The sequence below is a fragment of the Exiguobacterium sp. s193 genome (genome assembly GCF_018618755.1).
Lineage (GTDB): Bacteria > Bacillota > Bacilli > Exiguobacteriales > Exiguobacteriaceae > Exiguobacterium_A.
Map to the genome: position 1 here is coordinate 1 of NZ_JACSMR010000011.1, position 110,607 is coordinate 110,607.

At 49.7% G+C, this 110,607-nt stretch carries 127 protein-coding genes, 1 pseudogene and 1 riboswitch; of the genes and pseudogenes, 60 read left to right on the top strand and 68 right to left on the bottom strand.

The window, feature by feature from the left end; all coding sequences use genetic code 11:
* Positions 1 to 598: RNA-guided endonuclease TnpB family protein (locus KNQ04_RS12275; protein ID WP_214851054.1), on the bottom strand; the 598-nt coding region annotated here is incomplete at its 3' end.
* Positions 599 to 638: 40 nt separating this feature from the next.
* Between KNQ04_RS12275 and KNQ04_RS12280 the strand changes: the two genes are divergently transcribed.
* The 6 genes from KNQ04_RS12280 to KNQ04_RS12305 all read left to right on the top strand — a co-directional run bounded on the left by KNQ04_RS12280 (position 639) and on the right by KNQ04_RS12305 (position 4,646).
* Complete coding sequence (locus tag KNQ04_RS12280; protein WP_251137032.1) at positions 639 to 1,286, top strand: hypothetical protein; 648 nt, start codon at positions 639 to 641, stop codon at positions 1,284 to 1,286.
* Positions 1,287 to 1,657: 371 nt separating this feature from the next.
* Positions 1,658 to 2,053, top strand: coding sequence for an RDD family protein (locus KNQ04_RS12285; protein ID WP_214851055.1), 396 nt, complete (start codon positions 1,658 to 1,660; stop codon positions 2,051 to 2,053).
* Positions 2,054 to 2,183: 130 nt separating this feature from the next.
* Complete coding sequence (locus KNQ04_RS12290) at positions 2,184 to 2,636, top strand: GNAT family N-acetyltransferase (protein WP_214851057.1); 453 nt, start codon at positions 2,184 to 2,186, stop codon at positions 2,634 to 2,636.
* A 119-nt stretch (positions 2,637 to 2,755) separates the two neighbouring features.
* Entirely contained in the window at positions 2,756 to 3,460 is a 705-nt protein-coding gene (locus KNQ04_RS12295) for an ABC transporter ATP-binding protein (protein ID WP_214851059.1), read from the top strand.
* Positions 3,457 to 4,221 (top strand): ABC transporter permease, encoded by a 765-nt coding sequence (locus tag KNQ04_RS12300; RefSeq protein WP_214851060.1) that lies wholly within the window; start codon positions 3,457 to 3,459, stop codon positions 4,219 to 4,221. The genes KNQ04_RS12295 and KNQ04_RS12300 overlap by 4 nt, the downstream gene beginning before the upstream one ends.
* Positions 4,222 to 4,319: 98 nt before the next feature.
* Positions 4,320 to 4,646, top strand: coding sequence for a hypothetical protein (locus tag KNQ04_RS12305; RefSeq protein ID WP_214851062.1), 327 nt, complete (start codon positions 4,320 to 4,322; stop codon positions 4,644 to 4,646).
* Between the two features lie 97 nt (positions 4,647 to 4,743).
* On the opposite strand, the gene KNQ04_RS12310 is transcribed toward KNQ04_RS12305, so the two are convergent.
* On the bottom strand, positions 4,744 to 5,496 hold the full coding sequence (locus KNQ04_RS12310) for an SDR family oxidoreductase (RefSeq protein WP_214851063.1): 753 nt from the start codon (positions 5,494 to 5,496) through the stop codon (positions 4,744 to 4,746).
* Positions 5,497 to 5,629: 133 nt separating this feature from the next.
* Here KNQ04_RS12310 and KNQ04_RS12315 point away from each other — a divergent pair, with 133 nt between their 5' ends.
* Entirely contained in the window at positions 5,630 to 6,334 is a 705-nt protein-coding gene (locus tag KNQ04_RS12315; RefSeq protein WP_214851064.1) for a tubby C-terminal domain-like protein, read from the top strand.
* 245 nt (positions 6,335 to 6,579) lie between these two features.
* Here the strand turns inward: KNQ04_RS12315 and KNQ04_RS12320 are convergent, their stop codons facing one another.
* Both KNQ04_RS12320 and KNQ04_RS12325 read right to left on the bottom strand, forming a co-directional pair.
* Positions 6,580 to 7,290 carry an SAM-dependent methyltransferase gene (locus KNQ04_RS12320; protein WP_214851065.1) on the bottom strand — a complete coding sequence of 237 codons (711 nt, stop codon included), beginning with the start codon at positions 7,288 to 7,290 and terminating at the stop codon, positions 6,580 to 6,582.
* A gap of 178 nt (positions 7,291 to 7,468) precedes the next feature.
* Positions 7,469 to 8,089, bottom strand: a complete 621-nt coding sequence (locus KNQ04_RS12325) for a serine/threonine protein kinase (protein WP_214851066.1) — start codon at positions 8,087 to 8,089, stop codon at positions 7,469 to 7,471.
* A gap of 154 nt (positions 8,090 to 8,243) precedes the next feature.
* Here KNQ04_RS12325 and KNQ04_RS12330 point away from each other — a divergent pair, with 154 nt between their 5' ends.
* From KNQ04_RS12330 to KNQ04_RS15655, 5 genes and pseudogenes are all read left to right on the top strand, one after another.
* Positions 8,244 to 9,722, top strand: coding sequence for a carboxypeptidase M32 (locus KNQ04_RS12330; RefSeq protein WP_214851067.1), 1,479 nt, complete (start codon positions 8,244 to 8,246; stop codon positions 9,720 to 9,722).
* Entirely contained in the window at positions 9,722 to 10,447 is a 726-nt protein-coding gene (locus KNQ04_RS12335) for a glycerophosphodiester phosphodiesterase (RefSeq protein ID WP_251137033.1), read from the top strand. Before KNQ04_RS12330 ends, KNQ04_RS12335 begins: the two co-directional genes overlap by 1 nt.
* A 12-nt stretch (positions 10,448 to 10,459) precedes the next feature.
* The gene (locus tag KNQ04_RS12340) at positions 10,460 to 10,936 is read left to right on the top strand and encodes a hypothetical protein (protein ID WP_214851071.1); all 477 of its coding nucleotides are present in this window, start codon (positions 10,460 to 10,462) and stop codon (positions 10,934 to 10,936) included.
* Positions 10,926 to 11,492: a guanylate kinase gene (locus KNQ04_RS12345; RefSeq protein WP_214851073.1), complete on the top strand. Its 567-nt coding sequence runs from the start codon at positions 10,926 to 10,928 to the stop codon at positions 11,490 to 11,492. Before KNQ04_RS12340 ends, KNQ04_RS12345 begins: the two co-directional genes overlap by 11 nt.
* Before the next feature lie 73 nt (positions 11,493 to 11,565).
* A pseudogene (locus KNQ04_RS15655) lies at positions 11,566 to 12,471 on the top strand (aminoglycoside phosphotransferase family protein).
* Between the two features lie 138 nt (positions 12,472 to 12,609).
* Here KNQ04_RS15655 and KNQ04_RS12360 read toward each other — a convergent pair.
* From KNQ04_RS12360 to KNQ04_RS12375, 4 genes are all read right to left on the bottom strand, one after another.
* On the bottom strand, positions 12,610 to 13,158 hold the full coding sequence (locus KNQ04_RS12360) for a DUF402 domain-containing protein (protein ID WP_214851078.1): 549 nt from the start codon (positions 13,156 to 13,158) through the stop codon (positions 12,610 to 12,612).
* A gap of 68 nt (positions 13,159 to 13,226) precedes the next feature.
* Positions 13,227 to 13,718: a tetratricopeptide repeat protein gene (locus tag KNQ04_RS12365; protein WP_214851079.1), complete on the bottom strand. Its 492-nt coding sequence runs from the start codon at positions 13,716 to 13,718 to the stop codon at positions 13,227 to 13,229.
* Positions 13,719 to 13,786: 68 nt separating this feature from the next.
* Positions 13,787 to 14,230, bottom strand: coding sequence for a MarR family winged helix-turn-helix transcriptional regulator (locus KNQ04_RS12370; protein WP_214851080.1), 444 nt, complete (start codon positions 14,228 to 14,230; stop codon positions 13,787 to 13,789).
* A gap of 67 nt (positions 14,231 to 14,297) precedes the next feature.
* The gene (locus tag KNQ04_RS12375; RefSeq protein WP_353049726.1) at positions 14,298 to 15,386 is read right to left on the bottom strand and encodes a GTP pyrophosphokinase; all 1,089 of its coding nucleotides are present in this window, start codon (positions 15,384 to 15,386) and stop codon (positions 14,298 to 14,300) included.
* Positions 15,387 to 15,515: 129 nt separating this feature from the next.
* On the opposite strand from KNQ04_RS12375, the gene KNQ04_RS12380 reads away from it, so the two are divergent.
* The gene (locus tag KNQ04_RS12380) at positions 15,516 to 16,652 is read left to right on the top strand and encodes a Six-bladed beta-propeller, TolB-like protein (protein ID WP_214851081.1); all 1,137 of its coding nucleotides are present in this window, start codon (positions 15,516 to 15,518) and stop codon (positions 16,650 to 16,652) included.
* 195 nt (positions 16,653 to 16,847) lie between these two features.
* Here the strand turns inward: KNQ04_RS12380 and KNQ04_RS12385 are convergent, their stop codons facing one another.
* Entirely contained in the window at positions 16,848 to 17,270 is a 423-nt protein-coding gene (locus KNQ04_RS12385; protein ID WP_029330285.1) for an organic hydroperoxide resistance protein, read from the bottom strand.
* Between the two features lie 105 nt (positions 17,271 to 17,375).
* On the opposite strand from KNQ04_RS12385, the gene KNQ04_RS12390 reads away from it, so the two are divergent.
* A complete protein-coding gene (locus KNQ04_RS12390; RefSeq protein WP_214851082.1) occupies positions 17,376 to 17,810 on the top strand; it encodes a MarR family winged helix-turn-helix transcriptional regulator in 435 nt (144 codons plus the stop codon).
* A 20-nt stretch (positions 17,811 to 17,830) separates the two neighbouring features.
* Here KNQ04_RS12390 and KNQ04_RS12395 read toward each other — a convergent pair whose 3' ends face one another.
* Positions 17,831 to 18,286, bottom strand: a complete 456-nt coding sequence (locus tag KNQ04_RS12395) for a hypothetical protein (RefSeq protein WP_214851083.1) — start codon at positions 18,284 to 18,286, stop codon at positions 17,831 to 17,833.
* A gap of 134 nt (positions 18,287 to 18,420) precedes the next feature.
* Between KNQ04_RS12395 and KNQ04_RS12400 the strand changes: the two genes are divergently transcribed.
* The 4 genes from KNQ04_RS12400 to KNQ04_RS12415 all read left to right on the top strand — a co-directional run bounded on the left by KNQ04_RS12400 (position 18,421) and on the right by KNQ04_RS12415 (position 22,257).
* Positions 18,421 to 18,924 (top strand): PH domain-containing protein, encoded by a 504-nt coding sequence (locus KNQ04_RS12400; protein WP_214851085.1) that lies wholly within the window; start codon positions 18,421 to 18,423, stop codon positions 18,922 to 18,924.
* On the top strand, positions 18,921 to 20,372 hold the full coding sequence (locus tag KNQ04_RS12405; RefSeq protein WP_214851087.1) for a PH domain-containing protein: 1,452 nt from the start codon (positions 18,921 to 18,923) through the stop codon (positions 20,370 to 20,372). Before KNQ04_RS12400 ends, KNQ04_RS12405 begins: the two co-directional genes overlap by 4 nt.
* 33 nt (positions 20,373 to 20,405) lie before the next feature.
* Complete coding sequence (locus KNQ04_RS12410; protein ID WP_214851089.1) at positions 20,406 to 21,338, top strand: alpha/beta hydrolase; 933 nt, start codon at positions 20,406 to 20,408, stop codon at positions 21,336 to 21,338.
* Positions 21,339 to 21,471: 133 nt separating this feature from the next.
* Positions 21,472 to 22,257: a PP2C family serine/threonine-protein phosphatase gene (locus tag KNQ04_RS12415; protein WP_251137035.1), complete on the top strand. Its 786-nt coding sequence runs from the start codon at positions 21,472 to 21,474 to the stop codon at positions 22,255 to 22,257.
* A 287-nt stretch (positions 22,258 to 22,544) separates the two neighbouring features.
* Here the strand turns inward: KNQ04_RS12415 and KNQ04_RS12420 are convergent, their stop codons facing one another.
* Positions 22,545 to 22,688: a hypothetical protein gene (locus KNQ04_RS12420; RefSeq protein ID WP_214851091.1), complete on the bottom strand. Its 144-nt coding sequence runs from the start codon at positions 22,686 to 22,688 to the stop codon at positions 22,545 to 22,547.
* Between the two features lie 165 nt (positions 22,689 to 22,853).
* Here KNQ04_RS12420 and KNQ04_RS12425 point away from each other — a divergent pair, with 165 nt between their 5' ends.
* The 3 genes from KNQ04_RS12425 to KNQ04_RS12435 all read left to right on the top strand — a co-directional run bounded on the left by KNQ04_RS12425 (position 22,854) and on the right by KNQ04_RS12435 (position 25,793).
* Positions 22,854 to 23,447: a hypothetical protein gene (locus KNQ04_RS12425; protein WP_214851092.1), complete on the top strand. Its 594-nt coding sequence runs from the start codon at positions 22,854 to 22,856 to the stop codon at positions 23,445 to 23,447.
* A 27-nt stretch (positions 23,448 to 23,474) separates the two neighbouring features.
* Positions 23,475 to 24,668 carry a hypothetical protein gene (locus tag KNQ04_RS12430; protein WP_214851093.1) on the top strand — a complete coding sequence of 398 codons (1,194 nt, stop codon included), beginning with the start codon at positions 23,475 to 23,477 and terminating at the stop codon, positions 24,666 to 24,668.
* Between the two features lie 132 nt (positions 24,669 to 24,800).
* Positions 24,801 to 25,793 carry a phosphotransferase gene (locus KNQ04_RS12435; RefSeq protein ID WP_214851094.1) on the top strand — a complete coding sequence of 331 codons (993 nt, stop codon included), beginning with the start codon at positions 24,801 to 24,803 and terminating at the stop codon, positions 25,791 to 25,793.
* A 114-nt stretch (positions 25,794 to 25,907) separates the two neighbouring features.
* On the opposite strand, the gene KNQ04_RS12440 is transcribed toward KNQ04_RS12435, so the two are convergent.
* The gene (locus tag KNQ04_RS12440; protein WP_214851095.1) at positions 25,908 to 27,371 is read right to left on the bottom strand and encodes a potassium/proton antiporter; all 1,464 of its coding nucleotides are present in this window, start codon (positions 27,369 to 27,371) and stop codon (positions 25,908 to 25,910) included.
* Positions 27,372 to 27,531: 160 nt separating this feature from the next.
* Between KNQ04_RS12440 and KNQ04_RS12445 the strand changes: the two genes are divergently transcribed.
* From KNQ04_RS12445 to KNQ04_RS12485, 9 genes are all read left to right on the top strand, one after another.
* Positions 27,532 to 28,404 (top strand): SDR family NAD(P)-dependent oxidoreductase, encoded by an 873-nt coding sequence (locus KNQ04_RS12445; protein WP_214851097.1) that lies wholly within the window; start codon positions 27,532 to 27,534, stop codon positions 28,402 to 28,404.
* Between the two features lie 232 nt (positions 28,405 to 28,636).
* The gene (locus KNQ04_RS12450; RefSeq protein ID WP_214851098.1) at positions 28,637 to 29,122 is read left to right on the top strand and encodes a GNAT family N-acetyltransferase; all 486 of its coding nucleotides are present in this window, start codon (positions 28,637 to 28,639) and stop codon (positions 29,120 to 29,122) included.
* 73 nt (positions 29,123 to 29,195) lie between these two features.
* Entirely contained in the window at positions 29,196 to 30,245 is a 1,050-nt protein-coding gene (locus KNQ04_RS12455) for an oxidoreductase (RefSeq protein WP_214851099.1), read from the top strand.
* A gap of 187 nt (positions 30,246 to 30,432) precedes the next feature.
* The gene (locus KNQ04_RS12460; protein ID WP_214851100.1) at positions 30,433 to 31,518 is read left to right on the top strand and encodes a C39 family peptidase; all 1,086 of its coding nucleotides are present in this window, start codon (positions 30,433 to 30,435) and stop codon (positions 31,516 to 31,518) included.
* Between the two features lie 146 nt (positions 31,519 to 31,664).
* Positions 31,665 to 33,332, top strand: coding sequence for a DUF2339 domain-containing protein (locus KNQ04_RS12465; protein WP_214851101.1), 1,668 nt, complete (start codon positions 31,665 to 31,667; stop codon positions 33,330 to 33,332).
* Positions 33,333 to 33,469: 137 nt separating this feature from the next.
* Positions 33,470 to 34,303, top strand: coding sequence for an iron uptake system protein EfeO (gene efeO / locus KNQ04_RS12470; RefSeq protein WP_214851102.1), 834 nt, complete (start codon positions 33,470 to 33,472; stop codon positions 34,301 to 34,303).
* 2 nt (positions 34,304 to 34,305) lie between these two features.
* Positions 34,306 to 35,547 carry an iron uptake transporter deferrochelatase/peroxidase subunit gene (efeB, locus tag KNQ04_RS12475; protein ID WP_214851104.1) on the top strand — a complete coding sequence of 414 codons (1,242 nt, stop codon included), beginning with the start codon at positions 34,306 to 34,308 and terminating at the stop codon, positions 35,545 to 35,547.
* Positions 35,531 to 37,216, top strand: a complete 1,686-nt coding sequence (locus KNQ04_RS12480; RefSeq protein ID WP_214851221.1) for an FTR1 family iron permease — start codon at positions 35,531 to 35,533, stop codon at positions 37,214 to 37,216. Before efeB ends, KNQ04_RS12480 begins: the two co-directional genes overlap by 17 nt.
* Before the next feature lie 94 nt (positions 37,217 to 37,310).
* Positions 37,311 to 37,772 (top strand): YflT domain-containing protein, encoded by a 462-nt coding sequence (locus tag KNQ04_RS12485; protein WP_214851105.1) that lies wholly within the window; start codon positions 37,311 to 37,313, stop codon positions 37,770 to 37,772.
* 61 nt (positions 37,773 to 37,833) lie between these two features.
* Here KNQ04_RS12485 and KNQ04_RS12490 read toward each other — a convergent pair whose 3' ends face one another.
* Both KNQ04_RS12490 and KNQ04_RS12495 read right to left on the bottom strand, forming a co-directional pair.
* Positions 37,834 to 37,998 (bottom strand): hypothetical protein, encoded by a 165-nt coding sequence (locus KNQ04_RS12490; RefSeq protein ID WP_214851106.1) that lies wholly within the window; start codon positions 37,996 to 37,998, stop codon positions 37,834 to 37,836.
* A gap of 64 nt (positions 37,999 to 38,062) precedes the next feature.
* Positions 38,063 to 38,599, bottom strand: a complete 537-nt coding sequence (locus tag KNQ04_RS12495; RefSeq protein ID WP_214851107.1) for a flavodoxin family protein — start codon at positions 38,597 to 38,599, stop codon at positions 38,063 to 38,065.
* Between the two features lie 151 nt (positions 38,600 to 38,750).
* Between KNQ04_RS12495 and KNQ04_RS12500 the strand changes: the two genes are divergently transcribed.
* Positions 38,751 to 39,419 (top strand): hypothetical protein, encoded by a 669-nt coding sequence (locus KNQ04_RS12500; RefSeq protein ID WP_214851108.1) that lies wholly within the window; start codon positions 38,751 to 38,753, stop codon positions 39,417 to 39,419.
* On the opposite strand, the gene KNQ04_RS12505 is transcribed toward KNQ04_RS12500, so the two are convergent.
* Positions 39,393 to 40,253: an alpha/beta fold hydrolase gene (locus KNQ04_RS12505; RefSeq protein ID WP_214851109.1), complete on the bottom strand. Its 861-nt coding sequence runs from the start codon at positions 40,251 to 40,253 to the stop codon at positions 39,393 to 39,395. The genes KNQ04_RS12500 and KNQ04_RS12505 overlap by 27 nt on opposite strands.
* A 114-nt stretch (positions 40,254 to 40,367) precedes the next feature.
* Between KNQ04_RS12505 and KNQ04_RS12510 the strand changes: the two genes are divergently transcribed.
* Together KNQ04_RS12510 and KNQ04_RS12515 are read left to right on the top strand one after the other, a co-directional pair.
* On the top strand, positions 40,368 to 41,372 hold the full coding sequence (locus KNQ04_RS12510) for a helix-turn-helix transcriptional regulator (protein WP_214851111.1): 1,005 nt from the start codon (positions 40,368 to 40,370) through the stop codon (positions 41,370 to 41,372).
* Between the two features lie 132 nt (positions 41,373 to 41,504).
* Complete coding sequence (locus KNQ04_RS12515; RefSeq protein ID WP_214851113.1) at positions 41,505 to 41,831, top strand: hypothetical protein; 327 nt, start codon at positions 41,505 to 41,507, stop codon at positions 41,829 to 41,831.
* Positions 41,832 to 42,048: 217 nt separating this feature from the next.
* On the opposite strand, the gene KNQ04_RS12520 is transcribed toward KNQ04_RS12515, so the two are convergent.
* The 12 genes from KNQ04_RS12520 to KNQ04_RS12575 all read right to left on the bottom strand — a co-directional run bounded on the left by KNQ04_RS12520 (position 42,049) and on the right by KNQ04_RS12575 (position 54,225).
* Positions 42,049 to 43,026, bottom strand: a complete 978-nt coding sequence (locus tag KNQ04_RS12520; RefSeq protein WP_251137036.1) for a hypothetical protein — start codon at positions 43,024 to 43,026, stop codon at positions 42,049 to 42,051.
* The gene (locus KNQ04_RS12525; RefSeq protein ID WP_214851115.1) at positions 43,023 to 44,069 is read right to left on the bottom strand and encodes a DUF58 domain-containing protein; all 1,047 of its coding nucleotides are present in this window, start codon (positions 44,067 to 44,069) and stop codon (positions 43,023 to 43,025) included. Before KNQ04_RS12525 ends, KNQ04_RS12520 begins: the two co-directional genes overlap by 4 nt.
* Before the next feature lie 2 nt (positions 44,070 to 44,071).
* Positions 44,072 to 44,980: an AAA family ATPase gene (locus tag KNQ04_RS12530; protein ID WP_214851116.1), complete on the bottom strand. Its 909-nt coding sequence runs from the start codon at positions 44,978 to 44,980 to the stop codon at positions 44,072 to 44,074.
* Between the two features lie 139 nt (positions 44,981 to 45,119).
* On the bottom strand, positions 45,120 to 45,335 hold the full coding sequence (locus KNQ04_RS12535) for a DUF3006 domain-containing protein (protein WP_214851117.1): 216 nt from the start codon (positions 45,333 to 45,335) through the stop codon (positions 45,120 to 45,122).
* A gap of 12 nt (positions 45,336 to 45,347) precedes the next feature.
* A complete protein-coding gene (locus tag KNQ04_RS12540) occupies positions 45,348 to 46,214 on the bottom strand; it encodes a ComEC/Rec2 family competence protein (RefSeq protein ID WP_214851118.1) in 867 nt (288 codons plus the stop codon).
* Positions 46,211 to 46,762, bottom strand: coding sequence for a histidine phosphatase family protein (locus KNQ04_RS12545; protein WP_214851119.1), 552 nt, complete (start codon positions 46,760 to 46,762; stop codon positions 46,211 to 46,213). The genes KNQ04_RS12540 and KNQ04_RS12545 overlap by 4 nt, the downstream gene beginning before the upstream one ends.
* Before the next feature lie 66 nt (positions 46,763 to 46,828).
* Positions 46,829 to 47,623, bottom strand: coding sequence for a DUF3307 domain-containing protein (locus tag KNQ04_RS12550; protein WP_214851120.1), 795 nt, complete (start codon positions 47,621 to 47,623; stop codon positions 46,829 to 46,831).
* Positions 47,620 to 48,267, bottom strand: a complete 648-nt coding sequence (locus tag KNQ04_RS12555; protein ID WP_214851121.1) for a SatD family protein — start codon at positions 48,265 to 48,267, stop codon at positions 47,620 to 47,622. Before KNQ04_RS12555 ends, KNQ04_RS12550 begins: the two co-directional genes overlap by 4 nt.
* A gap of 263 nt (positions 48,268 to 48,530) precedes the next feature.
* Positions 48,531 to 49,001 carry an NUDIX domain-containing protein gene (locus tag KNQ04_RS12560; protein ID WP_251137037.1) on the bottom strand — a complete coding sequence of 157 codons (471 nt, stop codon included), beginning with the start codon at positions 48,999 to 49,001 and terminating at the stop codon, positions 48,531 to 48,533.
* 294 nt (positions 49,002 to 49,295) lie between these two features.
* Positions 49,296 to 51,701 carry a DNA topoisomerase IV subunit A gene (gene parC / locus KNQ04_RS12565; RefSeq protein ID WP_214851123.1) on the bottom strand — a complete coding sequence of 802 codons (2,406 nt, stop codon included), beginning with the start codon at positions 51,699 to 51,701 and terminating at the stop codon, positions 49,296 to 49,298.
* Positions 51,694 to 53,664 carry a DNA topoisomerase IV subunit B gene (parE, locus tag KNQ04_RS12570; RefSeq protein ID WP_214851125.1) on the bottom strand — a complete coding sequence of 657 codons (1,971 nt, stop codon included), beginning with the start codon at positions 53,662 to 53,664 and terminating at the stop codon, positions 51,694 to 51,696. Before parE ends, parC begins: the two co-directional genes overlap by 8 nt.
* 159 nt (positions 53,665 to 53,823) lie before the next feature.
* Positions 53,824 to 54,225: a CoA-binding protein gene (locus KNQ04_RS12575; RefSeq protein WP_214851127.1), complete on the bottom strand. Its 402-nt coding sequence runs from the start codon at positions 54,223 to 54,225 to the stop codon at positions 53,824 to 53,826.
* Between the two features lie 430 nt (positions 54,226 to 54,655).
* Here KNQ04_RS12575 and KNQ04_RS12580 point away from each other — a divergent pair, with 430 nt between their 5' ends.
* The 7 genes from KNQ04_RS12580 to KNQ04_RS12610 all read left to right on the top strand — a co-directional run bounded on the left by KNQ04_RS12580 (position 54,656) and on the right by KNQ04_RS12610 (position 63,571).
* Positions 54,656 to 55,696, top strand: a complete 1,041-nt coding sequence (locus tag KNQ04_RS12580) for a tyrosine-type recombinase/integrase (protein WP_251137038.1) — start codon at positions 54,656 to 54,658, stop codon at positions 55,694 to 55,696.
* 36 nt (positions 55,697 to 55,732) lie between these two features.
* Entirely contained in the window at positions 55,733 to 58,333 is a 2,601-nt protein-coding gene (locus KNQ04_RS12585; protein ID WP_214851129.1) for a DEAD/DEAH box helicase, read from the top strand.
* 336 nt (positions 58,334 to 58,669) lie between these two features.
* Positions 58,670 to 59,332, top strand: coding sequence for a 50S ribosomal protein L25/general stress protein Ctc (locus KNQ04_RS12590; RefSeq protein ID WP_214851131.1), 663 nt, complete (start codon positions 58,670 to 58,672; stop codon positions 59,330 to 59,332).
* Between the two features lie 89 nt (positions 59,333 to 59,421).
* Positions 59,422 to 59,520: riboswitch (TPP riboswitch) on the top strand.
* A gap of 98 nt (positions 59,521 to 59,618) precedes the next feature.
* Entirely contained in the window at positions 59,619 to 60,197 is a 579-nt protein-coding gene (locus KNQ04_RS12595) for an ECF transporter S component (RefSeq protein ID WP_214851132.1), read from the top strand.
* Entirely contained in the window at positions 60,194 to 61,759 is a 1,566-nt protein-coding gene (locus tag KNQ04_RS12600) for an ABC transporter ATP-binding protein (protein WP_251137039.1), read from the top strand. Before KNQ04_RS12595 ends, KNQ04_RS12600 begins: the two co-directional genes overlap by 4 nt.
* The gene (locus tag KNQ04_RS12605) at positions 61,725 to 62,450 is read left to right on the top strand and encodes an energy-coupling factor transporter transmembrane component T family protein (RefSeq protein ID WP_214851133.1); all 726 of its coding nucleotides are present in this window, start codon (positions 61,725 to 61,727) and stop codon (positions 62,448 to 62,450) included. Before KNQ04_RS12600 ends, KNQ04_RS12605 begins: the two co-directional genes overlap by 35 nt.
* Before the next feature lie 77 nt (positions 62,451 to 62,527).
* Positions 62,528 to 63,571: an NAD(P)/FAD-dependent oxidoreductase gene (locus KNQ04_RS12610; RefSeq protein ID WP_214851134.1), complete on the top strand. Its 1,044-nt coding sequence runs from the start codon at positions 62,528 to 62,530 to the stop codon at positions 63,569 to 63,571.
* 422 nt (positions 63,572 to 63,993) lie between these two features.
* On the opposite strand, the gene KNQ04_RS12615 is transcribed toward KNQ04_RS12610, so the two are convergent.
* Positions 63,994 to 64,797 (bottom strand): alpha/beta fold hydrolase, encoded by an 804-nt coding sequence (locus KNQ04_RS12615; protein WP_214851135.1) that lies wholly within the window; start codon positions 64,795 to 64,797, stop codon positions 63,994 to 63,996.
* A gap of 141 nt (positions 64,798 to 64,938) precedes the next feature.
* On the opposite strand from KNQ04_RS12615, the gene KNQ04_RS12620 reads away from it, so the two are divergent.
* Both KNQ04_RS12620 and KNQ04_RS12625 read left to right on the top strand, forming a co-directional pair.
* Complete coding sequence (locus KNQ04_RS12620) at positions 64,939 to 66,219, top strand: hypothetical protein (RefSeq protein ID WP_214851136.1); 1,281 nt, start codon at positions 64,939 to 64,941, stop codon at positions 66,217 to 66,219.
* Positions 66,220 to 66,222: 3 nt separating this feature from the next.
* A complete protein-coding gene (locus KNQ04_RS12625; protein ID WP_214851137.1) occupies positions 66,223 to 67,446 on the top strand; it encodes a hypothetical protein in 1,224 nt (407 codons plus the stop codon).
* Here the strand turns inward: KNQ04_RS12625 and KNQ04_RS12630 are convergent, their stop codons facing one another.
* The 7 genes from KNQ04_RS12630 to KNQ04_RS12660 form a co-directional block, all read right to left on the bottom strand.
* Entirely contained in the window at positions 67,447 to 67,677 is a 231-nt protein-coding gene (locus KNQ04_RS12630; RefSeq protein ID WP_214851138.1) for a hypothetical protein, read from the bottom strand.
* Between the two features lie 98 nt (positions 67,678 to 67,775).
* Positions 67,776 to 68,099 carry an antibiotic biosynthesis monooxygenase gene (locus KNQ04_RS12635; RefSeq protein WP_088837154.1) on the bottom strand — a complete coding sequence of 108 codons (324 nt, stop codon included), beginning with the start codon at positions 68,097 to 68,099 and terminating at the stop codon, positions 67,776 to 67,778.
* Positions 68,100 to 68,167: 68 nt separating this feature from the next.
* Positions 68,168 to 68,794, bottom strand: a complete 627-nt coding sequence (locus KNQ04_RS12640; RefSeq protein ID WP_214851141.1) for a hypothetical protein — start codon at positions 68,792 to 68,794, stop codon at positions 68,168 to 68,170.
* Positions 68,795 to 68,898: 104 nt separating this feature from the next.
* Positions 68,899 to 69,603 (bottom strand): nucleotidyltransferase domain-containing protein, encoded by a 705-nt coding sequence (locus KNQ04_RS12645; RefSeq protein ID WP_214851142.1) that lies wholly within the window; start codon positions 69,601 to 69,603, stop codon positions 68,899 to 68,901.
* 1 nt (position 69,604) lies between these two features.
* A complete protein-coding gene (locus KNQ04_RS12650) occupies positions 69,605 to 70,087 on the bottom strand; it encodes a hypothetical protein (protein ID WP_214851143.1) in 483 nt (160 codons plus the stop codon).
* Between the two features lie 30 nt (positions 70,088 to 70,117).
* A complete protein-coding gene (locus KNQ04_RS12655) occupies positions 70,118 to 70,402 on the bottom strand; it encodes a hypothetical protein (protein WP_214851144.1) in 285 nt (94 codons plus the stop codon).
* A gap of 122 nt (positions 70,403 to 70,524) precedes the next feature.
* Positions 70,525 to 70,914 carry a hypothetical protein gene (locus KNQ04_RS12660; protein ID WP_235195149.1) on the bottom strand — a complete coding sequence of 130 codons (390 nt, stop codon included), beginning with the start codon at positions 70,912 to 70,914 and terminating at the stop codon, positions 70,525 to 70,527.
* A 157-nt stretch (positions 70,915 to 71,071) separates the two neighbouring features.
* Between KNQ04_RS12660 and KNQ04_RS12665 the strand changes: the two genes are divergently transcribed.
* On the top strand, positions 71,072 to 71,455 hold the full coding sequence (locus KNQ04_RS12665) for a hypothetical protein (RefSeq protein ID WP_214851145.1): 384 nt from the start codon (positions 71,072 to 71,074) through the stop codon (positions 71,453 to 71,455).
* Positions 71,456 to 71,544: 89 nt separating this feature from the next.
* Here the strand turns inward: KNQ04_RS12665 and KNQ04_RS12670 are convergent, their stop codons facing one another.
* The 6 genes from KNQ04_RS12670 to KNQ04_RS12695 form a co-directional block, all read right to left on the bottom strand.
* A complete protein-coding gene (locus KNQ04_RS12670; RefSeq protein ID WP_214851146.1) occupies positions 71,545 to 72,861 on the bottom strand; it encodes an MATE family efflux transporter in 1,317 nt (438 codons plus the stop codon).
* Positions 72,855 to 73,193 carry a hypothetical protein gene (locus KNQ04_RS12675; protein ID WP_214851148.1) on the bottom strand — a complete coding sequence of 113 codons (339 nt, stop codon included), beginning with the start codon at positions 73,191 to 73,193 and terminating at the stop codon, positions 72,855 to 72,857. The genes KNQ04_RS12670 and KNQ04_RS12675 overlap by 7 nt, the downstream gene beginning before the upstream one ends.
* Before the next feature lie 106 nt (positions 73,194 to 73,299).
* Entirely contained in the window at positions 73,300 to 74,472 is a 1,173-nt protein-coding gene (gene tnpB, locus KNQ04_RS12680; RefSeq protein ID WP_214851150.1) for an IS200/IS605 family element RNA-guided endonuclease TnpB, read from the bottom strand.
* Between the two features lie 328 nt (positions 74,473 to 74,800).
* Complete coding sequence (locus tag KNQ04_RS12685; RefSeq protein WP_214851152.1) at positions 74,801 to 75,712, bottom strand: methyl-accepting chemotaxis protein; 912 nt, start codon at positions 75,710 to 75,712, stop codon at positions 74,801 to 74,803.
* A gap of 155 nt (positions 75,713 to 75,867) precedes the next feature.
* The gene (locus KNQ04_RS12690; RefSeq protein WP_214851154.1) at positions 75,868 to 76,626 is read right to left on the bottom strand and encodes a glucose 1-dehydrogenase; all 759 of its coding nucleotides are present in this window, start codon (positions 76,624 to 76,626) and stop codon (positions 75,868 to 75,870) included.
* 61 nt (positions 76,627 to 76,687) lie between these two features.
* Complete coding sequence (locus tag KNQ04_RS12695) at positions 76,688 to 77,134, bottom strand: hypothetical protein (protein WP_214851156.1); 447 nt, start codon at positions 77,132 to 77,134, stop codon at positions 76,688 to 76,690.
* A 118-nt stretch (positions 77,135 to 77,252) separates the two neighbouring features.
* Here KNQ04_RS12695 and KNQ04_RS12700 point away from each other — a divergent pair, with 118 nt between their 5' ends.
* Positions 77,253 to 77,981, top strand: coding sequence for an SDR family oxidoreductase (locus KNQ04_RS12700; RefSeq protein ID WP_214851157.1), 729 nt, complete (start codon positions 77,253 to 77,255; stop codon positions 77,979 to 77,981).
* A gap of 41 nt (positions 77,982 to 78,022) precedes the next feature.
* Here the strand turns inward: KNQ04_RS12700 and KNQ04_RS12705 are convergent, their stop codons facing one another.
* The 4 genes from KNQ04_RS12705 to KNQ04_RS12720 form a co-directional block, all read right to left on the bottom strand.
* The gene (locus tag KNQ04_RS12705) at positions 78,023 to 79,018 is read right to left on the bottom strand and encodes an LLM class flavin-dependent oxidoreductase (protein ID WP_214851160.1); all 996 of its coding nucleotides are present in this window, start codon (positions 79,016 to 79,018) and stop codon (positions 78,023 to 78,025) included.
* A gap of 67 nt (positions 79,019 to 79,085) precedes the next feature.
* A complete protein-coding gene (locus KNQ04_RS12710; protein WP_214851162.1) occupies positions 79,086 to 79,778 on the bottom strand; it encodes an ABC transporter ATP-binding protein in 693 nt (230 codons plus the stop codon).
* A gap of 96 nt (positions 79,779 to 79,874) precedes the next feature.
* Complete coding sequence (locus KNQ04_RS12715) at positions 79,875 to 80,261, bottom strand: hypothetical protein (RefSeq protein WP_214851163.1); 387 nt, start codon at positions 80,259 to 80,261, stop codon at positions 79,875 to 79,877.
* A gap of 47 nt (positions 80,262 to 80,308) precedes the next feature.
* Positions 80,309 to 80,722 carry an Rrf2 family transcriptional regulator gene (locus tag KNQ04_RS12720; protein ID WP_214851165.1) on the bottom strand — a complete coding sequence of 138 codons (414 nt, stop codon included), beginning with the start codon at positions 80,720 to 80,722 and terminating at the stop codon, positions 80,309 to 80,311.
* Between the two features lie 131 nt (positions 80,723 to 80,853).
* Here KNQ04_RS12720 and KNQ04_RS12725 point away from each other — a divergent pair, with 131 nt between their 5' ends.
* Positions 80,854 to 81,480, top strand: a complete 627-nt coding sequence (locus KNQ04_RS12725) for an NAD(P)-dependent oxidoreductase (protein ID WP_214851167.1) — start codon at positions 80,854 to 80,856, stop codon at positions 81,478 to 81,480.
* Positions 81,481 to 81,538: 58 nt separating this feature from the next.
* Here KNQ04_RS12725 and KNQ04_RS12730 read toward each other — a convergent pair whose 3' ends face one another.
* The gene (locus KNQ04_RS12730; RefSeq protein WP_214851169.1) at positions 81,539 to 82,021 is read right to left on the bottom strand and encodes an NUDIX hydrolase; all 483 of its coding nucleotides are present in this window, start codon (positions 82,019 to 82,021) and stop codon (positions 81,539 to 81,541) included.
* Between the two features lie 106 nt (positions 82,022 to 82,127).
* Here KNQ04_RS12730 and KNQ04_RS12735 point away from each other — a divergent pair, with 106 nt between their 5' ends.
* Positions 82,128 to 82,487, top strand: coding sequence for a hypothetical protein (locus KNQ04_RS12735; protein ID WP_214851170.1), 360 nt, complete (start codon positions 82,128 to 82,130; stop codon positions 82,485 to 82,487).
* A gap of 12 nt (positions 82,488 to 82,499) precedes the next feature.
* Positions 82,500 to 83,225 (top strand): site-2 protease family protein, encoded by a 726-nt coding sequence (locus tag KNQ04_RS12740; protein WP_214851172.1) that lies wholly within the window; start codon positions 82,500 to 82,502, stop codon positions 83,223 to 83,225.
* Positions 83,226 to 83,300: 75 nt separating this feature from the next.
* On the opposite strand, the gene KNQ04_RS12745 is transcribed toward KNQ04_RS12740, so the two are convergent.
* Positions 83,301 to 83,720: a universal stress protein gene (locus tag KNQ04_RS12745; RefSeq protein WP_214851173.1), complete on the bottom strand. Its 420-nt coding sequence runs from the start codon at positions 83,718 to 83,720 to the stop codon at positions 83,301 to 83,303.
* Positions 83,721 to 84,011: 291 nt separating this feature from the next.
* Here KNQ04_RS12745 and KNQ04_RS12750 point away from each other — a divergent pair, with 291 nt between their 5' ends.
* Together KNQ04_RS12750 and KNQ04_RS12755 are read left to right on the top strand one after the other, a co-directional pair.
* Complete coding sequence (locus KNQ04_RS12750; RefSeq protein ID WP_214851174.1) at positions 84,012 to 84,554, top strand: recombinase family protein; 543 nt, start codon at positions 84,012 to 84,014, stop codon at positions 84,552 to 84,554.
* 76 nt (positions 84,555 to 84,630) lie between these two features.
* Positions 84,631 to 85,179 carry a DUF4256 domain-containing protein gene (locus tag KNQ04_RS12755; RefSeq protein ID WP_251137040.1) on the top strand — a complete coding sequence of 183 codons (549 nt, stop codon included), beginning with the start codon at positions 84,631 to 84,633 and terminating at the stop codon, positions 85,177 to 85,179.
* A 72-nt stretch (positions 85,180 to 85,251) separates the two neighbouring features.
* Here KNQ04_RS12755 and KNQ04_RS12760 read toward each other — a convergent pair whose 3' ends face one another.
* Positions 85,252 to 86,910, bottom strand: a complete 1,659-nt coding sequence (locus KNQ04_RS12760) for a methyl-accepting chemotaxis protein (RefSeq protein ID WP_214851176.1) — start codon at positions 86,908 to 86,910, stop codon at positions 85,252 to 85,254.
* A gap of 123 nt (positions 86,911 to 87,033) precedes the next feature.
* Between KNQ04_RS12760 and KNQ04_RS12765 the strand changes: the two genes are divergently transcribed.
* Positions 87,034 to 87,597, top strand: a complete 564-nt coding sequence (locus tag KNQ04_RS12765) for a DedA family protein (RefSeq protein ID WP_214851177.1) — start codon at positions 87,034 to 87,036, stop codon at positions 87,595 to 87,597.
* A gap of 122 nt (positions 87,598 to 87,719) precedes the next feature.
* Here the strand turns inward: KNQ04_RS12765 and KNQ04_RS12770 are convergent, their stop codons facing one another.
* From KNQ04_RS12770 to KNQ04_RS12780, 3 genes are all read right to left on the bottom strand, one after another.
* The gene (locus KNQ04_RS12770; RefSeq protein ID WP_214851179.1) at positions 87,720 to 88,949 is read right to left on the bottom strand and encodes a chloride channel protein; all 1,230 of its coding nucleotides are present in this window, start codon (positions 88,947 to 88,949) and stop codon (positions 87,720 to 87,722) included.
* Positions 88,950 to 89,044: 95 nt separating this feature from the next.
* Positions 89,045 to 90,097, bottom strand: a complete 1,053-nt coding sequence (locus KNQ04_RS12775) for a DUF389 domain-containing protein (protein ID WP_214851181.1) — start codon at positions 90,095 to 90,097, stop codon at positions 89,045 to 89,047.
* 65 nt (positions 90,098 to 90,162) lie between these two features.
* A complete protein-coding gene (locus KNQ04_RS12780) occupies positions 90,163 to 91,110 on the bottom strand; it encodes a cation diffusion facilitator family transporter (RefSeq protein WP_214851183.1) in 948 nt (315 codons plus the stop codon).
* 345 nt (positions 91,111 to 91,455) lie between these two features.
* On the opposite strand from KNQ04_RS12780, the gene KNQ04_RS12785 reads away from it, so the two are divergent.
* Positions 91,456 to 92,361 (top strand): sensor domain-containing diguanylate cyclase, encoded by a 906-nt coding sequence (locus KNQ04_RS12785; protein ID WP_214851185.1) that lies wholly within the window; start codon positions 91,456 to 91,458, stop codon positions 92,359 to 92,361.
* A gap of 162 nt (positions 92,362 to 92,523) precedes the next feature.
* Here KNQ04_RS12785 and KNQ04_RS12790 read toward each other — a convergent pair whose 3' ends face one another.
* Together KNQ04_RS12790 and KNQ04_RS12795 are read right to left on the bottom strand one after the other, a co-directional pair.
* Positions 92,524 to 93,165, bottom strand: coding sequence for a zinc dependent phospholipase C family protein (locus KNQ04_RS12790; RefSeq protein ID WP_214851186.1), 642 nt, complete (start codon positions 93,163 to 93,165; stop codon positions 92,524 to 92,526).
* Positions 93,166 to 93,185: 20 nt separating this feature from the next.
* Positions 93,186 to 94,043: an alpha/beta fold hydrolase gene (locus KNQ04_RS12795; protein ID WP_214851187.1), complete on the bottom strand. Its 858-nt coding sequence runs from the start codon at positions 94,041 to 94,043 to the stop codon at positions 93,186 to 93,188.
* A gap of 133 nt (positions 94,044 to 94,176) precedes the next feature.
* Here KNQ04_RS12795 and KNQ04_RS12800 point away from each other — a divergent pair, with 133 nt between their 5' ends.
* Together KNQ04_RS12800 and KNQ04_RS12805 are read left to right on the top strand one after the other, a co-directional pair.
* Positions 94,177 to 94,818, top strand: a complete 642-nt coding sequence (locus KNQ04_RS12800) for an HAD family hydrolase (RefSeq protein WP_353049727.1) — start codon at positions 94,177 to 94,179, stop codon at positions 94,816 to 94,818.
* A 23-nt stretch (positions 94,819 to 94,841) separates the two neighbouring features.
* Positions 94,842 to 95,270 carry a GNAT family N-acetyltransferase gene (locus tag KNQ04_RS12805; RefSeq protein ID WP_214851188.1) on the top strand — a complete coding sequence of 143 codons (429 nt, stop codon included), beginning with the start codon at positions 94,842 to 94,844 and terminating at the stop codon, positions 95,268 to 95,270.
* On the opposite strand, the gene KNQ04_RS12810 is transcribed toward KNQ04_RS12805, so the two are convergent.
* From KNQ04_RS12810 to KNQ04_RS12830, 5 genes are all read right to left on the bottom strand, one after another.
* Complete coding sequence (locus tag KNQ04_RS12810) at positions 95,245 to 96,159, bottom strand: hypothetical protein (protein ID WP_214851189.1); 915 nt, start codon at positions 96,157 to 96,159, stop codon at positions 95,245 to 95,247. The genes KNQ04_RS12805 and KNQ04_RS12810 overlap by 26 nt on opposite strands.
* A complete protein-coding gene (locus KNQ04_RS12815; protein ID WP_214851190.1) occupies positions 96,156 to 96,683 on the bottom strand; it encodes a sigma-70 family RNA polymerase sigma factor in 528 nt (175 codons plus the stop codon). The genes KNQ04_RS12810 and KNQ04_RS12815 overlap by 4 nt, the downstream gene beginning before the upstream one ends.
* Before the next feature lie 70 nt (positions 96,684 to 96,753).
* On the bottom strand, positions 96,754 to 97,332 hold the full coding sequence (locus tag KNQ04_RS12820; RefSeq protein ID WP_214851191.1) for a nucleotidyltransferase family protein: 579 nt from the start codon (positions 97,330 to 97,332) through the stop codon (positions 96,754 to 96,756).
* Positions 97,333 to 97,352: 20 nt separating this feature from the next.
* Positions 97,353 to 98,153, bottom strand: coding sequence for a phosphotransferase enzyme family protein (locus tag KNQ04_RS12825; protein WP_214851192.1), 801 nt, complete (start codon positions 98,151 to 98,153; stop codon positions 97,353 to 97,355).
* 12 nt (positions 98,154 to 98,165) lie between these two features.
* A complete protein-coding gene (locus KNQ04_RS12830; protein WP_214851193.1) occupies positions 98,166 to 98,402 on the bottom strand; it encodes a hypothetical protein in 237 nt (78 codons plus the stop codon).
* A gap of 101 nt (positions 98,403 to 98,503) precedes the next feature.
* On the opposite strand from KNQ04_RS12830, the gene KNQ04_RS12835 reads away from it, so the two are divergent.
* The 3 genes from KNQ04_RS12835 to KNQ04_RS12845 all read left to right on the top strand — a co-directional run bounded on the left by KNQ04_RS12835 (position 98,504) and on the right by KNQ04_RS12845 (position 101,324).
* The gene (locus KNQ04_RS12835) at positions 98,504 to 99,502 is read left to right on the top strand and encodes an NADP-dependent oxidoreductase (protein ID WP_214851194.1); all 999 of its coding nucleotides are present in this window, start codon (positions 98,504 to 98,506) and stop codon (positions 99,500 to 99,502) included.
* Between the two features lie 107 nt (positions 99,503 to 99,609).
* Entirely contained in the window at positions 99,610 to 100,500 is an 891-nt protein-coding gene (ccmA, locus tag KNQ04_RS12840; RefSeq protein ID WP_214851196.1) for a heme ABC exporter ATP-binding protein CcmA, read from the top strand.
* Positions 100,497 to 101,324 (top strand): ABC transporter permease subunit, encoded by an 828-nt coding sequence (locus KNQ04_RS12845; protein ID WP_214851198.1) that lies wholly within the window; start codon positions 100,497 to 100,499, stop codon positions 101,322 to 101,324. The genes ccmA and KNQ04_RS12845 overlap by 4 nt, the downstream gene beginning before the upstream one ends.
* A gap of 119 nt (positions 101,325 to 101,443) precedes the next feature.
* Here KNQ04_RS12845 and KNQ04_RS12850 read toward each other — a convergent pair whose 3' ends face one another.
* The 6 genes from KNQ04_RS12850 to KNQ04_RS12875 all read right to left on the bottom strand — a co-directional run bounded on the left by KNQ04_RS12850 (position 101,444) and on the right by KNQ04_RS12875 (position 104,867).
* Positions 101,444 to 102,382 carry a DMT family transporter gene (locus KNQ04_RS12850; protein WP_214851200.1) on the bottom strand — a complete coding sequence of 313 codons (939 nt, stop codon included), beginning with the start codon at positions 102,380 to 102,382 and terminating at the stop codon, positions 101,444 to 101,446.
* Between the two features lie 121 nt (positions 102,383 to 102,503).
* Positions 102,504 to 103,148 carry an HAD family hydrolase gene (locus KNQ04_RS12855; protein ID WP_214851202.1) on the bottom strand — a complete coding sequence of 215 codons (645 nt, stop codon included), beginning with the start codon at positions 103,146 to 103,148 and terminating at the stop codon, positions 102,504 to 102,506.
* Positions 103,126 to 103,620, bottom strand: a complete 495-nt coding sequence (locus KNQ04_RS12860) for a VOC family protein (protein ID WP_214851204.1) — start codon at positions 103,618 to 103,620, stop codon at positions 103,126 to 103,128. The genes KNQ04_RS12855 and KNQ04_RS12860 overlap by 23 nt, the downstream gene beginning before the upstream one ends.
* Positions 103,613 to 104,428, bottom strand: a complete 816-nt coding sequence (locus tag KNQ04_RS12865) for an MBL fold metallo-hydrolase (RefSeq protein WP_214851205.1) — start codon at positions 104,426 to 104,428, stop codon at positions 103,613 to 103,615. Before KNQ04_RS12865 ends, KNQ04_RS12860 begins: the two co-directional genes overlap by 8 nt.
* A gap of 25 nt (positions 104,429 to 104,453) precedes the next feature.
* On the bottom strand, positions 104,454 to 104,648 hold the full coding sequence (locus tag KNQ04_RS12870) for an LPXTG cell wall anchor domain-containing protein (protein ID WP_214851206.1): 195 nt from the start codon (positions 104,646 to 104,648) through the stop codon (positions 104,454 to 104,456).
* Between the two features lie 30 nt (positions 104,649 to 104,678).
* Positions 104,679 to 104,867, bottom strand: a complete 189-nt coding sequence (locus KNQ04_RS12875) for a PspC domain-containing protein (RefSeq protein WP_214851207.1) — start codon at positions 104,865 to 104,867, stop codon at positions 104,679 to 104,681.
* A 171-nt stretch (positions 104,868 to 105,038) separates the two neighbouring features.
* Between KNQ04_RS12875 and KNQ04_RS12880 the strand changes: the two genes are divergently transcribed.
* Positions 105,039 to 106,196 (top strand): hypothetical protein, encoded by a 1,158-nt coding sequence (locus KNQ04_RS12880; protein ID WP_214851208.1) that lies wholly within the window; start codon positions 105,039 to 105,041, stop codon positions 106,194 to 106,196.
* Between the two features lie 140 nt (positions 106,197 to 106,336).
* Positions 106,337 to 106,735, top strand: a complete 399-nt coding sequence (locus KNQ04_RS12885) for a VOC family protein (protein WP_214851209.1) — start codon at positions 106,337 to 106,339, stop codon at positions 106,733 to 106,735.
* A 64-nt stretch (positions 106,736 to 106,799) separates the two neighbouring features.
* On the opposite strand, the gene KNQ04_RS12890 is transcribed toward KNQ04_RS12885, so the two are convergent.
* Positions 106,800 to 107,147 (bottom strand): potassium channel family protein, encoded by a 348-nt coding sequence (locus KNQ04_RS12890; protein ID WP_214851211.1) that lies wholly within the window; start codon positions 107,145 to 107,147, stop codon positions 106,800 to 106,802.
* A gap of 158 nt (positions 107,148 to 107,305) precedes the next feature.
* Here KNQ04_RS12890 and KNQ04_RS12895 point away from each other — a divergent pair, with 158 nt between their 5' ends.
* Positions 107,306 to 107,833, top strand: a complete 528-nt coding sequence (locus KNQ04_RS12895; protein ID WP_214851213.1) for a shikimate kinase — start codon at positions 107,306 to 107,308, stop codon at positions 107,831 to 107,833.
* A gap of 482 nt (positions 107,834 to 108,315) precedes the next feature.
* Positions 108,316 to 108,663, top strand: coding sequence for a DUF2200 domain-containing protein (locus KNQ04_RS12900; protein ID WP_214851215.1), 348 nt, complete (start codon positions 108,316 to 108,318; stop codon positions 108,661 to 108,663).
* A 122-nt stretch (positions 108,664 to 108,785) separates the two neighbouring features.
* Here KNQ04_RS12900 and KNQ04_RS12905 read toward each other — a convergent pair whose 3' ends face one another.
* The 3 genes from KNQ04_RS12905 to KNQ04_RS12915 all read right to left on the bottom strand — a co-directional run.
* Positions 108,786 to 109,481, bottom strand: a complete 696-nt coding sequence (locus tag KNQ04_RS12905) for an alpha/beta hydrolase (RefSeq protein WP_214851216.1) — start codon at positions 109,479 to 109,481, stop codon at positions 108,786 to 108,788.
* 151 nt (positions 109,482 to 109,632) lie between these two features.
* Complete coding sequence (locus KNQ04_RS12910; protein WP_214851217.1) at positions 109,633 to 109,884, bottom strand: GNAT family N-acetyltransferase; 252 nt, start codon at positions 109,882 to 109,884, stop codon at positions 109,633 to 109,635.
* Between the two features lie 60 nt (positions 109,885 to 109,944).
* Positions 109,945 to 110,607 (bottom strand): RNA-guided endonuclease TnpB family protein (locus KNQ04_RS12915; protein WP_214851218.1); only part of this gene is annotated, 663 nt, incomplete at its 5' end.

Consider the following 110,607-nt stretch of genomic DNA (forward strand, 5'->3'; position numbering starts at 1 on the left):
TGCCGTCCGACAGGATGGCGAAGTGCTTCAATCCGACATCGACGCCGACGGATGAGCCCGTCTTCGGCATTTCGTTGCTCTCCTGCTCGACGAGCAGGGAGACGAAGTATTTTCCTGAAGCGTTCCGCCGGATGGTCGCGTTCAAGATGCGTCCGACGACCTGCCTCGAGTTGGCGAAACGAACCCACTTCAGCTTTGGAATTTTGATCGTGTTGCCGACGATCGAGACTTCTGGAAGCTGAGACTTGCCTTGAATGTTCGTCTTGTACGATTGAACGGGGTTCCGTTTCGACTTGAAGCGGGGTCGTTCGTTCTGCTTCTTAAAGAAGCGGTCAAAGGCATCAGCAAGATGTTTGACGCTCGTCTGCACAGACGTGCTATCGACTTCCTTCAGCCAGTCGAACGCCTGCTTCAACGACGGGAGTTCTTTCGAACAAGACCCGTAGGATAGTCCTTTCCCTGTCGCTTTATACGTCTCATCCCACTTCGCCAAGAAGTGGTTGAAAACGAAGCGCGAACAACCGATCGTCTTCACAATGAGGATTTCCTGCTCTTTTGTCGGATAGATTCTGAATTTGTAGGCCTTGTGAGTCAACATGATGTTCACCTCCTTACAAAGGACATACCCGAAAGAGAGGTTGGCGATTCATCTCCCACTTTCACTAGGGCTTCACCCTGATCGTTTAGAAGTGGGCGTATTCTCGCCTGATTTTGATAAACGGATTAAAAAAGGTCAGCTTGGTCACTTTATCGGATTGCATACGGGAGACAAACCGCCTGTAGGTTTTCCGAACGTCGAACAGTTCGCGACGGAAGCGGCGGCAAATCTCCAGTCGGTTCGCGCATTGATTGAGCGTCGAAATCAAATCAAAGCAGCGATTACCGCATCGAATGCCGTGACGCGTGTCCGAATCGCCGGGACCGAGATGACGGTCGCGGAAGCGATTGATCGTCGCGATACGGGTCTTGACTACGATCGCCAATTGTTACAAACACTCAAAACACAACTGCATGAAGTGGAGCAGACGATTGAACAGGAACGTATCGAGATCGAGCGGCGTGCAGAAAATCATATCGAAGCGACATACGGTGCGCGTGAAAAAGGGGACGCGGAAGAAATTGAAAAAACGCGTCGACTGTTCATCCAACGATTAGAACCGAAATTGATTGACCCATCCGGTCTTCGTCAAGTCATTCAACAGTTAGACGAGACAATCGACGCATTTGATGCCGAAGTCGATTTCAGTCTATCTGAAAGTAATACACTTACGAAAATTTTAATCTAAACCTACCGTCCTGTTTGTCTGATGATTTCATAACCGAACACGCGTCGTCCGTGCGAGAACGGACATCTTCTAATCGGTTGACCGATTAGCATCCAAGATGGTCCTTGCGACCGTCCGGTCAAAGCTGAATGTTCAACGATCAAAGGACAACGCTGACGCTTCAACACTCAGACAGATTACTGTTCAAACATCAACGGTCACCGTTTGATTAAATCCATGAGAAAACGGGAAAAGAGAGGGGATGTTCGTTGCCTCTGAAATCACCGCATGGCTGGGCAGACAGGACGTTTCATCGTTTTGCATGACGCCACTTCTTTTTTCAGAAAGAGAAGTGGCATTTTTTTTATTCAAATCGAGAAAGGATGATCCACATGGAATCCCTCACAAAACGAAGAATCGGGGCGGCTGTCATTAATTTGATGGTGAACGCTATCATTGTAAATGTCCTTGAAGAAACAGTTCTCAAACGGAGCAAACGTCCCGTCATCCGTGGCATCGTCACCCAGTCGGTCGTCGATGTCGTCATGGAAACAGTTCAATTACGCTTGATGGATGGTCGAACGGTCGGCAGTCGTGTCATGGGACTCCGTGTCGTCAGTCAAGACAACCAACCGTTGAAAACGACACAAATCCTTAAACGGATTGCTTACCGTGAAGTATTCACAGCAGGGAAATTCTTTAAGGACCGTCAGCGTTATCTGCAGGATGCCTCAGTTTTACCGGAAGATGAGTTTGCGAAAACACGCGTCATTCGTGACGGACGGTAAGATCGCTTGTTTCATTGATCCATGCACGCTATAACCCGTATCGCGCTTAGTTTGTTGAAGCGATGCGGGATTTGCTCGTATCTTGAGCAGGCTGTAGAGATCACAAGAACGCAGAGGAGGTGAATGGGCAATGATGACAATCGAAGAGATTGATGACGCGAATCAGGCCGCGGTTCTCGCATTAAAAGTCGCAGCCGCGCAGCGTGCATATATCGAAACGAACGCACAGTCGCTTCAGGAAGCGATGAACGATCACGATCACGACTGGCGTTGTTATGCCTTATGCGAAAACAGGCAGCCGGTCGGCTTCATGATGATTGGTGCTGAAAATCGGACGGACAAGTACATCTGGCTTGACCGCTTCATGATCGGTCAGCAATACCAAGGACGAGGCTTAGGGACGCAGTTTTTAAAACGAGCAATCCGCTTCATCGAAGACCATTTCGAAGTCGATGAAATCGTGTTGAGTTTACACGCAGAAAATACGCATGCCAAGTATTTTTACCGGCAAGCAGGCTTTACTGATATCAAACGGATCGATGAAACGAACGGTGAAGAAATCTGGGTCTATCGTCTGACGTGATATCAACGATTCGTTAACTTTCGCTAAGCCTTGGGCATCTGTCGAACCTTCTCGCTGTCCGCGCGGCAACCGTCCCTGCTACACTAGAAAAAACGACCAAAAAGGTGAGGTGGAGTGGTGTGGCAGTCATTGAATTTAAGGATGTCCAGTACAAATCGATTCTCAAAGGGATCTCCGGGACGTTTCGGGAAGGAAAAATCACGACGCTCGTCGGACCGAGCGGTGCCGGGAAAACGACGTGTCTGAAACAAATCAACGGATTACTTTCCCCGGACGCCGGGGCGATTTATTTTAAGGGGACCGATCTAAAAGACATCGATATGATGGAGCTTCGAAAAAAGATTGGCATGGCCTTTCAAAGTGCCCCGATGATTGCGGGGACTGTGTACGACAATTTGAATCTTCCGAAAGCGATCTTCGATCAGACATTGGAACAGGAAGAGGCTAAGCGTCTGTTGGAACGGGTCGACTTGAAAGAGGTTCCGTTGACACAAAACGTTAAAGAACTATCAGGAGGCGAAAAAAGCCGCATCGCGATCGCGCGGACACTCGTCAACCGACCGGATGTCCTGTTGCTCGACGAGATCACGGCGAGTCTTGATTACCGGATGGTCAAGGAAATCGAGGCGCTCGTCCGAAAGGTTCAACGGGAATTCAACGTGACGGTGATCTGGATTACGCACGACCTTGAACAAGCGCGCCGTGTCAGTGATGACATGTGGTTCTTAAAAGACGGGAAATTGATTGAACAGGGAACGATTGAGTTGATTGAGGACTCGAATAATCCCGTCATCGAAGCGTTCGTCAAGGGGGTCGACCAATGAGTTACGTGCAACTCGCTTCCGCCTTAGTCTTTATCTTGATTCCGTTAGTGCTGACATATACGTTAAAGCTTGGACTTGGCAACGACATTTTGATAGCGACGGTTCGGTCGATCGTCCAGCTGTTGATTGTCGGCTACATCTTGACGTTCGTTTTCGAAAGCGACAGTAAAGTCTACATCGGGTTGATGGTTCTGTTGATGATTGTCGCGGCGACGCTCAACATCATCAAGAAGGGTGACGGAATTCCCGGGATTACGGGCATTATTTTACTGACGTTAGTCAGTGTCGAGTTCTTGACGATGGGCATCATGCTCGGTCTTCGAATCATTCCGTTTGAAGCGCAAGAAGTCATTCCAATCAGTGGGATGGTGATCGGCAACTGTATGATTCTGTCGCTCCTGTTTCTCAATAAGTTCAAGGATGAGGTCGAACGGGGCGATGAGATCATCGAGCTGGTTTTAGCGCTCGGGGGTTCACCGAAAACAGCAATCGATCGAAGTTTGAAAAGCGCTATCCGGACGAGTATGATTCCGACGATCGAGGCGCAGAAAACGATGGGACTCGTCCAGCTTCCCGGCATGATGAGCGGTTTGATCATCGGTGGGGCAGATCCGATGGAAGCCGTCATGTACCAACTGCTGATCCTGTTTTTGATTTTGACGAATGCTGCCGTGTCTTCCGTCATGGTCGGCTACCTGTCCTACCGGAAACTGTTTAATCAAAAAGCCCAGTTCCTTGGGTTGACCAATCGAAACGACTAAGCTACCCTAGAAAAATACATCATGACGCTAACAGATTTCGGTAATTTCCGGAGTCTGTTTTTGTTTATTATTCAAGAGAACAGAAAGGACGTGAAGACATGATGACGGTCGAGCAAGTTACGGCACTGTTACCGGTAGAGGAAGAAGAAGTCCGCTTAACGGATATCGATGGATTGCCACGGTATGCCTTTGTCCATCCGGTTGATCTGTTTGAAGAATCGCAAGCGATTTTTCGGAGTATCATTGAAGTCGAACACCATCAAGCGGATCGATTAAAAGCATGGTACATCATCGGGTACGAAGACATGCAGGGGGACCTGTTATGTGTCGATCTCGCAACGGGTCAAGTGATGATTGTCGGTCATGAAACGCTGGAACGTGAAGAAGTCGTCGCGCCATCCTTGCCATTATTTTTTCATGGGTGACGTCTGACTTAAATGAAATGAAAGTAAAGTAAAAAGGTCACTGGACGGACATCTCCGTCTCGTGACCTTTTCGTTCGTCTGATGGCAAATTGCTCTGTTATTGACGGATGAACCCCCCTTCAGAATGCAGGATTTGTCCGGTGATCCAGGCACCTTCGTCGCTGACGAGAAACGAAATCAGACGGGCGACGTCGTTTGGGGTCCCGATTCGGCCGAAGGGGAACTTCGGTAACAGGGCGGAGCGAATTTCGTCCGTCATCCAAGTCGAGTCGGTCGGACCGGGGTTGACGGCGTTGACCGTAATGCCGAACGGGGCAACTTCCTGCGCGAACGTCTGTGTAAAGGCAGAAATCGCACCTTTCGTCGCGACATAAGCAAGTTCGCCCGGCATCGGTCCGAGTTCCTGACCGGATGTCATGTTGATGATCCGTCCTGAAAGTAATGATGATGCTTGCAGGTGGCGGGCGAACTCAACCGATAACAGGAACGTCGTTCGGATATTGACCGCATAATGGGCGTCGAGCGCTGCGGCGTCGAGCGACAAATAGTCAGTTTGTGTCGAGTGAGCGGCATTGTTGATTAAAATCGACGGTTGACCGAGCGTCGCAACGACGGTTTGATGGACAGTTGCCGCCGCCGCCGGATCGGCTAAATCAATCAGGAATCCTCTTGTCCGGACACCAAAAGCTGCCAGTTCCGCTTCAAATGATGGGATCCAGTCGTGTTCCGCTTGCCAGGCGGTGAAAAAAATCTCGATTCCTCGTGCGGCAAGCATCCGACAGATCGCCGCCCCGATATCCCGACCGCTACTGGCACCGGTCACGAGTGCGATTTGTGGCTGTTCGGTCATGCTGCATCTCCTCCTTTAACTCCATCGTTTAACATATTTTAACTCATTTAGATAATCCTTACTATCGTAAACGTGCTAGTGTACACTAAAGCCAGGATCAACGAGAGGGCATTAAAAGGAGGCAAGAAGGACGATGGGTGAAATGTTGTTATTGTATGGGTTATTCACGATCGGGATAGTCGTCCGCTTCATCTCAACCGGCATGTTCAGTTGGCTGGAACTTGGTCTGATTTCGCTGTTGCTGCTCGCAGCACTTGGTGGCGCGCTTCTCGACAACTGGCAAATCAGACGTGACATGCGGTACGGGGGACGCGCGAATACGTTAGCGACACGGTGCGTCGAACGGACGACACGACGACCGAAATATGTACTAGAGGGTGCGCGGCAGATCGGGTCTTATCGACGGAGCTATCAAAAAGGGTGGCAATTTTTGTTCGTTCAGCTTTCGGCAAAACTGCGGGGGTGGTTCTTGAATCTGAACTTCAGCTTTGCAGGACGCGATGTTGTTTATATCGAACAACGGAGTTCCCTCTTAGCCCGGAATCAAAAGTGGCTCGTCTATGAAAACGGTGAAGTCGTCGGAACGGTCCGGACCAACGCGTCACTGAAACAGATGAGTACGTTCAAAGAAGTCATGCTCCTGACCTATCAAGGCGTCGAGTACGAAGTCACTTCCTCAACGCTATCCTCGAAGATTGAAGTGCGGCAGGGAACTGAGGTGATTGCGACGAGTAAAGCGAACTTGCGGTCCGACGTAACGTTTAAAGTTAATGAGCAGCAAAATCGGTCCCTGATTTTGTCGGTCCTCGTATTGTTCCATTACCATTTTCAATCGTAAGTCAAGGCACAAAAAAGTGTTCATGAAGCACATGATCATTTATTGGTGTATGATTTAGGCACACTTAAGTGAAAGGCGGGAGGCGCCTAGATGGATAAAACAGACGGCTGGATCATCGTCAGCGTATTGGTCGGATTGTATTTCGGGTTATTCGCTAAACCGAAACGCGTGACCGGAAAAAAATCCAAGTGAAAAAAACCACGTCAGGCGGCCGAGCCCCTGCGTGGTTTTGTCGTTATGCGTACTCACCGTGCTTTTCTTTGAAACAATCCCGTCCACAGTCCAGTACGACCGAAAGTCGTCGCGGACGCCGGCATCATCAACATCGGTCTGATTTCAATCACATCGAAGTCAGCAAAAATCAACCGTAACTTCTCTTCCGTGAATCCTAATCCACCGTTTAAGCTGCGTGTCCGGTACACTTCCCAGTCGGAGATGTCGGATCCGCCGAGTTCGCCGCCTTCGATAAAACAAGTCAGGGCGAAATATCCGCCGTCCGTCAAGGAATCAGTGACGAGTTTGAGGTAATCGAGTCGCCGGTGCGGAGCGATATGGTGGAAACAACCGGAATCGTAAATGATGTCATACACCTCTTTAACGGGTGATAAATCAAAGATGTTCCGTTCGATGAAGTCGACGTCGAGCTGCTCCTCCTGCGCCCGTTCGCGTGCCCAGTCAAGCGACTCACGCGACAAATCGACGGCGGTCACGATACAGCTTTGCCTTGCAAAATACAGCGCGTTGCGTCCCGGTCCGCAACCGAGTTCCAAGACGTGACCCGGCGCGAAGAGGCCGCGCTCAAAATACCGGACGAGATTTTCGTCCGGTTTGTTGACGAAAAACGGAATCCGTTTGTCCCGGTCGGCGTAAAAGCCGTTCCAGAATGCTGTCGGCTCACGCAGTAAATCGTCAAGCATGTCAAGTAAATCCGCGTGCGTTTGTATCAATTCTTTCATCCTCTGACCTACTTTCAACAAGGTATGGAAAGCTAAATTATCTAGTCTTATTATACCAAAAAAAGGATGTAAATATCGACGAATTCCGATTTTTACATATGAAATGACACCAAAAAAATACAAAAAACGGTAGCGGATCTCGTCGTTCGTGAGACACGCTGCCGTTTCTTCTGATGGATCAACCGGTATTACGGTGTGACTCGAACATCCGCCGCTTATAAATATCCGCCACCGTGTTCAAGAAGGACTCGGGCAATTTTTTCGGAAAATACGATTTGCTATAAAAGTAATCGTATGCCCGTTTTAAGTCGTCCCATTGCGAACACGGTGCTGTCTGACGGAACCGTGCGACATCGATGATCCGTGTCCCGCCGTTCGTCAGCATGATGTTGCGCAAATGGATGTCGGACGGATTCAAGCCGACCGATCGTGCTTCCGCCAAGGCGTGATCGACAACACGGATGACGTCACGTGAAATCAATGTCCCGCTGACGAGACAATCGAATAAGGTCTGTCCTTCGATGTATTCGATGACGAGATAATCCGTCCCGTAGGCGTATTGTTTGGCGTACGTCGGAAAGGGGGCCAACTGTTCATAAATCGACCCTTCGAGTGCAGCGAGATGACGATGGCTCGGGAAAAACTTTTTGATGACGCGGTCCGTCCCGTTGATGCGAAAGACGAACGCACTCCGTCCTGTGCCGATCCATTCTAATTTGTTTGGTTGATTAATAATTGTATACGTTTGTCCGTCCGATCCGATGTCGATAGCAGACGCCAGTTCTTGATCTGTTTTCACGTATGCCCCATCCTTTCTTTGATAGCTTAATCATACAATTTATACGTTCAAATGACCACAAAGGTTTCAAAGGGTATTCCTGTATGAATGTTTTGAACATTTTGTGATATGCTAAAAAACGTAGACCATTACATATTTTAAGGGGGATTTTAGAATGAATACATTACAACAATGGCGCGACCACTTTGACGCACTCGGTGCCTATGAGGAAGCTGTCGCTTTACTCTACTGGGATATGCGGACATACATGCCGGAACAATCGGCAGCAAACCGTTCGAAATCACTCGGTTTCTTGTCGACGGAAAGTTTCCGTCGCCGGACAGGCACACAGTATCAGTCACTGTTAGAAGCGATGGGGCAAGAATCGTTGACGGGACTCGATGCGATTTCGTACGAAAAGGCGAAACAGGCATTTGACCGGGACTCAAAAATTCCGGAAGCGGAATACCAAGCGTTCGTGACGTTGATTTCGGAAGCGGAGAGTGTCTGGGAAAAAGCGAAAGATGCCAATGACTGGGCGATGTTCGAACCGTTCTTAGAAAAAATTGTCGCGACAGAGCGGAAATTCGTCGAGTACTGGGGATACGACAATCATCCGTATGATGCATTGCTCCATGACTATGAACCCGGCATGACGGTCGCACAACTCGATCCGCTGTTTGCTGAATTGCGCCAGGCGATCATCGGTTTACTGGCAGAACTTGACGGCAAAACATTCCCGAAACTCGATTGGTCAGCAGACCGGGAAACACAAATCAAACTCAACCATGAGTGGCTGAATGACATCGGTTATGACTTCACAGCCGGTCGCTTGGACGAGACGATTCATCCGTTCCAGACGACGATCAACCGAAAAGATGCCCGTGTCACGACGAAATATGACGTATCCGACTACCGCAACTCTGTGTTTGGGACGATGCACGAAGCCGGTCATGCGACGTACGAACAAGGCATCAACCCGGAACTCGATTCGCTTGGTCTCGGCGAAGGCGCATCGATGGGAATCCATGAATCACAATCGTTATTCTTTGAGAACTTCATCGGTCGTAACCGCGGCTTCCTTGAAGCGCGTTATACAGGCCTGCAAGCGGCGATTCCATCGTTGGCGGATATCCCATTTGCGACGTTTTATGCTGCCGTCAACGAAGTCAAACCGTCGTTGATCCGGATCGAGGCGGACGAGCTGACATACGCGCTGCATATCATCATCCGCTATGAACTTGAAAAACGTCTCATCACGGGCGAACTCGAAGTCAAGGCGTTACCAGAAGAATGGAACCGTCTCTACAAAGAGTATCTCGGAGTAGACGTCCCGTCGAACGCGAAAGGTGTCTTACAAGACGTCCACTGGTCGGGTGGATCGTTTGGTTACTTCCCGAGCTACGCGCTCGGACTCGTCTACAGTGCCCAGCTGAACGAAGCGATGCGTCGGGATGTCACAGACATCGATGAACTGATTGCAAGCGGCTCGTTTACACCGATCAAAAAATGGTTAAAGGAAAATATTCACCAATACGGAAAAGCGAAGACGCCGGCCGAATTGATTGAAAAAGCGACCGGACAATCGATTACTGTTCAACCGTTAATCGATTACTTGACGAAGAAATATACGCGCGTCGTCGAAACGCTGTGATGAAATGGTTTGCCCACCGTGGCGCGAGTGACGCCTTTCCGGAAAACACGCTCGAAGCGTTCGAGGCCGCACTTCCGGACGTCGATGGCATCGAGTTCGATGTTCATTTCTCAAAAGACGGGGTCGGGGTCATCATTCATGACGAGACCGTCGACCGGACGACGGATGGAACGGGACGCGTCGTCGATCTTACGCTCGCAGAACTGAAACAATTGAATGCGGGCGCTCGTTTTAAAGGTACGGAACCGCAACGTGCAATGATTCCGACGCTTGACGAAGTTTTGACGCTCGTCGCACCGACAAAGGTCGTCCTCAACATCGAACTGAAGACGGATACGATCCGTTACGCAGGTCTCGAGGCCTACGTCGTCGCACGTTGTCGTGCCCATCAGATAACACCGGACCGGTTAATCTTTAGTTCCTTCAATCATTACTCGATTGATACGATCCGTCAACTCGATCCGACGCTCGAGACGGCACTGCTCTATCCCTATCCGTTATTTCACCCGGAATTGCAAGCGAAGCAACTGGGCGCAACAGGAATTCATCCGGATTATCGGCGCGTGACGGCAGAAGACGTCGCACTCGCTCACGCAGCAGGAATCGCCGTCCGTGTCTATACACCGAAATCGGCAGAGGATGTCAAACAGATGGAGGCGATCGGCATCGATGCCGTCATCGTCAATGATCCAAAAGGATTCAAAGCGCGCCTGTCGATCGACTAAGGAGGAAGCGTCATGCGGAAGGGGTATGTGTTGCTTGTCATCGCTTCACTGATTGCACTCGCCATCGGAATCGAGCTAGGTTTTAAACAAATACCACCGCCGCAGCCAAAACAAGTCGTGCAGTCAGCGACACGACCGGACGACTTCCAAGCAGGACTGAAAGACGCAAAAGACGAATTAAAAACCGTACAACGTTTTTCCTTTAAAAGTACGATTCAGCACGATGAAAAGAGCGAAACGTGGATTTACTCGACAGCAACACCGGAACGCATCGCCGTCGATTGGTACTACGTCGCGAGTTATCCGGAACAGCGTGTCCAAATGACGCGAAACGATGTCGCACGGATCATCGAGTATGATCGGTATCTCGTCGTCATCCGTCCGATTTACGGTGTCGTCGGTGATAGCGAACTCGAACAATTTTCGCTTCGTTTTTCAGGTTATTTCATGACAAAGCAACAGCAAAAGGAGGATGACGATGTCAGGTAAAATCATTCTATTGATTGGTGGATCGGGCAGCGGGAAGTCGTCCTTAATCAAACGGTTACGGAACGAGTATGAACATGTCCGGTTCATTCCATCCGTGACGACACGACCAAAACGCCCGACTGAGCAGGACGGGGAAAGTTATCATTTCGTCGATGTGAAAACGTTCCAACAATTGATTCAAGATGCAGGATTCATCGAATACGCACATGTCCACCGGGCATGGTACGGAACACCACGTCAAGCCTATGAAGACGTCGTGGCGACGAACGGCATCGTCATCAAAGACATCGACCCGAAAGGCGCAGCAGCGTTCAAAGAGTTGTTCGAAGACCGTGTCATCACGATTTTCGTGTCCGTCCCACCGGACTTGATGAAAGAACGTCTGTTGATGCGCGGGGACACACCGGAGTTTGAAGCACGGCTCGTCGATTATTCGGAAGCCTGGAAAGACCGGGACCATTACGATTACATGATTGAAAACATTGATTTTGAACAGGCCTATGCCGAGTTACTCGAGATCATCTCGGAGTATATTCCAGGACAGCCATCGGCGTGAAAAAGCAGGGAGGGTAACTTCCCTGCTTTTTCGTATGTCCGACGGATCTGTCGCGTGTCAAGGAGGGAATTGAATGGACCGGAAAGAGCTTATACAAAACATCGACTGGTTGAGGGGGGCGACAAGCATCGAGGCATTGACGGCTGGTTATTCTCGTTATCCGAAATTCCATGTCGTCCACGGAAAGATGAATTATGTATTGCGGCTCGCGGACGGAACACAGTTCGACCGGCAACGTGAGTTGGCGGAAGTGGTACGCAAGATGGCGGACGCCGGTCTACCGGTCGCCCCGTATCTTGCGGTCGGACGGCTCTCGGACCGGTGGTGTTACAGCATCAGGCCGTACATCAAAGGAAACGACGCGAAAACGGAGCTCGTGACGGCGGACGATGCTGCGGCATACCGGCTCGGAGTCGAAGCGGGACGTGTGTTGGCAGCGCTCCACCGAACTGCTGCACCTGCTTCGGTCGCAGATTGGGCAGAGCGGTGCTAAGCAAAACATCAGCGGTACGTCACCGCGTACAGGAGGAGCGGAGTGGAGTTTGAACAGGCGGAACAAATCATCGCCTGGGTCGAACACCGGCTGCCGCGAATCGCCGGGCGGCCGAACCGGTTTCAGCATGACGACTTTCATTTAGGCAATCTGATTGTCCGAACCGGATCGCTTGTTGGTGTGATTGACTTCGATCAAGCGGATTACGGCGACCCGTGGCATGATTTTGTCAAACTCGGGCTTTTTACCGTCGAGCGGAGTATTCCGTTCGCACGGGGACAACTCAGAGGCTATTTTGACGGTCCGGTCCCGGATGCGCTTTGGGACGTCTACAGCGTTTATATGGCGATGGCCCTGTTCTCAACCCTTGTCTGGACGATTCGGAATCATCCGGCTGAAGTCGCTGAGATGACCGAGCGCCTGGCGCGCATTCTCGCAACACACGAAAACTTCTCGCGAAAAATTCCGATCTGGTATACGGGCTGAGCGGAGTGATGGTGAGGACAACAGTAGTTAAACCAAACAAAAGCCGAGTGATGGATGTGACAAACACTCTACATCAGCGGCTTTTTGGATTGTTTAAAAAGATGGACGTTCTAGTCTGGATTCATCTGACGACTTTCCTCAATCGGGGGGACGGGAGACGGATTGTGACAGTCTGGTCACCTGTCGCGCAAGAAACCCGTCGAACGGAAACCGTCCCTCGGTCACACGTTTAATCAAGTCCGTCAAGGCAGCTTCCGCTTGTTCAATCAGTCGGGCAGGATAGGCGAACGTCCGTTGATTGACAAGGAACTCATCTCGGTCGACGACCTGCCAGGTTCCTGCCGGACTGCGGACATAATCGAGGTCGAGGTCGACGAAGGACAATGTATCCCCGTCGAGCCGCGGGGGCAGGCAGACGTTGCAGTGATAGGATGCCCCGTGTGCATCGAAGTCGATATTGACTGTAAACGGCGCGTTCAGGGGATAATACTCAAGCGACTGTGTCGCATAGGTGAAGGTCTGTCCCCGTGTGTGATGGACCAGTCTTCTGCCCGCTTGTCCATGGACGAGCACGTAGTCGTCTGTTTTTTCGAGCATGTTGCCTGTCCATTCGTAATGGGGTCGGTCGGGGTATTTATAGGCAATGATCGTCAGGGCTGACGTTTGTGCATCTGCTGGTCGTTTCATGAACAAACTCCTTTCGCGTTAATAAGGGACTGAAATGAAGGGGCGTAAACGGTTAAGCGGGCAGACGGTTACGTCTCGGAGACGTCATGTAAATGGTTACGGTAATAACGGAGGGCTTGTCTGTACGCATGGACGTCGGAGTCCGGCGTCATCGTCGTGATGACATCAAGCAACTGTTGCATCGCTTCTTCATGCTGTTTGAGATTAAACAGCGTCAAGGCTAAAAAAGATTTCAGTCCCGTGCTGTCGGGGAAACGTGCTAAGCCTTCAGTAAAGGTGTCACGCGCAGCAACGTATTGTCCGATTGCCCGGTATGTACTGCCGAGCCCGATGAAGGCATCCGTCAAAAACCGTGCGTCGAGGCCGTTGTTGATGGCAAACTCATAATGCGGAACGGCGGCCTGTTCCTCGCCGAGGTTATCAAAACACCAAGCCATCTGGAAATGGTAGTAAGGATTCGAAACGTCCGTTTGTAACAGCTCGGTCATGATTCGTTTGGCTTGCTCGTATTGTTTCGACTGACGGAGCGCCGTCACCTGCTCTAAAGTTGCATGCGTCATCAAATCGTCCTCCAATTCGGTTGATCTTACAAAAATCCCCTCTAACTCAGGCAGCTAGAGGGAAAAATTTAATCTTGTTGTTCGAGTTTCGTCAAGAGTGTCCGGAACGTATCGAGTTCTGTATCCGAAAACGCTGAGAAGACGTCTGAGAGATACTCCATCTTCATCGCTTCAAGTTTTCCGTACAGTTCGATGCCGTCTGGTGTTGCCCGGAGCTCGACGACGCGACGGTCGAATTCACTGCGTTCACGTGAAATCAACCCTTTTTTTGTTAATTCATCGGCAAGTGCTGTGATCATACTCGCTGAAAATTGGAATTCGTTCGACAGGGCAGATGCGATTTGTGGACTTTGACCACAGAGCGACTTCAAAATGAAAAATTCATTTCGTGTCAAATAGGTCGTGAACATGCTACGGACATCTTTTTTGATGGCACGGTAGTTCATCCGGAGTCCTTTTTCTGTATCGACGATCAATTGATCACGATGTGCTACTTCGATTGTTGTTGCCATGATTAGCTTCACTCTTTCTCTACGATAGTTTCGTTACCCGTCATTTAGTATAGTGAAAAATTTTAGTTTAATCAATATTTTTCTCTTGAATCATTTCATCGTGCGGCGGCTGGACTTGGGAGATGATTTCCGTGACATTCCGAAGCTCCGGGTAGAAGCGGCGGAAGAAGTAATCAATCCGGTGGGCATCGTTCCCGGCGATCGTCACCGCCATGCAGATGTAGGCGATGCCGATGCCTTGGCGGGGCAAAAAGGGATTTGGCATGACTTGTGCACATTTTAAGGCAAGCGTACTGTGACTCGAGACGGCGTCGATCAGTTCACCGTAATTCCGGATGTCGACGTAATGGAACATCCGGATCAACTCGTTGATCAGTTGCTGATCGGAGTCAAGCATCATTTGTGACGTGACCAGTCGTTTGTCGAGTTCACCGATGACGGGGGAGTGGTCGATGAAGTAATTTAAGTTATCGGACGTGATCCGGACTTTATGCGGGTCCGATAAGATTTGTTGGACGGTCTCGTCCTCGAATTGTTTGAGTTGTTTTTTGATGTTGACGAATTCTTGGTCGGCGATTTCAAGCAGTCCGGCAACACGGCTGAAGCTGCGCCGGACTTCTGCCGGAACACTGTTCGGATTTTTATAGCCTAAATCATGTTCAATCTCTGCCCAGGCATGTTGCAAGATGGAGCGGATTTGAATTTCTGCCGTATGGGACTTGAAGCGGCCGTATTCACTTAAGGCAAGGCGTTGTTCACTCAAGGCGGCGACGAAGTGGACGGACAAGTAGCCGAACTCCGTCGTATCGAGCAAGGTCGATTTATCAACGGATTGGTCCCGGTCGATTGAAAATTCATTTTCAATGATGCGGGCGGCTTCCCGGACGTCGTCGTGGAAGTAGGTGACGATCCGGATTCCCGTCAAATCGTGGACGTCCTTGAGCGACCGGTATTTGTTCGGTTGCCGTAAAACTTTTTGGTAGAGGCTTTCCGAATCTTTTGTCCGCGAGACGATCGAATGGTATTTAATTCCGGCTGCGTCAAGCAGCTCGGATAAGAGAATTTTTAGTTTGTCTGCGAACGCGTCATAATCTTCCTTATCATTGACGTATTCGAGCATCATCGTATTCAAGTCTTGTGCGTGCAAGCGAATCACCTTCCTCATCGTGGTATTATCTAGCTGTATTGTATCATTCGTATTCCGTAGACGCACGAAATGACCTTGTTTCAAGCGAGAGCAATCGTGGGAAAGAACAATAGGACATGCTTAGGAGGGGTGCACAAGATGGAAATATTAGACGCGCGTGCGTTACCAGCCGATCACTCGGATATTCTTCATGTTACGCCATCATCGATTTACTTCAGACGTAAAGTCAACGCCGAACAGTACCACATCAGCCGGTTTGATCTCGAAGATCAAGAACAAGTCGATTTGTCGCAAGACGTCTTAACGGACCATGGACCAACACGTCCGTTCGTCAAACACCAGAAGGTCTATTGCTTGAATGAACACGACCGGGCGAACGGGGGAGCGACGGAGTTATTGACGATTGATCTTTTGTCCGGGAAGACGGAACAGATCGCGACGTTCACCGTCCCGGGTGATCTGTCGCTTTACTGGGTCCTCAATGAACGGTACATGGTACTGCTCCACGTCGACCGCGTCACGTCTGCCTTTTTATATGACACGAAGACGAAGCAGCAACATCTCATCCATGATCAACGGCTATACGGAATGACGGAAAATTACCGGGAACTGTACTTTTTCCTCGTCACACTCCAAGACGTCGATTATATCGTCTGTAACACGCGCCTCGACGAATTTTCCTTTTATGACGCCCTCGAAAGTGGCTTGATTTCACCGGAAGATCCAATCGATCATTCGGAAGGGTTGTTGATCGCGCCGCTCGCGACGATCGTCGCTGAAATCGAACAAGGGGCAGACGTCCTATCCTTCAAGACACTTTTACGTCTTGACGGGGAGGGGGACACGGTTCAGTACCTTGGGGAACAAGATGGATTTTTGATTTTCAGTGCCTACACGGACCGCCTGAACGAAGAAGTGTTTTATCAAATCCGTGACGACACGGACGTGACAGAGCTTGAACGGGTCCGCTGGAGTGATTATGAAGCGTTTGACTTTACGTATGACGACGTCGAATCGACGATCTTTATCGTCAACGACCGGTCGGACCACCACCATGAAGTGATCAATTTACGGACGGGCGCCCGTTTTTTGGACCGGGATCCGTTCGAACGGGTGTTGCGTGATCGGTTTTATTTACATGAAACGATCGGCGACGATGCCGAGCCGATGGTGACAATTTTTGACGCTGAGCGGTATGTCCGACACCGGTTCGACGATGCCTATTACATGATTGTCTCCGGCGAGCTGGTCATTTTATCCGTCAACCAACTTTAAAACGAACAAATGAAGAAAACACACTGTTAATAGAAGTGTGTTTTCTAAAATAACGACCTATTTATTTCATTTACCGTAATCGTTTTAATAGATTTCAGAAAGAAGAACTGAAAATAACTCAAAACAAGCCGTATTGACAACAAAAAATACCCCTTTCTAGTAGATTTCACTAGAAAAGGGCAGACAATGTTATGATTATGCTGCGTCCGTAGTACGTGTGAAAACATCGACTTGGATGTTTCCAGCTGTCGCGCGTGAGTAAGGACAAACTGTGTGTGCGATTTTTGCAAGTTCGGCAGCTTGTTCTTCCGATACACCACGGACAAGAACATCAAGTTCAACAGATAAAGCGAATCCGTCTGCTGCTTCGTTCAACGTAACGTGTGCCGTTACTTCGCTGCCATCGTGTTTGATGCCTTGTTTACGTGCCACAAGGTTCAAGGCAGAATCAAAACAAGCAGAGTAACCGGCAGCAAACAATTGCTCCGGGTTCGTCGCTGATTTTTTAGATCCTGGAACGGGCATTGCGAGTGCGACGTCTAAAACGCCATCTTCTGAAACGACGCGACCGTCGCGGCCTCCGACTGCTGTAGCTGATGATGTGAACATTGGTTTCATAATCAATAACTCCCTTTCGTTGATTCCGTATTATTAAGTAGCTTACAATTAGATTGTATACAATTTAAAAAAGAAAGCAAGTACTTTGCTTCGAGGAGGACTCTCATGTCAAATCCATTATTGTTAGATGAACAACTTTGTTTTCCCTTTTATTCGATTTCACGTGAAATCACGAGACGGTATCGTCCGTTACTCGAACCACTCGGACTGACGTATCCGCAATATTTAGTCATGCTCGTTTTATGGGAAGAAGATCAACAATCCTTAAAAGCCGTCGGTGAACGGCTGCATCTGGATTCGGGGACGCTGACGCCTTTGTTGAAGAAACTCGAGGCAGCAGAATTAATTCGACGTATCCGCAACAAAGAAGACGAACGACATATCGAAATCACGTTGACAGACAAAGGACAGGCGCTGCGCGAGCAGGCGGAACAAGTTCCACTCGCTTTAGTCGAGACGCTTGGTGTATCAGAAGAGGATTTAGAACGTGTCAAACAAACGTTAAATCAATTGGTCATAAAAATGAACGGAACTGAATGATTCAGTTCCGTTCAAGTTCGTTATTTACGGCGGAAACCTTCTTCTTCAAGATAGTTTGCCGCTTCTTTGTATGAATTGAAGGCACCGTCGAGAAGGTCGCCTGCATAGACGAGCCATGTATCGAGATCTTCATTCAACAGCGTGAGTTCGAACTGGTTATCGTTGACCCACGTTTCTTCGAGTGTTTCGACCGTCGCGACCGTCGATAACGATTTGATGGCGTCTTCGAGCAACAAGACTAAGGCAGGAGCAGAAAACTCACGGATATTGACGAGTCCTTTGCCGTCGACTTCGTATCCCGGTAATCCGGCAGCGTAGACGAATCCATTCCCGTTCGGATGTAGGTGATAGACGACGATTTTTTTCTCGAACTGACTTTCAGGAAAATGGAAATTGACACGGTTCAGGGAAACATCTTTTCGGACGAGTTGCGGAAACGACTCAATGATGTTTAATTTTTCTTCAAATGTTAGCATGGTACCTCCTAGAATTACATTTCTACTCTTCTATATATGCGATGATTTCTAGGTAAATGTCAATGTCCGATTTAAGTCAGGTGAAACTTATTGTGGTCCGGCTGCGTAGTTTTTAGAGAAAGGAAGTGAAGAAAATGCAATCTGTAATCCTAGAAAGCGGCTGGCAGCGGTTGTCTATCGACTCCGTCAAAGTCGAACGTCAATATGTCGCACTTCGGTTTATGGCATATGCGCTCCTGATTGCCGTCATGACAACGGTCCAAATGATGTGGCTCGATTTATCGCCGTGGTGGATGTGGATCGTCGCAGGAGTTGTCGCCGTGTTATTCATCCTCAAGTTTTATTACATACCACGTTTACGTTACGACTATTTCCGCTATCAGGTCGATGAAGAATTTCTCATCGTCCGCTCGGGCGTCATTTTTCACCATATCGAGATCGTCCCACTCGTCAAGGTACAGTTCATCGACACGTCGACCGGTCCCTTGTTACGGCGTGCCGGTCTGATGAATATCCAAGTCAATACCGCATCCGGATTTGCCGTGATTCACCGACTCGAGGAACGACGGACGATTGAGTTAAGACGACACGTCGAACGGTTCGCAAAACTCGAGGAGCAAGAGGAGGAGTCCTTATGACACGGCGCGTTCATCCGTTATTCATCTTGATGTCGGCCCTGACGCATCTCCGGTCAACGATTATTCCACTTGGTTTTTTATTGTTCAATGATTTAAAAAATGAAGGATTCGGTAAATATACACTCATCGGTTTTTGTATCTTCTGCCTCGTCCTGCTCCTGTTCGGAGTCGCGTCGTGGTATTTTTATACGTTTACGATTGATGACCAGTCGATTCGGGTCAATAAAGGAATCTTCCGTAAAAGTGAACGGACGACGCAACGCCGACGGATTGAGTCAATCGGAATCAATCAGAATTTACTCGAGCGCGTGCTTGGACTCGCGACGCTGTCCGTCGAAACGTCTTCTGACGGTATCGAACCGGAAGTTGAATTGAAGGGGGTCCGGCTGAAGTTCGCTACATCGTTGAAAGCGACGATCAAAGGGGAGGACACGCAGACGGAACAGACGGAAGCGACAGATTCATTTCGTGTCAGCTTAAACGATCTATTTTTTGCCGGTGCCTTGTCCGGCCGTCTCGGCTTAGCGTTAGTCGGCTTCTTTGCCGGGTATCAACTGATTGATCAATATATCGAAAAATATGTTGATCGTATCTTTAATGAGTTGGCGCACTTATCGCTCCTTCTTTTATCAGGACTCGGCTTACTCATTTTACTCCTCGTCTACCTCGGATCGATTATCGTCTACGTCGTGCGTTACGGTTCGTTCGAAGCGACACTGAATGAGAAACGGCTGACTATCCGTTACGGGTTATTGAACCGGACGGAAGTTGTCTTCCATCAAGACAAGGTCCAAGCCTTACTTGTCGAAGAAAACTGGATCAAACGCAGGTTCAAACGTGCCCACCTGTCGCTCAATGTCATATCGGCGACTGGAAAGGAAGAACAGATGTTGTTTCACCCGTTTATCCGCGAAGCGGACATCGATCCCTTCCTCGAACGGTTTCTTCCACGCTTCGAACGTGTGAAACCGATGCAGTATGCGGCCGATCATGGCTTTTTCTACGTCGTCCGCTGGCGACTTGTCTGGTACATGTTGCTGTTTTCAGCGGTCAATACCGGATTGATCTATTTTTTGACGACGCCCCTGAAATGGGCAGGTCTACTCCTGTATCTGATCTTACCGATTTACTACATGTTTGCCCGGACCGGATACCGCAATACGTGTTACGGATTTAAACAAGACGTGTTTGTCCTACGACGTCAACTTGTCAACAGGCACACGATTTATGCGCCGCGTTTAAAAATCGAGGCTTTGTCAGGTCATGTCTCCCGTTTTCTTGAGCAAAAAGACCTGCTGAAGTTTGAAATTAACCTGCGTGGTAGAGGACATTTGAGTGCCGGTTATTTCACCCATCATCAATTCGAGGACGTCCGAAACTGGTATCAACGCTCTTTTCTGAAAACAGACCGTGCAGAAGCAGGGGACATACGGTATGATAACGAATAACTCGTTATATAGGAAAAGAGAGGAGTTCATGTTGTGCGAAAAGGACTAGCAATCGTACTCGCGATACTACTCGTATTCATCGGACTGATCAGTTTTGATGGATACCGCATTCAAAGGACATTGGTCGGTCAGTCGGAAGCATCACCGATTCTCGCGGGTAAACCGGCTAATGAATCAAGTGACGCCCTGACCGAAGCAACCGAATGGTCCGCTACTCAACCGTTCGAACAAAAGACGTTCGAGAAGGATGAACTCGTCCATCGGGCAGATTATCTTCCTGCAAAAGAAACGACGAATAAATCCGTCATCCTCGTCCCGGACGACGAACAAACGACGCCGGACGGAATTGCACCACTCGTACAGCTGTATCATGAACAATTCGGCTACAATGTCTTAGTTGTCGAACGGCGTGGACAAATCGGCAAAAAAAATTACGGCTGGCTCGACCGACTTGATTTGATTGAGTGGACGAAACGGCTTCTCGAAGAGACCGGAGAAGAGGGTCAAATCGTCTATCACGGCCTTGGAATCGGTGGGGCGACGGCGTTGCTTGCTGCGGGAGAAGACATGTTACCCGTGCAAGTCAAAGTCGTTGTCGCTGAAGGCGCGTACGCCCGGCTCGACGACTGGCTCAATTCGTTAGCAGAGCAACAAATCGGTTATCCTGCCGGACCCTCACTCGCGATGGCGAGCACGTTCAATAAATTTGAACAAGACTTCTTTTATGGGGATGTCTCCGTGACACGACAAACGAGCAAAATCATGATTCCGGCGTTGTTCATCCACGGGACGGACGATCAATTCATCCCCTCGCGGATGGTTTATGAACTGTATCAAGCAAAACCTGGATTAAAACAGTTGTACCCGGTCCGGGGGGCTGATCACAATCAGACGTATCTGCAGGACACGGTCAATTATCAAAAACGTTTGAAATTATTCATTCAACCGTTCATGGCAAGCAATTAAACGGAGTCCCTCACTTCACTACAGCCGTAGTCGGAGTGAGGGACTTTTTTTATCACATGACTAAAGGAAAAATGTTCCAACCGGCGTAAGATATGGTATTCTCAATAGAATAGATGGAATGGGGGAGTCAAGCATGTTTAGCTGGGTTGGAAGTGAAGCAGCATATGTCGATACGATTGACGTAAGGCAGATGGGACCAATTGTTCTCGGACGGTTCGGTGGCTGCTCGCGGGCGGGGCAATCGAAAAACGAGGACGGCTGTCTCGTCATGACAGGGACGGACTGGGAGTTGACCGTTTTACTTGATGCCCATAATACGGCAGAAAGTGCGGAACTCGTGGTGGATCAATTTTTGCGCTATCAAAGTCGGTTGCACGATGAACTCGAACAAGCAGCCGAATCGGTCCTTCCGACATTCGAGCATGTCATCCTCGAGCTGTTGACGGAAGACACATTCCGCGCACGATGCGAAACGTGCCAGGGGGAAACCGCTTGTCTAGTCGTCGTCCGAAAAGGAAACTACGTCTTTTGGTTATCGGTTGGGGATTGCATCGCACATCTGTTCCATCCGGAGCTTGGACGGCTTGGACAACACAGTCTCAATCAACGGCAATTTTTTGAATGGATCGGGCAAGTCAATACGTTTGCCTTACCTGTCCCGTGTTATACACGCGGCATCCGTGAACTTCGCCACGGGAAGAACCGCCTCTTCTTGACGACGGACGGACTCGTCGAATGTCCCGGGGAACCGTTCAGCGAGGCGACGGACATCGGTCGCATGTTTACTGACACGGAGGCGCAGGATGCGGTTCGCAATATGTTGAATTCAATCGAGCACCATGCCGTCCGCGACAGCACAACGATTTTGACATGGTCGATTGATGTTGCAGGTGATGTGACACAACCGAGTAATGCTTAGGCACGAACAATTCTTTTTGAGAGGGTGAATCCAATGGGTTTTTACATCATGATGCTGTCATTCCTACTCGGAATCGGCTTGACGGTCATAGGCGTTACGCGCAGGAAGCAGAACACTTTTTACTTGCTGTCAGTCGTCCTGGGGATCCTCCTGATCCTCTTTGCCGTGTATCTCGTAAGACCGCATTAAAAAAACAAGGGAGATGGATTTCCGGGTCGAATCCCGGAGAACCGCCTCCCTTGTTTTTTATGGATCGGGAGACGTCCACCCGTTTAAGTCAGCCCTGTTTAGGGTGTTTGTTCATCAAGCGGTTCGACGTGTTCCGTTTCGACGGGTTGTTCGGGTTCCTCTTGTCCGCTCGTCAAAGGAAACGCGATCCCGGCACTGGTCAACAACGTGATGAGTGCGGCATTCGTTAGTGTTTGGCGCATCGTGGCTCACTCCTTCTTTTGTTATCCTACGAAATTGAAAAGGAAAAGTTACGATTTTTGATTATTCTGAACATTCGAAGCGGTTTCGTCAAGTAATCGTCATCTTCACTTAAGTATTTTCCCCAATAAACCGTTATACTTAAACATGGAAAAGAGGGATGTCGCTTGAAATTAACGAAAGCCAATACACGTATTTTGGAAACATTGTTACCCCGTCTGAACGTCAACGCGGAAGAGCCGGAACGGACGGACATCGAAAATCAATTAAGGGCAGATTTGTATGAGGCCCAGCGACAACAACGTCCGTTCGAAGAAATTCACGGGCAAACGCCGGAAGCGCGACTCGATACGATGATTGCCGCGATTCCGGAACAGCGTCGGGTCGAAACGCAAAAACGCTGGACACGAAACTATGTCTCGAGCATCTTGATGTATATCTTCATCGAGGGCATCGATGGTGTGTTCCAGTTCGCACTTGCTGATTATTTGTTGTTTTCAATCATTGCCTTGTTCTTGATTGACGCGATGTCGATCTTAATCACATCACCGAAAATGCGTGACGTCAAAAAACGTGTCTGGGGACAATTCATCATCAGTTTCGTTTTGTTTGCTACGTATAAAGCAGTCTTGATTACATTCGTCCCGAACCCGGATGTCATCTTCCAGGTTAGCGGAACACCATCTTACATCATCGGAGTCGGTGGCTTGATTGCTTTGTACCTCTACTGGTCGAAGAACCCCTTACGAAAACGCGCCTAAACGAATCGAGAGAGGAGTGGACGGATCATGGAATTTACGCACTGGAAAAGACGTCTGCAAGATCATTTTGAACGGATGGGCTTTACGTTACGGATTGAACGGCTTGCGATGCAAGACATCATTAAACTCGAGGCGACACACGGTGCCTTTTTATTTTTCCCCGTGACGATCAACCTGTATGAACGGATGGGCTGGAAAATGATCGCAATCGAATCGCATCATCCGGAAGCGGTCGAAGATGCGTTCGCTGAAGCTCAAATCCAGTCCTTGTTTCAATTAACGATGGTGACGTTCGAAGAAGAGGAACGTGAATTTTTACTCGGCTTCTATAGCAATACCGGGCGCTACTTGACGGATCGGGACTCGCCGACGGGACAGTTGCTCGCGGCGATCGAGCAGGAATGGTACGACGGAGCGACGGTCCGGATTGAGACGTTCGAAGAATTTCCCGGACTGTTCGTCGCCCCGCCCTTCGCGCACCAGTCGTATGCCTTTGCTGCAGCGGAAGGCAACTGGCATTTATTCGTCGGCCGGACGGGGCGTCCTGCGAACGATTACCGGTTCGACGGCGAAGTCCTGATGCCGCACCGGATTGCGGATAACGAACTGTTCACGATGACGCCGCTCGCCGTTGCGATTGACGATGCGACGGCACTGCGGGACGAATTGCGTCAGGAGCGGTATGAAATTAAACAGTTCCACGCACAGGTGATGCAAACGATTCGTCAATATGATCCGTCGTTCGGCTTCGCCTGGCGGGGCACGGTGACGTTTTTCCACGGCGTCCCGGTCAATCCGTTCGCACAACGCTTATGGCTCGAGGACGGACACAAACGGTTCCGGGTCATGCAACAGGCGTCACAGCGGATTTTAGCACTCGGTGAGACGTGCAAGGAGGCGATTGACGCCCTTGACACGGCAGTCAGTTCGGGTGAACCGGACGGAATACCGGTCAGTGCGGTCGGACAACTGATTCTCGGAATTTGGCAACAGTTCGAGTCCGATGAAAATACTTACTTGACGGAAGTCGTCTGTACCGGAATTTCACGGACACAAGCGGAGAACCGGATTCGGCATGGTCTGGCGCGGCAGGAAACGATCCTTTGGATTGAACGTTCCCAAAACGGTAACGACCGATTTCAGTTCGCGGGACTGTCGATCACGTTGCCGCACCGCCCACCCGGGATCATCGAGATCAGACGAAAAGACGAGCAGCATTGAAAGCGTCTCGACCCCTCTGTAAGGGTGTACGAACCCCGCCACGCTGGCATTGCGGCTTCGCGTGGCGGGGATTTTTGTGTATTACAGGAAACAGCCACAACACCGGAACGACCGGTGGAATAGGAGGAAACGATGCAACCCGCTCAATTTGACAGGATCTGCCGATTATTCGGCCTTGGTGAAAGGACGGAACATCCGCGTCCGCTCTCGGGCGGTCTGATCCATAATATGTATGAACTCAACACGACACAAGGACGGTATGCCGTCAAATGCTTGAATCCACAGATTATGAAGCGACCGGAAGCTAGAGGGAACTTCAAAGAGGCGGAAGACATCGCACTGTTTGCCGGGCGACACCTCGCTGCCCTGCCGGCAAAGCGACTTCGGGGAGAAGCTGTGCAACAGATCGGCGACCGGTACGTCCTCCTGTTTGACTGGGTCGACGGCAGCGTCCTGTCGCGAAAGGATGTGACAGCCGCCCATTGTGAGACAATCGGCAGCTACCTTGCGCGCGTCCATCAACTTGACTTCGAAACGAGTCTGATGCCGGACGATGTAAGGACGGTCGGTCACGACTGGGCCGCCGACTTGAAGCGCGGACACGCGATCGGTGCCGAGTGGTGTCATGCATTATCCGGCATCGTCAAGGCATTGCCGGTATGGGAGAAACAAGCCATGCGGGCACGTGCCGCACTATCGACCGGTCTCGTGACCAGTCACCGCGACCTCGACCCTAAAAATGTATTATGGACCCAAACAGGGCCGGTCGTGATTGACTGGGAATCGGCGGGACCGATTTCCCGCGGGCTGGATGTACTCGAGACTTCCCTGTACTGGTCGGAGGACGAGACGGACCGGGTGAATGCGGAAAAATTCCAAGCCTTTCTCCGCGGGTACACAAGTCAGCATAATCTGACGGGTGTCGAGTGGTCAGCCGTATTCGAGGCGAGCTACTCAAGTAAACTCGACTGGCTCGCCTACAACCTCAACCGGACGTTCAGTACAGACCGAGCGGAACGACAGGTCGGGACAGAACAAGTGAGTCAGACGATTTCAGATGTAACCCGACATACTGAACGGCTTGAAACGGTGAAGCAGTGGCTACGGATGATGCCGCGGCACTAGTCATAAAGGGATAAAAAAAGGGATCGGCCATGTGCGATGGCCGGTCCCTTTTTGGTTCTCTACAGCTACCTTGTCTAGACGCTAGGACGGGAGTTACCTGTATCCGCTGATGCATTAAATACCGAGCGAAGCAATCAGCTTACGAATCCGTTCTTCCGATTGTTTCGGCGTCAAAATCAGCAGTTGGTCGCCCCCGATCAAGCGGGTTTGCCCGCGCGGGGTGATGATCGCATCATCACGGATGACAGCGACGACGAGTAAGTCTTGCGGCATTTCAATCTCCTGTAACGTCCGACCGTCGATGCGACAGAAGGACGGGACGCTGACTTCGACGATTTCCGCATTCGGATTCGCGACCGTCATGAATTGAATCAATGGCTCAATCCCGATGACGGGTTTGACTTCGAGCTTCATGACCCGGACGATCCAGGGCAGTGCCGTCCCTTGCAGCAAGGCCGAAGTCATGACGGTAAAGAAGACGATGTTGAACAACAGATACGCGTTCGGAAGCCCGCTCGAGAGCGGATAGGTCGCAAGGATAATCGGGACGGCACCGCGCAGTCCGGCAGCCGTGATGACACTTTGCTCCCGGTAGTTGTAGCGAAACGGCAGCAGCGATAAGAAGACGGCGAGCGGCCGTGCGACGAGAATTAACGTCACGACGATGACACCGGAGATGAGCAGCGTCCGCGGCTCGAGCAATTGCTGCGGGAAAACGAGCAGTCCGAGCATGATGAACATCCCGACTTCCGCAAGATGCGACAGGCTGCCGCTGAAGCGGATCAAGATGTCGCGGTAAATCATATCGTGGTTACTGATCCAAATCCCTGTCACGTAAACGGCGAGAAAGCCACTCGCATGGACAGTTGTTGAAACTCCGTAGGAAAGCAAGGCACCGCTAATCAAAAGTGTCGGATAGAGTGCTGACGACTGGAGTTTGATCCGGTTCATCAACTCGGTCAAGAGCCAACCGACGAACAGCCCAATCAATAGCCCGATGCCCATTTCGTACAGCAAGGACCAGATACCGCTGATGATGGAAAAGCTTTTTGGATCGAGCGCCAGTTCCGTAAAGAGAATCGTCAAAAAAACAGCCATCGGATCATTCGTACCGGATTCCGCTTCGAGTGTATGTTTGACTTTCTCATCGACAGGACGTCCGCTCAGTAAGGAAAAGACGGCGGCTGCGTCGGTTGATCCGACGAGTGCCCCGACGAGCAGTGCCATCGGCCAACTGAACCCAAGCAAGAAGTGGGAGACAACAGCGATCAAACCGGTCGTGACGACGACGCCGATTGTCGCAAGGGACAGGGCGGCAGGCAGAACACGCCGAAAGTCGTCCCATTTCGTATTCAGCCCGCCATCAAACAAAATGATGACGAGGGCGATCGTTCCGAACAGACGTGCTTGTTCGAAGTCCGAGAAGGCGATCATTCCCGTGACATCGGTTCCGGCGAGGATGCCGACGAAAACAAATAGGATCAGCGTCGGGACGTTGAGGCGAAAGGAGAACTTAGTCGTGAGTATCGCGAGTAATAATAAAACACCGGCAAGTAGTAGGACGGTTCCTTCGTTCACACGCGTACCTCCTCAAAAGAAAGCTCATTTCTTTTAGTATACGCTAATGTAAGGCACCAGATACACGAAAGTCTTTTTACGAAATGATGTGTATAAATTGTTTGAAAAAGGAATCAACAAGTACATGGTATTTCATTTAATCAATTGGAGGCGAAAATTTATGAACATTTGTATCGTGACAGGGGCAAACTCAGGGATGGGGATGGTGACGATTCAGGAACTCCTCGAGCGGGGTGACCGGGTCATCGCGACCGTCCGCTCTGAAAAGAAGGCGACCGCCCTCGTCCAACTTTTACGGGAGCACGGTGTTGCACATACACATCTTGAAATTGAAGTCGTTCAACTCGATCAACTGGCGTCGGTCCGGCGCTTTGCGGACCATCTGTTTGAAAAAATCGGACGTATCGACCGCTTGATTTTAAATGCGGGTGTCATGGTACCACCGTATCATTTGACGAAAGATGGTTTCGAGTCGCAGTTCCAAGTCAATTACTTGAGTCATTTCTATTTGATTGAACGGCTGTTACCACTCCTGCAACAAGGGAACGACCCACGCGTCATTTCGATTTCCTCGCTGGCCGGCGAAGGGGGACTTGTCCGGACGGATATCGAGCTCGAGTCGATTGCCCACGTCAAAAAAGAGCACTATGGCCCGATGCGCTCGTACCGCGAATCGAAATTGCTGCAAATGGTCCATATGCGGGAGCTCGCAGAAAAGTACGGCGACAAGGTGACGTTCGTCAGCGTCCACCCCGGTATCGTCAATACGGATTTGTTCTACCGCGGCAAGTACGGCAAAGTCATGAAAACGATTTTAAAACCGGTCGCACAAGTCGGCTATTGGACGGGGAAACTCTATACACCGGAATACGGGGCGAAGACGGCGTTATACCTTGCGACGACGACGGACCGGATCGAAAATGGTGGCTACTATGCGGACTCTGCACCGCGCCTCAGTAACCCGATCGTCGAGGATGATCCGTACCGCGAAGCGGCGCGGCGCCTGTCGAAAAGTTGGGTCGGGCTCGAGTAAAGGCAAAAAAAAGGTCTACCGGCTCGTGGGAAGCCGGTAGATTCACGTTGTGAAGACTGGGGGTCTGATCACGTACTTAGAATACGCGATTTAAAAATAGAATAGATAAATATGAAAAAAATCACAAAATGATGCGATTTTGTGATTTTTTGTTTCATGCGAGCAAATCAGTTTTCTTCTGCCGTCGTTTTCGTTAGGATAGAGAAGAATTTTTGGTTATAGGAGGTACAACATGATACGACTAGCTACATCACAAGACGTTCGAAACATCGCAACACTACTTGAGCACAAGGCGCTTGCACTCCAAGCGGCAGGCAGCACGCAATGGGCAGCCTACCTTGAACAAGACATCGAGGCACTCGTCAAAAGTGACCTGGATGCCGGAAGACTGTTTGTTTTTGAAGAAAACGACCAGTTGCTCGGTTCCGTTGCCCTGCTTCCTTCGATGGAATGGGATCGCTCACTTTGGGCAGATACGGAAGGTCTTTATATCCACCGGATAGTCGTCAGTGATTTGGCGAAAGGACGCCGCGTCGGAAAACAGCTTCTTGATTATGTGATTGAGTTGACCGACTTCGAAGGCGAGACGCTTCGTCTCGACTGCGTGGCGTCGAATGCCTTTTTGAATGACTATTATACGTCGGTCGGCTTCACGTACCAAGGCACATATGACGGATTTTCGACATATGAGTACGAACGGATTGAAGCAACGGCATAATCCGTCATTTGTTCAAGACAAGTCGTAGCTGCTTTGTTAAGGTAAAAGAAAAGGAATTGCGAGGAGTGATGGGATGCGACTTCAGATTGGCTTCATCGGCTTCGGTAAAAGTACGACCCGTTACCATTTGCCCTACGTCATGATTGATCCGCATTTTGATGTGACGTGGATTTATAATCGGACGGCAAAACCGGAGTTAGAGAAAAAATATACGGACAAGTTAGCACACGTCCAGTTCACGACAGATCTTGAAACGATGCTGTCAGACGAACAGCTTCAAGTCGTCGTCATCAATACACCACCTGCGACACACTTTTCTTATGCCATGCAGGCGTTACGACACAAAAAAAATGTCCTCGTCGAAAAACCGTTTACCGTCACGGAACAAGAGACGGTGCAATTGTTTGAAGAAGCGAAGAAACAGGGTGTCAAACTACTGGCTTACCAAAACCGCCGCTTCGACAGTGATTTTCAGGCGGTCGCACAAGTCATCGCTTCCGGCAAACTCGGTCGGATTGTTGAGGTCGTTTCACAATTTGACCTGTACCGTCCGGATGCGGCACCTTCGAATACGGCGCATGAAAATGGTGCCCTCTATAGTCTCGGTGTCCATACGATGGACCAAATCATTGCCTTGTTCGGAAAACCGAACCAAGTCGCGTATGACATCCGGACGGTCCGCGGAACGGACATCCCGGATGATACGTTTGCGGTCGACTTTTATTACGACGACTTTAAGGCGAGCGTCCGGACGAGCCATATTGCCTTGACGCCAGCGCCACGCTGGATGATCCATGGAACGAACGGGACGTTCATCAAACAACATGTCGACCGGCAAGAGCTTGACCTGAAGGCCGAGTATTTTCCGGGCGAGGACGGATTCGGTGAAGACTCGGAGGATGATTTTGGTCGTTTGCTCTACCATGACCAGCATGGTCATCTGCAAAATGTCCGGATTCCGAGTCCAATCGGTGACTATGGTAAATTATATCGGGCATTTTACCGGAGCATCGTCGAAGATACCCCGCTTCCAGTGACAGAAGAAGAGACGACGTTCGTCGCCCATCTGCTCGAGCAGGCGTTCACTCAACCCTCCCCCTTTATCGTCAATATTAAAAATTGAATTTTATTTGATGACAATATAATTAAATCTTCTTGTTGTGCGTATACAACAGGAGGATTTTTTTGTTACAAAGAATGAAGATGTTGCTATTTTTCAGAATTTTCTTTTGAAATTATGATTATTATTTCAAAAACTTGGGAAAAATGGTGTATGTCATTGTTTTATCATTTGAATAAGGGGGTCTATCATGAAGAAAATCATCACAAGCTTCATCGTGGCTGGATTGATGTTTGGCGTATTCAGTCCGTCACTCGTCGCGCATGCCGCAACAAAATTGACGATCACGACCGCAGTCTTACGTGTCCGCGAAAAGCCGACGACATCAAGCAAAATTCTCGGGAATGTTGTCAAAGGTAACGTCTATACGTCTAAAGGAACATCGGGAAGCTGGTACAAAATCACCTATAAATCGCGGACGGGATACATACACAAGGATTACGTCAAGACATCCACGACGTCCTCGAAGTACACATCAACCGGAACGAAGTATACGACGGTTGGGACACTCAACGTCAGAACGGGTCCGAGCACAAAATATAAATCCGTCACCCAGCTTGGTAAAGGCGTGAAAGTAGCAACGTATGGCACATCAGGTAGCTTTACGCGCATTTTATACAGTGGCAGTTACCGTTATGTATCGACACAGTACGTAACGACAAAAAAACCGACCACGACGACAACTAAAAAATTAAATGTTCCGTATTACAACCAATATTCATTAGGGTACCCGTCAGGTTGTGAGTTCGTTTCATTGAAGATGGCCCTCGAATATAAGAAAAAAGCAGTATCGGCAGCATCGCTCTACAACCAGATGCCAAAAAGCATGAAAAATGCGACGTACAAAAATGGGAAATACTACTGGGCAGACCCAGAAAAGATGTTCACGGGGAATCCTGCCGGAACACTCGATTATTACAAGAACTGGGGGATTTACCCGAAAGGCATTCTCCCACTCGCGAAAAAATACCGGAGTGGTGCCGTTGATATCTCGAAACAGGGTGTCAGTAAAATCGAACGTGAAATCCGGAGCGGGAATCCGGTTATCGTCTGGGCGACCGTCGATTTCAAAAATCCGTACGGCTACTTCTCTTGGATTAAGCCGGACGGTAAAACGTTTACCGGATACCGTAACTATCACGTCATGCTCGTGACAGGTGTCTCAAGCAGTTCGTTTTACGTGTCTGATCCGTATCGTGGGAAATACGCCGTCAGTCGCGCCCAGTTTACGTCGGTCTACAACACGACGGGACAATATGCGTTATCCGTCCGCTAATTTCATTCACCCCGGTTGCTGTCGATTCATGAGACGGCAACCGTTTTTTTATTTAGAATTTTTTTTGGCTTCAGAAAAAGAAATAGAGGGTTCTTCAAGGGAAGCGGGTAATTGGATTACATAGACATTTAGAAGAGGGTGATGAGATGGAAGAAGAGCGCCTCGCGAGGCTCGAACAGGAAATCGAAGCATTGAAGGTACGTGTTGCCGAACTCGAACAACCAGGTCCGCTGGCGGAACCGGTCAGGCAGACGAGTACCGTCACTGCACCGAAGCGGCGCCCCGCCTTTGTCAAAAAGGAGCAGCCGCGCGGCGAGAAAAAACAGCGGACACGCGATGAATGGGAACATGTCGTGGCGACGGTCTGGTTACCACGGATTGCGGCGCTATTTGCCGCAATCGGAGTCGTATTCTTATTTTCATACGCCTCGATTTCCGGTTGGATTAATCCTGCGACCCGGATTGGCAGTGGTGTCTTGATTGGTCTGTTATTGATGGGACTTGGTGAATTCCAGTATGAAAAAAAACGTCCTGATCTCGGAATCGGGCTGGTTGCGACAGGGACGATCGTATCGCTCGCTGCTTTATTCGCTGGCATGGCATTGTACCAGTTTTATCCGCCGACGCTTGCCTTGTTACTGGAACTCGTCGTCTTATTCATCGCATTTGGTCTCATGATTTGGATGCGTTCTCAAGTTCTCTTGATCCTCGTATCCGTCACTGGTTTTTTACTGCCGTTTCTACAACTGGCGGACGAACCAAACATTCCGTTATTTCTCATCTACGAAGTCGCGTTGTTTACTGCCTTATTTGGAGCTGCCCTCCGTTTGAAGGCGAAACAAGCATTCCCGGTCAACTGGGTATTCTTTACGCTCGCTATACTGTATAGCAGCATCACGCTATCATTCATGACACGAACGTTTCTCGACGAATTGAGCGTGTTGCTCGCAGCAATCCTTGGGTACGTCGGGGCGGTTTATGTCGGACATCAGTTACGGCTGAATCGGAATTACCCGGGTTATGCTGCAGGGGCAGTCGCCCTAATCAGTTTAGCCGTTATCGATTGGCAGTGGGGGGCGCTCGTCGCACTCGGCCTTGCGGTGCTCGCCTACGCCATTACCAACTACTCGAAAGACCTGTGGCACAATGCAGTCGGTCACGCGGTAGTGTTATATGCGATTACACAAATCCCGTATGCGACGATCGGGTTGAATGAACAGTTCCAACCGTTGTTATTTGCAGTCTTTTTAATCGGGCTGTGGTTCGTCAACCGCCAACAGATGCCGTATCAGCGGATGACGGGACTCGTGTTATACGCTTACTTTGTCTTCGATCAAATCAGCCAGTCGGGCATCTATCGTGCGATGAGTGAATCGTTTGGATTAACGGTCTTCGCCTTGATCCTTGCGACGGGTGCCTTGATCTATCTCCTCGTGAAACAACATCATGAGATGGTCGAGAAGGGTACTTTCCAAATCAGTTTGGTCGTCGCAGCCGTCGGCGTGCTCGCGACGTATACGTTACTCGTCATGGAACTACCGTTTTATGACGGGCTCGACGATACGAATCGCAGTACGACGTTATCGGTTGCTTATATGTTACTCGCCTTTGTCCTCGTCACCATCGGTCGAATCCGTAATCTATCCGTCTGGCGGTTGTCTGGATTACTGTTACTCAGTGTCAGTGCGATTAAGCTGTTGTTCTTTGATTTATCGTTCTTGACGCTCGTTCAAAAAGCCTTTGTCTTTATCGGGTTCGCGATTGTCGCCTTCATCATCTCGCGGACGTACTTCAAGAAACGAAAAAACAGTTAAATGATCAATGCCCCGTCCTGATGATTGTTGTCAGGGCGGTTTTTTTCACGTTTTCCGCAAAATTTATATTGATAACGATTATCATTGTCGATTATACTAACAACTGAACTTACTTAACGACTTGGAGGAAATGAACGATGTTACATAAAAAAGTACTGACACTGAGTGTGTTATCATTCGCAACCCTATTAGCTGCGTGTGCCGAGCAAGAAACTGTGACGAAAGCAACGCCGAAATCGAACGATGGACAATTTGACCAGGTCGTCGCCGATTACCGCGATTATGCGATCAACGAATTGGATGCCTTCACGAATAAAACGGAAGCGTTTACTACTGCCGTCAAGGAAGGTGATCTGGAAAAAGCGAAGGCCCTCTATGCACCAGCACGAATGCATTACGAGCGGGCGGAACCAATCGCGGAAGTCTTCGGTGACCTCGATCCGAAAATCGATGCCCGTGCAGGTGACGTCAAGGAGTCAGCGTGGGGCGGTTATCACCGGATCGAGCAAGGATTGTTCGAAAAAGGGACGACGAAAGGATATGAGAAATACGCCGAGCAATTGATGGCGGACGTCCATCTCTTACGTGCCAAAGTCGAGACGGTCGACGTGACACCGGAATTACTTGTCACGGGTGCAACCGATTTACTAAACGAGGTCTCGACTTCGAAAGTGACAGGAGAGGAAGATCGTTATTCACATACGGACCTGTATGATTTCGCGGCGAACGTCCAAGGGGCGGAAAAGATTTATCAGCTGCTAAACCCGAGTCTGAAGAAACAAGACGCGGCCTTATCTAAGGAAATCGCAGCGCGCTTCAAAGACGTCAACGACCTGTTGGCAGCGAAAAAGAAAGGGGACGGCTATGTCCTCTATACGGACTTATCGAAAGCAGACGTCAAACAGTTGAGTCAAGCGATCAATGAGCTGGCAGAGCCCCTCTCGAAAATGGGAATCGTCCTGGAGGGATAACGATGACACGACCAACATTAGAAGCAGGTGTCACCCGGCGTGACGTTTTAAAAGTCGCCGGCTTGACCGGACTCGGCGCTGCCTTGTATGCAAGTGGGGTCGAACGGTTCTTGCCCCGTGCCTTGACGGCGACCGCATCCGATCAAGTCCCGTTTTACGGAACATACCAGGCAGGCATCATGACGCCAGTCCAAAACCACGTTCAACTCGTCGCCTTCGACGTCAAGACCGAGCGGCGCGACGACTTAATCGATTTACTGAAGCGCTGGACGCGGGCCTGTGCCCGCCTATCAGCCGGTTTGTCACTCGGTGAAACGGATAATGCGTATGTGCCGCCGGACGACACGGGGGAAGCTGACGGTTTATCAGCAAGTCACTTAACGTTCACGTTCGGTTGCGGGCACAGTTTATTTGAAGGCGACCGGTTCGGGATCGGACATAAACGTCCAGCACTGTTACGGGAATTACCAACATTTGATCTCGATCAACTCGATCCAAAATGGTCCGGTGGCGACTTGATTGTCCAAATTTGTGCAGACGATCAACAAGTCGTCTTTCATGCCTTACGCAATTTGACCCGGATTGGTCGTGGCGTCGTGAAGATCCGCTGGACGCAAGCCGGGTTTCAACGTTCAAAAGTTGCAGACGCAACAGGTGGGACACCACGCAACTTGTTCGGATTCAAGGACGGGACCGGCAACCCGGACGTGACAAAAGCAGCGACACGGGACGACACGTTATTTTATCAATGGCAGGACGGTTCGCCGTGGCTGACGAACGGAACGTTTCTTGTCGTCCGCCGGATTCAGATGCACCTCGAAGTCTGGGACCGGACGATCCTAAAAGAACAGGAACGGACTTTCGGACGCGCGCGTGCCTCGGGGGCACCGCTCGGTTCAAAAGACGAGTTCGCGTCCGTCACGCCGGCGAAGCGGACGCTGCGGGGGGAAGCGGCACTTCCGGCTGATTCACACACAGCGGTCGCCCATGGCGAAGGGAAGGTGCAGTTGCTCCGTCGCTCCTATTCTTATCAAGATGGCATTAACGAGACGACAGGTGCGCTCGACGCCGGATTGTTGTTCATCTCCTACCAGCGGTCACCGGAGCAGTTCATCACGATCCAAAAGCGGCTCGCGCAGTCTGACCGGATGAATGAATACATCACTCATCGTGGAAGCGCGTTGTTCGCCTGTTTCGGCGGTATTCAAAAAGGGGGGTACATCGGTGATGCGCTTTTTGCCTAAAATCCTGATGCTGATATTTATTCTACTTAGTAGTTTACCGACTGCTTTCGCTGCGGCTGATGCCCAAACGGATGCGTTGTATGTTTCTGTCGGGCAAGCGATCTCCGCTGTGCAGGCAAAAGATCGAACGCTGTTACGCGAACGACTTGATACGCTCGAACAACAAGTCAATCAACTCACTGGTTCTGACGAAAAAACCCTGATCGAACAGCGTCTCGCAACGTTAAGCCAGCACGAGCAGGCGTCATTTACGACCATCCGTACCGACTTGACGGCTCTGTCGGGCGCCGTCCGAAAGCTCGAGGAGACGTTACGACCCGCGCAAGATGATGCCGCACGCACGCGTTTGCTTGAGTTACATGACGTGACGAAACAGATGCGTCAAGCAAATCCAACTGAACGGAAGAGTCTCGAACAGACCTTGCTACGGGAATGGACGGCGCGTGAACAAGTCGTCCGTGAAGAAAGCATCGGTCATTACGGAAAAGTCGAGATGGCACTCGCTGCGATTCGGATTGCCCTTGCCCGTGAGACGTTTGACAAAGCAGAATGGAACGAAGCACTCGATCAATTTGATACGAGTATCGACTCGTTTGTCGCAGGCGACGTCGTCGCGTCCACGCAACGTGTCGGCTTAGCTGAACTCGTTTCATTACTGAATCAAGCGACAGACGCCTTAACAAACGACGACATCAAGCAGGCGAAGTTGACGTTGACATCCTTCATCGCTAAGTGGCCAAGCGGAGAAGGGGAAGTCCGGACTCGCGATAGTGCACTCTATACGCAAGTCGAAACGGATGTACCGATGTTAGTAGCCCGCTTAAACGGAGAAACGCGTGAATCGACGCGTGCCGCCTTAGACGAATTGAGTAGATCATTTGAACAGCTTGGGCAACAGACGAGTTATACGTTCATTGATGCGATGCTCGTCATGGTCCGCGAAGGGCTTGAGGCGTTGTTGATCATCAGTGCCCTCGTCGCCTTAACACGAAAAGCCAAGCTTCGGGGAGAACGTCACATTTGGTTCGGAGCCGTCCTTGGACTCCTCGCAAGCGGTGTTCTCGCTCTCTGTATCCAATTCTTTTTTGCGACGGCACTCGCAAGTGTCGGACGGGAACAGATTGAAGGCTGGACCGGTCTAGTCGCTGTCCTCGTCATGGTACTCGTCGGGCACTGGTTACATTCGAAAACGGCCATCGCCTCAAGACAGACACAACTTGCGACAGACGTCTCACGGATGTCTCTTTTCCTCGTCAGTTTCCTGACGATTTTCCGCGAAGGGGCGGAGACATTACTGTTTTATGTCGGTATGGCACCGGCAATGACCCCGGTCGCATTAGGCGGCGGGATTTTACTTGCTGTTGTTTTGATTGGTGTCGGCTCGCTTGCTGTCATCTATTTCGGTGTCCGCCTCCCGATTCGTCAGCTGTTTTTAGGCGCGACGGTCCTGATTTACGCGATGGCGTTCAAAATACTTGGCGTGAGTTTACATGCGCTGCAATTGACAGGAGTGCTTCCAGTCCATCCGCTGCCGCTGCCTGCCGTCACCTGGATCGGATTTTATCCGACACTCGAGACAACGCTACCACAAGTAGTCCTCGGCCTTTTGATTGCTTGGACGGTCGTTCGGAAAATTCGGAAACCGGAACGGTTGAGACAAGTTTCTTAAGCAGTTTTTAATATCCATGTTTTATTCATTATGTTTCGGGAATAACTTTATATCGGAGTAGCCATTTCGGCTGATATAAAGGAGATGAACAGCGATGATTGAAACACGTATTGTCCGTGACATGACTGCCGTTGATGCAGAGGTAACGAGCTTGAAGTCAGGCGGGTATTCAAATAAACAGATTTACATTTTCGCAAAAGACGAGGAACTGGCGGAACGGATTGCAAACGATACACAGACGCTTCCTTATCGCGTCACGAAAAAATCGTTCTTTGAGACACTGATGGCAGCTGTCCGTACTAATCGTAAAGACCGGATTGCCCAGCTGTCTGAGCTCGGGATGACAAAAGATGTCGCGGAGAGCCTAGAAGACGAAGTCCGGCATGGACATATCGTCATCGTCGGTTCAAAATCAGATCTCATCAATCCAGCATACGCGGCGTCATATGTCGCAGATGAACCGAATGACTATGGTGCCGGCGTCCCGAAACTTGCGGATGAAGAAACGACGACGACGTTACCTGCTGACCAAAATGTAAAACTGAAAAAAGATTGAACCACAAAAAAACGGGTTTGCTTCTGCAAATCCGTTTTTTTGTATGGGGAATTTTTTATTTTCAACTCGATGTTTGCATTTTATCGTGTTGCGCTAAGCGAGTCTCTAATCGTACGGCGACAGTTGTATGTTCCACACGTTGATACAGTTGTTCCAGTTGAACGATATGATTGCGTGTCTTAAGACGTTTCCACTTGTGTGCATTGCGTTTTTTCGACAGTAACATCATCGCCACCTCCAAATAGTTGCCTTAACTGAACTACTCGAAATATTCCCCGACGGTTCAATCCTTAAACGTAAACCTCTGACATTTTTTGACGGAAGGCATCGATTTCTGTTAAAGCCTCTTGGTCATGTGCGACATCTCCCGGTGCGTTGCCTTCTGCTAAGATGGCCGTTTCGAGTCGTGCCCCAAGGAATTCAGCGATGTGTTCGAACTGCATGACGAGCGCCTGTCCTTTTACTTTCGGATCATCGCCACCGACGGCAATCAAGTGGAATCGTTTCCCCTGCATCCGCTCCCGAAAGCGTAAATCCTCGTCTCGAAGGGATTCACTGAAGCGATCGATAAAAAGTTTCATCTTCGTCGACATCGAGTACCAGTAAATCGGGGTGATGAAGACGATATCTTCATGTTGCAACATCTGTTCGACGATACGCCGGTAATCATCGCCGATTGGTAAAAATCCACCGTGGTGCCGCCGGTCTTCAACCGGTTGGATCATCAGGTTGGCGAGGTCGACCGACTCGTGAGGAATCCCCTCAAGCGCGTGCACACCCAACCACTCACTGTTTCCTTTTCTAGAACTGCCGTAAATCGTATACATCTTCGTTCCATCTCCTTTAGTTCTCACTATTTGTCCATTGTAGGGCAGACCGGAGAAGGAAATAAACTGATTTGCTCGGTTTGATGGTTTTGAAACCATCGATTGCGGAAAAAGACTAACAGCATAATCGGAACAGAGGAGGAATAGCCGGATGGAAAGAAGTACCTTGATTGCATTAGAGAAACACTTATACGCGATCCATCATGATTTTGACGGTCTTGCACGCCTGATTACAAAAAAATTGATTCATTTAAGCCAGGTCGCGGCCTCTGTCGAACATTTTCGGCGAATGAGCTTTGATATTTATAAAACGCGCGAGTCGATCGGACAAATCTCGCCTCAAGTCCTTTACGAGACGGCACTGGATTATGAAGATTGGCTCGACGAAGAATTTGACGAGATTCCTGCCAGTTGGCAAATCAGTCGGGAAGAGGATCGGGCGCTTGAGCAATTATGGTGGTTCGAATTTTTCCGGATTCAAGCAGAACTCGAAGAATGGCTCAGTCTTTACTTAATTCGACGGATTCGGGAAGACATCCGTTACGTCCCGCCCGTCATCGAAAAGAATGCTTATGCACTTTCGGATGACGCCCGGCACGTCTTCTGGCGTTTGTTGCAACGGTCCGTCGCCAAACCTTCGTCAAAAATCAATGCCAACCAATTGACGTGCCGGATGGGGATCGCAGAAATCGCCCGTTGCGCCCGCTTGAATCAAGAACGGACAGAACGGGCAATCGATGAATTGACGACACGCGGCATCATCTCGATCCTTGAAGAGAACGAAAAGATGAAGTTACATGTCCGCCTGCAAGTGATTTAACCGAATGAACCGTTCAATCATTCGTTCATCGTGTCTTGCCGAGGGGCCAATCCAAATCAAGTGGCCAGGACTTTTCGATTCGATGAACTGGGCATGGGGAATCATCCGTTGTGTATAGACGGCATGCTCAAAAGGAACGGCGCGGTCTGCTTTCGAATGAACGATCAACACGGGGCAGGTAATCGCCCGAAGTGTTTGCTGCTCGAGTTGCTGTGTGATATCAAATAAGACGCCGCGTCCCGGTCCATTTTGAAGACCGACCGCATAAAGGAGTTGCTCGTCTTCCGGCGTCAACTGAGCGCGGATGTCGTTTCGTTGTAAAAGACTTGTCATCTCGACCATGCGGACAGCGGCTTCCTGTGGAAATTTTTTAAGTTTATCTTTAACATAGTTCCAAAGCACCCACTGGATAAAGTGAAGGGGACGCTGCATCAGCGGCTGAACCAATACCGTCTTATAGGGAAGCGAAAGGTCATGTGACATCGCACACGCGAGGACAAGCGAATCGACGGCTGGATTTCGGCTTGCGAGTGCGAGTGCAGTCGGTCCACCTGCAGAAATGCCGTAAACGGTATAGGACGTAAATCCCCGTGAGTGCATCCAGCCTTTATAAAATGCCGCTAGTTGGTCAGGAGACTCCGCTACCCGTAGCGGAGTTTTTCCATATCCAGGACGTGAAGGGACAATGACCCGGTAGCCCGCTTCAATCAGTTGTTCGACATGATAGATTTCCCGGTAATCGGATTGTGTCCCGTGAATCAACAAAATGATTGGACCGGTCCCACTATCTCGGTAATCAAATGAATGACCTTGCCATTCTGTGATTAAATGCATCCAAATTCTCCTAACGATATAAATTTTTCCAATTTATTGTTAATATCATGTGTCATTTACGGTATACTCAAAAGTATAATCCAATATCTTGAAGATAGGAAATGAGGATGTCCTGTGACTATTGAAAAATTATCAAACCGTGATCGTCTGCTGGCTGTCCGAGAAATTTTTGAAAAAAAATCAGATGAAGAAACAACGTTGACGCTTGAAGAGTTGAGCGTTGAATTATCGAAACGTGGCTTGATTGAAAAATTATCACGCAAGTCACTTAAGGATGACATCGATGCCTTGGCACGGTCAGGATTTGACGTCGTAAAAGAAGAGACCAAAAATGGACTGGCGACGCCCTATCACCTCGTCAGTAGACGGTTTGAGCACCATCAGCTCCGACTACTCGTCGATGCGATCGCGAGTGCCAAATTCATCTCAGAAAGCGAGACGACGGCGCTCGTGCGGACTATTCAGTCGTTGACGAGTGAACGGCTCGCAAAAACATTGAATCCCGTCATCCATACCGTCAAAAAACCAAAAGGCAGTATCCCGTTTTCGATTGATACGATTCAAAATGCCATCACGGAGCAAGAAATCATCAGCTTCCAGTACCAAGGGAAGTTTAATGAACGGACGCGGAAATTCGAGTTACGGCGCGATGGCGAATTTTATCTGGTCACCCCGGCCCACTTGATCGTCGATAACGGAAACTATTACTTGATTGGACGTGACGAACGGTTACAACAGATTCGGACGTACCGCGTCGACCGGATCGTCCAGTGCAGCGTGTTCGAACCGACCGATAGACCGGTCGAGGTGGATCCGACTTACTTAAGTAATATGTTCAACATGTATGGTGGGGAAGAAGAACAATTGACGTTGAAATTCCACGAAAGTGTCATGCCGACTGTTGTCGACCGGTTTGGAACAGAAATCCGGTGCCGCCGGATTGAAGAAAATTGGTTCGAAGTCAAGGTCAGCGCTTTGTTCTCGGAAGGATTCATGATTTGGTTGATTCAGTTCGCCAATCAAGCAGAAATCATCGAACCGGTCGTCCGACGTGACGCGTTTCGGGCGAAGGTTTTGCAGTTAGCCGAAGTGTACCAACACGATTCACTCGTAAAGTAACGAAGAAAAAGTGTCTTTACATCGTAGAGACACTTTTTTGTCGTTTTTTGTCGGATATTCATATTTGAATATTTTATGGGGACTTTTCCGTCTACTATTAAGGGTATCTGATACTTATGTAGGAGGAACGATATGCTCCAGATGGAAAAGCGACGTACACGCGACTGGGTCGATGGACTAATGTATCTATTCTTCATTTGTCTGTCCTATATATCGTGGTACTTATTATTTATTTTCGCCTTTAACTTATTATTTACGGAAGACCTATTGGAATCGATGGATATCGTCATCTTTGGTTTTAGTCCGTTATTCGCACTAGCCATCACGGTTTTTTCGATTCGTCTCTTAAAACGACACGGACGCCCGCGACATACACCGGTGATTCTTGGGATTTATGCTCTTTCGACGGGAATTTTACTTTATTACTCGATCGTCTATTCGCTCTTGCCGCGGATTTAACGAAACTTGCATCGGACCGCTATTTGGAATATGCTACGCTTATAGTCTATGCAAATGAGGGGGGATACGATGAACACACAGTATATCCTCGACTGGATGCCACTGTTGATTCCCGTCGGCGCGATCGTTTTTATTGTCGTCATCGCACGGAAAGCGTCTAAAATTGATTCGTCTAAATGAAAAATCTCCAATCTCTTTCGCAGAGATGGAGATTTTTTTATCGTTCGATGCGTTGGCGGACTTGTTGGCGGAAAACGTGTAAGTCGTAAGCGGGCTCGCTCTGACTAAACTCAATCCCATCAATCAGCCGGGTATTGCGTTCGACTTCCGGGAACTCGATCCGTTCGAGCCACTCGTATGTCGTCTCATCCCGTTTCCGCGGAAATGCGTGTTCGAGTTGGGAGGCGATTTTGAGCAGCGGATGATGACTTTGTTTTTTGACCGCAGCCTGCCGCACTTTAGCGGGAGGGCGGATTGCCTCTTCGTATTCCGCTGTAACAACACGACGTTTTCTGACGACGTACACCGTCACGATGACAATGACTAAAGCGAGGAGAAGACCGAACAGGTTCAAGAATTCGAGTGTGCCTGAGCTCATCGTCGCTTGTTTGACCGATTCGATCGGTTTTACTTCACTGAAGTCAGCACCCGTTTGTGTCTTTTTATCAATCAGTTCAGCAAGCGGTATCGTCCAAGTGAAGAGCGACCCGAAGGCTTCGAGCGCCGGGCGCATCAAATTCGCGACGGAGCCGAAGAATGTCTCCTTGACGAGGCGAATGAGAAAGACGAGCAAGAAACTTACACTCAGCGCAAGCGAAAGACTTAAGAAAATTCGGCGCCACTCGACGAGGTGTTGTTTCAAAAAAGGAATCAGAAACAAAAGCGTTAGTAACAAATAGGCACCGGGTGAAGGCGTCAATCCCGGATACAACAAACTGATCCCGACGAAACCAGCACCGGTCAGCGCGAAGCGGTATTCGAAATCAATCGTCTCGAGAACGGCAGCAAGCGCTGTCGCGAGTAACAAAAGAATACTTGCGACCGGTGAAAAATAAAAGATTATGCAAGCAGTCAGAAGTTGTAAACTGATGCGGATTTTACGGACAGGAATCAAAGCGAAGACCGGGAAAACAAGCAAGAAAAGTAAAGAGGTCTGCAATAGACTGATGACGAGTAACCACCAAACAAACATCATGCGCTCACCCATTTCTGCCGATGACCAAGATGGATTTCCGCGGTCGTAGACGGAACGACTCGTTTAAGGCGCTTCGTGAAGTAGCGACGCTCAAAGGGTAAGTCGTACTCCGAAATCCGGGCGAGGCACTCCATCGTCCGTAAAAATTGTTCTTTCCCCCGACCGGACGGGACGTGATACCATTGCCCCTCACGGTTGACCATCGAAATCCATAAGCTGTATGAAGCCTCTTGCTGTTCGAGCTCACGGATGATCGTTGCTGCCCGCGACAAAAGTTTCTCGAAATCACTCCGTAAAGACAGACCGTTACTCGATAGACCATCGATGATGATGGCATAATCGTGGTTCCGCATCCGGTCATATTGATAGGAATACAGCTCACCTGTCTTAGCATAGGCAGACCAATAGATGGTTTTAGCATCCCCGGCGTACGGAATGACGGAATGAAAACTTGATCGGTCCGTAAAGGGACTTGAGCGGTCGAGCGTCTCGCCTGGCATTTGCCGTTCGTTCCATTCGACGGAAGCAGGGGCGAAGTCAGGGAAGACGTAACCGAGTTGTTGAATCGGTAACGTCACATACAACGTTACTGTATGAAACGGGTCAGAAATCATCAGGTCAAACGACTGAATCCGAATCGTTCCGCGGTGCGCAGCGATGACTTCGATTTCAAACGGGACGATTTCATTTTTACCGACGAGGAGGTGATGGCGCCAAAATTGACTACCGGCGCCGTCGATCCGGACTTGTTCCCCAAGCAATCCGGAAATGGTCACTTTCCCAAGCGGAAATTTTGTCGGGTTTTCGAGTGTGAAGGGGATGGCGAAGGAATCGTCCCGGAACGCACGCATCGTCTCAAGCAACTCGACATTGATCCGGCGGCCCATGTACTCGAGATACATCGGCATGTACCAGCCGTACAAGACATAGGCGGCAAGAATGCCCGCAAGCAGTAAGGAACCGTATAGCGCACTAAATAGACCGGTGACCCCGACAAGGAATAAGAAGACGGGATGAAAGGCTCTCGGTGTAATCAATTGCATGGTTACACCTCAGTCGGTACAGTCAAGGATTCGAGGGTTTGTTTGACGAGTCGTTCATTCGTCATCTTCAAGGTCGCTTCGAGTGTCAAGACGAGCCTGTGCGCAAGAAGGGGCTCCGCTAACCGTTTGACGTCTTCCGGCGTGACATACGTCCGTTCCTGCATCCAGGCCCGTGCTTTGGCGGCTTTCAGCAAAGCGAGGGTGGCTCGCGGACTTGGTCCAATCTCAACGTCACGATGGGCACGGAGCGCATCACAGACGTCAAGGAGATAATCCTCGACCGCTTCCTCAATCGTCACGGCAGCGACTTCTTGTTTCCACGCGTTTAACTGTTCGAGTGGGAGATGCAGATTCATTGACTCGAGGTGCGCTCCCCGTAATAACGCTTTTTCTGCTGCGCGGTTAAGCGGGGAAAACGAAAGCTTAAATAAAAAGCGATCAAGTTGCGCTTGCGGCAGTGGGAACGTCCCGTGTCCGTCGAACGGATTTTGGGTGGCGATGACGAAAAAATGTTGCGGTAACGTATATGAGGTATCGCCGATCGTCACCTGCGCTTCAGCCATCGCTTCGAGCAATGCGGACTGCGTCCGGGGCGTCGTCCGATTGATTTCATCGACGAGTACGATATTCGCGAACAGAGGACCAAACCGTTGTTCGAACGATCCCGTGAGCGGGTTGAACAGCTCCATTCCGAGCAAATCGGTCGGTAACGTATCGGCTGTACACTGGACACGGGAGAACTTGGCGTCGAGTGAATGGGCTAACGATTTCGCAAGCGTCGTCTTGCCGGTACCTGGGCGGTCTTCAAGTAAAATATGTCCTTCGGCAAGTAAGCCGATCAACAGATGATCGATGACCTGCTCTTGTCCGAGGACCGATTGTTTTAAGGACGTACGTAGTTGTTGGAACATAGTTAACTCCTCCTTGATTTCTTCTTCATCATAAAGTGTACGAAAATTCAGACAAAATCGCTAGTGATTCGGGTGATTTCTTCAAAATAATCCCATCATCAAAAAAAGAGTCGACACTGGATTGTGTCCACTCAAAAGATCAATCTTCGAATAATTCATCCATTAACTGTTCGACTTCCCGGCGGCGATTTGCCGTTTCCGTCCGCAAGATTCGGATTGAGCGTCCTTGCCATTCCAGTCGGTCACCGATTGTGGCTGCAACCGGCAATCGCCGACGTGGTACCGTGATGGTTTCACGGGCTTCAGTCTCACACAACGCAAGGTCGTCCTCGAATGCGGTGACTGTCATCTTCATCGTCCTGCCTCCTTAGTTTGGTCTTAAATCTTTTCGGCTTTTGACCGTGATCGCCGTTCCGTCCGATGTATATTCAATCGTGCCCATCCGGTCAGTCCGGTCAATCGTGATGCCTTCTGCCGCCAGTGCATTCATGACAGTCGGTCGCGGGTGTCGATACGAATTACCTTCTCCTACTGAAATCAAGGCACGGGTCGGATGGACGGCTTGAAGAAACGGGATCGACGAAGAGGTATCCGCACCGTGGTGACCAATTTTTAAGACATCTGCCTTAACGTCGAGTCCTGCTTTTAGTAATTGTTGCTCCGTCCGAATCGGCGCGTCCCCCATGAAGAGGAACGTGTTGTCTTTGTTTGTCATGCGGAGGACGGCACTCCAACTGTTTAAGTCACTTGTCCCGTCCGTGACAGGGGCGATGATTTCGAGCTCGACCGATTCGCTCGGAATCGTGACGCCGGCTTTCGCTGTTTTGATCGTCACACCCTCTTCTTTAACGGCGAGTAAAAAATCGCGGTATGTCTCTGTCGTATGGTTGACACGCGGCGCGTATACGCGCTCGACGTCAAGTTCTTCAAGGACGGTGTCGAGACCGCCGATATGGTCTGCATCCGGATGTGTCGCAATCAGGGCAGTGAGACGCGTGACGCCGAGCGCTCGTAAGTAGCGGACGACATCGTCTCCTTTTCCGTTATTACCACCATCAATCAAAATCGCATCCGTCTTCGTTTGGATGAATGTGCTATCGCCTTGGCCGACATCGAAGCCGTAAACGGTCACTTCCGAGCGTGTGTCGTCCGTCCGTTGCGCCTCGTCCTCGCGTGTCATATAGAAGATGACAATCAATCCGAGAAGCAGCAGGATGGTGGAGGCCCATTTCATCGTCGGACCTCGCTTTTCTCGAACTGATACAACATGCCGTTACGCGGATGCCGGAAGCGGGGACCGGTGTAGCCACGTTTTTTCAACGCTGTCCGCATTAAGATCATCATCCCGCCATGGCCGACGAGAAGAACCCGTTCATCGTTCTCAAACGCCAGTTGATTCAATAACACTTCAATCCGTTGATTGGCGTCCTTAATCTGTGCTTGAATTCGTTTGCTGAACGGGGCGACGAGCCGACCGATGATCGCCCAGGCGAGGAAAGGCAGACGAATCCGTGAATTGATCGTCGGGAATGGAACTTCTCGTAAGAGGTCGGTCACGATGATGTCCTCCTCATAGACACTTTTTGCTGTCTGGATGGCCCGTGGCATGCTGCTCGCATAACAGATCGTCCAGTCCGTCTGTCCGAGTTCGACCGGTTTGACGTCGATTGCCGAACTGTCATACCGTTCAATCCAGGCTTCGATGTCGGAAGCACTGATCCAGCCTTTCGTCGGATATCCTTCCGTGACGCGGTGATGTCTGACTAATCCAATCGTTTTCATACTGTTCAACGGTTCCCGTGTTCTGCAGGGAGACCGTCTCACCTCACTTTCTGTCTCTCTCTTTCGTTATAAAACCAATTGAATCGCGAGCCCGCAGAGGAGGGCGCTTAAAATGCTGAGTAAACTACCGATGATATAATATTCCGCAAAGCGGCGGTCTTCAAACTGTTTAAACCGTGCCAGTGCTTTGAGGGCGATGACAAAGCCGATCGCCCCAACGGCATTGACCGCAACAAGAATGACGATGATTGCCCGTTCGACGAGCCCGATATAGCGACCGACCCCATTGATTTCCGTCGTATAGCTCCGTGCTGAATCCTCGACCTCGTGGGTGACAGAACGGCTGATCCCGTTCAATTGCTCTTTTCGTGTCACTTTCCGCTCGAAATGGGATTCAATCAAGCGGGGAGCGAACGGGAGCAGTAAGGGGGCAATCCCCCGACCGACAAGTTCCGTCGCAATCAGGCTCCAGAGAATGATCCAGAGGACTTGGAAGGAGAGGGTGATATCACTCGGCCAACTGATGGGGAACATCACTGCGACGAGTCCGATGATGATGCCGATATGTAACAGTTGATCCAACCAAAAAGCTGACGCCGGTTTGATGATCCGCTTGAGTTGCGAGCGGTCAATGACGGCGTGGGATACGATAATCACACTGAATAAGTAGAAAGTACTTGAGAACATAATTTGCCCAGTCAAGTAAAAATAACTTAAGACACTCGCTGTACAGAGACTATGTACCCCGAGATGGACGAGCAGGGGCCGAAACTGACGATGCTTTTGCTCAGCCATCCGTTTGCCTTGAAGCGGGAAATCGGCCGCGAGATGGGCAATCAGGAGGCTTAACAGCAGATTCATCCGATCGCCTCCCAAACTTGTAGTTGCTCGAGTGCATGCAAAAATGCTGCTTCGAGTTGCTTCCGTTGTTTACGGTGTGACCGGGCCACAAGTTTCGCAACATTAATCCGAGCATCTTTTTCTTGAAAGCCCATTTTTAATCCAATTTCTTCATATGTCGCATCCGGGAAACGGTCCATCAGCAGGTGGAGCTCGGTTTGACGATCCGTTTTCCCGAAATAAGCGGGATACAGCATCTCAATATACCCGGTCAGTAATGCGGCCGGAAAATAAGGCGGGCCAGCGAAAACGATTTGGTTGTCGACTTTTTTAGCGGCCTCTTGTGCTGCGAACGCACAAATGATGGCACTGCCGTTCGCTTCGTCTGCTTCAGTCGTCGAAAGCGTCTCATATTGACCAAATCCGATGCCGATGTAACCGTCAAGTGGACTATTGACGAGCTCGAGTAAAACGGGATAACAGATTGGATAACTTTGAAAGACACCAAGCAAACTGTCACCAGACTTGATTTGAAATGGCACGAGGGCCTCCGGGAAACGTTTATTCAATTGCTCAGCCAATGTCCGAAGCGTCTGCAATAATTCTTCCTTACGTGGATATGCACGTGAGTTTTTGACGTCAAATGAAATGGCGACGGCTTGCATCAAATTCCTCCTTTGTTACCAGAAGTACGGTTACAAGATTAATGTTACCGAATATAAGGTAACAATTGAATTGTTACTGCTATTAGAGTAACAGGAGTGATTAAAAAAACAAAGGGACAAACTGACTATTTTTAATGAGCGGGGATATAAAAAAATTATTTTTTCTTTCTAGTTAACATAACATATATTATCAATAGTAAATAATTTACGTCTCATAAATAAAGTAAACTCAATATAGTGAGACAAAACAAAAAAACACGACATTAGCCGTGTTTGCGACAATCATACGGTTGGTTACGTTCCAACCGATGAATGAGCCGATCAAGGAAAATATGATGCCGGCGTTCGAGCTGTGTGATGCGTTCAAGCGGCAACCAAGCGAAATGGAAAAAATCACCGCAATCTTGACCGTCACCCGCAACACAATGCGTCCATCTGTTTTCTTGACATTCGATGTGCGCATGATAGAAATATGTGTAATGGACACGCATCCGCTCCGGATAACGCATCTCTTCTTCACCAACGTATTGAACGGTCGCAAGCGATAGACCGCTTTCTTCTAACGTCTCGCGGACAGCTGCTTCCTTGGCGATTTCTGCGTCTTCAATTGTCCCAGCAGGAATCTGCCAGTCACTATCTGGAGCTGATTGTGGATGAAAAACAAGTAGTTCCCATCCCTCTGGTTGTTCCCGTGTGATATAGATTGCTACTTTTTCGCGTCGTCTGAATTTCATCTTCATCACCTCTCCAGTTAGGCAGATGGCACAAAAGCAGCTGAGGACGGGTCCGTAGCTGCTTGAGAAATACATATAAGCTACGCTTCGAACCGCTTCGCATCTAATGTGACATGCTTGACCTGACCATTTTCTTTTATTGTAGCGGTTATTGGTCATTGTTTCAATTTGTATACTAAAGATTCGTTAAGATTTTATAGAAATAATCAAAAAAAATACAAAAAAACTGATTTTTTCGCGAATTCATCGACAAAAAAAGACGCCCCCTACTTAATCGTGAGGGACGTCTGACCATCAAACGGTATACCAGTCGACGAGTGGACCGAATTTTTCTTCATCATAAGCAAATGAACCGTTCGATAAGCGATCAAGATAAGACAAGGAACCGATTTGAATTGATTTTTCTTGTTCTTTTCCGATCAAAACAAGTTCTTTTTGATTCGTTACATCAAGGAGTGCCGCTACCTGATGCGGTTTTGATTTTAAATCACGCAACAATTGTTGACCACGTAAGGCACGATTCGTGACCTGGAACTGATCGGCGAGTCGCATCTTCTTCAAGGCACCCCGCTGTGTCAATAAGACGATGTTTGGTGCTTGCGTAAAGGCGATTGCCCCTGCTACAACATCGTCATCCTTCAGGTTGATGGCTTTGACACCTGCTGCCCGGACACCGACGACTGGCACGTCATCTTCCGTGAACCAAAGACCGAAGCCATTTTGTGTCGCGAGGAACAGTTGTTTTTCGCCAGTCGAGACGGCAGCATAGAGGACCTCGTCATCCGCTTTTAAGCGGACGCCTTGCAGTGGCTTCGATTTCCGCTGGGCATTGTAATCACTCAACTTCGACCGTTTGACCATCCCTTGACGTGTCACGAACAGACAGTGTGCTGTTTCGTCGAACGTCCGGACGAGATCAATCGAGAGGACACGATCGCCGGGCTCGAGTGGCACGAGATTCGCGACATGTTGCCCACCATCCTTCCATTTCGTGTCTGGAAGTTGGTGAACGGGAATCAATAGGTAATTCCCGCGTGTCGTCCAGACGATGACGTGATCCGTCGTCATCGCTTGCCCTTGATAGAGCAGACGATCTTGTTCCTTAATCTCCGGAAGGTCGTTCGATGCACCGAATGAACGGAGTGACGAACGTTTGATGTAGCCATTTTTCGACATGAAGACCATCGTTTCTTCGACGGCGATCATGACTTCTGTCTTCAGCTTCAGTTCTTCGACTTCAGCTTCGACCGTCGAACGGCGTTCATCCGCGACCTGATCCTTTAAGATGCTCAATTCTTTGATGATGAGGCGATTCCGTGTTTTTTCATCGTTCAGAATCTTCTCGAGACGCGTGACTTCCTTCTCGAGTTTTTCTGCCTCTTCTTGCAATTCGACGATGTCTGTATTCGTCAGGCGATACAGTTGGAGCATGACGACAGCTTCCGCTTGTCGGTCCGAGAAAGAGAACCGTTCAATCAGGTTCTCTTTTGCTTCCGCTTTGTTCGTCGCAGCCCGAATCAGGCGGAGTGTCTCATCGAGGACAGAAATCGCGGTCATCAAGGCAGAAACGACTTCTTGACGGCGTTTCGCTTGATCGAGATCAAACGTTGTCCGGCGGATGACGACTTCCTTGACGTGACTTAAATAAGCATCCAGTAAGGCAAGGACACCCATTTGACGGGGAGTCCGCTCGTGGATGGCAACCATATTGTAGTTATAGGCGACTTGGAGGTCGGTTTGCTTGAGGTAAAAATGTAAAATCCCCTCTGCATCAGCCTCTTTTTTCAGTTCGATGACGACCCGCAGTCCGTCGCGGTCCGTTTCATCGCGGACTTCAGCCACTCCTTCGACTTTTCGATCGAGGCGTAATTCCTCCATCCGTTTAACGAGATTTGCTTTATTGACTTCATACGGTAATTCCGTGATGACGATTTGCTGACGTCCCCCGCGGAGCGTCTCGATGGTCGCCCGCGACCGGATGATGACCTTCCCACGCCCCGTTTCGAATGCTTTTTTGATCCCGTCGAGCCCTTGCACGACGCCACCAGTCGGGAAATCAGGTCCTTGCATGTGTGTCAGTAAGTCGTTGACGTCTTTGACCGTGCCTGAGATGCGACCGATTGCCGCGTCGAGGACTTCGCCCGCGTGGTGCGGTGGAATTTCCGTTGCGTATCCGGCAGAAATCCCGGTCGAGCCATTCATCAACAAGTTCGGTAATAACGAGGGTAAGACGAGTGGTTCTTCCGTCGTATCATCGAAGTTGAGTGTGTAATCGACCGTCTGTTTATTGATCCCGTCTAGTATCAAACTCGAGACTTTCGACAGGCGTGCTTCCGTATACCGCATTGCGGCAGCGCTATCGCCGTCAATCGAACCATTATTCCCTTGCATGTCGACGAGCGGATACCGTAACTTCCACTCCTGGCTCAAGCGGACCATCGCCTCGTAGACGGACGAGTCACCGTGAGGGTGGTAGTTCCCGATGACGACCCCGACCGTCTTGGCAGACTTCCGGTACGCGCGGTCATACAGGTTTCCTTCCGTATGCATCGCATAGAGAATACGCCGCTGGACGGGTTTAAGCCCGTCACGCGCGTCTGGCAAGGCCCGGTCCTGGATGATGTATTTCGAATAACGACCGAACCGGTCACCGACGACCTGTTCGAGTGATAAATTTAAGATGTTTTGTAAATTAGACATGCTTTGTCACACTCGCTTTCGTCACGTGTTCATTTTCGATGATTGAAAGGTCTTCCGCGAGTCCGAATGCGACATTATCTTCAATCCATGACCGGCGGTGGCCGACGTTATCGCCCATCAAGACGGAAACACGTTTTTCAGCAACGGCGGCGTCGTCAATCGTGACGCGAATCAATGTCCGGGTCTCGGGATCCATCGTCGTTTCCCAGAGTTGTGGTGCGTTCATCTCACCCAGTCCTTTATAACGTTGGATCATATAGCCTTTGCCGTACTTTTTCGTTGTTTTTGCGAGTGTATCCTCATCCCAGACGTACTCGAATTTCTCCGTTTTCCCCTTGCCTTTCGAGACGCGGTACAGCGGCGGTAAGGCGACGAAGACTTTTCCGGCGTCAATCAACGGACGCATGTAACGGAAGAAGAACGTCAGCAGGAGGACTTGAATGTGGGCGCCATCGGTATCGGCATCGGTCATGATGATGACCTTATCGAAATTACAGTCGGACAAGTCGAAATCTGCCCCGACTCCGGCTCCGATCGCATGGATGATCATGTTGATTTCTTCGTTTTTCATGATGTCCGCGAGTTTCGCTTTTTCCGTATTCAGGACTTTCCCGCGCAGTGGCAAAATCGCTTGGAACGTCCGGTTGCGACCTTGTTTCGCCGAACCGCCGGCAGAATCTCCCTCGACGAGGAACAATTCATTTTTGTCGGCGTTTTTCGAAGCGGCCGGTGTCAATTTACCATTTAAGATGCTGGAACGTTTCTTTTTCTTGCCGTTCCGCGCCTCTTCCCGTGCTTTGCGGGCTGCTTCGCGGGCTTGGGCCGCACGGATGGCTTTTTTGATGAGCAAAGTCGCCGTTTGCGGGTTTTCTTCCAGGTACGTCGACAGACGACGGCTGATGACGGCGTCACAACTCGTCCGCGCTTCAGGAGAACCGAGTTTTGACTTCGTTTGTCCCTCGAATTGGAGAAATTCTTCCGGAATCCGAATCGAGACGATCATCGTCAAGCCTTCCCGGATATCATTGCCGTCGAGATTCTTATCTTTTTCTTTTAATAAACTATTTTTACGGGCGTATTCGTTCATGACGCGGGTCATTGCCGTTTTCGAACCGACTTCATGGGTTCCGCCGTCGCGTGTCCGGACGTTATTGACGAACGACAAGACGTTTTCCGAGTAGGCATCCGTGAATTGGAACGCGATATCGACTTCGATTTCGTTTTCGACGCCTTCAAATGCGACTGTCGGATGCAAGACATCTTTATCGTCGTTCAAATAACCGACGAATTCACTGACCCCTTCTTCATATTGGAAGACATCTGCCTTGTCGGACCGTTCGTCCGTCAAGGTGATTTTCAAGCCTTTTAAGAGGAAAGCGGATTCACGAAGACGTTCAGCGAGCGTTTCATAATTGTATGTCAACGTACTGAAAATTTTCGCATCCGGCTTAAAGTAAACCGCTGTCCCTTTTTGTCGCGTCGTTCCTGTCTCGAGCAAGGTCGTTTTCGGAATTCCACCATGTTCGAACGTCTGTTCAAACTGTTTGCCGTCACGATAAATCGTCACCTTCAAGTCTGTTGATAAGGCATTGACGACGGAGGCACCGACACCATGCAGTCCACCAGACGTCTTATAACCGCCTTGACCGAATTTCCCACCGGCGTGGAGGACGGTGAAGATGACCTCTGCCGTCGGTTTCCCCGACGCATGCATTCCGGTCGGCATCCCGCGCCCGTGGTCACGGACCGTGATGGCGTTATCTTTATGGATCGTGACATCGATCTGTTCCCCGAACCCGGCAAGGGCTTCATCGATTGCGTTATCGACGATCTCATACACCAAGTGATGGAGTCCACGATGATCGGTCGATCCGATATACATACCTGGGCGCTTCCGGACGGCTTCGAGTCCTTCGAGCACCTGAATGGCATCGTCATTATAATTGTTTAAATCTGTCGCCATAGTTTTCACCTCATATAGAAAAACGCCGATTTTCCAAACGTTCGTTCGTTTTTCTAGTAGTCTGTATCTAATTGTAGGCATCTTCTTGCTATCTGACAAGGGGGAACGTAAAAAAGACACTCACTCGCGCTTGAGTAAGTGTCATGATTTGATCCGAAATCATAAGTATTGGTGTTCGATTTTGATGCAACGGTTTTCGATATACGGGATACCTGCCCCGAGTGCTAAACTTTCTGCTTCGACGCTCGAGAGACCGAGTTGGTTCCAAATCATTCCGACGTCGCCATGGGCAACTGCTTCTTTTGCAGTGTCCGCTAAAAACTCAGACCGGCGGAACACATCGACGATATCGATATGGCCCGGGATGCTGTCGACCGTCGGATAAACTTTTAATCCGTTCCATTCGTCAAGCGTCGGATTGACGGGGACGACCTCGTACCCGTGTTGCACAAGGTAATCGGCGATCCAGTTCGCGGTTTTACCTGAATCACTCGAAACACCGACGACGGCAATCCGTTTTGCTTCTTTTAAGAGTTGGCGTGCTTGTTGATCAGAAATCATTTAATTCTCCCCCTATGCGTAATTAAATCAATCTTCTTGTATATACCCGAATCACTTTCGGTTAAGCCGTTTTTCTAAAAGTTGGCGACAGTTTTGAGAAAAAATGAAAAACGCTCTGTAAGAAAATGAGATGACCAACTACCCGACGAAAGCAAGTTCGATGCAACTGAGAGCGAAATTGGTTTTTGAGAATATTTTTGCGAGATGCATCTCATTAAGGTGACATAATATAATTATTGTTATTATTCATTGGAAATGGCGTTTTTTGTTGATTTGCATCGAGTTGACCAGTCGCCCGTGAGTCGGAAAGTCGATGCAACTGAGCGCTCCCTGTCTGACAATTTAACGTTGCGTGAAATAACTATTTCACGCAAACTAGTGTACCGTCTACCAACGTTTGGTATAGTAAGGTCAGAGGGGGAATAGACTGATGAGTTTATTTAAAAATCTAGGAAAAACCGTTAAAACCGTCCAAATTCCGGCCCATACCGTTGATCTACCAGGCTATCTAAGGATGCCGGGGTTCATCCGCGATTACATCGACCACTTAGCTTCGAAAAATTTCTCGAAAGCAACGATGCGCCGTTATGTGTATGATTTTGATTCGTTTTTTAGTTTCGTCGCCGCTGCGTCAGGTCAAGACGTCCGGGCGATTGATATCACACAGGAGGCGTTCCTTGAAATTGATGGTGCGGGAATTGCAGCTTACGCCGAATACTTAGCGTTGACGAAGGGCAATGCGCCGAGTGTCATCAATCGGAAATTATCGGCGTTACAATCATTATTTCGCCATTTGATCGACATCGGCGTCTTGTCGGAAAACCCGGTCGCAAAAATCAACCGTCCGAAACAGGCGAAGCGCGATCCCGTCTACTTAACGAAACGGGAATGGGATGAACTGATTCAACTGTTGCCGTCAAACATTGAGATGAACCCGCGGGAGGCGGCGCATTATGAACGTGACCGCGTCCGTGACGTGACGTTATTTCAGCTACTCGGCTATAGTGGGATGCGTCTCAGTGAGATGACACAATTGACGTGGAACGACCTCGATTTTCACGAAGGAACGATTCGGGTAATTGGGAAAGGTAACAAGGAGCGGGTCATCCCGCTTGCGCAACCGGCACGCATCGCCCTGCGGAAGTATGCCGCACATTATCAATTGTCGATGCGGGGAACGGAAGCGGTATTCGAGAAGCAAGGCAAACCGCTTAGTCCACGGGCAGTCCAACATATATTGAAACGGCATACCGATCGCTTGCGTCCGGTCTTACCTTTTTTGGAACGGAAACACATCACCCCGCACAAGTTGCGGCATACGTTTGCGACACGGCTCGCGACAGGGGGTGTCGATGTGTTGACGATTCAACAGTTGCTCGGGCATGAATCCGTCGCGACGACTCAAGTCTATGCTCATATTGGTGATCAAGAGAAAAAACGGGCGATTGAACTATTTGATGGTGAACGATAATAGTATTATGTCACCTCGTGGTAAAGGAGACCTCAGATGAATTTTGGATTAAGCGAACGAAAAATCAAGCAAATGTCAGATACGTATGCCTTTCGTCGCGGAAAACGGTACGTGACGGCAAAAAAAGTAACCTTACGCAACTATACGCCGGGTGACCTCTTCGTCGAAGCGGAAGTCGCCGGTGAATCTCGTTTTCACGTCCATGTCCATCTCCGGGAAACGGGAGTTGATGCTGGATGTAACTGTCCGTCACTTGCGATGGATGCCTCATTTTGCGGGCATATCGTCGCGGTGCTGTTAGCCTTACAGCAAATCCAAGCCTATGGGACGACCGGGCCGAACCGCCCTAGTATCAGCCCTTTTTCAGCACGACCGGTACATGAAGATGCGGCAGCCGCAACGTATCTCGCGACATTGACACACGAAAATAAGGCGAAACTCCGCTTTGATGTCCGCGACGGTGGAATCGCACTCGAAAGTCTGACGTCGCAACGCAGTTATCTTCTGTCCCTGCCCTACTTCGACCGTCTGCTGAACGACCGCGACGGATTACGGGAACGAGCGGACATCTGGATGAGTGCAGCCGTCCGGGAACAACTCGTCAGTGGATCGCCCCGTGTCAAACTGGCTCTCGACCGGATCAATACCCGTTTAGAGGTCGTCGTCACGTTTGATTACGACGGTAAAACCATCAACCCGCTCAGTCCGACAGATTGGGTCGGGCGTGACTTGTCGACAGAACGGGCCGTAATGCGTTACTTAGAAGAAACGGGATTCCGCGCGGATCAGACACGTTATGTAGTAGAAGGAGAAAGTCGTCATTATATTGTCTTAAAAGGTTTACTTGACCCGATGGTCGCCCTCGGTCAACTCGAGTTGTACGCGACGGCGAGTATTAAAACGGCGTTACTCCCCGGACCGTTCCACCCGAAAATCGAAGTCAACATAAAGAAGCGGCTCGATTGGTTGACGTTCAAGTTTTCGATGGACGGAATTTCGGAGCGAGAACTGTCGGCAGTCCTCGCGTCACTCGTGACACAAAAGACGTACCATCGTTTACGCTCGGGGCAACTGTTGTCGCTCGAAGACCGTGCCTTCAAACAAATCAAACGGTTGTTGCTTGAAGCGGAAGCGACGGAACGGCAGTTACTTGAAGCGGAACTGACTGTTCCCGCTTTGCCGAACTTGTCCCTGTTGACCCCGGCTGCCTTCTTGACGGTCCATAGTCAATTGAAGGAACGTTTGCTCGAAATGAAAGCCGGAAAAACAGAACAATTGGCGTTACCGGAACCGCTAGCGACACAACTCTTGCCGTATCAGCAAGACGGCGTCCGTTTCTTGAAAAGTCTTGCGGCACACGACTGCCATGGGATTTTAGCAGACGAGATGGGACTCGGAAAAACCATTCAGGCGATTGCCTATATCGAAACACTCCCGAGCGCCCGTATTCTAATCGTCGCCCCGGCGTCACTCCTCTACAACTGGGCGGCAGAATTCCGACGCTTTGCTCCGACACGCATCGTCCATGTGCTCAGTGGAAGTCGTGCGTCGCGCTTACGCCAGCTCGGAGATTTGCCGGACGACGTCATTCTTGTCATTTCCTATCCGTCGCTCCGGCTCGACATCAAAAATCATCAGGCAATCCATTACGATTGTATCTTTTTTGATGAAGCGCAACAGCTGAAGAATCCAAGGTCGCAGACGACGGTCAGCTTAAAACAGCTTTGGGCGACACGTCGGTTCGCCTTGACCGGGACACCACTCGAAAACAGGACGCTTGACCTCTGGTCGATTTTCGACGTCGTCTTCCCGTCACTCTTACCGGACCGGCAACGGTTTCTCGACTGGTCAGCGCGGGACGTCCAACAATTCGTCGAACCGTTTTTACTGCGCCGGACGAAACAGGACGTCTTGCAACAGTTACCGGCGAAACAAGTCGTTCACCACTATACGGAACTGACGGCAGGGCAGAAAAAACTGTATGCCGCCCACTTGGCAAAGTTACAGCTCGAGACGTTACGACATCTCGATCAAACAAAACCGGAAGAACGGATGAAATTGCTTGCCGGGTTGACCCGCCTCCGTCAAATTTGTTGCGATCCCCGTCTGTTCGTCGAGGACTATTGCGGACGGTCGGCGAAACGGGACCGGTTGCTCGCCTTGATCGAAGAGAAACGGGCAGCGGGCAAACGGATTTTAATTTTTTCACAGTTTACGAAAATGCTCGATTTGATTCGGGACGACCTGCACGAGATGCACCTCTCCCATTTCGAACTGCGCGGGGATACGCCGATTGCCGAGCGTCTCGAACGCTGCGACCGTTTTAATGCCGGCGAAGTTGATTTATTCTTGATTTCACTGAAGGCAGGTGGAACTGGACTGAACCTAGCGACGGCGGATACCGTCATCTTATATGATAGTTGGTGGAACCCGGCCGTCGAACAGCAAGCAGCCGACCGGGCGCACCGGATGGGACAAAAACAGACGGTCGAAGTCATCAAATTAATCACGAAAGGTACGATTGAAGAAAAAATCATCGAGCTGCAAGAGCGGAAAGCGACACTCGTGACGGACATACTCAAACAACCAGATTCGCTCGCACTGTCAGTCGATGAGATGGTGCAACTGCTTGAATAAGCAAAAACGCACCGATTTTTTAACATGCTGGAAACCGTTGCTGCTCTAAGGGAAATGGACTTTTAACAACCCTTTTGTTGCCGAGGAATGTTTAGCTTTTAATGTGATGGGGGTATAACTATCATAGCACCGCATCAGCGAGTTGCTTAACCAACCACATGTTTCTCAATATCAGCGTAATGACCTGGGAGAGAAATGCTAACCACTTCGATCTTCATTTCGATATGAAATCAATTTGAAATAGCATTCGATGCACTGTTTTGGCCGGAACGATTTGTTCCACTCCTTTCTTCATTACCTTTTGAGGGCTATACCAAATTCAAGGGGGAAATGAACATGTCAGTAACATTAAAAGTAGAAGAACGCGAAGTACGCCCACGCTCACTTAGAAAGCAATTACGTCATGAAGGAAAAGCTCTTGGTGTCGTGTATGGTTACAAAGTGGAAAGTACACCAATCGCCTTTGACGAAAAAGCATTAATCAAAGTCATCCGCGAACACGGTGAAAACGTATTAGTCGCGCTTCAAATTGGCGGTAAAAAAGTTAACACATTGATTAACAAACTCGATATGGATATCTTTACACCAACAGTCAAACACGTTGAATTCATCGCTGTTAAAATGGATGAAGAAACAGAAGTCGAAACGGATATCGTTCTCGTCGGCGAAGCGGCTGGTGCAAAACTCGGTGGATATCTTTCACAAACACTCTTTAAAGTGACAGTTGCAGCTACACCAGATAAATTACCGGAACGCATCGAAGTTGATGTAACGGAACTTGGACTTGGAGATTCAATTTCAGTCGCAGATCTTCCGGAAGAAAAAGATTACCGTGTCGTCACGGAAGGTGACATTCAAGTTGTTGCCGTCGTTGAATCGACACTTGAAGCAGATCTTGAAGAAGCGGACGCTGAAGCGGCGGAAGCTACTGAATCTGCTGATGATTCTGAAGCGACTTCAGAAGAACAAACAGATGAAAACAAAGAAGAAAAAGAATAATTTTTCTCACCCTCCCCTCGCGGAGGGTTTTTTATCTGTATTGACAACTGTAAGAAGAGTCGGTACAGTAAAGGCGTACACATTATATACACATCCACTAGGGGAGCCCATCGGCTGAGACGATTCACTTCGGACCCTTTGAACCTGATCTAGTTCATACTAGCGTAGGAAAGTGGAGCGGTAACTCGTTCAATTTTTCTGCATGTCTGCAGATTCAGCGACCGCTCTCTTTCATAGAGGGCGGTCTTTTTGTTTGTCTAGTGGTGTGTCAAAGGGAGATTGGAATATGAACAGTTGGAAAATGAAAGAAATCATCGTCATGATGATGCTTGCTGTCGCGTGTGGTGTCCTTTACTTAGGCTGGTCGACATTGTGGTTACCGATTTCGGCGATCTTTGGACCGGTGGGATCAAACTGGATGTTCGGGATTTGGGTCATCGCGAGTCCGCTCGTCGCCTACATCATTCAAAAACCGGGAGCAGCACTGATTGCAGAAGTCGTCGCCGCTGCCGTCGAATTGTTTACAGGGAGCCACTTCGGCTTATCGGCACTGTTGATTGGCTTTGCCCAAGGGATTGGGGCGGAAATCGCCTTCGCTCTCTTCGGGTACCGGAAGTTCAACACGCTGACGTTGATTCTGTCCGGCATGTTCGCAGCAATCGGCAGCATGGTTTATAGTCTCGTCGTCAACGGTTTCGCCTACTATACGACGACGACCCTTCTGTTGACATTTTCCCTGCAACTCGTCAGCGGTGCATTGCTCGGGGGATTACTTGCGAAAATCATCGTCGACGCGCTCGTTAAGACGGGGACATTGAACGGTTATGCGATTGGCCGCAAACGTCAGAAACGGGATGCTGCATGATCCGCTGTGACGCCTTGTCTGTTCGTTATCCGGGTCAGACCGCAGACACACTTACTGATTTGACAGTGACGCTGCACGAAGGAGAAACGACATTGCTCGTCGGACCGAGCGGAAGTGGGAAAACGACCTTTTTACACGTCCTTGCCGGGTTACTCCCCGATGCAATCGAAGCGGACATCCGTGGTCGCTGCGAAACGGACGGCACGGTCGGAATTCTTTTTCAAAATCCGGACGACCAGTTCTGCATGCAGACGGTCGGGGCGGAGGTTGCGTTCAGTCTTGAGAATCGTTTAATCGACCGCAGTCAGATGGATGATGAAATTTACAACTTACTGGGACGTGTCGGACTGGATGTGCCGCTGACGACACCGATTACGGAACTCTCCGGGGGGATGAAACAGCGACTCGCCCTCGCCTGTGTCCTCGCGCTTGAGCCGGATATCTTATTACTCGACGAACCGACGGCACAACTCGACCCGGCAGGACAACGGATCTTGATGCAACTGATTGAGGAACTGCATCACGAACGGGCGTTGACCCTCGTCTTAATTGAGCATCAGCTCGACCGCTGTGTCATGTTTAGTGACCGGGTGCTCGTCTTTGATCACGGGGGAACGATTTTACGTGACGGTCCGCCGCATGAAATTTTCGGTCAGCATCGCGCTGAACTCGAACGACACGGTATTGCGACACCGCTCCTCTACCCGTATCAACTGGAAACGTTACCCCCTGCTTCGACCCAGGCGGCACGTTTACGAAAAGCGAGGCACGACCGTCCGCCGGTCCGGCACGACACAACGCTTGCGCTGACACGCGCCGCACTCGGACGCCGTAAGCGAACGATTGTTGATGATCTGTCGCTGACAACACAGCGTGGCGAGTGGATCATGATCGTCGGACCGAATGGTGCCGGGAAAAGTACCTTGCTCGAAACACTGGCAAAATTGATTCCCGCGCAAGGTGGTACGGTCCGCTTGTTCGAAAAAGAACTGCGGAAATGGAAAAATCGTCACTACTACCGATGCGTCGGATTCGTCTTTCAACAGCCGGAGTTTCAGTTCCTCAAACAGACCGTCGAAGACGAACTGGTAATCAGCATGGATGTACCGACGCCGGAACGAATGGAAGTCGCTTTACGGCACTACCGTTTAACGCACGTCGCCAGTCAGTCGCCGCTTTCATTGAGTATGGGTCAAAAACGACGGCTCAGCGTCGCGACGATGTTGTTGGAACCAAAAGACGTCCTGTTGCTCGATGAACCGACGTTCGGTCAAGATGCCGAGACGACGGCTCATCTGATCGAAATGTTCGAACAGGCTCGGGCAAACGGAACGACGTTGCTGATGGTGACGCACGACATGGAACTTGTCCACCGGCATGCCGACCGTGTCCTCGTTCTTGGTGACGGGCGGCTCCAGTTTGACGGGACACCGACTGCCTTATTGCAAGACGAGACGTTGCTCGAACACAATCAACTTGCGCGTCCATTAACTTATTTGTATCAGCAACTCGAGGAGGTGAAACGTCGTGCAGGAAAACGTCTCCCCGCTCGCGCGTATTAATCCGGCGATTAAACTGGGTGCCCTCGTTTACGTGATGGTGCTGTTGATTGCGGCACCGACGTTACGCGAAACGATTGCCTTACTTGCACTCGCTGCAATCGGATTAGGCTGCTCGGGTTGGTCTCTGTTGACGCTCGGCAAGCGGGTCGCCCCCTACCTCATCTTGTTTCTGCTGACGTTTTGGATGATGGCAGCCTTCGGAAAAGGCAGTACGGAACTTTGGTCATTCGGTTGGTTTCGCGTGACGGAAGAAAGTATCAGTCACGCCTGGTTGATCGCGACACGGATGCTCGCCTTCGTCTTCCTCAGCTTGACGTTCATCGCGACGACCGACCAAACCCGGTTCGTCATGAGTCTGATTCACCAGTGCCGCCTTCCGGACCGGCTCGCATACGGGTTTTTAGCAGGGATTCGTTTTATTCCGATTTTCCAGCAGGAAATCCGGACGATCCGCCAAGCACGGCAGGTCCGGCAACAGCAGTCGATTTGGCCCTGGCAGACGTTTTTCGCCATCAGTTTACCGCTCTTTACGAACAGCATCATCCGTTCGGAACAAATCGCGATTGCGATGGAAGCGCGTGGGTTTCGGGCGGAGCGGACGTATTATGTCCGCCCTGTCGTGACGCAACAGGACCGTCTGTTTTTTGGTCTTGTTTGCTTTGGGGCGACCCTGCTTCGGATTGTCGTATGACGTTCATTGGATTAACGCAGACGGATTCAGGGAATGATAGTTTCGGAAGCAGTTAATTTAAAGAAGTAGGTGAAATCGTGAAGCGGATTGTTTTAGTCGGGGCAGGTCATGCCCATTTAGAATGTATCAAAGAAGGCACACATCCGGATGTTGAATGGATCGTCATCAACCCGTCCCGTTATCAGTATTATTCAGGAATGTTTTCCGGTCTTGCGGACGGCACGTATCAACTCGAGGAGACGCGGGTCGATGTCAAAGCACTCTGTGCGCGTCACGGAAAGACATTGATGGAGGACCGTGTCACGCGGATCGATCCGCAAACGAAACAAGTTTTCTGTCAGTCAGGCGAAATCATTTCTTACGACGTCGTATCGTGTAACATCGGTTCAAATGATTGGAATCTCTCGGAGGCGACGGCACGCGTCACGATCAAACCGAATTATCAAATCGATCAAGCGCTCCGTCAGTTTAAAGAGGCATCGTCGCCCGTCATCGTCGGGAGCGGTGCTGCTGCGATCGAGATGGCGGCGTCATTCCAATCAGACGATTGTCCGGTCACACTCGTCCATGATGAACCGCTCCTCGCAGGACACCCGGCAGAAGCGAGCATCCTTGACCGGTTGGATACGCTGGGTGTGACACGCATCGTCGACCGGTTCGTCTCTCTTGATGAACAAACCGTCCGGCTCCAGTCGGGTCAATCATTCAAAGCGGATGCCGTCCTGTTTTTAGGTGGCGCATCCGCACTGGATCTGTTCAAGGCATCCGGCCTCTATTGTGACGAGCGTGGGTTTTTGCTCGTCCACGAGACGTTCCAGTCGCTAGAGGACCCATCCTTGTTTGCCGTCGGCGACTGCGCGACACTCGCCGCATATCCGAACACACCGAAGAACGGGGTAACCGCCGTCCGGCAAGCCCCGGTCTTGCTTGAGAATCTCCTTCGTTTCGTCAATCAGGAACGGTTGCGGACGTTCCGGCCGCAAGGGCGTTACTTGACGATTCTTTCGATGGGCCATCAGCAAGCAACATTGCTTTACGGACGACACTATCAGACGAACCATCTGAGCTGGCGTTTAAAACAATGGATTGATCGCCGGTTCATCAAGAGTTATACGACGTAAGAACCCGAATTTCGAATGAACTGGGAGTTCGGTTCAAGACGGAACGTGCACTAAGATGTCTGCATGCGGCACCTCTTAAAACAGAGAGGCATTCATTGCTCAATCTAGACACAAAAACTCTTGTGAAGCATAAACAGGCGATATCGAGATGAGATGCAATTCGTTCGCGCTTCCCTGTCTCGCCTCGTCTTCAAAGCGGCAATCTTCCGCCGCCGCTACAGCAAAGCTGCAGGGTCGCGACCGATTGCTTTTCGCGGTTCTAAGCGATTCGAGACGGATTACGCTCTAAACGGTCTGCATGCCCGGCTTGCCTGCCTCGCCCGAGGAAAGCAACAAAAAAGACGCTTGATTTCCCGATAGCACGTTGTCTACAGTTTGAAACAGCCATCGCAAGTATGCGATGGCTGTTTTCGTGTCTTTGATTATTTTAAGAAAGCCAGTAACGTGTCGTTGAATTTTTCGCGTTCATCGAGTACCGTACCGTGCCCACTCTCTTCAAATGGTTCGATGCGTGAGTTCGGGATTGCTTTTTGCATTTCTTCCGCAAATTCAAACGGACAGACTTTGTCTTTTTTACCGTGAATGATTAACGTCTCGACGTCAATCTGCGGCAATTCATCCCGTAAGTCTTCGTCGCGCAAGGCGATCGCCGATAAAATCGTGCCGTGAGAAGAGGCTGCGACACTTAAGTTGTGGAACCATTGTGTCATCGGTTCTGAATGTTCTTGTTCAAAGAAGATTTTTCCGAATCCTTCAAGCATCGCCGGACGGTCTTTTCTTGTATCGGCAATCAAGTCATCGACTTCGTCTTTTGTCATGCCGTACGGGTACCCTTCCCGTTGCGTGAAGACCGGTGCGGCAGCACCCGCAAGAATCAATTTCGAGATTTTGCTCGATCCGTGGTTAAGCAGATACCGTAACGCAATCCCGCCACCCATTGAAAAGCCGAGTAACGCTGCGTCTTTCAGTTCGAGCTGCGTGATGACTTGATTGATGTCAGATGCCATCGTTGCATAATCATATCCGCTGGCTGGAGCATCCGATTTGCCGTAGCCGCGGTAATCAACCCCGATGTAGCGGTAGCCGGCGTCGAGCAATGCATTCTTTTGATATTCGAACATGTTGTTATTCGCTGGCCATCCGTGTAACATGACGACAGGTTGTCCTGAACCGACATCTTCGACATAAATCTGTGTTCCGTCAACTGCTTGAATGAATGTACCCATTTGAATAACCCCCATGTAGTAGTAGATCCGTGCATAATTTAGTGATACCCCATTCGGGTAGACGATTAACATCTTAAGGTTAAAAGATTAAAAATAGATAAATTATGGAAATTATTTATGTTAAAATAATCATAAAAAGATTTGGGAGGGATTGTCATTAAATCATGGTCACTGGCATTAGGACTTGCCTGCAGTCTCGTCTTGTCCGGGTGCGGTCAAGAGCGTTTATTGAAGCTTGATTCCGTACCGGCGTACTGGTCAGCCGAAAGTTTTGTCGATCATCAATTCGTAGACGATGTACCGGCAGAACAGAAAAAACAGATGTTAAAAACGTGTATGAACAAAAAAACGACGGCACTGCCATCATCCTACCGGATCCTCAATACATATGAGATGTACTTTTCCTTAAAAACGCTCGAAATGTATGCAGCTCAAACCGAGGTCTTTTATCTCGCTGAAAAAGACAACTTGTACCTCGCCTGCCGGTCGCAGGATACGCATCAACTACAAATTCATCCGATTGAAGCGAAAGACCATCCGTGGGTGAAGGTAGACCAAGGAACGGACAAAAAGCCTTTGCAGACGCCGACATTTTTCCCGGTAACGGAAAAACAACAGACACGCCATGCGGATCAAAATCGCGAAGCAAAAACAGAAGGTGATTTCAGCCGTCGTCTCGCGCCCTTCCATAACTTACATATGCCGATTGCGGGACAGGTACTTGTCATCCTGACAGAAAACAACAAAGAGCACGTTCTCGTCGATGTCCCGACGTCGTTCCTCAACCAGACGACAGACTTTTATTTGACGACGCGTCCGAGTGGGAACGGAGCAAATGCGACCTATCATTCGATTACTTTTGAAAGTCCCGGTTGGTACTTGCAGGACCGGATTGTGATGACGACCTATGATCAGGAGAAAGTCGACATGACGTACCATCCCTTGCCGAAAGAACTGCCTGCGAACCAAACGATTCCGTATGTCACGTTACGCGCAAAAAATGACCTGGATGATATGGAAGAAAAAACGTTGTCGTTACGGTATCAGCCGGTCTATCAAAAGGTGAAATTATTTGAAATGGACGATGAAGAACGGCATGCCGGAATCGAAGGGTTCCTGCATCCGACGATCGAGTCCCTGCAAGAAGGCAACATCCGGAAAATCGGAATCGTGCCGGATGAAGTATCACTTGGCCTCGCGAACGAACTGAAACAGGTCACCCTTGAGCAACCGCAAGGCCAAAAGCCGACGCTGCAGTATTTAACACTCGTCGACAACGGGAAGACACAGACGTTCACCGTGTATTTAAAAAAGCGCGCCAAAAAAACGGATGTCTACCTGCAAGACACGACATCGAAAAAAAGTACGAAATTGTCAGGTGAACTCGCGACGCAGTTAACTGAAAAAATAGAGGGGGAATGAGACATGCGCATACGGTTCGTGTTGGCACTCTGCCTCGTATTCTTGAGTGGCTGTGCTGAAGATCCGGACCCGGTTCGGTTCAGCTATGTACCGGACCTGTACGATACGTTAAACGTCAGCGACTTCAAAAGTGCCGATCCGAAACTGGGTAGCGTGATTCAAGAAGTCTGCCATCAAAAAAAGGTCAAGCCACCAACACAGTATACGGTGGGTGACCATTATTACGTCTCGCTCGTGAACATCGGACTGTTCGTCGAAGGCATGCGGGCGACGTACATCGAGTCGGACGGTCAACCGTATCTCTATTGTGATGACATGCGACATCGACCGACGTTCCATTCGTTAACGAAAAAACAAACTTCGTTTTCAACATCGGACTTGACGAAACCGGTGAAAAAAATTGAAATCAAAGCCGTCGATTCAAAAAATCGCCAACTGTACAGCCATCTGGTCGACAAGGTACGTAAGTCGCAAAGGCAGTTGGTGTTGCCGACGACAGGCTACCTCGTCATCCGGGCGAAAAATGATCAGACGGGCGAAACGAGCGTCACGAATGTGATGGAATTGACGCCGTTCGCCCACGGGACGCCACACTTCGTGTTCATCGATAAGGCGTACATGGACGACCGATACCAGATTCGTCTGCATCTGCTTTCGGACGGAATGAATATTTTGGCGGAAGAGCCGGTTTTCGCGGCAACGGACGCCGTCAAAGCGAAATTTTACCCGGCAGCCCCGAACAATCAGGGCAAGTATGGATCGCTGCATGTCACAACGCCGTCAGGAGAACGGTCGCGTTATACGTTGACCGTCAGACAGGAGTCCGAACTACCGCAAGGCATCAAGCTGCTACCGGATGACGACGACAGTTCGGAGTCCCCCCACCATGCCGTTTTTCATGATCGTCCGTTTCCAAAGGTCGACTATACACAAAAAACAACCTATGACGAATTAAGCGAGCAGGAATTCCTGATGACATCCGTCGAGGAAATGAAGACGTTGACCGGCTTGATTAAGCAGAGTCAGGTCGCAGAGAAAAAGGGAAAACTCGCAGAGCGGTCGTATTTGACGCTCTTTAACGGAGATCAAGCACAACAGTTTCGGATCTATCTCGACCGACGTGTCAAAAAGACGGATATCTACCTGGAAGACCGGACGCGGAAAATCAGCTTTAAATTGACGCCAAAAGCACGGGACTTACTGCTCGACTCCTATCAGATTGACTGATCAGAACAAAAAATGCTGCGTCACATAGATGAGACCGCATACGAGGATGAAGACGATGCCTTCTTGCAACCATTCTGCACGGGACAGCGGTTCCCGTAAAAACGAGGCGCAGCCAATCAGGATGGCAAAGAAATAGAGATAGACGAATCCACCTGACAGCAAAAAACCAAGGATCAATACCATGCCGAATACTACGGTCATACCGGATACGATCAGTTTCCGTCGCGTCATTCCGCTTCACCTCTGTTGTCCGTTTTAACTCTTTTACCCGTTTCTGCAAAAGAACATGTAAAAAGCCTGACATCCGAAGAACGGGTGTCAGGCTTTTTTTAGAGATGTGGATGATCGGCGACGACGGCATATTCCGTCACGGCATTTGAGAGGACAAGTGGTTTGACTTCAGAAGTCCCCGCGTCGCGTTTTTTATGGACGCCTTTATACGCTTGGCTCGCTTGCCAGGCGTGAAAGTCTGCTTGTTTCCCCCAGGTCGTCATGATCGTCACGACATCGTGTTCGTCCTGACTGATGTCGACGAGCACTTGCATCCGGATAAATCCTTCCATCTGCTCAATCCCTTTTGTCGTCTTAAAGCGTGCAGCCACCTGATCGGACTTCCCTTTGACGACACGTAGTTGATTCATTACGATCCACATACCGATACCTCCCTTGTTCACTGCTTCTAGTATACCGAACGAGAAAGCGAGTGCCCACTCCCGATGCTTCAGTCGATGCTGTTCGACAGGGAGCGGAAGCGTTCTGTACCCGAGGCGTCGACCGCATGGAGGTCAAAGAACAGTGATTTCGGAAAAGCTTGCGGGAGCTTTTGAATCGTATGGAACCGTTCCTTCGTTGCGACGTCTAAAGTTCGGGTCATCGCTTCGATGGCATGGGTCTGTTCCGCTCCGTTCGTCAGTGAAACCTTATAAGGCGCGATCGTCAGGTGATCGATCAGGCGACGGTCATTTTCCCCGACAACAATCAGGAAACGGCCGGTGTCCGTATCGATGACCTCCGCTTCCGCCCACTCTTGTCCGCCGTGTACGGTGCGGCGTGTGACATGGGTGACGACGTAGGCAGCTTCTTGCCGCCGTATCACAATCAAATAGCGGGTTGTCTTCGTCTCCGCATAAGCGACCGCTTGTGTGTCACTCAATGCTTCGGTCCAGTAAACTTCTTTCGGGACAAGTTTGAATGCTGCCTTTTTGTGTAAACTTTCGACGACGGCATGCGGTGTTAACTCAGTCATCGGTTCATGGAACGCAGCGGAGTGGTGATCGCGTTGTAAAAATAAGAAACAACCGACCCCGATGAGGAAACTGCTGATGAGCCAGGCAAGTTGTTTCTTCATGAATTGTTCTCCCCTTATGTAAGCGATGGTCCGTTTAACCGACTGACGGTCTTATCTATTTCATTAGCATAACAAAGACCCGCTCGCCGTAACAAGAGCAGGTCTTATTTCCCGATGGAGAATCCATCAAAGTGTCGTCCGCCATGTTGCGTCAGCCACATCTCGATTAACGAAATGACGGCTTGTTTCTCATCAAAACGGAAGTAACGTTCTAAAGCGTCCGTGAAACGGTCAGCATCTGCTTGACTGAGGGCGGCGAGTTCACGCGGCAACCATTTCCCTTGACCAATCCAGCGTCCGGATGCTGTTAAGTAAAAAGTGGCGGCTTGATCGTAAAGACGCGCCGCGATGGCGAGTCCTTCCGTCCGGTCCTCTACCCCGATGAAATCATCGAGCATATCCGTCAAAAAATAGCGATGTTGGTTTAGTTCGTTGACCGACCAAGGTGTTGGTCCGGCAAGCAGTTGACGTGCCGCTTCCGCTTTTAACCGGTCGATGAGTGCGTGCACCCGGATTGGCACCGCTTCCGCGACCATCCGTTGCAGGGAGGGGCGTCGACGCGCCCGATCCGCTTCGAAAAAGTCGGCAATCGTCGCTTCCGTATAAATGAACGCTTCGACGGGATGTCCGGCATAGAAAAATGATTCCCGGTAAGTGCGTGATCCGTTCGGCAGGATGACAATCAGGTCGATGTCAGACGTTGCTGTCGCCCGACCGCGGACATGACTGCCGGCAATCAAGGCGGCTAATGATTCAGGGTATCGTTCAGCCACGAGTTCAGTCGTAAGTGCAAGGATTTCTGGATTCATATCATTCTACGATCCGGTCTTGGAATAGAGCGTTATCACTGGCGAAAACGGCAAGCTCGTCCCCGGGTACGGCGACGATTGAGGCGGTCGTCTCGGCATTGACCCGTAAATCGACGGTCCAGGATTCGTAATATGTGTCCGAGCCATTGACAACAAGTGTCTTCCCGGAACTGAACGTAAGGAATAGGTGCGGAATCGTTTTCCCGATCCGGACAGCTGTAATCCGTTCAGTATGTAACGTGACGACGAGGTGTAACATCTCTTCTTTCGTCATATGACGGACGACCCAATCTTTTGAAGATTCGACGTCCCCGTAATAGAGGCGGTCCGTTTCAATCCGTAACGAGATTTCCGGATTCATCGTGTCATATAAGTTGATGAAGTCGAGGCTGACGAAACTCGCCAAGTGGATTGTCGAGAGCTGGGTTCCGGTTAAGTAAGTCGTTAAAAGCTTTCGGGCAAGTTGGTGATCTTCTTTGTTCATATGTAGACACCTCTTCATGTAAGTTTTAAGTCAGTTCAAGATGATTTCCAGTCCATACATCACCGTCATCAGTAAGGTCATCGCAAGTAGCAGACACACTAACACGATTTGCAGGATGCTCGTATACACGTGCCGCACCTGACTGAGTGGTACGATTGAACAGGCCGACAACAAGATCCCCGTGTAAAACAACCAGCTGAACGGATGGGTAACGACGGTCCGGAAATAGCCGCCCAAGACGAGGCTCGAGGCGATTAAATAGAGAATCGAGGAGCTGACGACGACAGGGCTCAATTGACGCAATACGCGATTCAAGGGTGTTCCTCCTCTTAAAAAAATGTTTCTTCCAACAAATTTACCACATATTAGCAAGTCGTGGGAGTCCTAAAGAAAAAAGGAATCCTATCAGCCGCGATAGCATTCCTCTTCCGACAGACTCAGTCTGCTTTTTTTAAGATGTTGAGCAACCACTTTTGCAGGTCTTTTCCGCCTTCGTAAAAAGAGCTGTCCCGTAATTCAAAGGTGTGGCCACCTTGTTTGATTGCTTCGTTAAACGTATCTCCGAGATCCCGGTTCTCCCACTTGCGTTCATCATTCAAGTATTTAAAGCCGAAGTTGCATTCGACGTTAAAAATAATGTGGAAGGGTTCTTTAAATGAATTGACGGCACGAACCATCTCGAGCAGGATCATCCGCTTCGGTGTCGATTGTTTAATCGTATCGATCGTCGTCGTCCGGCGCCCGTGAAACTCGACGACGCGGACGGCCCGGCCCTGGTCTGCTTTAAAGTCATAACTTGTTCGAATCGAGACGATAATTTCTCGCATACTTTCTGTCATATCCTCACTGCCTTTCTTTCGTCTTCGAGTATACCACCTGCCCCTGCCTTCCTTGAAGAAAAAAATGTAGTGTTCCGACTTAAGACGGATTGTGCACTGCCATAATTTGTATTAAAATGAAGGAAATGACGAAAGGAGCCTTGTTTTGAAACCGTTATTTTCCATTATTCTGACTGTTTGTCTAGTCTTCACCGGTTGTTACTGTTCGCTTGAAGCACGGACAGACGACCCGCATTTCAAATCACGGACACGTTCAATCTCGTCATACCATACGTTCGATATTGAATTTTCACATGGACTCCGCGCCGATCAAGTCTCAAACCGCACCGTCACCGTCACTGATTCGACGGGGGAACGGATGCAAAATGAACTCGTTGTCATCGATGGGAAAGAGTTGCGGATTAAACCGCCACGCTCCGGTTATCGCAAAGGACGACGTTATATCATACATATCCGTGATTCGATCGATGCCCGGAAACAATTGAAAACAACGACTGTCCGCGAACGGATTTTCACTGTTGATCGTTAACAGGGGGATTCGTTTTCTTTTAGAATGATTCGATGCGTACATCATCTTCAGCAAACAAAGTATTCATGTGACACCCTACCGTGTGCCGCTCAGGCGTGTGCGGGAGGGTGCTTTTTTTGCGTACGACGTTCTGCCAAATGAAGCGAACCGGATCGCACCAGTCCAAAGCCGATGAACGCGAGCCAGACCCCGTGGTTGCCGATCCAGTTCACAGACAGCAACAGCACGGCAAATGTGATAAACCCTTGAATCATCGAATTTCGGACCGGTTTACCTTCAGTGCGTCCGGCGAACACGCCTTCGTACAGCATCGCAAATCCGCCGGTCAACGGGAAAATCAGAATCCAGTTATAGTAGACACTCGCGATGAACAAAAGTTCCGAGTCAGCCGAAAACAGGCGGAGAAACGGTTGTTGGCATAAAAACAACAGGATCATGATCAAGACAATCGATGCCAGTCCGAACTGGCGGGTCAGGCGGACACTTTGCTGATAACCCGCGTTATCGTCATGCCCCCGCGCCCGTCCGACCAGAATCGTCGTGGCACTGCCGAGCCCGCCGAACCAGTATGCGATGACATATTGCATCTGTAATAAGATTGCATTGACCGCCAGCATGTCCGGTCCAAATGACGCTCCGGTCCGGGTGAACCAGCCGGTAACAAGTAAAAGAAAAATCGTTCGGATGAACAAATCGGCGTTGACCATAAAAAATTTCCGATAGTCCTGAAGGTGGAACAACAATTGCCAGTACGCTGGTTTAAAGACCAGTTGCCGGACAATAAACGTTAAGGCCAAGAGCACGGTTCCGATTTCGGCAACCAGTGACGCGGCGGCGACACCGGCAACACCGTAATCGAGACCGATTACGAAGACGACGTCAAGCGCGATGTTGATGAGATTACTGACGATTTGAATCATCAGCGCCCGCTTCACCTGTCCCTGCCCAATCAGCCAACCAAGTACCGCATAACCAATCAAGACAAACGGCGCCCCGTATATCCGGTAGTCGATGTATGTATTGACGTCAGGCAACAACGATGCGGGTGTCGCCAACAAGTATAATCCGGCAGAGGTCAAAGGAGAGCGGCACAAAAGCAAAATCAAACCAATCATCAGACCCAGTAGGACCGGGCGGTATAAAGCGAACTGTAAGGCGGTCTCATCCTGTTGGACACTTGCTTGTGCACTAAAACCGGTCGTGCTGACTTTCAAGAATCCGAAGAGCCAGTAAATCGTATTAAAAAAGACGGCGCCAAGAGCAATCCCGCCGATTGCTGCGGCATCCCCCGTCTGACCGATTACGATTGTATCCGTGACTCCGAGTAACGGTGTCAAGATACTCGACAAAATCAAGGGATAGGCCAGCACGCCATACTGGCGGGCGGTAACAGGTGCCTTCACCACGATGCTGCCTCAATCAACGTGTTGGTGTAAAGAGAACGGCCAGGATTCGATTGGTTGACCGTGTCGGACGAATCAATGATCCACCCCGCTTGCAACACAAGTATCTCATCGTCCAAGAGCGTATCGGGTCCGACAGCAGGCAAATCACCTGTCAGGTAGTCTTCCGATTCATTTGAGTAAAGATTCAAGTGCAGTTGATGACGATGGGATTGTCCAAGCATCGTCCGGTTCGGATGAAAGGTGCCGGCTGAACATTGGAAAGCGGCTAAAGTATAACGACGTCGAGTCTCATAACGGACTGAGACATGCTCGACTGTCAATAACGCGGACATCTTCATGCCTCCTTTTGTAATTGGCGATTAGTTGAACTACCTCCACCTATGCTTCGCTTAGAGGTGGAGGATTCCTGAGTCATCCGACCTAACGGTCGAAACCTGATCAGGCTAACCCCGTCGTCCCGACGGTTGAAGAAGCTAAGAGGCGTTCAGCTTCTCGTTTGAGGTTCAGTCCTGCATTCACATCGCGGTCGTGATGGATGCAGCAACTCGGGCATGTCCATTCACGCAAGCCAAGATGTTTCACGTCTTTGTGTTGATGTCCGCAACGGGAGCACAGTTGACTAGAGGCGAAGGTCTTGCCGACTTTCACGACGGTCTTTCCGTACCATTCCGCCTTGTATCCGAGCATGCGGAAGAACTCCGACCAACTGACATCGGAGATGGACTTGCTCAACTTGCGATTCTTCTGCATGTTCTTCACTTGCAAGGTCTCGATGCCGATGACGTCGTGGTTTTTGACGATCTCGGTCGATACCTTGTGCAGGAAATCGGTTCGCTTGTTCGCGATCTTCTCGTGGATGCGGGCGACCTTCCGCTTCTGCTTCTGATAGTTCTTCGCCTCGGAAAGTTTCACTTTCTTGTCCAAGGCCAACCGTTGACGACGAGAAAGCTTGCGTTGCTCGCGCGCCAGCTTTTTCTCAAGCGAACGGAAGTAACGGTCGTTCTTGTATACCGTGCCGTCCGACAGGATGGCGAAGTGCTTCAACCCGACATCGACGCCGACGGATGAGCCCGTCTTCGGCATTTCGTTGCTCTCCTGCTCGACGAGCAGGGAGACGAAGTATTTTCCTGAAGCGTTCCGCCGGATGGTCGCGTTCAAGATGCGTCCGACGACCTGCCTCGAATGAGCGAAGCGCACCCACTTCAGCTTTGGAATTTTGATTTTGGTGCCGACGATCGAGACTTCTGGAAGTTGAGACTTGCCTTGGATGTTCGTCTTATACGATTGAACGGGATTGCTCTTCGTCTTGAAGCGGGGTCGTTCGTTCTGCTTCTTGAAGAAGCGGTCAAAGGCATCAGCAAGATGCTTGACGCTCGTTTGAACAGACATGCTATCGACTTCCTTCAGCCAGTCGAATGCCTGCTTCAACGACGGGAGTTCTTTCGAACAAGACCCGTAGGACAGTCCTTTCCCTGTCGCTTTATACGTCTCATCCCACTTCGCCAAGAAGTGGTTGAAGACGAAGCGCGAACAACCAATCGTCTTCGCGATCAGGATTTCCTGCTCTTTTGTCGGGTAGATTCTGAATTTGTAGGCCTTGTGAGTCAACATGATGTTCACCTCCTTACAAAGGATATACCCGAAAGAGAGGGTGGCGATTCATCTCCCACTTTCACTCGGGCTTCACCCTGATCGTTTAGAAGTGGGCGTATTCTCGCCTGATTTTGATAAAAACTCGGGCGTCAACGACGGACCCTTCTTTCATGATATACAACGTATCCGAAGAATGTAAGGCATAAGCTGATGTGCGGGCGACCCCTATTTCAGTAAGGTCCTTGTTCAGAGTATGGCGTAATGATTTCACTACAAACAAAAAACTTCCTTTCGGTTCTCCTGTCTAGAGACCCACAAAAGGAAGTTCTGGTAGCATGTGTTATTTTCACAGGACATTAACAAAATCGTTCGCTTGACGCTCAAGTTGCTTAGCGGAGTCAGCGAGTAACTCAAACTCGCTGACGGCGTGTTCCAACTGCCCGCTGCTCGTCTGGACTTTTGTTGAAATCTGTTCGATGCTCGTTGAGACGGTCTCAATCCGCTTAACGATTCCTTCGATGTTTTCTTTGATTTCGCCAATCGACTGGGAGACTTTATTGGATAAATTCCGGACTTCCGTCGCGACGACGTTAAACCCACGCCCGTGTTCTCCCGCCCGTGCCGCTTCGATTGCCGCATTCAAGGCAAGTAAGTTCGTTTGTGCTGCAATCTCCCGTATCGTTTTGACAATGTCATTGATCGAGTCGGCCTCCGTTTGGAGAGCGACGAGGTTAGCCAAGTTTTTTATCGATTCCGCTTCAATCTGCTGGACGGTCGCGAGAACCTGTAATCCGTCTTGCCGACCGCTATCAGATTTTATGGTCAAAAAAGCGGAAGTCTCATTTAACGCTTCTGCCATCCGGAGCACGTCTTGCTGACGCACCGTAATGTCGGTCGCGATTTTCGAGACACCGATGACACGCCGTCCGTCCCCGAAGATTGGCATATACGTTGCTTCGAGCCATTTACGTCCGCCCTCTGCCGTCCGCCGTTCGATTTTATCTTGATACGTAATCCCTTGCAGTAGTTTCCGCCAAAACGCTTCATAGGCAGCACTCGTGGCAAACTCCGGAAAACATAGATCGCGGTGGTATTTGCCAATCAGTTCCTTCGCCTGATACCCCATCGTCTCGGCAAACAGGTCATTCACATACGCAATTTTACGTTGGTCATCAAAACGGATGATGGCGAGATTTTGTTCGATGGCGCGGATAACGTGTGCATCCGTAACGTGTTGTGTACTTTGCTCAAGGGACATCTCTGAATTCCTCCTTTAGTTGAAAAACGAGAAAACAAAAAGATGACGAGTCGGTCCGTCATCTTTAAGTATTAGCGACTGGATGAGATAATCCTTTAAATCGTCTGAATATTTCTATTTTTATCCATGAGCCGCTAGATTTTACCTCCTTTTCATTAATAGGCACTCCATCCGCCGTCGGCGACGACGATTGCACCATTGATGAAACTTGCTTCATCCGAAGCAAGGAACAAAGCGAGTTGTGCGATTTCGTCAGGCTGTCCGGTTCTAGGATTCAAGCCCATCCCGAGCATCGTCCGTCCCATCCCGAATTCACTGATGTTCGTCATCGATTGTCCGATGTTCGTCTCGACGGCACCAGGAGCAATTCCGTTACACCGAATCCCTTCTTGTGCATACATGAACGCCGTATTTTTCGTCAGACCGACGACGGCATGTTTGGAGGCGGCGTACGCAGCACCGGCACGCGCCCCGTTTAGTCCGCCGATCGAGATGTTGTTGATGATGTTTCCTGAACCTTGTGCACGAAATAAAGGAATCGCGAGACGCATCGTCCGCATGACCGCCGTCGTGTTGATGGCGAGGACGCGGTCCCAGCGTTCATCCGACAGCTCGTCGACCCCTTCCATCCCGTCCATGATTCCGGCATTGTTAACGAGAATATCCAATTGTCCGTAAGCCGCTAACGTCTCGTCAAACAGTTGTTTGATTGCTTCAGCAGACGTGACATCCGTTTTGATGGCGGTTGCTGTCCCGCCCGCTGCTTCAATCGCCGCAACGACTGTTTTCACCCCGTCAAGCTGAATATCAGACACGATGACGCGTGCCCCTTCAGCTGCAAACCGTTCCGCGATTGCCTTCCCCATTCCGGACGCTGCCCCCGTCACGATGGCTACTTTCCGTTCGAGTCTCATGTTTTCTCGTCCTTTCTGCTTAAACACGACGATTCTACTCGTCTTTACCCGTTTCGACGTATCATTTCACTTCAATCACGAAAGCCGAGTTCCCGTCCCCTTGCTTCCAATCAGCGATGACATGATACACATAGATTCCGCGCGCATCAGGTGCTTTGAGTTGTTCGTCTTGCAGCGGAACCGTCTGAATCGTCTCTGCATCTTGCCACTGTTCGATTTTTAAATCGTCCGGCGTAGGACCGTCATGAAAGGCAATCGTAATCGGTGAAGCCGATCGGACCACGGTCGGCTTCAATTTTTCTGTCATTTCGAGCGGGTTCGTATAGATATAGTCGACACATTGTCTCCGTATGAGACCATGCCAGCAATAGGACCCTTCCTGCGTCGGGATCGTTTGGCTTCCGACCGACACGTCAGGAAGCGGCGGTTGATTTCGGAATGGTTCGATGATGAAAATCAATCCAATCACAAGTAAGATGACGATTAAACGAATCGTCCGTCGTTTCATACGAACCAGCTCCTTTTTTTCATAAGTGTCCTCCATAGGTTTGTCTTTATCCAAAACAGGCAATAACTCAAAAGTGAGCATAAATCAGTGAATCAACTACTACAGGAGGTTATCAATCATGGCTGAAAATAAAGTCGTCATCATTACAGGTGCATCAAGTGGTATCGGGGAAGCCACCGCGAAGTTACTTGCGAAGAATGGTGCAAAGCTGGTCCTCGCGGCACGTCGTGAAGATCGTCTGAAAGCATTAAAAGAAGAAATCGAGCAACTCGGTGGTCAAGTAGTCTATCAAGTGACGGACGTGACGAAGACGGAGCAACTCGACCAACTCGCGAAACTGGCGCAGGAGACATATGGTTCAGTCGATGTTCTCGTCAACAATGCCGGTCTGATGCCGTTATCGCAACTGCATAAAAACAAGCAGGATGAATGGGATACGATGGTTGATGTCAACATTAAGGGTGTTCTTTACGGAATTGGTGCGGTCCTTCCGTACATGCGAAAACAAAAATCAGGTCATATCATCAACATCTCGTCCGTCGCAGGTCACGAAGTCATGCCGTCAAGCGCTGTCTACAGCGGGACGAAGTTTGCCGTTCGTGCGATTACGGAAGGTCTCCGGAAGGAAGAGTCGGTCGACAATAACATTCGTGCGACAATCATTTCGCCGGGAGCCGTCGATACGGAATTAAAAGACCACATCACGGATGAAGACATCAAACAAGGCATCGGCAACATGCAAGCGATCGATGCCGACGCGATTGCTCGTGCAATCAACTATGCCGTCAGTGAGCCGGATGATGTGTCCATCAATGAAATTTTGATTCGTCCGACATCACAAAAATAAGCGGAGTATACAGGAACGGCCGACACATCGTCGGCCGTTTTTTAGTGCTGTAACATCTGTTTTGCAATCAACCGATACGATTCGAGTCGTTTGTCTTGGTCGTAAGCATTATTGATTAACAAAAATTGATCCGTCCCGTACCGGGTTGCCAACTGTTCGAGTGCTGCTTCGACTTCCGTCGCCGTTCCGACGATGGTCCGTCGCCGGTCGTGTTGGATCCGCTTTAATTGTTCCGGATTCCAGTCCTTCGTCCCGACTGTTTCGGGTGACGGGACAATCGAGTTTCCGAGCCGGATCCCTTGAATCCAGGCATCTTGCGTCGTTGCCAACTGTTCTGCTTCTGTTGTCGTTTCGGCACAGACCGCAAACACACAGACGATGACCGTCGCCTCCTCGAACTGCGCACTAGGAACGAACTGCTCGCGGTAAGTCCGTAATGTCTCTTCCCAGCGGTCCGGATTGATGAAATGACCGAAGACGAGTCCCATCCCCCGTTCTGCCGCGAGCCGTGCACTATGCGGTGACAGACCGAGCAAATAGAGGGGAGCCGTTTGTGTAAGGCGCGGCGTCGTCTTGACGATCCGAAACGGATGTTTTGCTGACAGGGAGTCCGTTAAAAAACCGGATAACTCATCCATCAGCCGCGGGAATTCGGAATATTTATTTTCCTCCCCGTCCGTCAAGGCGCGGCGTGTCCGCTCACTCCCCCCCGGAGAACTGCCGATTCCGAGTTCGATCCGTCCCGGATAAAAAGCTTCGAGTGTCGAAACATTTTCCGCGACTTTTAACGGACGATACTGCGGTAACAAGATACCACCTGTCCCGAGTTTGATCGTTTTTGTCTCACTCCCCATCCGGGCAATGAACAGTTCAGGTGTCGCGCTGAGTAAGCCATTCGTATTATGGTGTTCGGCGAACCAGTAGCGCTTATAACCGAGCTGCTCTGCTGCTTCGACGAGTCGTTTCGTGTATCGCATCGTCTGTTCAATCGTATCCCCTTCATGGAGCGGGACTTGATCGAGTATACCTAGTCGCATCGTGCGTCGCCTCCTTTACTCGTTAAGTGTAAAGGGTCGACCGTCTGAAAACAAAATCGGTGCTCCGTCAGACTGTGACGAGACGCGAATCCGCGATGACGAGTCCGTCCTTCATCTCGATTTTTCGATTGGCGCGGTCGGCAAGCTCCGGGTCATGCGTGACGAACAGGACACCACACCCTTTTTCAGCGTTCAACCGTTTTAAGAGTTGGAAGATGATTTCCCCGGTTTCCGTATCGAGATTCCCCGTCGGTTCGTCTGCGAGCAGCCATTTCGGCTCATGGACGAGCGCACGGGCGACGGCGACACGTTGCTGTTGCCCGCCGGAGAGCTGGGACGGCAAGGAACTGGCTTTTTCTGCAAGACCGACTTGATTGAGTAAAGCAAGTGCCCGCTCCTTCTTATCATAGGCGACTTTTCTACCGAATAACGGGGCCATGACGTTTTCGAGTGCCGTCAACGTCGGAATCAAATGAAACTGTTGGAAGATGAACCCGACGTTCTCGAACCGGAAATCGGATAACTCTTTACTCTTCAGTTGGTTGATCGGTTGGTCACCGTACAGCAGTTGCCCCGTCGTCGGACGGTCGAGTGTTCCGATCAGACTAAGTAATGTTGATTTTCCCGATCCAGACGGTCCGATGATGGAGATGAAATCCCCTGCGTCGAGCGTCAGATTGACGTCGTCAAGCGCCTTCGTTTCGATCCCGTCCCCTGAAAATGATTTCCCGATCGCCTGACATTGAAATGTATCTTTCATACTAAATTCCTCCTTCTACTCGTTGCGTACTGAATTAAATTCGCTCTCCATTTGGAAATTCCTGCAAAAAAAACGACCTTACGGATAAAGGTCGTTTTACGTCGAGATGGAAGGCTGCTTCAATCGTTTAATGCACACTTCATAGGGAATAACATAAAATAGACAGGCGATTAAAGCAAAGCGGATAATCCCTGACAAGTTCAACTGAATATCGAGGGGAGACGCGGCGAATGTTTGATAGCCGCCAATGAACAATAAAATCGAAAGTGCGAGTGTCGTCAAGTAAATTAAGAGGCGTAATGGTAAGCTGTGACGACTCGCAATCCACAACATCGGAATTCCGAATAAAAATGAAAAGAGCGTCACCGCAAATGTCCCGAATTGATACAGGAATTCATTTTCTAAGTTATTTAGTAAGGCATAGCTCGTAAAAAATAAAAACGATAAAATCACACTTACAGCAGAGTAACTGATCAAGCGCATCGTTTATCCTCCTTTAAATCCGCTAGCGGGTCTAAGCTTGAATGTCATTATTTTGCGCCAAGGCGATGAATGACATCGGCTAATGTTTCTGCCGCTAGTTCTGTTTCTAACGCCTGTTGTGCCCGACTGAATGTCGTCTCGAGCGTTGTTTGAATCTCGCGACCGATCGGACAGTCCGGATTCGGTGACTCATGCATCATGAATAAGTCTTCTTTTGGTTCGACGGCACGATATACCATCAGCAACGTGATATTTGCCGGTTCTTTCGTCAAGATGGCTCCCGTCCGCCCTGCCTGTGTCTCTAACAGACCTGCTTTTCGTAAAAGACCGGTCAGGCGACGGATGACGACCGGATTCGTGTTGACACTTCCAGCAATCATTTCGGAAGACAAGGGCTCGCCTTTACTTGAACTGATTAAAGCAAGAATATGAACCGCGACCGCTAATCGACTGTTAATCATTTTTTTCACCACCAGTACTATCAGTTTAGTGAGCAGATGTTTTTTTGTCAATTCCCTTGACAATAAAAAATTATGTAACTAAAATAATTACAGGTACAAGACTTACATTCGTTTGAAGGAGGAGATTTTTGATGAAGATTGCAATCATCGGAGCAAGTGGGAAAGCAGGACGGAACATTTTACGCGAACTGGCAGAGCGAGGTCATGCCTTGACGGCAATCGTCCGTAATGTAACCCGGACGACGCACGACTCCGTCCTCGAAAAAGACGCGTTTGCGTTGACGAAGGACGACCTGTCGGGATTCGACGTCGTCATCAATGCCTTTGGTGCAGCGCCAGGAGATGAACTTCAGCACGTCGAACTCGGTCGCCATTTGATGGAGGCATTGTCAGGAACGGCAACGCGTTTAATCGTCGTCGGTGGAGCCGGCAGCCTGTTCGTCGACCAGGAACAAACGACACGTTTGGCAGATACACCGGATTTCCCGGAAGCATACCTTCCGACGGCGAAAAGTCAGACGCTTAACCTGATTGATTTGGAACAGACGACCGACTTACATTGGACGTTCGTCAGTCCGGCAGCCTTCTTCGATCCGGAAGGTGAACGGACAGGAACGTACCAACTCGCTTCAGACGTCTTGACCGTCAATGCAGCAGGTGACAGTTACATCAGTTACGCGGATTATGCCATCGCCATTGCGGACGAGATCGAACACAACCGCCATGATAAAGAACGTATTTCGGTTGTCTCGAAATAACAGATAGCGCCCGACGTCCATTTAAAAGGACGCCGGGCGCTTTCATGTCATTTTCGATTTAATCCTTTACGTTAAAAGAGGGACGTAATGCCCAAATGATAGTACCTAATTCCTCGAGTAAGGCGCCTGCCCGTTTTTCGATGTTTTCCGGGAGTGCTTCTTGACTGAAGTATGCCAAGTCAAAACTTTCATCATCGTTGATTTGTAAAGTACCAGAAACCTCTTGCGCGTGGAACAGGTGAATCACACTTTCGGTCTGATCTCCGTTCGGATACGTGAACTGGTAGCGTGGCCCGGACCGGACACCGACGAGTTCGACCTTGTCCGTCACAAGTCCCGTTTCTTCATATAATTCCCGGATTGCGACTTCTTCTACTGTTTCACCGAGTTCCATCGAGCCCCCCGGTAATCCCCAATCGTTTGTATCGGAACGGTGTTGGAACAAAAGTTGTCCTTGTTCATTGATGACAAGGATTGTCGCACCGACGCTGATAATTATCCGGTTGCCGATGAATTTTCGTAATTCTGTTATGTAGCCCACGTTTTCTCCTCCTTCGTTACGGTTGCTTCCACTATTACTATACCCTCTTTTGTAAAATACTGTATGATATGAAAGTCAGTTCATTTTACCAAAGGAGTGGATTTTAGTGAAGTCGTTTCCTGAAGAACTAGACCTGTTGTCGTTATTTTCAGTAGAACCGGATGAACCGGTTCCGCTGTTTTATTACGATGAATCGACGTACCGCTTTCAGAATGCCGTCGAACAGTTCATCGTTCGCCTGACACCGGCAAGCGGTCAATTTTCTCTCCAAGTCAATCAGCGTTCCGGTGGTCGACTGCTGTCGCGTATCTCCTTAGAGGCACTTTCATCATTTGAAATCATCCAAGACGACGTGGAAGCTGCACGGATTTTACTGACCTTGGAACAAGACGAAGTCATCCAAACGGTGGAAATCGACGTTCGTCCGAAGTTTCGTCTCATCTTTCAAGAACGATTAATACGTTAAAAGGAGCGGATCATGTCTTATTTCGTATTATTGGGGACTTTTTTGCTGGCGACGCTCCTCCATGAACTTGGACACGTCGCAGGTGCCAAGCTCGTCCGGATACAGGTCCGTACCCTGTCAATCGGGTTTGGTCCCGTTCTCGCGCGGACAACATACCGAGGTGTCACTTACCAGCTTTGTCTGCTGTTACTCGGAGGGTATGTCTTACCGTCTGATGTTGCTGTCAGTCGCACTAGACGAATCGTCTTCATCGCTTCTGGACTAATCATGAGCATCGTTTTCGTCCCGCTTGCATGTCTAGCCGCACTTCCTATCACCGATCCGACCGTTTCGTTTACGGATGGTTGGCATCGACTGATGACACCGTGGCTTACGCATCCGCTTGATTTCCTGTTCGATAGTCTACCATTACTTTTGCCGGATGGTCCCTATACAGTGACGGTTCTGCTTCAATCGCTCGCTGCGACGAGTCTCTTTCTCGGGTTGGCGAACTGTCTTCCGCTGATCATGCTTGACGGGGGACAGCTGCTTTTGCTGTTGTTTGAAGGTCTATTTCCCGGGTTGCGGCAACAAGAACGTAAACTACTCAAAATCAGCTATGTCCTGCTCGGCCTATTGATTGCCGTCCCGATTCTCATTGTATTCGTCCAACACCTCGAGACGACGTATCCGATTCTGTTGGTCGGTGCCTTCGTACTTTACCGTGTCGTCAAACTGTCTCCGAGGGCGCGCCTGTAAATTCAAAAACGGACCACTTTGTGTGCGATAGCAACGAAGTGATCCGTTTTTTGTTAGAACATATTCCCCGTCCTGTCATTTGACGATCATGACAGGGCTTTTAACGCGTTTCGCGACTTTATGGCTGACGCTGCCGAGAACCATTTCCTGAAGCGAGTTTAAACCGCGGCTTCCGATGATCGTCATGTCTGTCGGCTGTTGGTTCGCATGATTCACGATCGCTGGTCCCGGCTCCCCGCGGAGAATCGTGACATAATACGAGACGCCGGCTGCCTCAAGTTTTTCTTCGACCGGTCCAAGTTTCCGCCGTCGCGCGACTTCAAGTGCCGCGCTTCCTTCTGAATGCAACACGTCTTCCCGTGCTTTTGAAAAATCAGCGACGAACACGACCTCGATTTTACTGTCCTTGTCCAAGCGTGCGAGTTTAACCGCTTCTTCCGCAGCGCGGATAGAATGATCGGAACCATCGACGGCCAGTAGAATGTGGTGATACATACAACTCACTCCTTCAGGTTAATGGAATCGTGATACTGTTTAGATTCGACAGCGCACGTAACAATCCCTTGTTGATGACGATCTCGCATGTAAACAAAACCTGATCTATCTGACAAACCCATGCAACCGATCGGTGCAGTCCTTTCACCAATCCCCTGTTTCCCGTATACTAAAAGAGACTTGAATGGTTGGTTTCGTTCAATATCCCTTATACGGAATCAGTCCATTCCCCTATTGGAATGACGTTACAACGATTACTTTAAGAACTTTGAAAGATGTGAGGAGAATTTTATGATTATCAGTTATATGCGTCCGTTTTATGAAGATCCGGAATGTATCTTTCAAAAGGAAGCCGTTCAAGCCTTCAGAGCCGAACGCCAAGTCCTTGAAGAACATGCTTCGTCCAAACGACGGGAAGCGCTCGAACAGTTAATCGCTGCCCTTACGCCGGGTGATGTGATTGTCGTCTCACAACTTTATGTCTTGGCTGACTCGACCCGTCATTTAATTGAATTACTGGAACAAATCGAACAGAAACAAGCGTACCTCGTGACACTCCGGGAAGAAATCGATACGCGCGAGCCGCTCAAGAACTCGTTCCGCGAAGTAGTTGAACACTTGGTCGCCCTCCAAAGTGATGTCATCAGTATGTCGACACGTCAAGGGTTGACGAAAGCAAAGGCGGATGGAAAACAATCCGGACGTCCCCGTAAGGCCGACGCCAACGTCAAACGGGCCATCGAAATGTATCAAAGCAAACAATACAATCTCGTTGAAATCCGTGAAGAAACCGGTATCAGTAAAAGTACGCTCTACCGCTACTTGGAGCAATGACGCGAGGCGCCTTTACAAAAAGAATTGTCTATCACAACTAACGGTACCGTGTACATGGAGAATGGAGGAAGCACCCATGGCTGTAGGAGGAGAAGAAGAGGCGTTACTTAAACAACTTGAAACACGTTTCAAGGAACAGATGCAGCGCCATCCGGACGTTGATTGGAAAGAGGTCGAACGACGGTTACGGGAACAGCCCGATGCCTTAGCGGTCCTTAAACGAATGGAACAGACGGGTGGTGAACCGGATCTCGTCACGAATCCGGACGACCCGACCGTGTTGACCTTTTTTGATTGTGCTAAGGAAAGCCCGAAAGAGCGACGAAGTGGTTGTTATGACCAGCGCGCCCGTGAAACACGTAAAAAAAATCCACCTGCGACGAGTGCGCTCGAACAGGCGGCGGAAATCGGAATCAGCGTATTGACAGAAGCACAGTATCGGCTGTTGCAAACAATCGAACCCGTCGATTTGAAAACTTCGAGTTGGGTTGCGACGCCGTCGCGCATTCGTGACCAAGGAGGGGCGCTTTATTGCGATCGCCGGTATGATACGGTATTCGTCTATCACAATGGGGCGGATTCTTATTATGCGAGCCGAGGGTTCCGCGGTTGCCTGACGCTGTGACGTGAAAAAAGTAAAAAACCAAGCGTTACTCCGCACTTGCGTTGGAGTGTGGCTTGGTTTTTTTGTTTACTGTCAAGTTGAGTTGGCATCTGCGTCAATCGTCCGTTCGAGCAGTCTGACCTGTTCATGGATGCGATCCCCATGACGCTTCAACTGTTCTTGCCGCTCGATGTTCACATTCATTTGAGTATGAAGCGTCCCGCCGTACGTATGTAACGTCAGTAAGGTATGCTGGATGGTTTCGAGGTGCGAGACGACTGCTGGATTCACCGTATTGACGGCGTGGCGCTCGGACTCGACGTGCCGTAACGCTTCTTCAATCCGGGCCGAACCCGTAATCAGCGCGGTCAGTCCGTCCGTCGCTTGACCCAACTGCTGAAACGTATCGTTGATGTGGGCCGTCATCTTCCTTAAATCGTCTTCCATCGCCATGACACTCGCTGTCAATTCGTCGTTGGCTTGATTGATGCTCCGAATCAAGTGTGTCACGTCAAGCGATAGCAGTTCGACTTCTTTTGCGACGATTGCGAACCCCCGCCCCGCCTCACCGGCACGCGAGGCTTCAATCAAGGCGTTGAGTGATAACCGTCGTGTCGCTTCAGCGACACGTTGAATTTGCTCGATCGAGTGGTTCATCGAATCGCTTTTTTCGCTCGTGGTGTGCAATGACTGCAAGACGACATCGGACGACATATGTAACGTGCGTGTTCCGGTTTTCAAGGCATCGAGAATGGTTTGTTCCTGTACGATCTCCGACTGGAACTGGGCGAGCGTCCGTTGACTCTCTTGTAACGAATGGTTCATCCGCTCTAACGATACGGAGGAGGTTTGAAGGAGTTGATCCGTTTCCTCGACGACAGATTCCACTTCACGTGAATGGGCGTTCAAGGAAGTGGCGACTTCTGCGATGGCCGTCACCGATTCCTCTGTTGCTGCGAGCTGGGTCATGAATTCCGGTTGCATCCGTTTGAGCTGGTTACTCGTGTTGCCCAGTTCCCCCGTCAAGCTTGTGATTTGGTCCATCAATTGATTGTACTGAAGCACTAACTGTTCGACCTCAAACGTGTTGGTCTTAAGTGAAAGAGGCCGGTAGTTCCGTTTTGCGTGCGCCTCTTCAATCTTCAGCGAGAGGACGGATAAGGGGGCCAGCTGTTGTTTAATCCGGAAGCGGATCAACAGACTGACGAAAAACAGGACCGCGAGGCTCAACGTCCCGAGTTCGAGCGCCAGTGCCTTGGCAGGACCGATCAGTTGTTGCCGGTCGACAGATAAAAAGACGATCGTATCGAGTTCCTGAATGGATTTCGCCAGGATGAACCGGTCTCCATGCATTACCGTGGTGACGGTTTTCGTTTTTAAGTCGTGCCGGACCGCCTTTTGCTCGGTCTGCGTTAATGTAACGGTCGGGAACACTTGATTTTTCGTACGGAACGTTTCGAACGCAGCTTCATAATCATCTTGCGCAAGATCCGCCAACTGTTGATTTTTCGTCCGTTTCACCGCCTGATCCCGCGCTTTACTCGCTTCCGGATAGGTCAGTGCAATCGCTTTGACGCTCGTATCGAACATCGTCAGTTCCCGTTCGAGTCGCTCCGTCACCGACTTCGTCGATGTCTGATACACTTCATAGACGCTCAGTAAACTGATTGTCAGTAAGCCGATTCCGACTAACGGAATCAGCCACCCGTTCAATTGTTCACTCAGCAATCGTTTTCTTTTTCTAGGTCTCATGGCGCATCATCTCCTCGTCGATTCTATCGGAGAGGGCTACCGTTTCATTTATGAAGGGCGTGTAACGATTCCGTAAACTTCTGGTGCGGCCTGCTGCTACCCGATTTCGAGAGGAGAAATGACATGACCAACTGGCAAATCTGGATGGACCATTATGGGTATCTCGGTGTCTTTCTTGCCCTGTTCGCTCACTTTATTCCGACCGAACTGATCATGAGTTATGCCGGCTTTTTAGTAGCGACGAATCAGCTGTCCTACGTCGTGATGCTCGCGACGGGCGTCACCGGCTTCGTCCTGTCGCAACTCGTTTTGTATGGTCTCGGCTACTTCGGCGGTGAACGGATGCTGCATGTGCTGACGAAGTGGCTTCACGTCCGTCCGGACCGCTTGCAGCGGGCCGAACATAACTTACGCCAGTATGGGGGATGGTACCTGCTCTTGTCCCCGCTCTGGAAAACGATTTTTGCTTTTGGTGCCGGGACGGTCCGGATTCGCTTGACGACATTTTTGCTTTCGACGGCACTGTCCTTTACGGTGTGGTCCTTGATTTTCATGACGAGCGGTTTCTATCTCCAAGAACGCTGGAACCTCGTCGCGACGTTTGCCATCAAACACGTCTCTTGGATGGTCGTGCTCGTCGTTCTTTGTGTGCTCATGATTCGTTACTTCATTCGGAAAAAGGAATAACGCTTCAGCCGATTGATTTTTAAGACCCCCCAATGATGTTGTCTTATAACGTTTAGGATTGTATTAAATAAACCTATGCGATTGAGTAGGATAGGCGAGCCCGAGTTATCCTGGAGTAACCATCAATGCGAATCCACACTCGACCCTTTCCCTTCAATGCGAAGCAAAATTTGTTTAATCAGTAACGCGACGAGTAAGATGAACGGGAAGAATTGGAGTGGAAACAAAAATAATAACAACGTCGACGTGACGAAAGGCTGTTTCAAAATAACGGTGCAGCTCGCAGCAACGGCAACGGCGACAAGCAACCCCGGTGTATAGGGAAACAAGGTAGCGACGGCGAACCCGATTGCCGTGCTCGAGAAAATAGCCGGAAAAATTTTCCCGCCCCGCCACCCGAATGAAAAACAGATATTCGTCAGTAAGGCTTTTCCTAGCGCAAGCAAGATGAGAAAAATAAGGGATTGATCGAGTGCTTCTTTTGAGAAGGCTAAGATTTCATGTTCGCCGGAAAACAAAAAATAGGGCGACCACCTCCCGAATAATCCAATCAAGAGTCCGGCACTTATTGCGAGGCCGAGCGGGGATGGATAGTTCCGCGCAATCGAGTCCGTCAATCGTCCGAACAAGAGGAAGAGGCTTCCGAAACAAGCGCCGATAATAATGGCCGGAAACAGGAAGTATAGGACTTCACGGGTCCAGGCGACTTGCGGTGTACTGATGCCGAAGACGGAGGTCCTTGGAACAAGTTGATTCAACAGCGTAAACGCGAGAATCCCGCATGCCGTCGTGATCGCATACAACAGGGCTTTCGTCAGTTTCGATTGAAAACGCCGTTCTGCAATCCCCTCTTCGATCGCTTCACTGACCCCGACGAATGGGGCATAAAAAATCGTCGCCAACATCGCCCCGATACCGAGCTCAAGAAACTGTTCCTTCTTTTGAATCGTCCACGTCATCCGGTCTCCGACCCAGGTGATCAAGCCTCCTAAAATACTGACGAGTGCCGCTTCCGGTCCGAGACTAGCCCCACATGTCAAGACAATCAACGCGGCACTAAAATTTTTGGTGACCGCCCCGTCGTACGTGACGCGTCCTGTTTCCTGAAATTCATGTAACGTCTCATGCATTGTCTTCGGATAATCACCGACGTACTTTTGAAACAGTCCAATCCATACACCACCCATCAAACCAATCCAAAGAGGATACCAGTTGCTGTCGACGGTTTCCGGAATTGTCGTCCACGTCAGATGAATCATCGCGTTGACGGCGATTAAAAAAAGGGAAGCGATCACGCCGACGACAAGACCTAGGATACAACTGTATATGACGAAGACCAGATTAAATTTCATATCATTCCCCTCCCCCCACAGAGCCGGCTTCGGTTTACGTTTCGTTTGACATGACCTCTTCATACCGAATCCAAGTGAAACAGGTGATCATCGAATCAGTCCTTTAACTGGAATGGGAGTTGATCAAATTGGAACGACCGGTTGCTGAACCAGCTGGATTGACGTAACCGCTCTTCCAGATAGCGGTTCAAGACGGATGCCGCCTGTTCCCCCGTCAACTTGTTGAGGTCCGGGACTTGGTTGATGACTAAGTCCTTACCCGCTAATCCATAATCCGGTAAACTCGACTCAATTGTCGTCATTTCTTCTTGAGACAAGCGTTTCCCGGTGACCGTCACCGTCAATTGTTCTTTTTCCTCATCATAGGATTGATCGATCACAACGCTGTCTGTGAATTGTTCATCAATCAGTGCCGAAATTCCGGTACTGATTAAACTTTGCTGGACTAAGGTGACGGCGGAAAACATACTCGGAACCGTAATCAGGATGGAAAGAACTGCGAGCGTGATCGTGATGCGGCGGTCTTGCCGTTGCCTTTTGTGTAATGCGCCCGCGATGCCCATGAACCGTATACCGATATACGTCGCGATTGCGATGAATCCGCAGTTGATGATGAATAGATAACTGGAACCTAAAAAATACTCCACATTCATCGTCGCAATCGAATAGCCGACCGTACAGAGCGGCGGCATCAAGGCCGTCGCAATCGCGACACCGGGAACGATGTTATTACCGACTTTTTTACGGGCGCCGATGATACCAGCCGTTCCACCGGCGAAGGCAATCACGACATCCCAAATCGTTGGTGACGTCCTTGCAATGAGTTCATTACTCGCATACGTAATTGGTGAGATGGAAAAGTATAACGTTGCCACAATCAGACTGACGGATACTTGGACGATTAATAGTTTCGCCGCCCGTTTGAGGAGAGTTAAATCGGATACGGATAATGCAAATCCGATCCCTAAGATAGGGGTCATCAACGGCGAGACGAGCATCGCGCCGATGATGATTGGAATGGAGTTCATGTTCAAACCGATTGAAGCTATGAAGATTGAACACATGAGAATTACGGAGTCGCTTGGTGTTACTTTTAAATCAGCATACATCTTATCTCTAAATTCACTCGGAGAATAATGATGATCCATTCGTAATCAACTCCTTTAAAGAAAGGAAAGCTGCCGTGAACGATGCATGGTGGTGAGACGTTGCATCAATGATGATGCGAATGGGAGGCAGGACTGCTGGCCAGTTCACATAACAAGGCGTCACTATGTTCATGATCCGCCGTTTCGATTTGAATCGTCGCATGATGAATATGTTGGTCTTCGAGTTTGTGTTTGATTTCCTGAAGTAACGCCTGACCTTCAGCAATCGACATAGCGCCGTCCGTGACGATGTGACACGACAGGGCATTCAGTCCACTCGTAATCGCCCAGACATGTAAGTCATGGACGTCGTCGACCCCTTTCGTCGACTGGATGGTTGCTGTTATGTCTTCGAGATCGACGTTCTCCGGAACTCCTTCCATCAAAATATTGACGGCTGATTTCGTCACGAAGTACCCGCTTCGTAAGACAAGGATTGCGACGATGATACTTGCGAGCGGATCGGCCCAGTTCCAGCCGAAGAACATGATGAGCAGGGCTGCCGCTATCGCACCAATCGAACCGAGCGTATCGCTCAAGACATGGAGGTACGCCCCTTTCATGTTCAGGTTCTCTTTGACGTCGCCCCCGCGTAACATGATCCAAGCGACGAGTAGATTGACGAGTAGACCGATGACACTAACGATCAACATGCCGGTCGAAGCAATCGACGCAGGTTCTGTAAAACGACGAATTGCCTCATAGAAGATATAAAGCGAAATTCCAATCAAAGCGACACCGTTGATGACGGCAGCCAATATTTCAAAACGTCTGTATCCGAACGTCTTATTGCCGCTAGCTGCCCGTTCCCCAAGTTTAAAGGCGACAAGTGAAATCGCAAGTGACGCCGAATCACTTAACATGTGTCCGGCGTCAGCGAGAAGTGCCAAGCTGTTCGTTAAGTACCCACCGACGACTTCGACGATCATGAATACCGTGATGATGGAAAAAGCAATCAATAACACACGTTTATTTCCCGTGTGTCCGTGGTCGTGCCCATGTTCATGTCCCATTTCATTCTCTCCTTTTAAATCGTGTTGTCTGCAATTCGGATAGCCCTTCGTCCGAAGAAGCACGTGGAAAAAATGAAGCAGCATATTGTCTAAAGCAGTTGCAACATATTCATTCCTTGCAGCAGATGACTCAATAAGTCCTCTTCAAGTCCATACCCGAAAAAGTCGCGAAAGATTCATGGGTAGTTCATTTGATTAAAGCACAATCCCTAAGTAACAGAGGAAAATTAAACTAATCTTTGATTTACTGATTATTTAACTCCCCTTTTGCACATAAAAAAGTAAAATTTTTGCAAATTACATGGTACGATATAGTCCATACAGACTAGAAGAAGGTGAACCAGCATGCTTATTTTAGGAATGGGCCTCGGTATTCTTATGACGCTCGGCTTCATGAAACTTAAACAATTAAATGTAGAACAATCAAACGTAGCTCCCCCACCATCAGTCGAACTGATTGGGCACCACTCGAAAGATATCGTTTATGTGTTTGAAGTAAAACCGGTCCAACGTTTTCGTTACATCAGCCCATCGCTTGACGAGCATATCGGGGAAGGTGTCGTCGCTGCGAGTTATGCGGACCCCGCCGTCTGTTTCGAACGGATCCATCCGGAAGATTTTGATGTCTTGGTCGCAAAAGTGTCGGGAACCGGAAATTATGATGCTTCTTTTTTACAGCGCTGGCGGACGAACGAAGGAACGTACATCTGGTTCGAAGAATACTCGACCCCGATTTACGAGAAAGGACAGCTTGTCGCCGTGCAAGGCATCATTCGCAATGTCGAACAGACGATGTCTGAAAAACAGGCGCTGGAAACCCGTTGCTGTACGGACGCCTTGACCGGTCTCTACAATCGGTACCAATTCGACCAGTGCCTACACGCATTCAAGACCTGTCAGGATACGCCCCTCGCTGTCTTGCTCCTTGATTTAAATGATTTAAAGGTTCAAAACGACCAATTCGGTCATGCAGCAGGTGATGATTTACTTAAAGTAACAGCGTGCATATTGAAAAAACATAGTCAAAACGTCTACCGGATTGGCGGGGATGAATTTGCTGTCATCGAATCCGATGTAACGGATGAAGAGATTGAGGCATTAAGAACACAGATCGATACGGAGATGCGCGCGTCACAAATCGCTATCGCTTCCGGACTAGCGATTGGTTTCGCCAATGAAATAGAGCAGCTCGTCGCACAAGCTGATTCAGCTATGTATGCCGATAAATCAGCACAGAAACAATCTTCATGAACGCGACACCACCCTTTTAAGGGAAATAGAAAAAACAGCTACGGTCGAAAGCACCTTAGCTGTTTTTTTGATGTAATCCATGTTTGTTTAACTTGTAGGAGAATAGTGTTTTAAATATACTCGTCGCTTATTAATTTTATTTATAAATTACGGTAATTGAAATTAATAAGTACTTTTGTCGTGCAACGTTCTGTTCGTTTTAATCACTTCCGGCAATCGTTCCAGGCACCGTAACACGGATTGTTCGATGTACTGGATGATTTCGGAATTATCGTCGGCGTAAACTTCCAGTGGTTCTTGTAATAGCGTTACATCGTATTGAAAGTCATCTTCTAGTTCCGCGATCAAAGTCGGTAAATGTTGTTTGCCGTACCCTTCAATCTCAAAATACGGAATCGTCAACGGCTCGATCGTGAGTCCGTACTGTTTGATGATCCGTCCATTCAAGCGCTGAAAGTCACGGTAGGACTTTTCTAAATCTGTTTGCCACTGCCCGCGCGAGACATACGCGACTTTTTTCAAATAAAAATCCAACCAGACTTGATCGGATATTAAATGACAAAAGTAGCCGAGGTAAAACGGTTCTGTTCGTTTTAATTCATATGTATGCAAAAACCGGTCTAGATTAATCCGGCTTTTCCCTGTCTCATCCACGTCCTTGAAATGCGTTTTCCCTTTCGGTACACCCATCAGTCCGTGAATGTCCGGCGCGATCCCACCCAACAGAAAATCACTCCGGGGCTCCAGTTTCAGCTTGTCCGCGAGCAATGACGCAATACAATAGTGCATGATTCGTGATCCCATATCGATTCACTCCTTTCGGCTTAATCGCGCGCGAACTCGTCGATTCGGTCGATGGCTGTAAGAACGGCTTCCGGTCGGTCCAGATGAATCGCGTGGCTTGCCTGCTCAACAAACAGTAGCTCGCTTTGAGTCGACAAGTCAGCTTGCTCGCAAATCAATCGTTCCCATGTGTCCTCAAGCAAGCGTAACTCCCCTTCCGGCAACCCCTCTTCGATCCCGCTGTTCACGGCCAGTTCCTTGTCGCGTCCAAGCACGGCGAGCGGAAGATCCGCGAGACGACCGCGCCGTTCCAACTTAAGGGCGTCGTCCTGCCACCGTTCGATGACCGTGGCCATTTCGCCGTACAATTTTGGATCGGTTCCGAAATCAATCAGCTTTTGTTGGACGTTTACCGGTAACTGTTGTTGCGCCTGCGTCAATTCCGGCCGGATTGTCTCGCATAAGGCGTGACGTGTCATCGCCGCATAAGCATGGCATTTTTCAACCCAGACCTGATCCGTCGACTCGGCATCGAGGACCGGTAACGTCAAGGCATCCAGTTGTCGCAAGCGGACGGACGTCGAGTCGACGAGAACGAGTCCGCGCACACGCTCCGGGTAATCGTGTGCCATCTGTTGCGCACACAGCCCTCCGTAAGAATGTCCGACAAGCAGGATCGGTTCCGTGACGCCGATTGTTTGAAGTAACTGTTTGAGTTGCACGGCAACCCCCGCCGTGCCGCGTTCAGTCGTGTTTTCCAATTCATGGCGGTGAAACGAGATGACACGAAACGTTTGTTTTAATGCTTCGATGATCGGATACCATTCGTGATAGCTGCAGCCAAGACCGGGCAGAATGACGAGCGGTCGTCCCGGCGTTTTTGTATCGAAATGAGCCATGACTTTTCCTCTCCTACTTAGATGAATTGTCGAAATAACTTTCTCTAGTTCAATTATTCCATTAATATGGAAATGGGTATACGGTTAATTCATCTAATTGGCGGTGATTGAAATTAAAAATATAACAGCAGTTGTGTTCGATTTAGACGGGACGCTTTTAAATCGTCAGCTGTCCTTAAAAAATTTCATCATGGGACAGTATCAGCGTTTCTTTAACGACTTCCAACCCGTTTCACTGCCGGACTATACGCGTCGCTTCATCACGCTGGACAACGATGGGTATGTTTCAAAAGATATCGTTTATCAACAGTTGCTGCAGGAGTTCGAGATCACGACGGTGACGTGGCGTCAATTACTCGACGATTACTTTGTTTCCTTTCCGAACCATTGCCTCGCCTATCCGGGTACGACGGATATGTTAAAGGGGTTAAGAAAACAGGGTTATCTGATCGGACTGATTTCAAATGGTCTGTCTGGTTTCCAGCACACCACTTTAAACGCTTTAGGAATAGCGGACTCTTTCGATTTCATCCTCATTTCGGAAGACATCGGAATCAAAAAGCCAGACCCGTTCATTTTCAACTATTTTTTAGAAAAGTGTGCCCTTGACGCACATGCGACCGTCTACATCGGTGACCATCCCGTAAACGACGTCTACGGTGCGCAGCAAGTCGGGATGAACGTGATTTGGAAAAGAAACGGTTCGGCGCTCCTCTCTCCTTGTACGGACTGGATCGACGACTGGGACGAATTAGGCACAGTGCTTCAAAATTAACTTATAGAACAGGAGTGTTTACCATGTCAGAACGACAATACCAAATCCGTCCCTACACGGAACAGGATTTCGAGGCGATTCAACGGTTGAATGCGGCTGAAGGCTGGAGTAATCTCGTCGCCCGGTCGGACGAAACGAAACGCGCCTTCGCGACGTCGAACGTCACGTACGTCGTCGTCATCGACGGAACCGTTTCCGGCTACATCCGCGGCATGACCGATACGGCGATCACGCTCTACATCTGTGAGCTGTTGATCGCAGACAGTGCCCGCGGGCAGGGACTCGGACAAGCCTTGCTCGGACATGTCCACGCCCTTTATCCGGCGACGCGGCTCGAGATTCTCGCGAGCGCCTCGTCCCACTCGTTTTACGAACAACTCGGTTATCGTCCGTTTTACGGTTTCCGGAAGACGATTGATGCAGCGGTCACAACGCCTCCCACATCTCCTTAAAAGCGACCGGATCGACTTTAAAGAAGACGTCCAGTTGCGGATAGACGACGTAGCCGCCTGCAATCAACCGCAGCGACACCGTGATGCCGTCCGCTTGCGTCACGCGTAAGACCTTCATTGTGTCGGGATGCATGTAGTCCGCGGCTTCTTTCGGGACTTCTTCGCGGATCATCGCATCACTTTGATACAAGGCATTCAGGAAGGCCCGGTACGGACGATCGACAGTCACCGGTCGTGCCGTTTCGGCGTCATTCCACTCGTCAAATGTCTGATAGGCGAAGTGTTTAACCGGTTGATCAAGATGTAAATCTTCAAAAAAATCGTTTCCCGTAGTCACTGTAAAACCCGTCTGGCGTTCGAGTAGCCAGACTTTTTTTCTACCTTCTTCCTCCCCTACGGCAAACAGGCGGACAGACGGCTTGTAACCGTCGACCCGATACAAAGTGACCGGTCCGAGGTTCGAGGCATTTTCGATGACGTCGTCACCTGTTTCCTCAAGTGTTGCCGTCACGCGCTCCAGCCGTTCCCCTTGCAGGGTACGGACGTCATCCGTCAGAGGTGTCTCCATCGCCAGATACAGCTCCTGCTTGTAGACGAGTCCCGGGAGCATACTGCCTGCGGTCGAATCGCCGTCGACTTGTTTATCCTGCGCCCAGTTCGGGACGACGACGGCACCGTCTGTCCGAACGATTTCTGTCGCAGGCGGTGTCTCTTGCAGTAGCATGCCTCCCCCGACCGTCAACAGGAGTGCTGTAACGAATCCTGTCGCGACCTTACGTCCGGTGAAGCGTTGTCGCCGTGCCCGCTCCACGCCGGCGAGCAATTGACTGCGGACCTGTCCCCGCGGTATGTCGATCTTATCGACTTCCTGTTTGACCTGCTCGTTCATCCCGCCCCGCCTCCCGTCTGTCGTGTCTGAACCTTTTGTATGGCCCGGTAGAGTGTACTTTTGACCGTGCTGACCGGTATTTGCAGGAGATCGGCGACGTTTTGCAACGTATAATCCTCGTAATACCGTAAGAACACGATGGTCCGTTCCGCTACCGTGAGCACTTCGAGCAAGTCCTGCAGGTAAAGATCATTGACGAGTCGCTCCTCGAACATGACCGGTTCCGCTATCTCCTTCGCCACTGTCGCGTAGTCGACTCGGATTCCTTTGGTTTTCTTTAACATGTCGAGCGCACAATTGATTGCGATCCGCGTCAACCATGTTTTGGCGATCGTCGCGTCCAATAACGTATGGCGGTGTTTCCAGGCGCGATAGGCGACTTCCTGCACATTTTCGAGCGCATCCTGGTCATTTTTTAAGTACAGGTAGGACATCTTGTAAAGATAGGTATCATGACGCGTCAAAAACATCAGAAACGTTTCATCATCAAACGCGGGTTGCCGCTTATTTCGCCGACCGATCATCGCCCGTTCTCCCCTTTCTGTCTGTCACTACCTGTTAGACTGCGTAACCGACCGATTTCGTTTCAACGATTTAATTTTTTTTCAATCCGGTTGTTTCATTCTCCGCTTCATGGACACCTGGCCAGTTCTTCACCCATTGTTTTTCCGCCAGCCGTTGCTGGTAAATCACTTGCCGTGCCGTCGCCTGGAACAGCGGCGTCGGCCGCAGCCGTTGCTGCAACAGATCACCAACGCCGTAGGCCGTGAAAAATTCAAGTTGGTCGGCTTGTAGCGTCAGACCAATCGCCGTCACGGTCTCCGGAAACTGTGCCATCGCGTCGCGGGACGACCGGTATGGCGGTAAGTCATTTTTGGTATGCATCCGTGCCTGATTTTTAACGGACCAAGGATAATCCGGCAATTGTGCATTCAATCGTTTTTCTAACATCCGGTCAGTCGCTTCCGTCGTGTCGGAGGCGTCAAAATAGATGACATCGATATCCGCGACCGCCGTCGCTTCCTTTTGCTCTAACGTATCCCAAACCTTCGCCCGGACATACCCGGCACAAATCCACCAGTCTGGTAAGTCGAGTCTCGCGACCGCCTCAAGAAGTATTCTTGTCTCCCGGTCCCGTTCAAACATCTGGACGATATCTGTTTCCGTCTTCATTTGCACCACTTCCCCCATTGTTAATCAAACCACATCACGCCATGCTGCTTGATAAAGGCAAGTTCTTGCTCATAATGCATCACGTGCCCCTCCTCAATCATCCGCTGAAACGCCTCCTCCCCGTCGGCTGCTTTACGATGAATCGTCAACAGGAGCGCTTCAATCCGTAACAACAACGTATCAAACAATTGCGCTTTTAATTCCGGCATCCCGTAAGACGCCAAAAAGATGTCGATACGCCGTTTGATCCGGTCTGGTCCCGTAACGGGGTCATAGTCGACTTGTCGCCCGTGTTCATCATGATGAAGCCGGCTGAGCGGGACGAACGTATACAACGTGTAGGCGATGTCCCAAATGCGTGGGCCGGGTGCCGCTAAATCAAAGTCGATGACGCCGATCGGTTTTTCGTCCTTAAAAATGACATTGTAGACGGCAAAATCATTGTGACAGATAACTGTATACGGCAACGGCGTATTATCGAGCGGTTCCCATGACGCGGGTACTTCGAAGTCTGCCGTGGCATCATGAAACTGACGGAGTAACCGGGCCGTCTCTGCTAACACGGCCTCCGACCACATGTAGGCCTTGAGGGGATAGTTTCCCGCCTCCCCGTCAAGATACGACAGGATTTCCCGATTTTGCGGATCGATTCCGAGAAACCGGGGACTTGCCGGATACTCTTTTTTCTCGAGGTGCACGAGCAGCCGGTGAATCCGCGGACTGTCCGGCTTTTGTTCCCGCCGGACCGTGTCGCCTGCGCGACTGACGGCAGAAACGTTTCCCCCTGTTAACGGTTGTTCCTGTTCGCTTTTCTTTGACAAGATGTAACCTCCCTATCGTTTCGAATCAAACTTGGATAAGAAGACGATGATACCCGCACCAATCAAACACATGATGACATCACTGAACGTAACCGCTCCTATCTCAAAATCAAGCATCGTCCTGACAAGCTGCCAGACGAGAACGAGCGTGATTGCTAAAGGAACGGCACGTTTCAACCAGCGGGGTATGCGAATCCATTCCCGTAATAACCGCTCTCCCCATTTCTTCAACACGTCACCTACTTTCACGATTGGTTAATCCCATATTTTCCCTATCCAATTTCAGTATAGCATTATCGGAAGGCGTGATACACTGGTTAAAAAGAGTTGTCAGAGAGGGTGGATGCTCGGTGAAAGCAATGACGATTGAAAAATATGGAAACGTACCACTCGAACTAACGGAACAGCCCCTTCCCGTTGTCTCCGCACATGATGTCTTAGTCGAAATTCATGCCGCGAGCATCAATCCGGTTGACTTTAAGATTCGGGACGGCAAGCTCAAGCTGTTGATTCCCTACCAGTTCCCGTTGATTCTCGGCAACGATTTTGCCGGTATCGTCACGAGGGTCGGTCCCGCGGTTACACAGTTTCAAGTCGGCGACGCCGTTTACGGACGCGCTGAAAAACGGCGGATCGGGACATTCGCGGAATTCATCGCGATTCATGAAGACCTCGTCGCACGAAAACCGGATGCGTTATCGTTCGAAGAGGCGGCGTCAATTCCGCTTGTCGGTTTGACGTCCTATCAGGCACTCCACGACGTCTTACAAGCGACACCGGGTCAAAAAATCTTAATCCAGGCCGGTGCCGGCGGTGTCGGGACGTTCGCCATCCAACTGGCGAAGGCGATGGGACTGTATGTCGCGACGACCGCCAGTCCTGCCGGCCATGATTTGGTCAAAGCACTCGGTGCCGACGAAATCATCGATTACCGGACCGTCGCCTTCGACGAGGTCTTACATGACTTCGACGGCGTCTACGATACGATTGGCGACGACACGCTCAGACGGTCCTTTAAGATCGTCCGGCCCGGTGGACAAATCGTCTCGATTTCCGGATTGCCGAATGGCCGGTTCGGCAAAGCGTACGGTTCCGGGTTCCTGAAGACGATGTTATTTCGTCTCTTGACGGTCCGTGAGGCATTTCTCGAGCGGAAATACCGCGTCACATACACGTTTTTGTTCATGAAACCGAGCGGACGACAACTGCAGCACATCACGGAATGGATTGAGACGGGGCAAATCAAACCGGTCATCGATCGCGTCTATCCGTTTGAAGCGGCACAGGAGGCACTCGCGTATTCGGAATCCGGTCATGCGAAAGGGAAAATCATCTTGAAGGTGAAGTAACGAACAAACAGGAAGCACTTCCCTTAGGGAGAGCTTCCTGTTTAACTACAAAAAGAATGATTTTCTTCGTGAAATTTCAGTATGCAGAACAGGTGAGGAGATATTAAATGCTAACATTACAAAACATTTCGAAGACGTTTGGTGATCGGCTTGTCTTATCAGATATGTCGTTCACGATTCCACGGGGAAAAGTAGTCGGCTTGATCGGTCCGAACGGTGCCGGGAAAACAACGCTGATTCGAATCATGAACGGTGTGATCTCCCCGACGCATGGTACGGTCCGTTATGATGATCAGCCGATTGAAGCCCTTCGTACGAAAGCTGGTATCGTCACCGAAAGTGCGGGGTTGTATCCTGATATGACGGCGCTTGAGAATTTAACTTTTTACGCATCTTTATATGGTGTCAGAAATAAAAGTCATTTGCTTGAGCTGTTGAACCAGTTCGACTTGGCCCATGTCCGCGATGCCTACGTTCATACGTTTAGTACTGGTATGAAAAAGCGACTCGCGCTCGCTAAAGCAATGCTGCATGACCCGGAAATTTTATTTTTGGATGAACCGACGAACGGACTGGACCCCGACGGCATTCGCCAGGTACTGGATATGATTCGCTCCGTGAATCAAACGAAGGGAACGACTGTCATCATCACGTCTCACCTCCTCTACCAATTGGAGAGTGTCTGTGACGCCTACATCTTCATCGAACAAGGGCGTTTCATCGATCAAGGGACACTCGTCGATTTATTGAACCGTCACCAAACTTCGATTCGCGTCAGAATCCGGACAAACCTTCCACCGGACTCCGCCCGCACGATGTTCGAAACGGCTGTTGCACCTGTTGCTCCTGACGTGATTGAAGTATCGTTTAAAGACGAAACGTGCATCAGTCCTTTTTTGAAACAAATCATCGATCAGGGCTACGCGGTGTATGAGTGTCAAATAATCGACCGTGATTTAGAAGGTGTCTATTTTAAGTTAAGGGGTGAAACGAAATGAACCTACCGCTCGTGCTTGCCGTGATTAAAAAAGACAGCATCCAACTCTTCCGAAAAAAGATTTTGCTGTTTACGTTGATTATCATTCCGGTCTTGATGGGGCTCGTCCTTCCGATCGGATTCGCCTGGTTCATCATCGAGCTTGATCCGTCCACGTTAACCGACCCGGAAGTGCTTGATTTGCTGAATCGTTTTTTGGCGACTACGGCCAGTCCGGATGTCCTGACACTGACGTTTAATGAACAATTGCTTTATTTGTTCCTAAACTATCCGCTCGTGACGTTATTTTTGTTAGTTCCGGTCATTACATGTTCCGTCATCGCTGCCAATAGTTTCGTCAGTGAAAAGGAACAGCATACATTAGAAAGCTTATTGTTTTCGCCAATCACCATCCGTGATTTGTTTTACGGCAAGCTGCTGATCTCGATTGCGTCATCCTACCTGATTTCCGCCGTCTGCTTTTTGATAAATCTGCTTGTCATCAACACTTTGATTTCCGTCAATGGCTTTTCAGTCAGCTTTCCCTCGACCCAGTGGTGGGTGTTACTCTTCCTCCTGTTACCGATTCTTTTATTGACGACGGCGCTAATTAATTTATTGATCTCGACCCGGGTCAGTACGTATCAGGAAGCACAAAATTTGAGCGGTATCATCATCTTACCGTTCATCGGATTAATCATCGGTCAAATCAGCGGATTATTCTTTATCAATACGTTTTTCCTGATTCTGTTATCGATCGGTTTACTGATTTTAAACGTTTTCCTGTTAAAACTCGCGTTGCGCTTCGGGACACGCGACCAGCTATTTAATTCCCAGATGTCCTGATTTAAAAAATTTACAAACAAGTCGGTACCGGTTGTCGTAACCTATACCAACGTTCTCTTCTAAATAAGCAACTAAAAAACGCCTTTCGGGATTCAAAAGAATCTCGAAAGGCGTTTACTTTATAACCGGATCAGGACAATTCCGCCGATCATCACGAGCAAACTGAGAATTTGAACGCCAGTAACCGGCGTCCGGGCTGCCCCGAACCAACCGAACCGGTCAATCAAGAGACTCCCCGTCAACAGACCAATCGTCACGATGATGATGGCGACGCCGGTGCCGACGAGCGGGACGATGAACGCATTCCCGGCAATGAACGTCGCACCAATCAGACCACCGATGAACATCCACCACGGTTTTGGCGCCGTCCGGTCCAGCTGGAGCTTCGGTCGGACGAGTAGCAACACGAGTAGTAACGTCAGCGTCCCGATGACGAAGGAAATCAATGCCCCTTTAATCGCCGAATCGAGGACACTTCCGAGATGCCCGTTAATCGCTGCTTGCATCGCACTCATCATCCCCGTTACGATGCCGAGTAAACGCCAACCGGTCAAGTTGACTTCCGCAAGGTTCTTCGTTTCCTGTTGTCCGCGTTGCCGGCGTTTCGCTAACCAATCACCTAAGGCGACAGTACCGACGACACCAACCAGGACGAGCATTGCCCCGATTAGGCGAGTCGGCGACAACCGGTTGACAGCTGAATCGAACCATCCGAAATGGTCAATCAACAGCCCCATGATGACTTGTCCGAAGATGGGCATGATGACCGTCTGGACCCCGCCCAGTTTTGGAAACAGTAAGATGTTTCCCGTCAAGAAGATGACCCCGAGAACACCACCGAACCAAATCCAGCGGGGTTCCGTCGTCCAGAGAGCTTCGTTCAATGTGAAGTTCCCTTCGACGATCAAGGTTAAGAGGACTAAAAAGACGGTCCCGATACTAAACGAGATGAAGGATGCCGTAAACGGTGATCCGACAACTCCACGCAGCCGTGTGTTGACACTCGTCTGCACCGGAACGATGATGCCGATTGCTAAACCAATGATAATTGCTAACATGACGTGCCTCCTCTAACTACAAACAGATTCCGTCTCATCATACGGCAACGGGTTACAAAAAGGCGATTCCTCTGCCTATATGTTCAGACGAACTCATGATGAGGTGACACGACGTGTCCCGTTAAACGATTTTCGTGATTGTCAGCAAATCATCGACGACATGCTCGGCCGTCGCGAGCTCCGCTTCCTGTGCAAAGTCAAATCGGCAGCCGATCGCCGGCCAACCGTTTTCTTTTGCTGCCGTAAAGTCCGATTGCCGGTCGCCGACAACGTAACCTTCCCGTAGCCCGTGTTTCGTCCGAATCATCCGGACGAGCTCGGCTTTGTTGAGTGAATCGACGTCTTCAATGCTATAGACCCCGGTCAGGTAACGGTCTAACGCAAACTGCTCGACGATTGCCGCTAAATACGCTGAAAGTCCGTTACTCGCGACATATAACTCGTGTCCGGACGCGTGAAGTGTTTCCAGTATCGTCACAGCATCCGGATACAAGGCGCCTTGCCCTGTCTGAATTCGCTCGATCAAGGCTTGTTGAAACCAGTCGTCCATCTGCTTGCGGTCGGTTTCCGGATGTGCCGGCAAGAGAGTCGCCCAGACTTGCGGTAACGGGACACCCATGATTGTTTCGTATGTATCGAGCGGTGTTGCGTCATGCCATTTACCGGCTTGCCGTAACTTGGTAAAAGCGACTTCTAAAGCCGGCCCTAAAATCCGGTGCGTCTGAAATAACGTCCCGTCCATATCAAAGATGATTGCTTGTTTCATCGGTCTCCCCCTCTGCTTGAGCGTTTATACGCAGCCAGTCGCTCCAGTACATCGTTCCCGTGATGCGGTGCGGATTGGCGATCGGACAGATGAACTCGAGACTGTTCCCGTCCGGATCATTGAAATGAATTTTCGCGTGCGCGTGGTGCGCCAGTGCGATGACGAACGGTTCCGTCGGTTCGAACCCAAATGCTTTTCGTGGTGTGTAACCGTGTGCCGTCAACCAATTAACGGCATCCGTCAATGCTTCCAGTTCGACCTGGAAGGCGATATGCCGGATCGACGGATGGTAGTCGAGTTCGACTTGATCCGCGACCCAGAGGCCAAGACAACTTTCTTCTTTGACGATCCAGAGAAACGCCAACCGGTCGTCGACGATATGATCGAGTGTCAGCCCGAGTCCTTCGTAAAAGGTAATCGATTGTTGTAAATTCCGGACCGGGAGATGCGCTTCGTACAGACCCTTAATCATCCGTGCCGCCTAATGCATCGATGTAACGCGTTGCCGACCGGGCAACTGCATCCGCTGCGTCGTTTTCGACGATGCGGTGAAAGGCATCATACAACTGGTTAAATGACAGCGTGCTGAGTTGCGACGCCATCTGCGCTACTGTCGTTGCCGGCAACGGAATCAGGTTCGGATAACTGTACATGAAGCTGACCCACGCCCGGTCGGCGACGACACGGACGATATCACCCGTCAGCAGGACACCACGCCCTGCGTCTCCCTGCGTCCACTCAAGGACCGTCGCGCCGTCAAAATGACCACCAATCCGGTGCAGAACGAGGTCATCTGCCAGTTCCAACCGATCACCGGACCAGAAAATAATCCGAGCGCTCGGTCGCGTCACCCATTGTTCGTCTGCCTGATGGATATAGATCGGAACGCCAAATGCTTCTGCCCAGTCGACTTGTGTCGCATAGTAGTGCGGATGCGACAAGGCGATCGCGTCAAGTCCCCCCTGTTGGTTGATTTCATCAATCACGGTCTGATCGAGATAAGTAATACAGTCCCATAACAACCGCTTTTCCCCGGCGACCAGATATGCCGTTTGCCCGATTCCGAATTGTGGTGATGTCACGAGGCTCATCAAACCCGGTTGCTCCGGTGTCACCGTCGTCCGGTAGTTCCCGGATGCGACCATCGCCTCACGCGTCGTCCACGATTGTCCGTCAGGATTGACGTATTGCCGTTCATCACTGCAAATCCGGCAGGTCGTTGGTTGAACTTCAACCGCATCCGTCTGCACCCCGCAGGTCGTACAAATCCAATAACTCATTTCTTTTCCCCCTTATTTTAATCAGTTACGCGTGCCGCTTCTTACGGGCGACTACGGCACTGATGCCCCCCAACAGGAGTGCTCCGCCGACGAAGCCGAGAAAAACGCTCCAGTTGAACTCTCCTTGCACGCTGTACATGATTGTTACTCCAATCAAGGCGCCGATTGTGATCGCGAGCAGTCGCGCCGCTAAGGATGACGTGCGATTCTGTTTGTTCATCTGGGTTGCCCCCTTCTGGTTGAGTTTGTGTTACAACGTCCGTGGTGGACTCGCCATCGCATTCGCAAGAATCAGATAAATGATGATGTTGACCGGCAGTGGGATAAAAATAAAAATTAAGCGGACGGCGAATGACGACAAGCCAAGCTGTTCCGCAAGTCCTCCGCAGACACCCTGGATCGATTTGTCGGTCGCTGATTTCCGTAATGTTCTTGCCATTTTGATGCACTCCTTACTGAATATAAAAATTCGATTTACTTGAACCTCCAGAAAAAAACTGGATAACCCGTCCATCTGTTACAATAATTAGGTACTTCACCAGTCTACACGTTTTGATATCGTTTTTCATCCGATTGGCGATTTTTAATCTACTAAAAAAGGAGAACTATCATGTACATCAAAACTTCTCTCGCCGTTGCCACACTCGCGCTCGCCATCACGAGCGGGTGCACGAATGACACCGCGTCGGGTACAAAAAACTCACCGGGCGTTAAAGCAGAAGCGGTTTCAACCGCTGCCGCGACACCGGTTTCAAGCGAACATAAGCCGGTCGCATTATCAAAAAAGGAGGATTTCGTTTCAATCGGTACGCAAAAATCGTACAATCTATCGTCCTTTTTTGTCGGTCAGTCAATCCAGCTTTCTCCGGAGTATCTATATGAACACGATATTTACTACACGCACTTCCTCCAGACGAACGAAAACAAGGTTAACAGCACGATTTACCGCTATTCCCCGGGATTGAACACGAATGAAGTGATTGAGACGGTCGATCAAACGATCGGCTCATTGACCGGTGTGTCCCATTACCTGTTCTGGGTCGCGTCAGCGCCGGCAGAGGACGGGATTGCCTGGACGATTCACAGCTTCAATCTCAAAAATGGAAAACAGGATGTGCTTGACCGAGGGGTCAGCCGCTTCGATGCCTCCATCCCGGTGCTTGACGCTTCAACGACTCGCGTCTCCTGGCTGATCCATGACGCAACCGCGAAGAAGACAACAACGCTGATGAAGTCCTTTGATGTTGCCGCCGATACAATCATCATCCACGAACAGTATGACCTCAACAAAAGAAAACGGGACGGTATCTTACCGTTTGATTTCCGATTGGGCGACGCCGGACGCTTGATTCATACCAGCACGTTCAAGGACGGGACTAAAACCTCGCGCCTTGCGAGTGACGACGGCAGGTTCCAGCGACCGATTGATGGATTGATTGATTTCGAGTACGGTGCTGATTACGTCGCAATCGGTGAAGAGGGACACGCTGCTTTTTTACCGCTTGATTCAAAAGAACCCGACTTCACTTATGAGTTATCCGATCGGCATTCAACCGTCGATGCGTTTCGTTTCTTGTCCCGCGACCGGCTAATCTTCCGTGAAAACACGTCGCAGCTCCTCTATGCCGACTTAACGCGCGGAACCGTCGCCCCGTTGACCGAAATGGAAGACACGACGTCTAAACCGATTTACGTCAACGGAATGATTGCCTATTCCGTTTCGGACGGTCAGGATGTTACGTTTCATGTCATCGACGTCACGCCATGACCGCTACTCCACCTTGCTTTTTCTAGAGCCGGTGGAGTTTTTCGTCTGCATTGAAACGGTTTATAATATGCTAAACTGACATATATACAATAAAAAACGGAGCGCCGCTTGCGGTCCGTTTTCGAAAGGACGTCCATAAGTTGAAACAAATTCATCACATCTGTATCCAAACGGCTGATTACGCTGCCTCTAAAACCTTTTATGAAGCACTCGGGTTCGAACTCGTCCAGGAATCCCCGGACTTTCACACCCGTGCGTTTAACAGTTGGCTCAAGCTCGGCGACTTTTATATCGAACTCCAGACGAACAAAGTCGACGAGACCTTGACGCCTTATACGAAACATACGTCCGGTCCCGTTCATTTCGCTTTATACGTCGACGATTTAGCGGCGGAAGTCGCACGGCTCGAACAACGCGGTGTCACCTTCCTGCCGAAAAACGGCGGAAACATCTACTTCGTCGTCGACGGGCATCTCAGTAAATTAAAAGCACCAGAAGGGACGATTGTCGAACTGCGGGATACATTTGTCATTTCCTGATTAACGACTCCACATGAGCAGTTCTATTTTGATGATTTCAGGTCGTCTTTCTGAATGCCGGTCATCACTTCCCGTTTCGTTTATTTTTGTTTAAGTGAAACTCTTTTAGCGCCCGGTTAAAATTGACGATCAAGGCACTGATGACCCCAATGCCAAGCAAGACGTACCCCATCGTAAATATTTTGCCGAGCGGCGTGACGGGATAGATATCACCATATCCGACCGTCGTCAGCGTCATGACGGAAAAATAGAGGGCGTCAAGATAAGTCAGCTGTTCGACATTGTGATAAAAAAACATTCCGACTGCAAGCAAAAAGGCGACGGAGAACATGACTGCCTTTTGTTCGTCTTGCCGAAACAGGATTTTCAGGACGTAGTACATATTCCGTAACAGAATGAAAAAGGCAATCATCGTATCTTCCTCTCCTGACCATCAATCGTCTCCGACAGGCGCAACTACCGTTCCTTTACCTTATTGAGAGATTTACCCGAAAAAAGGGTGAACGATTCATCGAAAGCAATCTAAGATTTATTGGAAAATAGGATTTTAACGTTCGGGAGGTTTTATAAATGCGTATTCAAATCATCGGCGGGTCCGGCACCGGCAAAAGTACGCTCGGCAAGTGGATCGGCCAGCAAGAAGGCATACCATGGATCGATAGCGATCACTACTTGTGGACGGATCAAACATTCACTGAAAAACGGTCGGTCGACGATCGGTATGCCTTATATAGACAGGACATCGAACGCCATCAACAGTACATTGTTTCCGGTTCCGTCTTTTCGTGGAATCCCTACGGCTTCCCGGACCGCGAGTTGCTCGTATTTTTAACGTTGGATGAAGAAACACGGATGAACCGGTTAATCAAACGGGAACAGGCACGCTATCCCGATTTTTCAGGTTCTAACGATTTCCTCGACTGGTGCAAGACATATTTGACGGAGACGGACCCTGCCATGATTGGGACATTGGCAGAACATCAACTCCAAATGCTTCTTTCGAGATCACCCGTCATCCGGATCGATGCCGCACAATCGACGGACGAAATGTACAACCAAATCAAAGAGCAGTATCAGAAACTTTGTATATCGTCTTGACGAGATGGATTACGACGAACCATCTTTTCGATTGACGACTTTTTTAAATCCATCGGATACACCAAACAAAAAAATGATATAATTTGTTAAATTAAGGATTTTTCAGAAAGGAGTCACGTGATGGACGTCCGAACGGGTACCCCCTACAAATACTACTTTTGGAAACGGTTTTGCCTATTGTTTCTCCCGTTGTTCTTCATCGGGATTTTACCGGAACCGTTCATTACGGATAATCCGTTCGCCAGTCTTGAAGATTATGGGGAGTTTGCCTTCTTTTTTTGTTCTATTTATTCGTGTTTTCCGGAATTTCTGCTTTTTTGATCTCAATCCGTTGGAGAATGAAATATGCCCGACGTTAATGGGTCCGTTTTTTGATCTTCGTATCGGTGAAACTTGTACTGGAAACCATCCCTCATTGGCAACGGCCCTCTTTTTCACGAGAAAAGGAGGGCCGTTATTTTTAACGAAAAGGAGGAACTACAATGACGAAACACCGGTTGTATACGACAGCGTTCTCAAGCGTCTATCCACTTTACGTCAAAAAAGCGGAACGCAAAGGTCGGACAAAACAGGAAGTCGATACGATCATCCGTTGGTTGACCGGGTACTCGGAACAACAGCTCTCGACGTTATCGCAAGATACGACGACTTTCGAAACTTTTTTTGCGGAAGCACCAGACATGCAGGAACGGCGTTCACTCATTAAAGGTGTCGTCTGTGGTGTCCGGGTCGAAAACGTCGAGGAGCCGTTAATGCGCGAAATCCGCTATCTCGACAAACTGATTGACGAGTTGGCAAAAGGAAAAACGCTCGAAAAAATCTTGCGGTAAGAATCAGGGAGAAAGCATCATGCTGGCGACTCTCGCTTCCATCTTCGGGATAACACCATTTCCTGAGAACCGTTTTTAAAGAAAACCGGGCCCCTGAAAAGGAGTCCGGTTTTTCTGAACTTTTAAAAACGCTCATCCAACCAGTTCAAGATGTCGGCAATCATGTCATCTGAGACGGTATGGTTGATGTTTGGATATTTGAGGAACGTGACATCATTGTTAGTTGAATCCACATAATGCTGTTGTGTCGCAATCGGAATGACCTCATCGTCCTCTCCATGTAACAATAAGGTCGGTGTCACCTGTTCTTGCGACAAGGGATCATAACTTCTCAAGCGTTGTTCTTCTGAAGTGGACAACGTCGTTCTTTTGTCACGGCTTCGTAAAAGCTGTTCCGCAAAGAGGAAGGAGCTGGACCCGTTGATGTTAATCAATCCCGCGCTTCCCTGTTGTTTAGCTGCTGCACCGCTCGCGATGAATCCTCCCATCGAGACGCCGAGCCAGATGATATCATCCTTTGAAACGTTCAGCTGTTTTGCGAGCGTGCCTGATTCTTCAATGCTTTGAAACACCACTTCCCAAAAGTGCTGTTCGACGATTCCCTGGTCAAAATACGCACCTAGCGCATTGCGGCTGTCATGCAGAATCAGCTCCGGCACAATGACGGTAAATCCATTACCGGAAAGCATCCGGGCGAATTCATCATATTTGGTCACACTCGATCCCCAGCCATGATACAAACAGATCGTTTTACGGTGTTTTTGATATTCGGCCGGATATGTCCGGATCGACAGAACGGAATCATTTACTGTGTACATCGGTCTGTCCCCTTTCCCATTTAGATATGTTAAATGGAATTGTCGGTTTTAAATATCTAGTCTCGGAAACCAGATTTATTGTGATTTAAGAATAGTAAGATAGGTGACTAGAGTAAGGAATATAAACACTTTCGAGCCCTCTGCACAAAGTTCATTCGCGTGTTTCTTTAATGCATCCCATTAAAATCGAGTCATTATTTAACTCTTTCATTTGTTTAAAACCACACTTTTCATAACTTGAAATTGCTCGTGTATTCGTTTTCTTAACATCCAATACTATCATTGCAGCACCTTTGTCATCCAAAAGATAATCCACCATCTTTCGAATCATTATCGAACCTATTCCTTTTCCCCATAATTGCGGTTCTCCAATAAATTGATCTATCCCTTGAACTACCTCCACCTACGCTTCGCTTAGAGGTGGAGGATTCCTGAGTGATTCGACCTAACGGTCGAAATTTGATCAGGCTAACCCCGTCGTCCCGACGGTTGAAGAAGCTAAGAGGCGTTCAGCTTCTTGTTTGAGGTTCAGTCCTGCGTTCACATCCCGGTCGTGATGGATCCCGCAACTCGGGCATGTCCATTCACGCAAGTCAAGATGTTTCACGTCTTTGTGTTGATGTCCGCAACTGGAACACAGTTGACTAGAGGCGAAGGTCTTGCCGACTTTCACGACGGTCTTCCCGTACCATTCCGCCTTATATCCGAGCATGCGGAAGAACTCCGACCAACTGACATCAGAGATGGACTTGCTCAACTTGCGATTCTTCTGCATGTTCTTCACGTGCAAGGTCTCGATCCCGATGATGTCGTGGTTTTTGACGATCTCGGTCGACACCTTGTGCAGGAAATCGGTTCGCTTGTTGGCGATCTTCTCGTGGATGCGGGCGACCTTCCGCTTCTGCTTCTGATAGTTCTTCGCCTCGGAAAGTGTTACTTTCTTGTCCAAGGCCAACCGTTGACGACGAGAGAGCTTACGTTGCTCACGTGCCAGCTTTTTCTCAAGCGAACGGAAGTAACGGTCATTCTTGTACACCGTGCCGTCCGACAGGATGGCGAAGTGCTTCAACCCGACATCGACGCCGACGGACGAGCCCGTCTTCGGCATTTCGTTGCTCTCCTGCTC

Coding starts and splice junctions, on each gene's coding strand:
- KNQ04_RS12285 (WP_214851055.1), top strand. CDS start 1,658: ATGGAATCCCTCACAAAACGAAGAATCGGGGCGGCTGTCATTAATTTG.
- KNQ04_RS12290 (WP_214851057.1), top strand. CDS start 2,184: ATGATGACAATCGAAGAGATTGATGACGCGAATCAGGCCGCGGTTCTC.
- KNQ04_RS12300 (WP_214851060.1), top strand. CDS start 3,457: ATGAGTTACGTGCAACTCGCTTCCGCCTTAGTCTTTATCTTGATTCCG.
- KNQ04_RS12305 (WP_214851062.1), top strand. CDS start 4,320: ATGATGACGGTCGAGCAAGTTACGGCACTGTTACCGGTAGAGGAAGAA.
- KNQ04_RS12310 (WP_214851063.1), bottom strand. CDS start 5,496: ATGACCGAACAGCCACAAATCGCACTCGTGACCGGTGCCAGTAGCGGT.
- KNQ04_RS12315 (WP_214851064.1), top strand. CDS start 5,630: ATGGGTGAAATGTTGTTATTGTATGGGTTATTCACGATCGGGATAGTC.
- KNQ04_RS12320 (WP_214851065.1), bottom strand. CDS start 7,290: ATGAAAGAATTGATACAAACGCACGCGGATTTACTTGACATGCTTGAC.
- KNQ04_RS12330 (WP_214851067.1), top strand. CDS start 8,244: ATGAATACATTACAACAATGGCGCGACCACTTTGACGCACTCGGTGCC.
- KNQ04_RS12335 (WP_251137033.1), top strand. CDS start 9,722: ATGAAATGGTTTGCCCACCGTGGCGCGAGTGACGCCTTTCCGGAAAAC.
- KNQ04_RS12340 (WP_214851071.1), top strand. CDS start 10,460: ATGCGGAAGGGGTATGTGTTGCTTGTCATCGCTTCACTGATTGCACTC.
- KNQ04_RS12345 (WP_214851073.1), top strand. CDS start 10,926: ATGTCAGGTAAAATCATTCTATTGATTGGTGGATCGGGCAGCGGGAAG.
- KNQ04_RS12360 (WP_214851078.1), bottom strand. CDS start 13,158: ATGAAACGACCAGCAGATGCACAAACGTCAGCCCTGACGATCATTGCC.
- KNQ04_RS12365 (WP_214851079.1), bottom strand. CDS start 13,718: ATGACGCATGCAACTTTAGAGCAGGTGACGGCGCTCCGTCAGTCGAAA.
- KNQ04_RS12370 (WP_214851080.1), bottom strand. CDS start 14,230: ATGGCAACAACAATCGAAGTAGCACATCGTGATCAATTGATCGTCGAT.
- KNQ04_RS12380 (WP_214851081.1), top strand. CDS start 15,516: ATGGAAATATTAGACGCGCGTGCGTTACCAGCCGATCACTCGGATATT.
- KNQ04_RS12385 (WP_029330285.1), bottom strand. CDS start 17,270: ATGAAACCAATGTTCACATCATCAGCTACAGCAGTCGGAGGCCGCGAC.
- KNQ04_RS12390 (WP_214851082.1), top strand. CDS start 17,376: ATGTCAAATCCATTATTGTTAGATGAACAACTTTGTTTTCCCTTTTAT.
- KNQ04_RS12395 (WP_214851083.1), bottom strand. CDS start 18,286: ATGCTAACATTTGAAGAAAAATTAAACATCATTGAGTCGTTTCCGCAA.
- KNQ04_RS12400 (WP_214851085.1), top strand. CDS start 18,421: ATGCAATCTGTAATCCTAGAAAGCGGCTGGCAGCGGTTGTCTATCGAC.
- KNQ04_RS12405 (WP_214851087.1), top strand. CDS start 18,921: ATGACACGGCGCGTTCATCCGTTATTCATCTTGATGTCGGCCCTGACG.
- KNQ04_RS12415 (WP_251137035.1), top strand. CDS start 21,472: ATGTTTAGCTGGGTTGGAAGTGAAGCAGCATATGTCGATACGATTGAC.
- KNQ04_RS12420 (WP_214851091.1), bottom strand. CDS start 22,688: ATGCGCCAAACACTAACGAATGCCGCACTCATCACGTTGTTGACCAGT.
- KNQ04_RS12430 (WP_214851093.1), top strand. CDS start 23,475: ATGGAATTTACGCACTGGAAAAGACGTCTGCAAGATCATTTTGAACGG.
- KNQ04_RS12435 (WP_214851094.1), top strand. CDS start 24,801: ATGCAACCCGCTCAATTTGACAGGATCTGCCGATTATTCGGCCTTGGT.
- KNQ04_RS12445 (WP_214851097.1), top strand. CDS start 27,532: ATGAACATTTGTATCGTGACAGGGGCAAACTCAGGGATGGGGATGGTG.
- KNQ04_RS12450 (WP_214851098.1), top strand. CDS start 28,637: ATGATACGACTAGCTACATCACAAGACGTTCGAAACATCGCAACACTA.
- KNQ04_RS12455 (WP_214851099.1), top strand. CDS start 29,196: ATGCGACTTCAGATTGGCTTCATCGGCTTCGGTAAAAGTACGACCCGT.
- KNQ04_RS12460 (WP_214851100.1), top strand. CDS start 30,433: ATGAAGAAAATCATCACAAGCTTCATCGTGGCTGGATTGATGTTTGGC.
- KNQ04_RS12465 (WP_214851101.1), top strand. CDS start 31,665: ATGGAAGAAGAGCGCCTCGCGAGGCTCGAACAGGAAATCGAAGCATTG.
- efeO (WP_214851102.1), top strand. CDS start 33,470: ATGTTACATAAAAAAGTACTGACACTGAGTGTGTTATCATTCGCAACC.
- efeB (WP_214851104.1), top strand. CDS start 34,306: ATGACACGACCAACATTAGAAGCAGGTGTCACCCGGCGTGACGTTTTA.
- KNQ04_RS12480 (WP_214851221.1), top strand. CDS start 35,531: ATGCGCTTTTTGCCTAAAATCCTGATGCTGATATTTATTCTACTTAGT.
- KNQ04_RS12485 (WP_214851105.1), top strand. CDS start 37,311: ATGATTGAAACACGTATTGTCCGTGACATGACTGCCGTTGATGCAGAG.
- KNQ04_RS12490 (WP_214851106.1), bottom strand. CDS start 37,998: ATGTTACTGTCGAAAAAACGCAATGCACACAAGTGGAAACGTCTTAAG.
- KNQ04_RS12495 (WP_214851107.1), bottom strand. CDS start 38,599: ATGTATACGATTTACGGCAGTTCTAGAAAAGGAAACAGTGAGTGGTTG.
- KNQ04_RS12500 (WP_214851108.1), top strand. CDS start 38,751: ATGGAAAGAAGTACCTTGATTGCATTAGAGAAACACTTATACGCGATC.
- KNQ04_RS12505 (WP_214851109.1), bottom strand. CDS start 40,253: ATGCATTTAATCACAGAATGGCAAGGTCATTCATTTGATTACCGAGAT.
- KNQ04_RS12515 (WP_214851113.1), top strand. CDS start 41,505: ATGCTCCAGATGGAAAAGCGACGTACACGCGACTGGGTCGATGGACTA.
- KNQ04_RS12520 (WP_251137036.1), bottom strand. CDS start 43,026: ATGATGTTTGTTTGGTGGTTACTCGTCATCAGTCTATTGCAGACCTCT.
- KNQ04_RS12525 (WP_214851115.1), bottom strand. CDS start 44,069: ATGCAATTGATTACACCGAGAGCCTTTCATCCCGTCTTCTTATTCCTT.
- KNQ04_RS12530 (WP_214851116.1), bottom strand. CDS start 44,980: ATGTTCCAACAACTACGTACGTCCTTAAAACAATCGGTCCTCGGACAA.
- KNQ04_RS12535 (WP_214851117.1), bottom strand. CDS start 45,335: ATGAAGATGACAGTCACCGCATTCGAGGACGACCTTGCGTTGTGTGAG.
- KNQ04_RS12540 (WP_214851118.1), bottom strand. CDS start 46,214: ATGAAATGGGCCTCCACCATCCTGCTGCTTCTCGGATTGATTGTCATC.
- KNQ04_RS12545 (WP_214851119.1), bottom strand. CDS start 46,762: ATGAAAACGATTGGATTAGTCAGACATCACCGCGTCACGGAAGGATAT.
- KNQ04_RS12550 (WP_214851120.1), bottom strand. CDS start 47,623: ATGAATCTGCTGTTAAGCCTCCTGATTGCCCATCTCGCGGCCGATTTC.
- KNQ04_RS12555 (WP_214851121.1), bottom strand. CDS start 48,267: ATGCAAGCCGTCGCCATTTCATTTGACGTCAAAAACTCACGTGCATAT.
- KNQ04_RS12560 (WP_251137037.1), bottom strand. CDS start 49,001: ATGAAATTCAGACGACGCGAAAAAGTAGCAATCTATATCACACGGGAA.
- parC (WP_214851123.1), bottom strand. CDS start 51,701: ATGTCTAATTTACAAAACATCTTAAATTTATCACTCGAACAGGTCGTC.
- parE (WP_214851125.1), bottom strand. CDS start 53,664: ATGGCGACAGATTTAAACAATTATAATGACGATGCCATTCAGGTGCTC.
- KNQ04_RS12575 (WP_214851127.1), bottom strand. CDS start 54,225: ATGATTTCTGATCAACAAGCACGCCAACTCTTAAAAGAAGCAAAACGG.
- KNQ04_RS12580 (WP_251137038.1), top strand. CDS start 54,656: ATGAGTTTATTTAAAAATCTAGGAAAAACCGTTAAAACCGTCCAAATT.
- KNQ04_RS12585 (WP_214851129.1), top strand. CDS start 55,733: ATGAATTTTGGATTAAGCGAACGAAAAATCAAGCAAATGTCAGATACG.
- KNQ04_RS12590 (WP_214851131.1), top strand. CDS start 58,670: ATGTCAGTAACATTAAAAGTAGAAGAACGCGAAGTACGCCCACGCTCA.
- KNQ04_RS12595 (WP_214851132.1), top strand. CDS start 59,619: ATGAACAGTTGGAAAATGAAAGAAATCATCGTCATGATGATGCTTGCT.
- KNQ04_RS12600 (WP_251137039.1), top strand. CDS start 60,194: ATGATCCGCTGTGACGCCTTGTCTGTTCGTTATCCGGGTCAGACCGCA.
- KNQ04_RS12615 (WP_214851135.1), bottom strand. CDS start 64,797: ATGGGTACATTCATTCAAGCAGTTGACGGAACACAGATTTATGTCGAA.
- KNQ04_RS12625 (WP_214851137.1), top strand. CDS start 66,223: ATGCGCATACGGTTCGTGTTGGCACTCTGCCTCGTATTCTTGAGTGGC.
- KNQ04_RS12630 (WP_214851138.1), bottom strand. CDS start 67,677: ATGACGCGACGGAAACTGATCGTATCCGGTATGACCGTAGTATTCGGC.
- KNQ04_RS12635 (WP_088837154.1), bottom strand. CDS start 68,099: ATGTGGATCGTAATGAATCAACTACGTGTCGTCAAAGGGAAGTCCGAT.
- KNQ04_RS12640 (WP_214851141.1), bottom strand. CDS start 68,794: ATGAAGAAACAACTTGCCTGGCTCATCAGCAGTTTCCTCATCGGGGTC.
- KNQ04_RS12645 (WP_214851142.1), bottom strand. CDS start 69,603: ATGAATCCAGAAATCCTTGCACTTACGACTGAACTCGTGGCTGAACGA.
- KNQ04_RS12650 (WP_214851143.1), bottom strand. CDS start 70,087: ATGAACAAAGAAGATCACCAACTTGCCCGAAAGCTTTTAACGACTTAC.
- KNQ04_RS12660 (WP_235195149.1), bottom strand. CDS start 70,914: ATGCGAGAAATTATCGTCTCGATTCGAACAAGTTATGACTTTAAAGCA.
- KNQ04_RS12675 (WP_214851148.1), bottom strand. CDS start 73,193: ATGTCCGCGTTATTGACAGTCGAGCATGTCTCAGTCCGTTATGAGACT.
- tnpB (WP_214851150.1), bottom strand. CDS start 74,472: ATGTTGACTCACAAGGCCTACAAATTCAGAATCTACCCGACAAAAGAG.
- KNQ04_RS12685 (WP_214851152.1), bottom strand. CDS start 75,712: ATGTCCCTTGAGCAAAGTACACAACACGTTACGGATGCACACGTTATC.
- KNQ04_RS12690 (WP_214851154.1), bottom strand. CDS start 76,626: ATGAGACTCGAACGGAAAGTAGCCATCGTGACGGGGGCAGCGTCCGGA.
- KNQ04_RS12695 (WP_214851156.1), bottom strand. CDS start 77,134: ATGAAACGACGGACGATTCGTTTAATCGTCATCTTACTTGTGATTGGA.
- KNQ04_RS12700 (WP_214851157.1), top strand. CDS start 77,253: ATGGCTGAAAATAAAGTCGTCATCATTACAGGTGCATCAAGTGGTATC.
- KNQ04_RS12705 (WP_214851160.1), bottom strand. CDS start 79,018: ATGCGACTAGGTATACTCGATCAAGTCCCGCTCCATGAAGGGGATACG.
- KNQ04_RS12710 (WP_214851162.1), bottom strand. CDS start 79,778: ATGAAAGATACATTTCAATGTCAGGCGATCGGGAAATCATTTTCAGGG.
- KNQ04_RS12715 (WP_214851163.1), bottom strand. CDS start 80,261: ATGCGCTTGATCAGTTACTCTGCTGTAAGTGTGATTTTATCGTTTTTA.
- KNQ04_RS12720 (WP_214851165.1), bottom strand. CDS start 80,722: ATGATTAACAGTCGATTAGCGGTCGCGGTTCATATTCTTGCTTTAATC.
- KNQ04_RS12725 (WP_214851167.1), top strand. CDS start 80,854: ATGAAGATTGCAATCATCGGAGCAAGTGGGAAAGCAGGACGGAACATT.
- KNQ04_RS12740 (WP_214851172.1), top strand. CDS start 82,500: ATGTCTTATTTCGTATTATTGGGGACTTTTTTGCTGGCGACGCTCCTC.
- KNQ04_RS12745 (WP_214851173.1), bottom strand. CDS start 83,720: ATGTATCACCACATTCTACTGGCCGTCGATGGTTCCGATCATTCTATC.
- KNQ04_RS12750 (WP_214851174.1), top strand. CDS start 84,012: ATGATTATCAGTTATATGCGTCCGTTTTATGAAGATCCGGAATGTATC.
- KNQ04_RS12755 (WP_251137040.1), top strand. CDS start 84,631: ATGGCTGTAGGAGGAGAAGAAGAGGCGTTACTTAAACAACTTGAAACA.
- KNQ04_RS12760 (WP_214851176.1), bottom strand. CDS start 86,910: ATGAGACCTAGAAAAAGAAAACGATTGCTGAGTGAACAATTGAACGGG.
- KNQ04_RS12765 (WP_214851177.1), top strand. CDS start 87,034: ATGACCAACTGGCAAATCTGGATGGACCATTATGGGTATCTCGGTGTC.
- KNQ04_RS12770 (WP_214851179.1), bottom strand. CDS start 88,949: ATGAAATTTAATCTGGTCTTCGTCATATACAGTTGTATCCTAGGTCTT.
- KNQ04_RS12775 (WP_214851181.1), bottom strand. CDS start 90,097: ATGGATCATCATTATTCTCCGAGTGAATTTAGAGATAAGATGTATGCT.
- KNQ04_RS12780 (WP_214851183.1), bottom strand. CDS start 91,110: ATGGGACATGAACATGGGCACGACCACGGACACACGGGAAATAAACGT.
- KNQ04_RS12785 (WP_214851185.1), top strand. CDS start 91,456: ATGCTTATTTTAGGAATGGGCCTCGGTATTCTTATGACGCTCGGCTTC.
- KNQ04_RS12790 (WP_214851186.1), bottom strand. CDS start 93,165: ATGGGATCACGAATCATGCACTATTGTATTGCGTCATTGCTCGCGGAC.
- KNQ04_RS12795 (WP_214851187.1), bottom strand. CDS start 94,043: ATGGCTCATTTCGATACAAAAACGCCGGGACGACCGCTCGTCATTCTG.
- KNQ04_RS12805 (WP_214851188.1), top strand. CDS start 94,842: ATGTCAGAACGACAATACCAAATCCGTCCCTACACGGAACAGGATTTC.
- KNQ04_RS12810 (WP_214851189.1), bottom strand. CDS start 96,159: ATGAACGAGCAGGTCAAACAGGAAGTCGATAAGATCGACATACCGCGG.
- KNQ04_RS12815 (WP_214851190.1), bottom strand. CDS start 96,683: ATGATCGGTCGGCGAAATAAGCGGCAACCCGCGTTTGATGATGAAACG.
- KNQ04_RS12820 (WP_214851191.1), bottom strand. CDS start 97,332: ATGAAGACGGAAACAGATATCGTCCAGATGTTTGAACGGGACCGGGAG.
- ccmA (WP_214851196.1), top strand. CDS start 99,610: ATGCTAACATTACAAAACATTTCGAAGACGTTTGGTGATCGGCTTGTC.
- KNQ04_RS12845 (WP_214851198.1), top strand. CDS start 100,497: ATGAACCTACCGCTCGTGCTTGCCGTGATTAAAAAAGACAGCATCCAA.
- KNQ04_RS12850 (WP_214851200.1), bottom strand. CDS start 102,382: ATGTTAGCAATTATCATTGGTTTAGCAATCGGCATCATCGTTCCGGTG.
- KNQ04_RS12855 (WP_214851202.1), bottom strand. CDS start 103,148: ATGAAACAAGCAATCATCTTTGATATGGACGGGACGTTATTTCAGACG.
- KNQ04_RS12860 (WP_214851204.1), bottom strand. CDS start 103,620: ATGATTAAGGGTCTGTACGAAGCGCATCTCCCGGTCCGGAATTTACAA.
- KNQ04_RS12865 (WP_214851205.1), bottom strand. CDS start 104,428: ATGAGTTATTGGATTTGTACGACCTGCGGGGTGCAGACGGATGCGGTT.
- KNQ04_RS12870 (WP_214851206.1), bottom strand. CDS start 104,648: ATGAACAAACAGAATCGCACGTCATCCTTAGCGGCGCGACTGCTCGCG.
- KNQ04_RS12875 (WP_214851207.1), bottom strand. CDS start 104,867: ATGGCAAGAACATTACGGAAATCAGCGACCGACAAATCGATCCAGGGT.
- KNQ04_RS12880 (WP_214851208.1), top strand. CDS start 105,039: ATGTACATCAAAACTTCTCTCGCCGTTGCCACACTCGCGCTCGCCATC.
- KNQ04_RS12890 (WP_214851211.1), bottom strand. CDS start 107,147: ATGATTGCCTTTTTCATTCTGTTACGGAATATGTACTACGTCCTGAAA.
- KNQ04_RS12895 (WP_214851213.1), top strand. CDS start 107,306: ATGCGTATTCAAATCATCGGCGGGTCCGGCACCGGCAAAAGTACGCTC.
- KNQ04_RS12900 (WP_214851215.1), top strand. CDS start 108,316: ATGACGAAACACCGGTTGTATACGACAGCGTTCTCAAGCGTCTATCCA.
- KNQ04_RS12905 (WP_214851216.1), bottom strand. CDS start 109,481: ATGTACACAGTAAATGATTCCGTTCTGTCGATCCGGACATATCCGGCC.